General features: G+C 63.5%; 108 protein-coding genes and 2 pseudogenes (1 of these 110 only partly in view). 51 read left to right on the top strand and 59 right to left on the bottom strand.

The features are described from left to right. Together glyS and glyQ are read right to left on the bottom strand one after the other, a co-directional pair. Window positions 1-1475: the 5' portion of a glycine--tRNA ligase subunit beta gene (glyS, locus tag PF66_RS17755; RefSeq protein ID WP_054063420.1), read on the bottom strand. The gene continues 583 nt to the left of window position 1, outside the view; the window shows 1475 of its 2058 coding nt (coding positions 1-1475); it begins with the start codon at window positions 1473-1475; its stop codon lies beyond the left edge, outside the window. Beyond that, window positions 1472-2425 (bottom strand): glycine--tRNA ligase subunit alpha, encoded by a 954-nt coding sequence (gene glyQ / locus PF66_RS17750; protein WP_054056415.1) that lies wholly within the window; start codon window positions 2423-2425, stop codon window positions 1472-1474. Before glyQ ends, glyS begins: the two co-directional genes overlap by 4 nt. Before the next feature lie 82 nt (window positions 2426-2507). On the opposite strand from glyQ, the gene PF66_RS17745 reads away from it, so the two are divergent. The 3 genes from PF66_RS17745 to PF66_RS17735 all read left to right on the top strand — a co-directional run bounded on the left by PF66_RS17745 (window position 2508) and on the right by PF66_RS17735 (window position 4317). Beyond that, complete coding sequence (locus PF66_RS17745; RefSeq protein WP_054063419.1) at window positions 2508-3071, top strand: DNA-3-methyladenine glycosylase I; 564 nt, start codon at window positions 2508-2510, stop codon at window positions 3069-3071. Between the two features lie 37 nt (window positions 3072-3108). After that, a complete protein-coding gene (locus PF66_RS17740) occupies window positions 3109-3996 on the top strand; it encodes a lysophospholipid acyltransferase (protein WP_054056413.1) in 888 nt (295 codons plus the stop codon). Between the two features lie 75 nt (window positions 3997-4071). After that, entirely contained in the window at window positions 4072-4317 is a 246-nt protein-coding gene (locus tag PF66_RS17735; protein WP_054056412.1) for a PilZ domain-containing protein, read from the top strand. Here PF66_RS17735 and PF66_RS17730 read toward each other — a convergent pair. From PF66_RS17730 to def, 5 genes are all read right to left on the bottom strand, one after another. Continuing rightward, a complete protein-coding gene (locus PF66_RS17730) occupies window positions 4304-4627 on the bottom strand; it encodes a tetratricopeptide repeat protein (RefSeq protein WP_054063418.1) in 324 nt (107 codons plus the stop codon). The genes PF66_RS17735 and PF66_RS17730 overlap by 14 nt on opposite strands. Before the next feature lie 32 nt (window positions 4628-4659). After that, complete coding sequence (trkA, locus tag PF66_RS17725; RefSeq protein ID WP_054063417.1) at window positions 4660-6033, bottom strand: Trk system potassium transporter TrkA; 1374 nt, start codon at window positions 6031-6033, stop codon at window positions 4660-4662. Window positions 6034-6059: 26 nt separating this feature from the next. Next, the gene (gene rsmB / locus PF66_RS17720) at window positions 6060-7370 is read right to left on the bottom strand and encodes a 16S rRNA (cytosine(967)-C(5))-methyltransferase RsmB (RefSeq protein WP_054063416.1); all 1311 of its coding nucleotides are present in this window, start codon (window positions 7368-7370) and stop codon (window positions 6060-6062) included. Next, window positions 7367-8311, bottom strand: coding sequence for a methionyl-tRNA formyltransferase (gene fmt / locus PF66_RS17715; RefSeq protein WP_054063415.1), 945 nt, complete (start codon window positions 8309-8311; stop codon window positions 7367-7369). Before fmt ends, rsmB begins: the two co-directional genes overlap by 4 nt. Before the next feature lie 140 nt (window positions 8312-8451). After that, the gene (def, locus tag PF66_RS17710; protein WP_054063414.1) at window positions 8452-8958 is read right to left on the bottom strand and encodes a peptide deformylase; all 507 of its coding nucleotides are present in this window, start codon (window positions 8956-8958) and stop codon (window positions 8452-8454) included. Between the two features lie 152 nt (window positions 8959-9110). Here def and PF66_RS17705 point away from each other — a divergent pair, with 152 nt between their 5' ends. The 3 genes from PF66_RS17705 to PF66_RS17695 all read left to right on the top strand — a co-directional run bounded on the left by PF66_RS17705 (window position 9111) and on the right by PF66_RS17695 (window position 11936). Then, the gene (locus tag PF66_RS17705; protein ID WP_054061568.1) at window positions 9111-10133 is read left to right on the top strand and encodes a LysM peptidoglycan-binding domain-containing protein; all 1023 of its coding nucleotides are present in this window, start codon (window positions 9111-9113) and stop codon (window positions 10131-10133) included. A 103-nt stretch (window positions 10134-10236) separates the two neighbouring features. Beyond that, complete coding sequence (gene dprA / locus PF66_RS17700) at window positions 10237-11340, top strand: DNA-processing protein DprA (protein WP_054063413.1); 1104 nt, start codon at window positions 10237-10239, stop codon at window positions 11338-11340. A gap of 38 nt (window positions 11341-11378) precedes the next feature. Further along, the gene (locus PF66_RS17695) at window positions 11379-11936 is read left to right on the top strand and encodes an L-threonylcarbamoyladenylate synthase (RefSeq protein WP_054061270.1); all 558 of its coding nucleotides are present in this window, start codon (window positions 11379-11381) and stop codon (window positions 11934-11936) included. 159 nt (window positions 11937-12095) lie between these two features. Here PF66_RS17695 and PF66_RS17690 read toward each other — a convergent pair whose 3' ends face one another. Further along, window positions 12096-13073 (bottom strand): NADPH:quinone reductase, encoded by a 978-nt coding sequence (locus PF66_RS17690; protein ID WP_054063412.1) that lies wholly within the window; start codon window positions 13071-13073, stop codon window positions 12096-12098. Window positions 13074-13242: 169 nt separating this feature from the next. Here PF66_RS17690 and hemF point away from each other — a divergent pair, with 169 nt between their 5' ends. Next, window positions 13243-14154 carry an oxygen-dependent coproporphyrinogen oxidase gene (gene hemF / locus PF66_RS17685; protein ID WP_054063411.1) on the top strand — a complete coding sequence of 304 codons (912 nt, stop codon included), beginning with the start codon at window positions 13243-13245 and terminating at the stop codon, window positions 14152-14154. A gap of 70 nt (window positions 14155-14224) precedes the next feature. Then, window positions 14225-15046, top strand: coding sequence for a shikimate dehydrogenase (gene aroE / locus PF66_RS17680; protein WP_054063410.1), 822 nt, complete (start codon window positions 14225-14227; stop codon window positions 15044-15046). A 235-nt stretch (window positions 15047-15281) separates the two neighbouring features. On the opposite strand, the gene PF66_RS17675 is transcribed toward aroE, so the two are convergent. From PF66_RS17675 to betC, 3 genes are all read right to left on the bottom strand, one after another. Then, complete coding sequence (locus tag PF66_RS17675) at window positions 15282-16850, bottom strand: SulP family inorganic anion transporter (RefSeq protein WP_054063409.1); 1569 nt, start codon at window positions 16848-16850, stop codon at window positions 15282-15284. Window positions 16851-17046: 196 nt separating this feature from the next. Continuing rightward, complete coding sequence (gene choX / locus PF66_RS17670) at window positions 17047-17967, bottom strand: choline ABC transporter substrate-binding protein (RefSeq protein ID WP_054063408.1); 921 nt, start codon at window positions 17965-17967, stop codon at window positions 17047-17049. A gap of 18 nt (window positions 17968-17985) precedes the next feature. After that, the gene (gene betC, locus PF66_RS17665) at window positions 17986-19500 is read right to left on the bottom strand and encodes a choline-sulfatase (RefSeq protein WP_054063407.1); all 1515 of its coding nucleotides are present in this window, start codon (window positions 19498-19500) and stop codon (window positions 17986-17988) included. Window positions 19501-19615: 115 nt separating this feature from the next. Here betC and PF66_RS17660 point away from each other — a divergent pair, with 115 nt between their 5' ends. Both PF66_RS17660 and PF66_RS17655 read left to right on the top strand, forming a co-directional pair. Then, window positions 19616-20566 carry a choline sulfate utilization transcriptional regulator gene (locus PF66_RS17660; RefSeq protein WP_054063406.1) on the top strand — a complete coding sequence of 317 codons (951 nt, stop codon included), beginning with the start codon at window positions 19616-19618 and terminating at the stop codon, window positions 20564-20566. 37 nt (window positions 20567-20603) lie between these two features. After that, window positions 20604-20930, top strand: coding sequence for a DOPA 4,5-dioxygenase family protein (locus tag PF66_RS17655; protein WP_054063405.1), 327 nt, complete (start codon window positions 20604-20606; stop codon window positions 20928-20930). A 335-nt stretch (window positions 20931-21265) separates the two neighbouring features. Here PF66_RS17655 and PF66_RS32780 read toward each other — a convergent pair whose 3' ends face one another. The 7 genes and pseudogenes from PF66_RS32780 to trpB form a co-directional block, all read right to left on the bottom strand. Beyond that, complete coding sequence (locus PF66_RS32780; protein WP_152973050.1) at window positions 21266-22372, bottom strand: hypothetical protein; 1107 nt, start codon at window positions 22370-22372, stop codon at window positions 21266-21268. Between the two features lie 273 nt (window positions 22373-22645). Then, window positions 22646-24010 carry a hypothetical protein gene (locus tag PF66_RS32775; RefSeq protein ID WP_152973049.1) on the bottom strand — a complete coding sequence of 455 codons (1365 nt, stop codon included), beginning with the start codon at window positions 24008-24010 and terminating at the stop codon, window positions 22646-22648. 502 nt (window positions 24011-24512) lie between these two features. Next, window positions 24513-24802: pseudogene (locus PF66_RS17640) on the bottom strand (tryptophan synthase subunit alpha); the annotation flags it as partial. Window positions 24803-24841: 39 nt separating this feature from the next. Next, window positions 24842-24949 (bottom strand): annotated as a pseudogene (locus PF66_RS33990) (hypothetical protein); the annotation flags it as partial. A gap of 140 nt (window positions 24950-25089) precedes the next feature. After that, window positions 25090-26025, bottom strand: a complete 936-nt coding sequence (locus PF66_RS32770) for a hypothetical protein (RefSeq protein ID WP_152973048.1) — start codon at window positions 26023-26025, stop codon at window positions 25090-25092. A gap of 247 nt (window positions 26026-26272) precedes the next feature. Further along, the gene (trpA, locus tag PF66_RS17630; RefSeq protein ID WP_054063401.1) at window positions 26273-27082 is read right to left on the bottom strand and encodes a tryptophan synthase subunit alpha; all 810 of its coding nucleotides are present in this window, start codon (window positions 27080-27082) and stop codon (window positions 26273-26275) included. Beyond that, the gene (trpB, locus tag PF66_RS17625) at window positions 27082-28302 is read right to left on the bottom strand and encodes a tryptophan synthase subunit beta (RefSeq protein ID WP_054061180.1); all 1221 of its coding nucleotides are present in this window, start codon (window positions 28300-28302) and stop codon (window positions 27082-27084) included. The genes trpA and trpB overlap by 1 nt, the downstream gene beginning before the upstream one ends. 111 nt (window positions 28303-28413) lie before the next feature. On the opposite strand from trpB, the gene PF66_RS17620 reads away from it, so the two are divergent. Further along, the gene (locus tag PF66_RS17620; RefSeq protein ID WP_054063400.1) at window positions 28414-29307 is read left to right on the top strand and encodes a LysR family transcriptional regulator; all 894 of its coding nucleotides are present in this window, start codon (window positions 28414-28416) and stop codon (window positions 29305-29307) included. Between the two features lie 6 nt (window positions 29308-29313). Here the strand turns inward: PF66_RS17620 and PF66_RS17615 are convergent, their stop codons facing one another. Further along, the gene (locus PF66_RS17615) at window positions 29314-29640 is read right to left on the bottom strand and encodes a DUF883 family protein (protein WP_017902536.1); all 327 of its coding nucleotides are present in this window, start codon (window positions 29638-29640) and stop codon (window positions 29314-29316) included. 161 nt (window positions 29641-29801) lie between these two features. Between PF66_RS17615 and PF66_RS17610 the strand changes: the two genes are divergently transcribed. Further along, window positions 29802-30017: a dodecin gene (locus tag PF66_RS17610; RefSeq protein WP_017902537.1), complete on the top strand. Its 216-nt coding sequence runs from the start codon at window positions 29802-29804 to the stop codon at window positions 30015-30017. A 136-nt stretch (window positions 30018-30153) separates the two neighbouring features. Further along, entirely contained in the window at window positions 30154-30387 is a 234-nt protein-coding gene (locus PF66_RS17605; protein ID WP_054063399.1) for a DUF1161 domain-containing protein, read from the top strand. A 60-nt stretch (window positions 30388-30447) separates the two neighbouring features. On the opposite strand, the gene PF66_RS17600 is transcribed toward PF66_RS17605, so the two are convergent. Continuing rightward, the gene (locus PF66_RS17600; protein ID WP_054057620.1) at window positions 30448-31449 is read right to left on the bottom strand and encodes an LLM class flavin-dependent oxidoreductase; all 1002 of its coding nucleotides are present in this window, start codon (window positions 31447-31449) and stop codon (window positions 30448-30450) included. A gap of 220 nt (window positions 31450-31669) precedes the next feature. Between PF66_RS17600 and PF66_RS17595 the strand changes: the two genes are divergently transcribed. Together PF66_RS17595 and PF66_RS17590 are read left to right on the top strand one after the other, a co-directional pair. Then, window positions 31670-32101 (top strand): OsmC family protein, encoded by a 432-nt coding sequence (locus PF66_RS17595; protein ID WP_054057619.1) that lies wholly within the window; start codon window positions 31670-31672, stop codon window positions 32099-32101. A 212-nt stretch (window positions 32102-32313) separates the two neighbouring features. Further along, on the top strand, window positions 32314-32553 hold the full coding sequence (locus tag PF66_RS17590) for a DUF1161 domain-containing protein (RefSeq protein WP_054063398.1): 240 nt from the start codon (window positions 32314-32316) through the stop codon (window positions 32551-32553). A gap of 5 nt (window positions 32554-32558) precedes the next feature. Here PF66_RS17590 and PF66_RS17585 read toward each other — a convergent pair whose 3' ends face one another. Continuing rightward, window positions 32559-32972 (bottom strand): hypothetical protein, encoded by a 414-nt coding sequence (locus tag PF66_RS17585; protein ID WP_054057623.1) that lies wholly within the window; start codon window positions 32970-32972, stop codon window positions 32559-32561. 146 nt (window positions 32973-33118) lie between these two features. Between PF66_RS17585 and PF66_RS17580 the strand changes: the two genes are divergently transcribed. Continuing rightward, window positions 33119-34177 (top strand): aminopeptidase, encoded by a 1059-nt coding sequence (locus tag PF66_RS17580; protein ID WP_054057617.1) that lies wholly within the window; start codon window positions 33119-33121, stop codon window positions 34175-34177. Window positions 34178-34282: 105 nt separating this feature from the next. Here the strand turns inward: PF66_RS17580 and PF66_RS17575 are convergent, their stop codons facing one another. Together PF66_RS17575 and PF66_RS17570 are read right to left on the bottom strand one after the other, a co-directional pair. Further along, the gene (locus tag PF66_RS17575; RefSeq protein ID WP_054057616.1) at window positions 34283-34927 is read right to left on the bottom strand and encodes an HAD family hydrolase; all 645 of its coding nucleotides are present in this window, start codon (window positions 34925-34927) and stop codon (window positions 34283-34285) included. Window positions 34928-34955: 28 nt separating this feature from the next. Beyond that, on the bottom strand, window positions 34956-35504 hold the full coding sequence (locus PF66_RS17570; protein WP_054063397.1) for a gamma carbonic anhydrase family protein: 549 nt from the start codon (window positions 35502-35504) through the stop codon (window positions 34956-34958). Between the two features lie 102 nt (window positions 35505-35606). Here PF66_RS17570 and prlC point away from each other — a divergent pair, with 102 nt between their 5' ends. The 3 genes from prlC to PF66_RS17555 all read left to right on the top strand — a co-directional run bounded on the left by prlC (window position 35607) and on the right by PF66_RS17555 (window position 40268). After that, window positions 35607-37658: an oligopeptidase A gene (gene prlC / locus PF66_RS17565; protein WP_054063396.1), complete on the top strand. Its 2052-nt coding sequence runs from the start codon at window positions 35607-35609 to the stop codon at window positions 37656-37658. After that, window positions 37655-37936: a YheV family putative zinc ribbon protein gene (locus PF66_RS17560; RefSeq protein ID WP_054057613.1), complete on the top strand. Its 282-nt coding sequence runs from the start codon at window positions 37655-37657 to the stop codon at window positions 37934-37936. The genes prlC and PF66_RS17560 overlap by 4 nt, the downstream gene beginning before the upstream one ends. Window positions 37937-38042: 106 nt before the next feature. After that, window positions 38043-40268 carry a M3 family metallopeptidase gene (locus PF66_RS17555; RefSeq protein ID WP_054063395.1) on the top strand — a complete coding sequence of 742 codons (2226 nt, stop codon included), beginning with the start codon at window positions 38043-38045 and terminating at the stop codon, window positions 40266-40268. Here the strand turns inward: PF66_RS17555 and PF66_RS17550 are convergent. Further along, window positions 40245-40892: a tyrosine-protein phosphatase gene (locus PF66_RS17550; protein ID WP_054063394.1), complete on the bottom strand. Its 648-nt coding sequence runs from the start codon at window positions 40890-40892 to the stop codon at window positions 40245-40247. The two genes, PF66_RS17555 and PF66_RS17550, sit on opposite strands and share 24 nt — an antisense overlap. A 172-nt stretch (window positions 40893-41064) precedes the next feature. On the opposite strand from PF66_RS17550, the gene PF66_RS17545 reads away from it, so the two are divergent. The 3 genes from PF66_RS17545 to PF66_RS17535 all read left to right on the top strand — a co-directional run bounded on the left by PF66_RS17545 (window position 41065) and on the right by PF66_RS17535 (window position 44828). After that, complete coding sequence (locus PF66_RS17545) at window positions 41065-42123, top strand: PA0069 family radical SAM protein (protein WP_054057611.1); 1059 nt, start codon at window positions 41065-41067, stop codon at window positions 42121-42123. A 258-nt stretch (window positions 42124-42381) separates the two neighbouring features. Next, on the top strand, window positions 42382-43113 hold the full coding sequence (locus PF66_RS17540; protein WP_054063393.1) for a carbonic anhydrase: 732 nt from the start codon (window positions 42382-42384) through the stop codon (window positions 43111-43113). Window positions 43114-43289: 176 nt separating this feature from the next. Further along, window positions 43290-44828 (top strand): SulP family inorganic anion transporter, encoded by a 1539-nt coding sequence (locus PF66_RS17535; RefSeq protein WP_054063392.1) that lies wholly within the window; start codon window positions 43290-43292, stop codon window positions 44826-44828. Between the two features lie 16 nt (window positions 44829-44844). On the opposite strand, the gene PF66_RS17530 is transcribed toward PF66_RS17535, so the two are convergent. After that, window positions 44845-45495 carry a hypothetical protein gene (locus PF66_RS17530; protein WP_054057609.1) on the bottom strand — a complete coding sequence of 217 codons (651 nt, stop codon included), beginning with the start codon at window positions 45493-45495 and terminating at the stop codon, window positions 44845-44847. Window positions 45496-45855: 360 nt separating this feature from the next. On the opposite strand from PF66_RS17530, the gene coxB reads away from it, so the two are divergent. The 4 genes from coxB to PF66_RS17510 are packed head-to-tail and all read left to right on the top strand — an operon-like array spanning window position 45856 to window position 50123. Beyond that, window positions 45856-46983 (top strand): cytochrome c oxidase subunit II, encoded by a 1128-nt coding sequence (gene coxB, locus PF66_RS17525; protein ID WP_054057608.1) that lies wholly within the window; start codon window positions 45856-45858, stop codon window positions 46981-46983. A gap of 55 nt (window positions 46984-47038) precedes the next feature. Continuing rightward, window positions 47039-48628, top strand: a complete 1590-nt coding sequence (gene ctaD / locus PF66_RS17520; protein ID WP_054057607.1) for a cytochrome c oxidase subunit I — start codon at window positions 47039-47041, stop codon at window positions 48626-48628. Between the two features lie 16 nt (window positions 48629-48644). Next, a complete protein-coding gene (locus PF66_RS17515) occupies window positions 48645-49193 on the top strand; it encodes a cytochrome c oxidase assembly protein (RefSeq protein WP_054057606.1) in 549 nt (182 codons plus the stop codon). A 33-nt stretch (window positions 49194-49226) separates the two neighbouring features. Next, window positions 49227-50123, top strand: coding sequence for a cytochrome c oxidase subunit 3 (locus PF66_RS17510; protein WP_054057605.1), 897 nt, complete (start codon window positions 49227-49229; stop codon window positions 50121-50123). A 13-nt stretch (window positions 50124-50136) separates the two neighbouring features. Here the strand turns inward: PF66_RS17510 and PF66_RS17505 are convergent, their stop codons facing one another. After that, on the bottom strand, window positions 50137-50340 hold the full coding sequence (locus PF66_RS17505; RefSeq protein WP_054063391.1) for a twin transmembrane helix small protein: 204 nt from the start codon (window positions 50338-50340) through the stop codon (window positions 50137-50139). 72 nt (window positions 50341-50412) lie between these two features. Here PF66_RS17505 and PF66_RS17500 point away from each other — a divergent pair, with 72 nt between their 5' ends. Genes PF66_RS17500 through PF66_RS17480 form a run of 5 tightly spaced genes read left to right on the top strand, consistent with a single transcriptional unit; the run spans window position 50413 to window position 54327 of the window. Further along, window positions 50413-51159, top strand: coding sequence for an SURF1 family protein (locus tag PF66_RS17500; RefSeq protein WP_054057603.1), 747 nt, complete (start codon window positions 50413-50415; stop codon window positions 51157-51159). Beyond that, window positions 51125-51718 (top strand): hypothetical protein, encoded by a 594-nt coding sequence (locus PF66_RS17495; RefSeq protein WP_054063390.1) that lies wholly within the window; start codon window positions 51125-51127, stop codon window positions 51716-51718. The genes PF66_RS17500 and PF66_RS17495 overlap by 35 nt, the downstream gene beginning before the upstream one ends. Before the next feature lie 10 nt (window positions 51719-51728). Continuing rightward, entirely contained in the window at window positions 51729-52808 is a 1080-nt protein-coding gene (locus PF66_RS17490; RefSeq protein ID WP_054063389.1) for a COX15/CtaA family protein, read from the top strand. Next, window positions 52796-53695 carry a heme o synthase gene (gene cyoE / locus PF66_RS17485; RefSeq protein ID WP_054063388.1) on the top strand — a complete coding sequence of 300 codons (900 nt, stop codon included), beginning with the start codon at window positions 52796-52798 and terminating at the stop codon, window positions 53693-53695. The genes PF66_RS17490 and cyoE overlap by 13 nt, the downstream gene beginning before the upstream one ends. Beyond that, window positions 53692-54327, top strand: coding sequence for an SCO family protein (locus PF66_RS17480; RefSeq protein WP_054060596.1), 636 nt, complete (start codon window positions 53692-53694; stop codon window positions 54325-54327). The genes cyoE and PF66_RS17480 overlap by 4 nt, the downstream gene beginning before the upstream one ends. Before the next feature lie 80 nt (window positions 54328-54407). Here PF66_RS17480 and PF66_RS17475 read toward each other — a convergent pair whose 3' ends face one another. Continuing rightward, window positions 54408-54833: a VOC family protein gene (locus PF66_RS17475; protein ID WP_054063387.1), complete on the bottom strand. Its 426-nt coding sequence runs from the start codon at window positions 54831-54833 to the stop codon at window positions 54408-54410. Window positions 54834-54974: 141 nt separating this feature from the next. Here PF66_RS17475 and PF66_RS17470 point away from each other — a divergent pair, with 141 nt between their 5' ends. Continuing rightward, a complete protein-coding gene (locus tag PF66_RS17470) occupies window positions 54975-55829 on the top strand; it encodes a LysR family transcriptional regulator (RefSeq protein WP_054063386.1) in 855 nt (284 codons plus the stop codon). A 115-nt stretch (window positions 55830-55944) separates the two neighbouring features. Here the strand turns inward: PF66_RS17470 and PF66_RS17465 are convergent, their stop codons facing one another. The 3 genes from PF66_RS17465 to PF66_RS17455 form a co-directional block, all read right to left on the bottom strand. Continuing rightward, entirely contained in the window at window positions 55945-56718 is a 774-nt protein-coding gene (locus tag PF66_RS17465; RefSeq protein ID WP_054058285.1) for a MetQ/NlpA family ABC transporter substrate-binding protein, read from the bottom strand. A gap of 89 nt (window positions 56719-56807) precedes the next feature. After that, a complete protein-coding gene (locus tag PF66_RS17460; RefSeq protein WP_054063385.1) occupies window positions 56808-57482 on the bottom strand; it encodes a methionine ABC transporter permease in 675 nt (224 codons plus the stop codon). Continuing rightward, complete coding sequence (locus tag PF66_RS17455) at window positions 57482-58489, bottom strand: methionine ABC transporter ATP-binding protein (protein ID WP_054058284.1); 1008 nt, start codon at window positions 58487-58489, stop codon at window positions 57482-57484. The genes PF66_RS17460 and PF66_RS17455 overlap by 1 nt, the downstream gene beginning before the upstream one ends. A gap of 255 nt (window positions 58490-58744) precedes the next feature. Here PF66_RS17455 and katE point away from each other — a divergent pair, with 255 nt between their 5' ends. Beyond that, the gene (katE, locus tag PF66_RS17450; protein ID WP_054063384.1) at window positions 58745-60883 is read left to right on the top strand and encodes a catalase HPII; all 2139 of its coding nucleotides are present in this window, start codon (window positions 58745-58747) and stop codon (window positions 60881-60883) included. A 67-nt stretch (window positions 60884-60950) separates the two neighbouring features. Here the strand turns inward: katE and PF66_RS17445 are convergent, their stop codons facing one another. From PF66_RS17445 to zur, 4 genes are read right to left on the bottom strand one after another with little or no spacing between them, the layout of a single operon-like run. Continuing rightward, window positions 60951-61667: a PA5502 family lipoprotein gene (locus PF66_RS17445; RefSeq protein ID WP_054063383.1), complete on the bottom strand. Its 717-nt coding sequence runs from the start codon at window positions 61665-61667 to the stop codon at window positions 60951-60953. 37 nt (window positions 61668-61704) lie between these two features. Continuing rightward, the gene (gene znuB, locus PF66_RS17440) at window positions 61705-62493 is read right to left on the bottom strand and encodes a zinc ABC transporter permease subunit ZnuB (RefSeq protein WP_054063382.1); all 789 of its coding nucleotides are present in this window, start codon (window positions 62491-62493) and stop codon (window positions 61705-61707) included. Continuing rightward, window positions 62486-63274, bottom strand: coding sequence for a zinc ABC transporter ATP-binding protein ZnuC (gene znuC / locus PF66_RS17435; RefSeq protein WP_054061499.1), 789 nt, complete (start codon window positions 63272-63274; stop codon window positions 62486-62488). The genes znuB and znuC overlap by 8 nt, the downstream gene beginning before the upstream one ends. Next, window positions 63274-63756, bottom strand: a complete 483-nt coding sequence (gene zur, locus PF66_RS17430) for a zinc uptake transcriptional repressor Zur (protein WP_054063381.1) — start codon at window positions 63754-63756, stop codon at window positions 63274-63276. The genes znuC and zur overlap by 1 nt, the downstream gene beginning before the upstream one ends. A 57-nt stretch (window positions 63757-63813) precedes the next feature. Here zur and PF66_RS17425 point away from each other — a divergent pair, with 57 nt between their 5' ends. After that, window positions 63814-64743, top strand: a complete 930-nt coding sequence (locus tag PF66_RS17425; protein ID WP_054063380.1) for a zinc ABC transporter substrate-binding protein — start codon at window positions 63814-63816, stop codon at window positions 64741-64743. Window positions 64744-64809: 66 nt separating this feature from the next. Here the strand turns inward: PF66_RS17425 and PF66_RS17420 are convergent, their stop codons facing one another. Continuing rightward, the gene (locus tag PF66_RS17420; protein WP_054063379.1) at window positions 64810-65760 is read right to left on the bottom strand and encodes a homoserine kinase; all 951 of its coding nucleotides are present in this window, start codon (window positions 65758-65760) and stop codon (window positions 64810-64812) included. Between the two features lie 59 nt (window positions 65761-65819). Then, window positions 65820-66110, bottom strand: coding sequence for a DUF2782 domain-containing protein (locus PF66_RS17415; protein ID WP_054061264.1), 291 nt, complete (start codon window positions 66108-66110; stop codon window positions 65820-65822). Window positions 66111-66184: 74 nt separating this feature from the next. Between PF66_RS17415 and polA the strand changes: the two genes are divergently transcribed. Then, window positions 66185-69004: a DNA polymerase I gene (polA, locus tag PF66_RS17410; RefSeq protein WP_054063378.1), complete on the top strand. Its 2820-nt coding sequence runs from the start codon at window positions 66185-66187 to the stop codon at window positions 69002-69004. Between the two features lie 614 nt (window positions 69005-69618). Here the strand turns inward: polA and yihA are convergent. Continuing rightward, window positions 69619-70263: a ribosome biogenesis GTP-binding protein YihA/YsxC gene (gene yihA / locus PF66_RS17405; protein ID WP_054061262.1), complete on the bottom strand. Its 645-nt coding sequence runs from the start codon at window positions 70261-70263 to the stop codon at window positions 69619-69621. Window positions 70264-70464: 201 nt separating this feature from the next. Between yihA and PF66_RS17400 the strand changes: the two genes are divergently transcribed. From PF66_RS17400 to PF66_RS17370, 7 genes are all read left to right on the top strand, one after another. Beyond that, window positions 70465-70755 carry a c-type cytochrome gene (locus tag PF66_RS17400; protein WP_054061261.1) on the top strand — a complete coding sequence of 97 codons (291 nt, stop codon included), beginning with the start codon at window positions 70465-70467 and terminating at the stop codon, window positions 70753-70755. 44 nt (window positions 70756-70799) lie between these two features. Further along, a complete protein-coding gene (locus PF66_RS17395) occupies window positions 70800-71405 on the top strand; it encodes a c-type cytochrome (protein ID WP_054061260.1) in 606 nt (201 codons plus the stop codon). 193 nt (window positions 71406-71598) lie between these two features. Further along, window positions 71599-72249 (top strand): thiol:disulfide interchange protein DsbA/DsbL, encoded by a 651-nt coding sequence (locus PF66_RS17390; RefSeq protein WP_054061259.1) that lies wholly within the window; start codon window positions 71599-71601, stop codon window positions 72247-72249. A gap of 12 nt (window positions 72250-72261) precedes the next feature. Then, window positions 72262-73119: an endonuclease/exonuclease/phosphatase family protein gene (locus PF66_RS17385; protein ID WP_054063377.1), complete on the top strand. Its 858-nt coding sequence runs from the start codon at window positions 72262-72264 to the stop codon at window positions 73117-73119. Between the two features lie 19 nt (window positions 73120-73138). Beyond that, a complete protein-coding gene (locus tag PF66_RS17380; protein ID WP_054063376.1) occupies window positions 73139-75274 on the top strand; it encodes a GGDEF domain-containing protein in 2136 nt (711 codons plus the stop codon). Between the two features lie 99 nt (window positions 75275-75373). After that, a complete protein-coding gene (locus PF66_RS17375) occupies window positions 75374-76156 on the top strand; it encodes an N-acetylmuramoyl-L-alanine amidase (RefSeq protein ID WP_054063375.1) in 783 nt (260 codons plus the stop codon). A 76-nt stretch (window positions 76157-76232) separates the two neighbouring features. Then, on the top strand, window positions 76233-77849 hold the full coding sequence (locus tag PF66_RS17370) for an EAL domain-containing protein (RefSeq protein WP_054063500.1): 1617 nt from the start codon (window positions 76233-76235) through the stop codon (window positions 77847-77849). 4 nt (window positions 77850-77853) lie between these two features. On the opposite strand, the gene PF66_RS17365 is transcribed toward PF66_RS17370, so the two are convergent. Together PF66_RS17365 and algB are read right to left on the bottom strand one after the other, a co-directional pair. After that, a complete protein-coding gene (locus PF66_RS17365; protein WP_054059163.1) occupies window positions 77854-79629 on the bottom strand; it encodes an ATP-binding protein in 1776 nt (591 codons plus the stop codon). Between the two features lie 10 nt (window positions 79630-79639). Next, complete coding sequence (gene algB / locus PF66_RS17360) at window positions 79640-80986, bottom strand: sigma-54-dependent response regulator transcription factor AlgB (RefSeq protein ID WP_054063374.1); 1347 nt, start codon at window positions 80984-80986, stop codon at window positions 79640-79642. Window positions 80987-81436: 450 nt separating this feature from the next. On the opposite strand from algB, the gene PF66_RS17355 reads away from it, so the two are divergent. From PF66_RS17355 to PF66_RS17340, 5 genes are all read left to right on the top strand, one after another. Then, window positions 81437-81721: a hypothetical protein gene (locus PF66_RS17355; protein WP_054059161.1), complete on the top strand. Its 285-nt coding sequence runs from the start codon at window positions 81437-81439 to the stop codon at window positions 81719-81721. An 89-nt stretch (window positions 81722-81810) separates the two neighbouring features. Continuing rightward, complete coding sequence (locus PF66_RS32120; protein ID WP_017902664.1) at window positions 81811-81975, top strand: DUF1328 domain-containing protein; 165 nt, start codon at window positions 81811-81813, stop codon at window positions 81973-81975. A 2-nt stretch (window positions 81976-81977) separates the two neighbouring features. Then, window positions 81978-82445, top strand: a complete 468-nt coding sequence (locus PF66_RS17350) for an inhibitor of vertebrate lysozyme family protein (protein ID WP_054063373.1) — start codon at window positions 81978-81980, stop codon at window positions 82443-82445. 669 nt (window positions 82446-83114) lie between these two features. After that, entirely contained in the window at window positions 83115-84416 is a 1302-nt protein-coding gene (gene gltP / locus PF66_RS17345; protein WP_054059159.1) for a glutamate/aspartate:proton symporter GltP, read from the top strand. Window positions 84417-84540: 124 nt separating this feature from the next. Further along, window positions 84541-85770, top strand: coding sequence for a nucleoside recognition domain-containing protein (locus PF66_RS17340; protein WP_054059158.1), 1230 nt, complete (start codon window positions 84541-84543; stop codon window positions 85768-85770). 40 nt (window positions 85771-85810) lie between these two features. Here the strand turns inward: PF66_RS17340 and PF66_RS17335 are convergent, their stop codons facing one another. The 10 genes from PF66_RS17335 to PF66_RS17290 all read right to left on the bottom strand — a co-directional run bounded on the left by PF66_RS17335 (window position 85811) and on the right by PF66_RS17290 (window position 96659). Next, window positions 85811-86443 carry an ABC-type transport auxiliary lipoprotein family protein gene (locus PF66_RS17335; protein ID WP_054063372.1) on the bottom strand — a complete coding sequence of 211 codons (633 nt, stop codon included), beginning with the start codon at window positions 86441-86443 and terminating at the stop codon, window positions 85811-85813. Beyond that, entirely contained in the window at window positions 86440-87378 is a 939-nt protein-coding gene (locus PF66_RS17330) for an MlaD family protein (RefSeq protein ID WP_054059156.1), read from the bottom strand. Before PF66_RS17330 ends, PF66_RS17335 begins: the two co-directional genes overlap by 4 nt. 1 nt (window position 87379) lies before the next feature. After that, window positions 87380-88183, bottom strand: coding sequence for an ABC transporter ATP-binding protein (locus PF66_RS17325; RefSeq protein WP_054059155.1), 804 nt, complete (start codon window positions 88181-88183; stop codon window positions 87380-87382). After that, the gene (locus tag PF66_RS17320; protein ID WP_054059154.1) at window positions 88180-89325 is read right to left on the bottom strand and encodes an ABC transporter permease; all 1146 of its coding nucleotides are present in this window, start codon (window positions 89323-89325) and stop codon (window positions 88180-88182) included. The genes PF66_RS17325 and PF66_RS17320 overlap by 4 nt, the downstream gene beginning before the upstream one ends. 64 nt (window positions 89326-89389) lie before the next feature. After that, window positions 89390-90421 (bottom strand): DUF5924 family protein, encoded by a 1032-nt coding sequence (locus PF66_RS17315; protein WP_054063371.1) that lies wholly within the window; start codon window positions 90419-90421, stop codon window positions 89390-89392. Window positions 90422-90609: 188 nt separating this feature from the next. Then, window positions 90610-91986: a M16 family metallopeptidase gene (locus PF66_RS17310; protein ID WP_054063370.1), complete on the bottom strand. Its 1377-nt coding sequence runs from the start codon at window positions 91984-91986 to the stop codon at window positions 90610-90612. Between the two features lie 55 nt (window positions 91987-92041). Beyond that, window positions 92042-93700 (bottom strand): Na/Pi cotransporter family protein, encoded by a 1659-nt coding sequence (locus PF66_RS17305; protein ID WP_054059151.1) that lies wholly within the window; start codon window positions 93698-93700, stop codon window positions 92042-92044. Between the two features lie 211 nt (window positions 93701-93911). After that, window positions 93912-94682, bottom strand: coding sequence for a TerC family protein (locus PF66_RS17300; RefSeq protein WP_054059150.1), 771 nt, complete (start codon window positions 94680-94682; stop codon window positions 93912-93914). Window positions 94683-94751: 69 nt separating this feature from the next. Next, window positions 94752-96059 (bottom strand): CitMHS family transporter, encoded by a 1308-nt coding sequence (locus PF66_RS17295; protein ID WP_054059149.1) that lies wholly within the window; start codon window positions 96057-96059, stop codon window positions 94752-94754. Window positions 96060-96365: 306 nt separating this feature from the next. Next, on the bottom strand, window positions 96366-96659 hold the full coding sequence (locus tag PF66_RS17290; protein ID WP_054063369.1) for a DUF3077 domain-containing protein: 294 nt from the start codon (window positions 96657-96659) through the stop codon (window positions 96366-96368). 387 nt (window positions 96660-97046) lie between these two features. On the opposite strand from PF66_RS17290, the gene PF66_RS17285 reads away from it, so the two are divergent. Next, a complete protein-coding gene (locus PF66_RS17285; RefSeq protein WP_054063368.1) occupies window positions 97047-98060 on the top strand; it encodes an AAA family ATPase in 1014 nt (337 codons plus the stop codon). Further along, complete coding sequence (locus PF66_RS17280) at window positions 98057-98563, top strand: hypothetical protein (protein ID WP_054063367.1); 507 nt, start codon at window positions 98057-98059, stop codon at window positions 98561-98563. Before PF66_RS17285 ends, PF66_RS17280 begins: the two co-directional genes overlap by 4 nt. Window positions 98564-98577: 14 nt before the next feature. On the opposite strand, the gene PF66_RS17275 is transcribed toward PF66_RS17280, so the two are convergent. The 10 genes from PF66_RS17275 to PF66_RS17230 all read right to left on the bottom strand — a co-directional run bounded on the left by PF66_RS17275 (window position 98578) and on the right by PF66_RS17230 (window position 108503). Further along, window positions 98578-100539, bottom strand: coding sequence for a DUF4105 domain-containing protein (locus tag PF66_RS17275; RefSeq protein ID WP_054063366.1), 1962 nt, complete (start codon window positions 100537-100539; stop codon window positions 98578-98580). After that, window positions 100536-100856: a DUF2388 domain-containing protein gene (locus PF66_RS17270; RefSeq protein ID WP_054059146.1), complete on the bottom strand. Its 321-nt coding sequence runs from the start codon at window positions 100854-100856 to the stop codon at window positions 100536-100538. Before PF66_RS17270 ends, PF66_RS17275 begins: the two co-directional genes overlap by 4 nt. Before the next feature lie 25 nt (window positions 100857-100881). Then, window positions 100882-101175: a DUF2388 domain-containing protein gene (locus PF66_RS17265; protein WP_054059145.1), complete on the bottom strand. Its 294-nt coding sequence runs from the start codon at window positions 101173-101175 to the stop codon at window positions 100882-100884. Window positions 101176-101362: 187 nt separating this feature from the next. Further along, window positions 101363-101680, bottom strand: a complete 318-nt coding sequence (locus PF66_RS17260) for a DUF2388 domain-containing protein (RefSeq protein WP_054059144.1) — start codon at window positions 101678-101680, stop codon at window positions 101363-101365. 376 nt (window positions 101681-102056) lie between these two features. After that, window positions 102057-102272, bottom strand: a complete 216-nt coding sequence (locus PF66_RS17255) for a DUF1127 domain-containing protein (RefSeq protein WP_017902681.1) — start codon at window positions 102270-102272, stop codon at window positions 102057-102059. Window positions 102273-102595: 323 nt separating this feature from the next. Beyond that, on the bottom strand, window positions 102596-104089 hold the full coding sequence (locus tag PF66_RS17250) for an acetyl-CoA hydrolase/transferase family protein (RefSeq protein WP_054059143.1): 1494 nt from the start codon (window positions 104087-104089) through the stop codon (window positions 102596-102598). A 180-nt stretch (window positions 104090-104269) separates the two neighbouring features. After that, window positions 104270-105706 (bottom strand): NAD(P)(+) transhydrogenase (Re/Si-specific) subunit beta, encoded by a 1437-nt coding sequence (locus tag PF66_RS17245; RefSeq protein WP_054059142.1) that lies wholly within the window; start codon window positions 105704-105706, stop codon window positions 104270-104272. Then, entirely contained in the window at window positions 105706-106029 is a 324-nt protein-coding gene (locus PF66_RS17240; RefSeq protein ID WP_054059141.1) for an NAD(P) transhydrogenase subunit alpha, read from the bottom strand. The genes PF66_RS17245 and PF66_RS17240 overlap by 1 nt, the downstream gene beginning before the upstream one ends. Window positions 106030-106045: 16 nt before the next feature. Beyond that, the gene (locus tag PF66_RS17235) at window positions 106046-107167 is read right to left on the bottom strand and encodes a Re/Si-specific NAD(P)(+) transhydrogenase subunit alpha (protein ID WP_054059140.1); all 1122 of its coding nucleotides are present in this window, start codon (window positions 107165-107167) and stop codon (window positions 106046-106048) included. A 436-nt stretch (window positions 107168-107603) separates the two neighbouring features. After that, entirely contained in the window at window positions 107604-108503 is a 900-nt protein-coding gene (locus tag PF66_RS17230; RefSeq protein WP_054059139.1) for a LysR family transcriptional regulator, read from the bottom strand. Window positions 108504-108660: 157 nt separating this feature from the next. Here PF66_RS17230 and PF66_RS17225 point away from each other — a divergent pair, with 157 nt between their 5' ends. Both PF66_RS17225 and PF66_RS17220 read left to right on the top strand, forming a co-directional pair. Beyond that, window positions 108661-109842 (top strand): acyl-CoA dehydrogenase, encoded by a 1182-nt coding sequence (locus tag PF66_RS17225; protein WP_054059138.1) that lies wholly within the window; start codon window positions 108661-108663, stop codon window positions 109840-109842. Window positions 109843-109856: 14 nt separating this feature from the next. Further along, complete coding sequence (locus tag PF66_RS17220; protein ID WP_054063365.1) at window positions 109857-111077, top strand: CaiB/BaiF CoA transferase family protein; 1221 nt, start codon at window positions 109857-109859, stop codon at window positions 111075-111077. Window positions 111078-111288 lie beyond the last annotated feature (211 nt).

Here is a 111288-nt window from a genome sequence, read left to right as displayed (position 1 = left end):
AGTTTCTTGTCGATCAGGATGCGCAGCACGCCCAGGGCGGCACGGCGCAAGGCGTAGGGGTCCTTGCTGCCGGTCGGCAGCATGCCGATACCGAAGATCCCGACCAGGGTGTCGAGCTTGTCGGCGATCGCCACCGCGGCACCGGTCAGGGTGCTTGGCAGTTCGGCAGCACCGGCACCCCGTGGCATGTACTGCTCGTTCAGGGCCAGGGCAACGTCTTCCGGCTCGCCGTCATTGAGGGCGTAGTAGTAACCGGCGATACCTTGCATTTCCGGGAACTCGCCGACCATCTCGGTGGCCAGGTCGCACTTGGACAACAGGCCTGCCCGGGCCGCACGCTGGGCGTCGCCGCCGATGCGCGGGGCGATGAACGCGGCCAGCTTCGAGACACGCTCGGCCTTGTCGTAGACGCTGCCCAGCTTCTCCTGGAACACCACGTTCTGCAGGCGCAGGTTGAAATCCTGCAGCGGCTGCTTCTTGTCCTGCTTGAAGAAGAACTCGGCGTCGGTCAGGCGTGGGCGCACGACCTTCTCGTTACCGGCGATGATCTGCTTCGGATCCTTGCTCTCGATGTTGGCCACGGTGATGAAGCGCGGCAGCAGCTTGCCATCGACGTCCAGCAGGCAGAAGTACTTCTGGTTGTCCTGCATGGTGGTGATCAGGGCTTCCTGTGGCACTTCGAGGAAACGTTCCTCGAACGAGCACACCAGCGGTACCGGCCACTCCACCAGTGCCGTCACTTCGTCGAGCAGGTCCGGCGGCATGATCGCCGTGCCTTCCTGCATCGTTGCAAGCTCGGTGGTGCGCTTGCTGATCAGCTCGCGACGCTCGTTGGCGTCGGCCAGCACGTAGGCGGCACGCAGGTCGTCGAGGTAGCTGGCCGGCGAGCCGATACGGACGTTTTCCGGGTGGTGGAAACGGTGGCCACGGGACTCGCGACCGGCCTTCTGGGCGAGGATGGTGCAGTCGATGACCTGGTCACCGAGCAGCATCACCAGCCACTGGGTCGGACGCACGAACTCTTCCTTGCGCGCGGCCCAGCGCATGCGCTTGGGAATCGGCAGGTCGTTCAGCGAGTCCTCGACGATGGTCGGCAGCAGGCTGGCTGTCGGTTTGCCCGGAATGTTCTGGCTGTAGCGCAGCTTCGGCCCGCTCTGGTCGATCTCGCTCAGCTCGACGCCGCACTTCTTGGCGAAGCCCAGGGCGGCCTGGGTCGGGTTGCCCTCGGCATCGAAGGCGGCCTGGCGTGGCGGGCCGTCGAGGTTGATGCTGCGGTCCGGCTGCTGGGTCTGCAGTTGCTTGAGCACCACCGCCAGGCGGCGTGGCGCGGCGTAGACCTGCTTGGCTTCGAAGCTCAGGCCGGCGGCCTGCAGGCCTTTCTCGATACCGGCCAGGAACGCCTCGGCCAGGGTATTGAGGGCCTTGGGTGGCAGTTCTTCAGTGCCCAGTTCTACCAGAAAATCTTGCGCACTCATTGTGCCGCCTCCAACTTAGCCAACACTTCATCACGCAGGTCCGGGGTTGCCATCGGGAAGCCCAGCTTGGCACGTGCCAGCAGGTAGGCTTGGGCGACGGAACGCGCCAGGGTGCGCACACGCAGGATGTACTGCTGACGCGCGGTCACCGAGATGGCCCGGCGTGCATCCAGCAGGTTGAAGGTGTGCGAGGCCTTGAGGACCATTTCATAGCTCGGCAACGGCAGCGGCTCATCCAGCTCGATCAGGCGCTTGGCTTCGCTTTCATAGAAATCGAACAGTTCGAACAGCTTCTCGACGTTGGCGTGTTCGAAGTTGTAGGTCGACTGCTCCACCTCGTTCTGGTGGAACACGTCGCCGTAGGTCACCTTGCCGAACGGACCGTCGGCCCAGACCAGGTCGTAGACCGAATCGACGCCCTGCAGGTACATCGCCAGGCGCTCGAGGCCGTAGGTGATTTCGCCGGTGACCGGGTAGCACTCGATGCCGCCGGCCTGCTGGAAGTAGGTGAACTGGGTGACTTCCATGCCGTTGAGCCAGACTTCCCAGCCCAGGCCCCAGGCGCCGAGGGTCGGCGATTCCCAGTTGTCCTCGACGAAGCGGATGTCGTGCACCAGCGGGTCCAGGCCGACGGCCTTGAGCGAGCCCAGGTACAGCTCCTGGAAGTTGTCCGGGTTGGGCTTGAGCACCACCTGGAACTGGTAGTAGTGCTGCAGGCGGTTCGGGTTCTCGCCGTAGCGGCCGTCAGTCGGGCGACGGCTGGGCTGTACGTAGGCGGCGTTCCAGGTTTCCGGGCCGATGGCGCGCAGGAACGTGGCGGTATGGAAAGTCCCGGCGCCTACTTCCATATCGTAGGGCTGAAGTACCACACAACCTTGCTCGGCCCAGTATTGCTGGAGGGCGAGAATCAAGTCTTGGAAGGTACGCACGGCTGGCGTAGGCTGGCTCACGAAATTCACCTGTTACTTGGGCTGCGATTCAAAAGGCGGGAGTATACCCGATTAGGTCGCGCCTCCGCCTCCCTGGAGCCTTATGCCACGCTGCTTTTGGTGCAACGACGATCCCCTGTACATGGACTACCACGATCGGGAGTGGGGCGTACCGCTGCGCGATGGGCAGCGACTGTTCGAGTTGCTTTTGCTCGAAGGGTTCCAGGCCGGGCTTTCGTGGATCACCATCCTGAAAAAACGCGAGCACTACCGTAAGGTTCTGTTCGGTTTCGATGTGCGGAAAGTCGCCGACATGAGCGATGACTACCTGCAAACCCTGCTGCTCGATCCGGGGATCGTGCGCAACCGCCTGAAGCTCGAGGCGGCGCGGCGCAATGCTCGCGCCTGGCTCCAGCTGGAGGACCCGGTGACGCTGCTCTGGTCGTTCGTCGGCGGCGTGCCGCAGATCCACCATTTCCGCGATCGCAGCGAGGTACCGGCCGTCACGCCCGAGGCCGAGGCCATGAGCAAGGCGCTGAAGAAGCTCGGCTTCGGCTTCGTCGGCCCGACCATCTGCTACGCGTTCATGCAGGCCTCGGGCATGGTCATGGACCACACCACCGATTGTGATAGCTATGCCGCGCTGGCCGCGCCACGGCTACAATAGCCGGCTGACGATTAGCCAAGCACACCGGGAGTGACCTGTGGAAAAGTTTAAAGGCGCCATGCTGGTGGGGGCGTTGCGGTTGTTCGCGATGCTGCCCTGGCGTGCCGTGCAGCGTGTCGGCTCGGCCATCGGCTGGGTGATGTGGAAGCTGCCCAACCGTTCCCGCGACGTGGTGCGGATCAACCTGGCCAAGTGTTTTCCCGAACTCGATCCGGTCGCTCGCGAACAACTGGTCGGACAGAGCCTCAAGGATATCGGCAAGTCCCTGACCGAAAGCGCCTGCGCCTGGATCTGGCCGGCCGAGCGCTCGATCGCGCTGGTGCGCGAGGTCGAAGGCCTCGACGTGCTCAAGGAGGCGCTGGCCTCGGGCAAGGGCGTGGTCGGCATCACCAGCCACCTGGGCAACTGGGAAGTGCTCAATCACTTCTACTGCAGCCAGTGCAAACCGATCATTTTCTACCGTCCGCCCAAGCTCAAGGCGGTCGACGAACTGCTGCGCAAGCAGCGGGTGCAGTTGGGCAACCGCGTGGCGGCCTCGACCAAGGAAGGCATCCTCAGCGTCATCAAGGAAGTGCGCAAGGGCGGCTCGGTGGGCATCCCCGCCGACCCGGAGCCGGCCGAGTCCGCCGGGGTGTTCGTGCCGTTCCTCGGTACCCAGGCCCTGACCAGCAAGTTCGTGCCGAACATGCTCGCCGGCGGCAAGGCGGTCGGGGTGTTCCTGCACGCGCTGCGCCTGCCCGATGGCTCGGGCTTCAAGGTGATCCTCGAAGCGGCGCCAGAGGAGATGTACAGCACCGATGCCGAAGTCTCGGCCGCGGCCATGAGCAAGGTGGTCGAGCGCTACGTGCGGGCCTATCCGAGCCAGTACATGTGGAGCATGAAACGCTTCAAGAAGCGTCCGGCGGGTGAGCAGCGCTGGTACTGAAACAACTTATCGGTGGGGTCTGTGGATAAAATCGTCGATGATTTATCCACAGCGGTTTATCCAAGGGCGCATCAGATGTCCGAGAACAAGAACTACCTGCGCATCAAGATCCAGCACCCGAGCATAGGCGAATGCCTGGGGCATACGCGCAATCTGTCCAGCCAGGGTGTCTACGTGCAGCATCCGGGGTTGTCGCGGCTGCCCACCGGGGCGGTGGTCTACGGCCAGGTGCAGGACCTGCCGGTGGCCGCGCCGCGCATTCGCATGGAAGTGATCCGGGTCGACGCCGAAGGCATCGGCCTGCGCTTCATCGATCTTTGAGCGCAGCCTTCTCCAGCTTCTTCAGGAACACCGTCATTTCCTTTTCCGCCTGCTTGTCGCCATGGGCACGGGCGGCTTCCAGGCCGTGTTCCCAGGCCTGCCTCGCGGCGACCATGTCCCCGGCGCCCTGATGGGCCTTGCCCAGCAGTTTCCAGGCGGCCGAGTACTTGGGGTCGAGGGTGACGCAGCGCTGCAGGTGTTCGGCGGCGCGGGCGTGGTCGCCGAGATCCAGGTAACCCTTGCCCAGGCCGAAGCGCAGCAGCGGGTTATCCACACCCTTGGCGAGCATCTTCTCCAGTGATTCGAGCATGAGGCAGGTCCTTTCCGTGTTGTCGCAATTTCTCAGAAAAAGCTCAGGCCGACATGGAAGAGCTTCTCCACATCGCGGATGTGCTTCTTATCCACAAGGAACAGGATGACATGGTCGCCGGCCTGGATCACCGTGTCGTCGTGGGCGATCAGCACTTCCTCGTCGCGGATGATCGCGCCGATGGTGGTGCCCGGCGGCAGTGCGATGTCCTCGATGGCCCGGCCGATCACCTTGCTCGACTTCATGTCGCCATGGGCGATCGCCTCGATGGCCTCCGCCGCACCCCGGCGCAGCGAGTGCACGCTGACGATATCGCCACGGCGTACGTGGGTCAGCAGGGTGCCGATGGTCGCCAGTTGCGGGCTGATGGCGATGTCGATGTCGCCGCCCTGGATCAGGTCGACGTAGGCCGGGTTGTTGATGATGGTCATGACCTTCTTCGCACCCATCCGCTTGGCCAGCAGCGAGGACATGATGTTGGCCTCGTCGTCGTTGGTCAGCGCCAGGAACAGGTCGGCATCGTTGATGTTCTCTTCCATCAGCAGGTCGCGGTCCGAGGCGCTGCCCTGCAGCACCACGGTGCTGTCGAGGGTGTCGGACAACTGCCGGCAACGGGCGGCGCTCATCTCGATGATCTTCACCTGGTAGCGGCTTTCGATCGCCTCGGCCAGGCGCTCGCCGATCTGCCCGCCGCCGGCGATGACGATGCGCTTGTTGCTCTCGTCGAGCCGGCGCATCTCGCTCATCACCGCGCGAATGTGCGCCTTGGCGGCGATGAAGAACACTTCGTCGTCGGCCTCGATCACCGTATCGCCGCGAGGCATGATCGGCCGGTCGCGGCGGAAGATCGCCGCCACGCGGGTGTCGGCATTCGGCATGTGCTCGCGCAGTTGGCGCAGTTGCTGGCCCACCAGCGGGCCGCCGTAGTAGGCCCTGATCGCCACCAGCTGGGCCTTGCCCTCGGCGAAGTCGATCACCTGCAGGGCGCCGGGGGTTTCGATCAGGCGCTTGATGTAGTTGGTGACCACCTGTTCCGGGCTGATCAGCACGTCCACCGGGATCGCGTCGTTGTCGAACAGCTCGGTGCGGGTCAGGTAGGCCGACTCGCGTACCCGGGCGATCTTGGTCGGGGTGTGGAACAGCGTATGGGCCACCTGGCAGGCGACCATGTTGGTCTCGTCGCTGTTGGTCACCGCCACCAGCATGTCGGCATCGTCCGCGCCGGCCTGGCGCAGGATCGTCGGAAACGAGGCGCGGCCCTGCACGGTACGGATGTCCAGACGGTCGCCGAGGTCGCGCAGGCGCTCGCCATCGGTGTCGACCACGGTGATGTCGTTGGCTTCGCTGGCCAGGTGTTCGGCCAGCGTCCCGCCGACCTGTCCTGCGCCGAGAATGATGATTTTCATCGGGTAGCAGCTCCGTTTCGACCCGGTCAGCCGCGCGCGGCCGCGATCTTGATCAGTTTGGCGTAATAGAAACCATCATGGCCGCCTTCCTGCGCCAGCAGTTGCCGGCCATGGGGTTGCCTGACGCCGAAGCTGCCGGGGATATCCAGCTCGCGGGCACCGGAGGTGCGGGCCAGGAACGCCTCGATCACCTCGGTGTTTTCCGTCGGCAGGGTCGAGCAGGTGGCGTAGAGCAGGATGCCGCCGACTTCCAGGGTGGCCCACATGGCGTCCAGCAGCTCACCCTGCAGGCTGGCCAGTGCGGCGATGTCGTCGGCCTGGCGGGTCAGCTTGATGTCCGGATGGCGGCGGATCACGCCGGTGGCCGAACAGGGCGCGTCGAGCAGGATGCGCTGGAACGGCTTGCCATCCCACCAACTGGCGGTGTCGCGACCATCGGCGGCGATCAGTTCGGCCTCCAGCCCCAGGCGGTCGAGGTTCTCGCGTACCCGCAGCAGGCGCTTGGCCTCCAGGTCGACAGCGACCACCCCGGCCAGTTGCGGCTGGGCTTCGAGGATATGGCAGGTCTTGCCGCCCGGCGCGCAGCAGGCGTCGAGCACCCGCTGGCCGGGAGCCAGGTCCAGCAGGTCGGCGGCCAGTTGCGCGGCTTCGTCCTGGACGCTGATCCAGCCTTCGGCAAAGCCCGGCAGGTTGCGCACATCGCAGGCTTCGTCGAGGACGATGCCGTCGCGGCTGTAGTCGCACGGCCGGGCCGCAACGGCGGCGTCACCCAGCAGCCTGAGGTAGGCGTCGCGGCTGTGATGGCGGCGGTTGACCCGCAGGATCATCGGCGGATGGGCGTTGTTCGCCGCACAGATGGCTTCCCAATGCTCGGGCCAGAAGGCTTTCAGCGACTTCTGCAGCCAGCGCGGGTGGGCGGTACGCACCACCGGGTCGCGCTCCAGCTCGGCCAGCAGCTCGGTGCTTTCGCGCTGGGCGCGGCGCAACACGGCGTTGAGCAGGCCCTTGGCCCAGGGTTTCTTCAGCTTGTCGGCGCAACCGACGGTTTCGCCGATGGCGGCGTGGGCCGGGATGCGCGTATAGAGCAACTGGTAGAGGCCCACCAGCAACAAGGCCTCGACATCGGCATCGGCGGCCTTGAAGGGCTTCTGCAGCAGCCTGGCCGCCAGCGCCGCCAGCCGTGGCTGCCAGCGGGCGGCGCCGAACGCCAGGTCCTGGGTCAGGCCGCGATCGCGGGCCTCGACCTTGTCCAGTTGCGCCGGCAGCGAACTGTTGAGCGAGGCCTTGCCGCTGAGCACGGCGGCCAGGGCCTTGGCGGCGGCCAGGCGCGGGTTCATTGGCCGAGTACCGTACCGAGGGCGAATTTCTCCCGGCGGCTGTTGAACAGGTCGCTGAAGTTCAGGGCCTTGCCGCCGGGCAGTTGCAGGCGGGTCAGGCACAACGCGCCGTTACCGGTGGCGACGATCAGGCCGTCCTTGCTCGCGGCGAGAATTTCGCCCGGCTGGCCCTGCCCCTCGGCGGTGCGGGCGGCCAGTACTTTCAGGGCTTCGCCATCGAGGCTGCTGTGGCAGATCGGCCACGGGTTGAACGCGCGGATCAGCCGCTCCAGCTCGACGGCCGGGCGCTGCCAGTCGATGCGCGCCTCGTCCTTGTTCAGTTTGTGGGCGTAGGTCGCCAGGCTGTCGTCCTGCACCTCGCCGACCAGCGTGCCGGCAGCCAGTTCGGCGATGGCCTGGATGACCGCGGGTGGGCCGAGTTCGGCCAGGCGGTCATGCAGGCTGCCGCCGGTGTCCTCGGCGCTGATCGGGGTGACGGTCTTGAGCAGCATCGGCCCGGTGTCCAGGCCGGCTTCCATGCGCATCACGGTGACGCCACTTTCCGCGTCGCCGGCTTCCACCGCCCGTTGGATCGGTGCCGCACCGCGCCAGCGCGGCAGCAGCGAGGCGTGGCTGTTGATGCAGCCCAGGCGCGGAATATCCAGCACCACCTGCGGCAGGATCAGGCCATAGGCGACCACCACCATCAGGTCCGGCTTGAACGCCGCCAGTTCGGCCTGGGCGTCGGCGTTGCGCAGGGTCGGCGGTTGCAGGACGCTGATGCCGTGCTCCAGCGCCAACTGCTTGACCGGGCTGGGCATCAGCTTCTGCCCGCGCCCGGCCGGCCGGTCCGGCTGGGTGTAGACCGCGACGATCTCATGGGGGCTGTCGAGCAGGGCCTTGAGGTGTTCGGCGGCGAATTCGGGAGTGCCGGCAAAGACGATGCGCAGTGGCTCAGTCATGGGAGGGCTCGCTTGAGAGAGGACAGGACATTATGAATGCCACTTTCTGTAGGAGCAGGGCTTGCCCGCGAATGGCCCTTGAGAGCGCTAAAAGCTTCGCGGGCAAGCCCGGCTCCTACAGGACAGAGTCGGTGGGGGGATCAGGCGTTCTGGCGGTGCTGCTTTTCCAGCTTCTTCTTGATCCGGTCGCGCTTGAGCGTGGACAGGTAATCGACGAACAGCTTGCCGTTGAGGTGGTCGCATTCGTGCTGGATGCACACCGCCAGCAGGCCATCGGCTTCCAGTTCGAACGGCTTGCCGTCGCGGTCCAGTGCCTTGATGCGCACGCGGGTCGGGCGGTCGACGTTTTCGTAGAAACCCGGTACCGACAGGCAGCCTTCCTGGTACTGATCCTTCTCTTCGGTCAGCGGCTCGAACTCGGGGTTGATGAACACCCGTGGCTCGCTGCGATCCTCGCTCAGGTCCATGACCACGATACGCTGGTGCACGTTGACCTGGGTCGCGGCTAGGCCGATGCCCGGGGCTTCGTACATGGTTTCAAACATGTCATCGATCAGTTGCCGAACCTTGTCGTCCACCTCGGCCACGGGTTTGGCGATGGTGCGCAGGCGCGGGTCTGGGAATTCGAGGATGTTTAAAATGGCCATAGGCGTATTTGCTGCACATGTGAGGTAAAGTCAGAGACGGCTGCCGAAACATCCCGGCGGGATCGGCTACCGTTGTAAAACGTTCTCCCTGGGAGCGAGCCGCGGGGGCTCTGGCGTTTCACGCGAAGACACATGATAAAGGGATTCACTGCATGAGGAAAACACTACTCGCCCTGCTGCTGGCCTTTACCGGTGTCGCGCAGGCGCAAGTGCAACTCAAGGATGGTTATCCACAGCGCTATACCGTGGTGCGCGGCGATACGCTGTGGGATATTTCTGGAAAGTTTCTTCGCGAGCCCTGGCAGTGGCCGCAGATCTGGCACGCCAACCCGCAGATCGCCAACCCCGACCTGATCTACCCCGGCGACACCCTGACCCTGCAGTTCGTCGACGGCCAGCCGCGGCTGGTGGTCGAGCGCGGTGCGTCGCGCGGCACCATCAAGCTGTCGCCACAGGTGCGCCGCTCGGCGGTGGCCGAGGCGATTCCGAGCATTCCGCTGGAAAAGATCAACGCCTTCCTGCTGAGCAACCGCATCGTCGACAGCGTCGAGGCGTTCAAGCGTGCCCCGTACATCCTCGCCGGCAGCAACGAGCGGGTGCTCAGCGGCATGGGCGACCGGATCTACGCGCGCGGCGCATTCGACCCGACGCACAACGTGTACGGCCTGTTCCGCCAGGGCAAGGTCTACACCGACCCGCAGACCAAGGAGTTCCTCGGCATCAACGCCGACGACATCGGCACCGGCGAACTGCTGGCCACCGAAGGCGATGTCGGCACCCTGACCCTGCGCCGTACCACCGAGGAAGTGCGCCTGGGCGACCGGCTGTTCGTCAGCGAGGAACGGCCGATCACCTCGACCTTCATGCCGAGCGCGCCGCAGTCCCAGGTCAACGGCGTGATCATAGATGTGCCACGAGGTGTTACACAGATCGGCGTCATGGACGTGGTGACGATCGACAAGGGACGCCGCGACGGATTGGCCGAAGGCAATGTTCTCGCGGTGTTCAAGACCGGCGAGACGGTCCGCGACCGGGTCACCGGGCAGCCGGTGAAGATTCCCGACGAGCGTTCCGGCCTGTTGATGGTGTTCCGCACCTACGAAAAGCTCAGCTATGGTTTGGTACTCAATGCCACGCGGTCGCTGGCGGTGCAGGACAAGGTACGCAATCCGTAACGGCTGTCGCAGTATCTGCGACCGCTTGCTGAACAGGTTACTCACAGAGTTATCCACAGCTTGTCCTGCTTGATCACGACTGCCACGGATCAAGGATGAGCTGATGTCACAGTCTGTGTGCAACACCCTGTCGCCGGCGGAGCTGGAAGCCCGCCTGCGGCTGCATCGCCTGCCGGAAATCGGCCCCAGGCGCTTCCGCCAACTGATCGAAACCTTTGGTTCGGCCTCTTCCGCCCTGAGTGCCCCGGCCGCGGCCTGGCGCTCGCTGGGGCTGCCCGCGAGCAGCGCCGAGGCGCGCCGCAGCCCGGCCGTGCGCGATGGCGCCAGCGCTGCATTGGCCTGGCTAGAGCGGCCGGAGCAGCATTTGCTGATGTGGGACCAGGCCGCCTACCCGGCCCTGCTGGCCGAACTGGACGATGCCCCGCCGCTGTTGTTCGTCGCCGGCGAGCCGACGATCCTGGACAAGCCGCAACTGGCGCTGGTCGGTAGCCGACGTGCCTCGCGACCGGGCATGGATACCGCCGCGGCCTTCTCCCGCAGCCTGGCCGCCGCCGGTTTTGTCATCACCAGCGGCCTGGCCCTGGGCATCGATGGCGCTGCCCACCAGGCCGCACTGGACGTTGGCGGGCTGACGGTGGGCGTGCTCGGCACCGGCATCGAGAATTTTTATCCACAGCGGCATCGCGCCCTGGCCCGGGCCATGATCGACCAGGGCGGCGCCGTGGTTTCCGAGTTTCCCCTGGACACCACCCCCCAACCCGGCAATTTCCCCCGGCGCAACCGGATCATCAGCGGCCTGTCCCTCGGCGTACTGGTGGTCGAGGCCAGCGTCGGCAGCGGCTCGCTGATCACCGCCCGGCTGGCGGCGGAACAGGGGCGAGAGGTCTATGCGATTCCCGGCTCCATCCATCACCCGGCCGCGCGTGGCTGTCACCAGTTGATTCGCGACGGTGCGGTGCTGGTGGAAACGGTCGACGATATCCTGCAGAACCTGCGGGGCTGGCAGCGCATGCCGGCCAGCGTACTGCCCGAGGCGCCCACGCACCCGCTGCTGGCCCTGCTGCATGCCGCGCCGCAGACCAGCGAGGCCTTGGCCCGGGCCTGTGGCTGGAGCCTGGCGCGGGTCCTGGCGAGCCTGACCGAGCTGGAACTGGAAGGCCGGGTGGCCAGTGACGGCGGACGCTGGTTAGCGCGTAGCCCGACCTGAGGTAAACTGCCGGCAGCGTTGAATCCGGAGAGCAAGCGATGGTCAAGAGTTGGCGTGTGCAAGAAGCCGCACGAGAAGTTCGCGCAGGAGCGGTGATTGCCTATCCAACCGAAGCGGTCTGGGGGCTGGGGTGTGATCCCTGGAACGAAGAGGCGGTGGATCGGTTGCTGGCGCTCAAGAATCGTTCGGTGGACAAGGGGTTGATCCTGGTGGCGGACAATATCCGCCAGTTCGATTTCCTCTTCGAGGAATTCCCGCAGGAGTGGGTCGACCGCATGGCCAGTACCTGGCCGGGGCCCAACACCTGGCTGGTGCCGCACCAGGACCTGCTGCCGGAGTGGGTCACTGGCCGCCATGACACCGTGGCCGTGCGGGTCAGCGACCACCCGCTGGTGCGGGATCTGTGCTCGCTGGTCGGGCCGCTGATCTCCACCTCCGCCAACCCCCAGGGCCGGCCGTCGGCCAGGACCCGGTTGCGGGTGCAGCAGTACTTCGGCGGGCAGTTGGACCTGGTACTGGGTGGCAGCCTGGGCGGGCGCAAGAACCCGAGCCTGATCCGCGATCTGGCGACGGGCAAGGTGGTGCGTCCGTCGTAGTTCTCACTGGTCCCTGAGGCCGCCTTCGCGGCGGTTCGCGGGCAAGCCCTGCTCCTACAGGTATTGGGTGCACACGATACAAGTGCACGACGCCATGCCTGTAGGAGCGTGGCTTGCCCGCGAACCGCTGCTGCCAGGCAGCGGCCATCCCCCACGACCTCAGGGCAGCAACACCGTCGACCCGGTCGTCCGCCGCCCCGCCAGCTCGGTTTGCGCCTTGGCCGCCTCGGCCAACCCGTAGCGCGCGCCGATCTCGACCTTCAACTGGCCACCGATCACCAGCCCGAACAACTCGTCGGCCATGGCCTGCAACTGCCGTGGGTTACTGGCGTAGGTGCCCAGGGTCGGCCGGGTCACGTACAGCGAGCCCTTGGCCGACAGAATCCCCAGGTTGACGCCTTCCACCGCCCCCGAAGCGTTGCCGAAGCTCACCAGCAGGCCCCGCGGTGACAGGCAATCCAGGGACGTCGTCCAGGTATCCTTGCCGACCCCGTCGTACACCACCGGAACCTTCTTGCCATCGGTCAGCTCCAGCACCCGCTTCACCACATCCTCATGGCTGTAGTCGATGGTTTCCCAGGCCCCCAGGGACTTGGCATAGGCGGCCTTCTGCGCCGAGCTCACGGTACCGATCAGCTTCGCCCCGATGGCCTTGGCCCACTGGCAGGCCAGTGCCCCGACCCCGCCGGCGGCGGCATGGAACAGCACGGTTTCACCGGCCTTGAGTTCGTGGGTCTGGCGCAGCAGGTACTGCACGGTCAGGCCCTTGAGCATCACCGCGGCGGCCTGCTCGAAGTCGATCTGCTCCGGCAGCTTCACCAGATGCGCCTCCGGCAGCAGGTGAAACTCGCTGTAGGCGCCCAGCGGCCCGGTGCCATAGGCGACCCGGTCGCCGACCTTGAAGCGGGTCACTTCGCTGCCCACCGCGTCGACGATCCCGGCGCCCTCGCCGCCCAGCCCGGAAGGCAGGCTCGGCGGTGCGTACAGGCCGCTGCGCCAGTAGGTGTCGATGAAGTTCAGGCCGATCGCCTTGTTCTGCACCCTGACCTGCTGTGGTCCCGGTTCGGCGGGGGTGTAGTCCACATACTCGAGGACTTCGGGGCCGCCATGGGCACGGAACTGGATTCGCTTGGCCATCGATACGCTCCTTGAAATGATTTCTTGCAAAGCCTGAAGATCCCCTATCGGACTCCTTCGCTTGACCTTCGTCAACTGCGACTGTCACGGGCACGGTGTTATGCTACGGGCCTTTTGCCGCCGGCACGTCAGATCTGCCGCGTAGCTTTGCCCGATTCCAGGTGATGCCATGACTACCCGCACCGAAGCCGTTAAAGCCTACCTGCTCGACCTGCAAGACCGTATCTGCGCTGCGCTGGAAGCCGAGGATGGCGGTGCGCGTTTCGTCGAAGACGCCTGGACCCGCCCTGCCGGTGGCGGCGGACGGACCCGGGTGATCGCCGACGGCCAGGTCATCGAGAAAGGTGGCGTGAACTTCTCTCACGTCTTCGGTGCCGGCCTGCCGCCTTCGGCCAGTGCCCACCGGCCGGAACTGGCCGGGCGCGGCTTCGAGGCGCTAGGGGTGTCCCTGGTGATCCACCCGCACAACCCGCATGTGCCGACGTCCCACGCCAACGTGCGCTTCTTCATCGCCGAGAAGGAAGGCGAAGAGCCGGTCTGGTGGTTTGGCGGCGGTTTCGACCTGACGCCCTACTACGGCAACGAGGAAGACTGCGTGCACTGGCACCGCGTCGCCGAACAGGCCTGCGCGCCGTTCGGGGCGGATGTCTACCCGCGCTACAAGGCCTGGTGCGACAGCTATTTCCACATCAAGCACCGCAACGAACCGCGGGGCATCGGTGGCCTGTTCTTCGACGACCTGAACGAGTGGGACTTCGACACCTGCTTCGCCTTCATGCGGGCGATCGGCGATGCCTACATCGAGGCCTACCTGCCGATCGTGCAGCGGCGCAAGGCGCAGGCCTGGACCGAGCAGCAGCGCCAGTTCCAGGAATTCCGCCGTGGGCGTTATGTGGAGTTCAACCTGGTGTACGACCGTGGCACCCTGTTCGGCCTGCAATCGGGTGGGCGTACCGAGTCGATCCTGATGTCGCTGCCGCCGCAGGTGCGCTGGGGTTACGACTGGAAGGCCGAGCCGGGTAGCGAAGAGGCGCGGTTGACCGAGTACTTCCTGCAGGATCGGGATTGGCTGGCGGTTTAGCCCGCAACGACCGAATTCCCACCCTATTGATCTGACCGCTGGCCCGCCAGCCCCGACAGGACCCTGTTTGATGGATCGTTACGTTGTCTTCGGCAATCCCATCGGCCACAGCAAGTCGCCGCTGATCCACCGCCTGTTCGCCGAACAGACCGGCCAGCGGTTGGACTACAGCACGCTGCTGGCGCCGCTGGACGATTTTTCCGGCTGTGCCCGGGCGTTCTTCCAGGAAGGTCGTGGCGCCAACGTCACCGTGCCGTTCAAGGAAGAGGCCTTCCGCCTGGCCGACAGCCTGACCGACCGGGCGCGGCGAGCCGGCGCGGTGAATACCCTGAGCAAACTGGCCGATGGCAGCCTGCTGGGCGACAACACCGACGGTGCCGGGCTGGTGCGCGATCTTGAGGTCAACGCCGGCTTCAGCCTGCAAGGCCAGCGCATCCTGCTGCTGGGGGCCGGCGGCGCGGTACGCGGTGCCCTGGAGCCATTGCTGGCGCAGCAACCGGCGTCGGTGGTGATCGCCAACCGCACCGTCGAGAAGGCCGAGCTGCTGGCCGAGCTGTTCGCCGATCTGGGGCCGGTGTCCGCCAGCGGTTTCGAGTGGTTGCGCGAGCCGGTAGATCTGATCATCAACGCCACCTCGGCCAGCCTGTCCGGCGATGTGCCGCCGATTGCGCCGAGCCTGGTCGAACCCGGCAAGACCGTTTGCTACGACATGATGTACGGCAAGGAACCGACCGCATTCTGCCGCTGGGCCAGCGCGCAATCGGCGGCGGTGGCCCTGGATGGCCTGGGCATGCTCGCCGAACAGGCGGCGGTTGCCTTCGAGCTGTGGCGTGGCGTGCGCCCGGACACGGCGCCGGTGCTGGCCGAGTTGCGGCGCCTGCTGGCTGCCTGAATTCCACAAGTTACCGCGAACCTTGTAGATACTCTTTCCCGGTCAAACTTCGATCGTTCCCACGCTTGGCGTGGGAACGCAGCCCCTGTAGGAGCCGGGCTTGCCCGCGAAGGCGATTTTACCGGCGCCACACTGCTTCGGGATGAATGGCCGCCTTTGGCGGTTCGCGGGCAAGCCCGGCTCCTACAAGGGGTAGCGTTGTACATGGGAACGGCGGTGCATCAGGAGAGCGTGCTCAATCCTCGAAACGGATCGGGCACCTATCCACACCCTCGAGCTTGACCAACTCCTCGACCACCTGCGCCCGTGCCTTCCTCAACGTCAGGCTGCGCCCCTCCCGTGCCAGCCGGCGCGCCTCCTGGTGCAGCATCTCCACCCCGGAATAGTCGATGAAGTTGATCTGCTGCGCTTCGATCACCACCCGCGGCCCTTTCAACCGCTGCAGGCGCACCTGCAGGTAATGGCTGGCGCCGAAGAAGATCGACCCGCCGACCCGCAGCACCTCTTCGTCACCGTCGCGCCAGTGCTGCACCCGGGGTTGCGAGGTGCGCTTGAGGTAGAAGAACAGCGAGGCCAGCACCCCGGCATAGATCGCCGTCTGCAGCTCCAGCAGCAGGGTCGCCACGCCGGTCAGCGCCATCACCGCGAATTCGGCATGGCTGACCCGCAACAGTGCGCGGATGCCGCGGTGATCCACCAGCCCCCAACTGATCAGCAGGATGCTGCCGGCCATGGCCGGAATCGGGATGTGGGCGATCAGCGCCGAGCCGCACACCGCGAACAGCGCCACCCACAGTGCCGAGAACACCCCGGCCAGCGGTGAGCAGGCTCCGGCCTCGTAGCTGAGGGCGGCGCGGGTGAACGAACCGGCGGACAGGTAGCCGGAAAACAGGCTGCCGACGATATTCGACAGGCCCTGGGCACGCACTTCCTGATTGGCATCGAGCAACTGCTGCGAGCGGGCGGACAACGAGCGGGCGATCGACAGGCTCGTCACCAGCCCGAGCATGCCCACGGCGACGGCGCTGGGCAGCAGCCGCAGCACAGCTTCCAGATCCAGCGGCAACGGGCTGAACGGCGGCAGGCGTCCGACGAAACCCTCGACCCGTTGCACGTGGCCGAACATCGCCGGCCACAGCCAGACCAGCAGGCTGGCCAGCACCAGGGTGATCAGCAACGTCGGCCAGCGCGGCAGCAGCGACTTGAGCAGCAGGCCGACCACCAGCGTGCCGAGCCCCAGTGCCAGCGAAGGCCGGTCGATGTCGCCGATATGCTGGATGAGCGCCAGCAGGCTATTGAGCGCGGTGGCCTGGTTGGGAACATCGATGCCCAACAGGTTGGGCAATTGGCCGAGGGCAATCACCACGGCGGCGCCGAGGGTGAAGCCGAGCACCACCGAATGCGAAACGAAGTTCACCAGGGCGCCGAAGCGCAGCAGGCCCAGCAGCCACTGGAAGATCCCGGCGATGAAGGTCAGCAGCAGGATCAGGGTGATGTAGTCCTGGCTGCCGGGCACGGCCAGCGGACTGACGCTGGCGAACAGGACGATGGAGATCGCCGCGGTGGGCCCGCAGATCAGGTGCCAGGACGAGCCCCAGAGGCAGGCGATCAGCACCGGCACGATGGCCGCGTACAGGCCGTACTCCGGCGGCAGGCCGGCGATCAGGGCGTAGGCCACCGATTGCGGCAGGGCGAGGATGGCGCCGCTCAGGCCGACGATCAGGTCCCGGCTGACGCTGGCGCGGGTCTGCCGGGGCAGCCAGCTGAGAAATGGCAGGAATGCGTGGCGGTTGGTCCGGCCCATGGGGTTCTCGGTTGGATGAGTCGTGTCGGGGGCAGTGTGCCAGAAGGCCTGGTGATCGTTGGTCGTTCCCACGCTCCCTGTGGGAATGCGGCCTGTGACGCTGTGGGTCACAAGAGCGGACGCCGGGCGTCCAGAGAGTCATGCCCACGCGGAGCGTGGGAATGATCGGTAACAGATGAATCAGGGAGCCCGAAGCTCAGAGCCTGGCCTTCACCGCCGCCAGCCCATCCTGGCCATCCGCGGTCTTCACCCCGTCCAGCCACTTGTCCAGCACCGCCGGGTTGGCCTTGATCCAGGCCCTGGCCGCGTCGGCATTGCTCAGTTTCCTGTTCGCCACCTCGGCCATGATGCTGTTTTCCATGTCGAGGGTGAAGCCCAGGTTGGCAAACAGCTTGCCGACGTTCGGACAGGCCTGTGCATAACCCTTGCGGGTCACGGTATAGACGCTGCCGCTGTCGCCGAAGTACTTCTCGCCGCCCTTGAGGTAATGCATCTTGATCTGCACGTTCATCGGGTGCGGCGTCCAGCCGAGGAACACCACGAACTTCTGTTTCTTGATCGACCGGCCGACCTCGGCCAGCATCGCCTGCTCGCTGGATTCCACCAGCTTCCACTGGCCCAGGTCGAACTCGTCGTTCTTGATGATCTGTGCCAGCGAGGCATTGGCCGGTGCGCCGGAGCCGATGCCATAGAGCTTCTTGTCGAACTTGTCGGCGAACTTGTGCAGGTCGGCGAAGTCATGCACGCCGGCGTCCCACACGTAGTCCGGGACCGCCAGGGTGAATTCGGTGCCTTCGAGGTTCTTCGCCAGTTGCGTGACATCGCCGTTGGCGATGAACTTGTCATGGAAGCCCTGCTGCGCCGGCATCCAGTTGCCGAGGAACACGTCCACCTGGCCATCCTTGAGGCCACCGTAGGTGATCGGCACCGCCAGGGTGTCGACCTTGGCCTTGTAGCCCAGGCCTTCGAGCAGCAGGCTGGCGATGGCGTTGGTCGCGGCGATGTCGCTCCAGCCCGGATCGGCCATTTTCACCGTGTCGCAGGTCGGGTCGGCATGGGCGCCCAGGCTGCTCGCGGCCAGCAGCCCGGCGCAGAGGATTGTGGATAACTTCTTCATGACTTCCCCTTGTGTTCGTTATTGGTTTTGGCAGGGTTGTGGATAACGGGCCTTGCGCTCCAGATCGTCGAGGTCGATATGGTTGCGCATGTATTGCTGACTGGCGTCTACCATCGGCTGGTGGTCCCAGCTCTTCAGCTTTCCGAGGGTCAGGGCGTCGGCGACGAAGCGCCGGCGTCGCTGGCTGGCGAGCACCTGTTGGTGGATCGCCGGGATGTTCCATTTCGCCCGGGCTTCGGCCAGGAAGTCGTTGAACAGTGGCTGGTGTTGCGGTGACTGGCTGAGGTCTTCCTGTTCCCCTGGATCGTTGTGGATATCGTAGAGCAGGCACGGATCGTCTTCGCTGTAGATGAACTTGTAGGCACCGCGGCGGATCATCATCAGGGGGCTGACGGTGCCTTCGGCCATGTATTCGCCGAACACCTCGTCGTGCCCGCCCTCGCCCGTCAGGTGCGGCAGCAGCGAGCGGCCGTCCAGCGGCAGGTCGGCCTGCACGCGGCCGCCGGCCAGTTCCACCAGGGTCGGCAGCAGGTCGGCTGTGGACACGGCGGCGCCGACCCGCTTGGCGGCGAACTGCCCCGGTGCGCTGATCAGCAGCGGTACCCGGGCGGACATCTCGAACCAGTGCATCTTGTACCAGAGCCCGCGCTCGCCCAGCATGTCGCCGTGGTCGCCGGAGAACACGATGAGGGTGTCGTCGGCCAGGCCGATGTCTTCCAGGGTCTGCAGCAGTTTGCCGACATTGCTGTCGATGTAGCTGCAGGCGCCGAAGTAGGCGCGGCGCGCATCGCGGATCTTATCCACAGGCAACGGCTTGTCCCACAGGTCGTAGACCTTGAGCAGGCGCTGCGAGTGCGGGTCGAGGCTGGCCTGGGCCGGCGTGTGCGGCAGCGGGATGTCCTCGTCGCGGTACAGGTCCCAGAACGCCTTGGGAATGGTGTACGGGTCGTGGGGATGGGTCATCGACACGGTCAGGCAGAAGGGCCGGTCGCCGTCCTCGCGCACATGGTCGAACAGGTACTGCTGGGCCTTGAACACCACCTCTTCATCGAAGTCCAGCTGGTTGGTGCGCACGCAGGGCCCGGCCTGCAGCACCGAGGACATGTTGTGGTACCAGCTGGGGCGCACGTCCGGTTCGTCCCAGTTCACCGCCCAGCCGTAATCCGCCGGGTAGATGTCGCTGGTCAGGCGTTCCTCGTAGCCGTGGAGCTGGTCGGGGCCGCAGAAATGCATCTTGCCCGACAGCGCGGTGCGGTAGCCCAGGCGGCGCAGGTAGTGGGCGTAGGTCGGAATGTCGGCGGGGAAATCGGCGGCGTTGTCGTAGGCACCGATACTGCTTGGCAACTGGCCGCTGACCAGGGTGAAGCGCGAAGGGGCACACAGCGGGCTGTTGCAGTAGGCGGCATCGAACACCACCGCCTCGGCGGCCAGGCGGCTCAGGTTCGGCAGCTTGATCGGCGATGGGCCGTAGAGGGGCAACAGCGGCGCGGCCATCTGGTCGGCCATGATGAAGAGAATGTTCTTGCGCTTCATGGTATCGCGGCGTTCCATAGTCAATTGTTATGCGATAGTGCTGCGATCGAGCATGTGGCCTTTGCCCTTGGACGGTAAAGCCCATGCCACACAATGACTAGGATAAGTACCGCTTATGTTTGATGCGCTGGGTGAGTTGTCTCTCGACCTGCTGCGGGTGTTCGAAGCGGCGGCCCGTCATCGCAGTTTCACCGCCGCGGCGGTCGAGCTGGGCACCACCCAGCCGGCGATCAGCCAGCAGATCAAGCGCCTGGAGGAACAGTTGGCGACACGGCTGTTCGACCGCATTTACCGGGGCATCGAACTGACCGAGGCCGGCCTGCTGCTGTTCGAGCAGGTCCAGGCGGGCCTGCAGAGCATCGACAGTGGCCTGAGTGCGGTAACTGCCCATAGCCGGCATGAGGTGCTGCAGGTCGCCACCGACTTCGCCTTCGCCGCGTACTGGCTGATGCCGCGGCTGCACCGTTTCCATGCGGCCAACCCGCTGGTCGATGTCAGCCTGGTGACCAGCGAACGCAGCCACAACATGCTGCGCAGCGACATCGACGTGGCCGTGCTGTTTGGCCAGGGCCGCTTCAAGCAGGGCGAAAGCCACTGGCTGTTCAGCGAGGAAGTGTTCCCGGTGTGCAGCCCGCAGTTGCTCCAGGGCCGCGAGCGGCCGCTGGCGACCGAGGCGTTGCTGGAGTTTCCCTTGCTGCACCTCAAGGGCGAGAACAGCAGCCACTGGTTCGACTGGGCCGGGGTGTTTCGCGAGCTGGGCCTGACCAGCGCGCCCGCACCGGGGCAACTGCGCTTCGACAACTACACCCTGCTGATCCAGGCGGCGATCGGCGGCCAGGGCGTGGCCATCGGCTGGCGGCACCTTGTGGATAACCTGCTGGAGCAGGGCCTGTTGTGCCGGCCAATCAACCAGACGGTGCTGTCGACCTTCGGTTACTACGTGGTGCTGCCGCCGCGCAAACGGCGCGGGGTGTTGATCCAGCGGTTCTTCGACTGGCTGATGGCCGAGCAGGCCAGCAGTGCGCAATCGCTGGTGGGGCTGGGCTTGCCGTCGATTGCGGTGTAGCGTGGGGGATCGATCAGAGTTTTTGAAAGAGAGCGGTATGCCAGCAATCAAGGGTTATCACGCCCATGTCTATTTCGATGCCTCGACCCTCGACCAGGCCCGTGAGTTGTGCGAGCGGGCGGCGGCGACATTCCCGCTGAAGATGGGGCGGGTGCATGAGCGGCTGGTGGGGCCGCACCCGGACTGGAGCTGCCAGCTGGCTTTCGAGGCCGAGCAGTTTGGCGCCGTTGTGCCGTGGTTGGCGCTCAATCGCCAGGGGTTGGTGATATTCACCCACCCCCTGACGGGCGATGACCTGGCGGATCACCGCGATCATGCGATCTGGATGGGGGCGGTGCGGCCGCTGGATCTGTCGATCTTCTGATCTCCCCCGGATGGTCGCCTGGGGGTTAACTCTTCCCGCCGATGAGGCGCTCAAGCCAGCTCCCGAGACTAGGCCGGTGCCGCCTGCAACAGCGGACTGGCACCGAGTATCAACACACCCAGGCCGGCGACCAGGTGTTTGGACATTTTCATCATGGCTTTCCTCACTACAGCCCATACAGCGAAAGGAGGTTCGAAGACGGGCCTCCAAACCTCACGGGTCTTGCCATTTAGTCTGTGTGGAAAGGTATAGATTCCTTTGTATCAGGAGCTTTACCTTCGGCTGCTTAGAGGCGCTTTTCGTCGTGCTGCAACAGCAGCAAGAGCCCTCCTGGCTCAACTTTTCAATGCCGAGCTTTTTTCCTGCTCCAGGTAGATATGAGTCCTGCCATCCTCTGCTTTTTCTATCGACGTAGTCGTGTATCGACAGCCTTGCCTGAACACCTTGTAGCGGGTCTCCCCGATCTGCGCTTCGCCGGGTGTACCAGTGATGATAAAGACAACGTTGGCATCTGTTCGAGCTGGCGCAGGAGGATCTACAGGCATGAACTTGTTGATGGGCGCGGAGGTTTTATCCTCCACCCGGTTCTGGTAGAACGCGATTTCCCTGGGTGATAGAAGCTCTTCGTAACGGTAGCTGCCGGTTTGTTCGGACACCTGCGCTGAAAAACCGTCATTCAAGAGCTGGTTTAGATCCTTGCGAGAAATATTCTTGAGGGTTTCTGGAAGTGACGGCTTCTTACTCGTCTTCTCGTTGTTGAGGTAATCGACGGCTCCCGGCTTGGCGAAGAGCTCGAAGGCGGCTTTTGTCATCTCCTGCTTGATTGCGACTTTGTCCTGGTATACTTGTTCTTCTGATTGTTTTTCACCCAAGGCTTTTTCATATTTTTCCATGCTGGCAAAATTACTGACCAAGGCCTGTTCTTGTATATTAACACTCGATATTTCCTTAAGTACGCTTAGGTCATTTCGACTACATACACTGTTGATCCTGGCACCCGTATATTCATTGAGCTTGCTTATGCGGGCAGAAGCTTTATCGTAGCCGCCATCATTATTTGAAGGTGCCCTTGTGAAATCCGTATTGAAGACCCTGTCGATCTTGGTTAGCCAATATAGTCTGGCTCCCATTCGTGGCGTGATATGTATACGTTCATTTTTAAAGCGTACGAACGGTCGTTGGTTTTCGCTTAGCCTCCAGGGTGATGTGTACTTTCGGTAGGATTTACAGTGCGGCTCGGCCTTGGAGATGGCTTCTAGCAATTCATTGGCAATGGCCCGGTGTTCTTTGATTCGATCTTTCTGTTCGAGAAATATTCTTTCCCGGTTACGCACATGCTCAAGCCCTTTCTTCAAATTATTGATTTCTTTCTGACAGTTACTGAGGTCACGGGGGGCATTGAGGATATTTTGAATATTTCTTTTTCCGATTCCAAACGGCATTTTTGTTCCTTCGTGAAAAAGTAAAACGTAGGAGCCCTTGCCACCGATGGCCAGGCTCCTGAAAGTTTTAAGTTAGCTAGGCATTCGCTTTATAGAGTCGGATTGTTTTTGCTTCCATTAGAGAAAATAAATCAGTCCCCGTTTCTGCGTTTCTGTCCAGTCCCCGTTTCTGTTCCTGCTGGGACTGTACGGCTTGATGTCCTTGTCACCGCGACCGTACAGGTTGACCGCCATTGGGTTTAATCAACCAGGTACCTGGTTTGTTATGATTGCTTAAGTTTTTTCAAAAAAATCCCTTGTTCTTTTGAAATTGAATGGCTGATCTACGCTATCTTGCAAACGGTCAGCCTGTCGGGTTTCTTTGGTGAGGGAGTCGGTTCGCTTTAACGGAATGGGATGGCCATTTTCATCAAAGTCTCGCTTTTTTATGTAATTGCCTTCTTTATCAAAAAATATCGTCCTCACGGGCGAAGTAGGGGTGTTAGAAGATTTCACAGTAGCATCTAGATTCGTGTCGTCTATAGGAAGGTTTTTTGGGCGATTATTTGATTGCTCTGGAGTTGATGAGACGTATGGGTTATGAGAAGTTGGTGGCGGTATATGTTTTGGAACGTCTGAGTCATCGAGCTCAATTCCATCTATAGAAATATTTTTCGAGCTACTATTTAAGTGGTTTAAAATTAATGCATGGAGACTTGCCTTTTTTGGACTTGTCTCGGGCCATTCGTCAAGATCATCGCTGCTGGGTCTATCTGTTTTATGCGTGGTACTTTCAATCTCTTGACCCTTATGGGGCGCATCTGGAATTCCATCACTCATTGAGGGTTGTCCAGCAGATAATTCTTTTTCTTTATTTTTTATGCATTCCTCAAGAAGTTTGATACGTTCATTTTGAAAATCCAGTCTTTTCTCTATTTTAGATGAGACACTTTTGGAATCCGTTGCTTTTCCAAAATCCAGCTCAATGTTTCCAAAATTTTTTTCGAACTCTGCAGCGCCGGCATCATGTAAATCGAGGGCTTCACGGATACTGAAGTTTCTACTAAGGTAAAGACCTTTTTCTTTTGAATAACGAAGGGTGCCTTTCTCGGGTTGGTTGTCTTGGCTATTGAATTTTTCTTTTAGGCTCAATAATTTTTCTTGGAATTCTTCTGCTTCGTGCTGCTCAGCTCGCAGTCCATCTATGGGACTGACTGCGACCACGGCTGCCTCTGTTTTAGGTGATTCTGCTATTGGATTTTTCCGTATCTCAAATAACTCGTCCTTTCCTTTTTTACAGTTCTCTATATGCAGGTCGTTTGTGGTTATTTTGCTCTCAAGGCGTGAGATGAGCTTTTTGCGGCTAATTTTTTGCCCTAGGTGCAGGTCTAATCCAAGGTTTTCTATATTGTTTGATGGCTCTTGCCTTATTATATGAAGCTTCGCCATCAATGTGCCTGGCGTGAGCTCTTTTTTGAGGAAAAGCATGTTGTTTTTGTCGACTCTGAGATAGCCGTTTTCTATTTTTGAGTTGCTTGCATGTTGGAGCATGTTTTTCAGGATTTTATTGTTTTTCTCAGCATTCGCAATTTCGTTGTCGTAAGATTTTGTCCCATTGATGGACGGGGCTGAACTTGATATTTGGGTTCCCAGAGGCATGTATGGATTTCCCTGTTTTTATTTTTCCATGTCGCAAGTCGATATGGATGGTAAGTCGGAAATGTTACGGATTGGAAGAGCACATTGTTCCTGATGACGGCACTTTCCAGTTATTTCATGTCTTTAAAAATTAACTTTCACTTGGCGATTGAATTCGCTAGATATGTATTTTGGCTATTCAGATGTTGAATATTTTCCTTGAAAGAATCTATGGTGAGTTTTCTGCTGTCTTCCATGGGAATTTGGTTGTGGGTTATTTGTGAAGCGTTTGTTCCTGGCATTTGAGTACCTCCGCTTTGTTTGCACTATCCATGTCATAGCTGTCATGGAAGGTCGGGAATGCTAGGAAGCTTGTGCCACGCAGCGCTTTCAGCAATCGCTCTTTATCAACGAATCGGCGATCACTTCTGAACTCCAGGTAGGCAAAGTTTTATGACGCCCATGAAAAAGGGCCTCAGCGCCGTAGCACTGAAGCCCTTGGGTGTAGCGACTATTCGCTGGATCAGTGGCGTGCGCTACGCACCTCTTCCGCCAGGGCCGCGCACAGGCTCAGCACGCCATCGACGGCCTGTTCGCCGGTTTCGGCCTTGGCGATCTGGTCGATCAGGGCCGAACCGACCACCACACCGTCCGCCAGGCGGGCAATGGCGGCCGCCTGTTCCGGGGTACGGATGTCGAAGCCGATGCTGATCGGCAGGTCGGTGTGGCGGCGCAGGCGGCTGACCGCCTCTTCGACATGTTCCAGGGTGGCCGAGCCCCGGCTACCGAGACGTAGTAGACGAAGCCGGAACTGTTGTTTCAGCTCGGCAAAGCGGGCTTGCAGGCGGCTCATCAGTGTTTCTCCTGCTGGGACTGTTGCATGTGGTGCATGACGGTTTGCATGTCCTTGTCACCGCGACCGGACAGGTTGACCACCATCAGGTGATCCTTGGGCAGGTTAAGAAATCAGTCCCCGTTTCTGTGGAAAAGTCCGATGAATTATCTTGTGCCAGGCGATTTAGTCGAATTGTCCGTGGTCAGCTCCTCATAGAGAGATGAGGTTTCCAACGTGACCTTTATTTATTCCTGTTACCCTATCCTCAGAGGGGCTCTGGTTTTTTTTTCTGATCGTTCAGAGCATCTCTCTTTCGCGGTGGTCGGGTTGGCACGGCAGTTTTTTCGGTTTCAGAGCGTCCAGGATTGGCAAATGATGATAATGACGTATCCTGGCTATTAGGCGTTATTTGTTTGTCTCCGAACATTTCGTTAAATTCTTTTTCTATAACGTCGGTAGAAGGTATTGGCTCTGAATTGAATAACTCATCAAACTCCCTGTCTGCGGAGGTTGGGCTGCTATCAGGTTCTTCAAGAATTGTCGGTAGTTTTTCGGATGGAGTATTCTGGACGGGAGCACTTTGGCTTTTTTCATATTTATGGATCCGTGGCGGTTTGGCAGGCGGCCGTGCCTCGGGACTCTGATTTTCCTGTTTGACGGTATCCAGATTATTGGGGGGTGGTTCTGGTCGGAATGATGGTGGTGGGCCAATATCGTCCGATCCAGACTCTGAGTTGAGCATCTCGTTCAGTGTTATCTCTGCAAGGATTTTTAGTTGGCTTTTCTCCAGCCGTTTGACAATATCCTCAACTTTGACTCGTTGGCCGGGGCTGATGATGTTGTGAGATTCCGGGTTAAAGGGCGCTATTGAATATCCGCCATCGCTGAGTCCCAGTTTTATAGCCATTTTTTGGGGGAAACTGAGGCTGCCGTTGAGAACAAAGCAATCTTCTTTTTTTGAATAGCTCAGAAAGCCTTTTCTGGATTGGTTTTTAACCTTTATCAGATCATTCTTGAGGTCGATCATTTCTGTACGTTTATTTTTGAGAAAGCTTATCTGAGCATTGGGCTCTGTCTGGCTGGGAACGTTATTGACAACTTGCACTTGTTGACTGGTTTTCGACTTTTTTTCCGAATGTTCGCTTTGCAATATGTCAGGAAGTATTTTTTTTAAGTTGAAAAGGGTGGAAAGGGGGTTCATCGTGAGGGAGCACTCTTGAAATCGAAACGATCCAGTATTTAGGTACCGGCGCGATCCGCCTTTTTAAAGACGGTACGAACGTTAAATGGTTGGCGCTTGAACAAGGTGACACTTCCAATAAACGCCCATCGCCGGTGAATCGGTTAGCCCCTCTGAACATTGAGTAGGGAAAGGATTTTGACGCCCATGAAAAAGGGCCTCAGCGCCGTAGCACTGAAGCCCCAGGGTGTCGCGAATGTTCGCTGGATCAGTGGCGCGCGCCACGCACCCCGTCCGCCAGCGCCGCGCACAGGCTCAGCACGCCATCGACGGCCTGTTCGCCGGTTTCGGCCTTGGCGATCTGGTCGATCAGGGCCGAACCGACCACCACACCGTCCGCCAGGCGGGCGATGGCGGCGGCCTGTTCCGGGGTACGGATGCCGAAGCCGATGCTGATCGGCAGGTCGGTGTGGCGGCGCAGGCGGCTGACCGCCTCCTCGACGTGTTCCAGGGTGGCCGAGCCGGCACCGGTCACGCCGGCTACCGAGACGTAGTAGACGAAGCCGGAACTGCCATTGAGGACGGTCGGCAGGCGGCCGTCGTCGGTGGTCGGGGTGGTCAGGCGGATGAAGTCCAGGCCGGCGGCCTGGGCCGGGTCGCACAGTTCGCCGTTATGCTCCGGCGGCAGGTCGACCACGATCAGGCCGTCGACACCGGCGGCCTTGGCCTCTTCGATGAAGCGTGCCACGCCGTAGTAGTGGATCGGGTTGAAGTAACCCATCAGTACCAACGGGGTGTCGTTGTTCTCGGCGCGGAACTCGCGAACCATCTGCAGGGTTTTCGCCAGGTTCTGCTTGGCAGCCAGGGCGCGGATGTTCGCCAACTGGATCGCCGGGCCGTCGGCCATCGGATCGGTGAAGGGCATGCCCAGCTCGATCACGTCGGCACCGGCCTTGGGCAGCCCCTTGAGGATCGCCAGGGAGGTGTCGTAGCCCGGGTCGCCGGCGGTGACGAAGGTCACCAGGGCGGCGCGGTTCTGTTGTTTCAGCTCGGCAAAGCGGGCTTGCAGGCGGCTCATCAGTGTTTCTCCTGCTGGGACTGTTGCATGTGGTGCATGACGGTTTGCATGTCCTTGTCACCGCGACCGGACAGGTTGACCACCATCAGGTGATCCTTGGGCAGGTTCGGCGCGCGCTTGAAGACTTCGGCCAGGGCGTGGGAGCTCTCCAGGGCCGGAATGATGCCTTCGAGGCGGCAGCACTGGTGGAACGCGGCCAGGGCTTCGTCATCGGTGATCGAGGTGTACTGGACGCGGCCGATGTCGTGCAACCAGGCGTGTTCCGGGCCGATGCCGGGGTAGTCCAGACCGGCGGAAATCGAGTGGGCGTCGATGATCTGGCCGTCGTCGTCCTGCAGCAGGAAGGTCCGGTTGCCATGCAGCACGCCCGGTACGCCGCCGTTCAGGCTGGCGGCGTGCTTGCCGGTCTCGATGCCGTGGCCGGCCGCCTCGACGCCGATGATCTCGACGCTGGTGTCATCGAGGAACGGGTGGAACAGGCCCATGGCGTTGGAACCGCCGCCGATGCACGCCACCAGGCTGTCGGGCAGGCGCCCTTCCTGGGCCTGCAACTGCTCGCGGGTTTCCTTGCCGATGACCGCCTGGAAGTCGCGGACCATGGCCGGATACGGGTGCGGGCCGGCGACGGTGCCGATCAGATAAAAGGTGCTGTCGACGTTGGTCACCCAGTCGCGCAACGCTTCGTTCATGGCGTCCTTGAGGGTACCGGTGCCGGCGACCACCGGGATCACCTCGGCGCCCAGCAGCTTCATGCGGAACACGTTGGCCTGCTGGCGCTCGATGTCGGTGGTGCCCATGTAGATCACGCATTGCAGGCCGAAGCGCGCAGCCACGGTGGCGGTGGCCACGCCGTGCATGCCGGCGCCGGTCTCGGCGATGATGCGTTTCTTGCCCATGCGCCGTGCCAGCAGGATCTGGCCGATGCAGTTGTTGATCTTGTGCGCGCCGGTGTGGTTCAGCTCTTCGCGCTTGAGGTAGATCTTCGCGCCGCCGCAATGTTCGGTCAGGCGTTCGGCGAAGTACAGCGGGCTGGGACGGCCGACGTAGTCGCGCTGGAAGTAGGCCAGTTCCTCGATGAACGCCGGGTCGGCCTTGGCCGCCTCGTATTCGCGGTTCAGGTCGAGGATCAGCGGCATCAGGGTTTCAGCCACGTAGCGGCCGCCGAATGCGCCGAACAGGCCATGGGCATCGGGGCCGTTGCGCAGGGTGGACTGGGTCATGGGAGGCTCCAGGTGGGTGATGGAATGATCGATGGCTTCACTCTAACCATGACAGGCGTGGATGAAAACCGATAAGATCGCCGTAACCTGTCAGGAAAACTCACAGATATCATGAGCCGCGACCTGCCCCCGCTCAATGCCCTGCGCGCCTTCGAAGCCACGGCCCGCCTGAACAGCGTCAGCCAGGCTGCCGAACAGCTGCACGTGACCCACGGTGCGGTCAGCCGGCAACTGAAGGTGCTGGAGGAACACCTGGGGCTGAGCCTGTTCGTCAAGGATGGGCGCGGCCTGAAACTCACAGATGCCGGCATCCGCCTGCGCGATGCCAGCGCCGAGGCGTTCGAGCGGCTGCGTTCGGTCTGCGCCGAACTGACCCGCGATTCGAGCGATGCACCGTTCGTCCTCGGTTGCTCCGGCAGCCTGCTGGCGCGCTGGTTCATCCCGCGGCTCGGGCGGCTGAATGCCGATTTGCCGGACCTGCGCCTGCACCTGTCCGCCGGCGAGGGCGACCTGGACCCCCGCAAGCCGGGGCTGGATGCCCTGCTGCTGTTCGCCGAGCCACCGTGGCCGGCGGACATGCAGGTGCATGAGCTGGCCTGCGAGCGCATCGGGCCGGTGATGAGCCCGCATTTTTCCCGTTATGCGGCCCTGCGCCAGGCGCCGGCCCGCGCACTGGTGGGCGAGCCGCTGCTGTATACCAGTTCGCGCCCGCAGGCCTGGCCGAGCTGGGCAAGGAGTAATGGTATCGAGGCGTCCGGGTTGAAGTACGGACAGGGCTTCGAGCACCTGTATTACCTGCTGGAAGCGGCGGTGGCCGGGCTCGGGGTGGCGATCGCGCCGCAGGCGCTGGTGGCCGATGACTTGCGCGCTGGTCGGCTGGTCGCGCCGTGGGGCTTCAACGAAACCCCCGGGCGACTGGCCTTGTGGTTGCCGGGGCGGGCCGTGGATGGCCGCGCCCTGCAGTTGGCGCAGTGGCTCAAGGCCGAGTTGGAAAAAGGTGCCTGACCGGCCTCAATCCCCGCGCTTGCACAGCAGGTAGGCCGCCAGCAGACCCAACGCACCGACTGCCACGCCCGCCGTGGTCCATGGATGCTCCTGGGCGTAGTCACGGGTGGCGATCCCGGTCTCGCGGGTCTTCACCTTGACCTCCTCGTAGGCGTCGCTGAGCAGGTGCCGCGAATGGCGCAGGGCGCTTTCGGCGTTGCTCCTGAGGGCCTTGAGGGTCTTGCGCGATTCGTCCGAGGCGTCGTCCTTCAGGCTTTCCAGGGACTTGAGCAGGCTCTCGATCTCCGCTTCCATGCTTTGCAGTGCAGCTTTACGCAACGATGAACTGGCCATATCGGCTCTCCTCTCAGTGATGGATGGCGTCTGTGAAGTCCGACTGCACCGGTTGGCGAAAGTGCAGAAAATCTGCAATCCGCTGTGCCGACCCCATCCGGGCCCTCTGGAAAATCACTGCTAGGCTGTCCCTGACAGCCCGCAAGCCCAAGGAGAGCAGCATGAGTGATCATCACACCTACAAGAAGATCGAGCTGGTCGGTTCCTCGCCCAACAGCATCGAGGAAGCGATCAACAACGCCCTGGCCGAAGCCGGCAAGAGTCTCAAGCACCTGGAGTGGTTCGAGGTGGTCGATACCCGCGGGCATATCCGCGACAACAAGGCGGCACACTTCCAGGTGACCCTCAAGGTCGGCTTCAAGATCGCCAACAGTTGAGTAAATGCTGGCACTTGTGAACTAGTCCACTGGCCGACTGCCATATAGCTTGCTATACAGAAGGCTCCAATCGAGCCTCCTGTGCGTCGCCCAAAAGCCGACGCACTTTTTTTGATACGACCAGGGAATGTGACCGATGAAGAAGCTGATTTTGGCGCTGGGTTTGTTGAGTATTGCGGGAACGACCCTTGCGGCAGGCAAGCCATGTGACGAGCTGGAAAGAGAGATCAAGGACAAGCTGGAGTCCAAGGGCGTGCATGGCTATTCGCTGCAGATCCTGGATCGCGCCACCGGCGAGAAAGGCGCCGACGGCAAGGTGGTGGCCACCTGCGAAGCCGGTACCAAGGTCATTACCTACAAGCGCAAGTAAGCGTTCGCAGGATCAGGGCCGGCGCAATGCGCCGGCTTTTTCATGGGCGTCGATCGGGTTTCAGCCCTTCATCACCTGCGACAGCAGCTCGTAGGAGTGCAGGCGATCGGCGTGTTCGTACAGGTCACAGGTGAAGATCAGTTCGTCGGCCTGGGTGTGTTCGATCAGCACCTCCAGCTTGGCGCGGATCTTCTGTGGGCTGCCGACCATCGCCAGGCCGAGGAAGCTGGCCACGGCCTCTTTCTCATGGGGCAGCCACAGGCCGTCCATGCTCTGCACCGGCGGCCGCTGCACCAGGCTCTGGCCGCGCATCAGCGCGAGGATGCGCTGGTAGACCGAGGTTGCCAGGTAGTCGGCCTGCTCGTCGCTGTCGGCCGCCACCAGCGGCACGCCGAGCATCACGTAGGGCTTGTCGAGCACTGGCGAAGGCTTGAAGTGGTTGCGATAGACGCGGATCGCCTCATGCATGTAGCGCGGGGCGAAATGCGAGGCGAAGGCGTAGGGCAGGCCGCGCTCGCCGGCCAGTTGCGCGCTGAACAGGCTCGAACCGAGCAGCCAGACCGGCACCTGGGTACCGGTACCGGGGACGGCGATCACACGTTGGTCGGGGGTGCGCGGGCCGAGGTATTTCATCAGTTCGGCCACGTCTTCCGGGAAATCGTCGGCACTGCCCGAGCGTTCGCGGCGCAGGGCGTGGGCGGTCATCTGGTCGGAACCGGGTGCCCGGCCCAGGCCCAGGTCGATCCGCCCGGGATAGAGGCTTTCCAGGGTGCCGAACTGTTCGGCGATCACCAGCGGCGCATGGTTGGGCAGCATCACCCCGCCGGAGCCGACGCGAATGCTCGAGGTGCCGCCGGCGAGATAGGCCAGCAGCACCGAGGTGGCCGAGCTGGCGATGCCGTCCATGTTGTGGTGCTCGGCGACCCAGAACCGGTTGAAGCCCCACTTTTCCACATGTCGGGCCAGGTCCAGCGAGTTGCGCAGCGACTGCGCCGGGCTGCCATCCTGGCGCACCGGTACCAGGTCGAGGGTGGAAAACTTCACGTCGGACAAGCGCTTCATAAGCCTGTTACTCCTGTTTGAGGGACAGGCTTGCGATACGCGGCGAAGGACCTGTCGGTGTTCTGGGCAATATGGGCATATACCCGAGTTTCAAGAGCAGTCTGAGTTTTTAACCTGCAGAAATCAAAGACGACTCCTACAAGATGAACTTTGAGATGCCGACTATTCTCAAAATTTTGGTCTGGCGCGAACCCCCGCGTCGCTTTTGAGGAGACAGTCCATGAGTATCACGAAGAAAGCCTCGGCTCACTGGGAAGGCGACCTGAAAACCGGTATCGGCTCCATTTCCACCGAAACCGGTGTCTTGCGCGAGGCACCCTATGGCTTCAAGGCACGCTTTGAGGGTGGCCGGGGCACCAACCCCGAGGAACTGATCGGTGCGGCCCATGCCGGCTGCTTTTCCATGGCCTTCTCGATGATTCTCGGCGAGGCCGGGCTCAAGGCCGACAGCATCGACACCCACGCCGAGGTGACGCTGGACCAGGTGGATGGCGGTTTTGCCATTACCGCGGTGCACCTGATTCTCAAGGCGAAGATCCCGGGTGCCAGCCAGCAGCAGTTCGATGAGCTGAGCCAGAAGGCCAAGGAGGGTTGCCCGGTGTCCAAGGTGCTGAACGCGAAGATCAGCCTGGACGCGACCCTGCTGGGCTGATTCGCGGAACATGACCTGTGGCAGCTGGATTCCTCCGCGAGGCTTTTGGCGATCTCCGGACGGCCCCCAAGAAGTTGGCCCCCACAGGGGGCTCTGTTATCACAGGTTGTGAGGCGAGTCAGAACTTGATTCTCCCGTTTGTGGTCGAATCGGTATGCGGCAACTGATTGCGTACGCCCTTGCGACGCGTTGCCGCCAGAAGGAGTCTGATCATGAAACGCATTGCCCTGGGCATTTTCTGTTGCGCGCTGGCGACGCAGGCCCTGGCGGCCCCGAAGGACTGCCAGGAGTTGAAAAACGAGATCGAGGTGAAGATTCAGGCCAACGCCGTACCTTCCTACACCCTGGAGATCGTCTCCCGGGAGGAAGCCGAGAAGCATGACGTGGCGATGGTGGTCGGTACCTGTGAAAACGGCACCAAGGCGATCATCTACCAGAAGAACGATACCTGAGGCCCCTAGGGCATGCAGATCACCCGTTCATCCGAGGCGATCTGTACGCCCTTGTCGTCATACAGCCGGGCATTGGCCTGGAACCCCAGGGCAACCCCTTCCAGGTGATAACGCCGTCCTGCCTCGAAGTTCGGGTAGGACACGCTGATGTAGCAGATTCGCTGCAGCGGGTCGGTGTTCATCGCCATGCCGCCAATGTACACGTCGTAGTCGAAGCGCACGGTCAGCTCATGGGGCCCGGGTGTCACCTGGAAGAAGCGCCCGTCGTCGAGGCGCTTCCTGTCCAGGGTTTCGGCCATGACCAGGGTGCCGGTGCGGGTCCCCAGGTCGATCCAGGCCATGTTCGGGTCGACCGCCGGCAGCGGTCCGGCACAGCCGCCGAGGCTGGCGAGGGCAAGGAAGGTCAGCAGCTTGCGCATGATGGATTTCGCTTGATGACAGGGGTTCAGCATACCTGTGATCAGTGGTCTTGGCTGGACGCTTTTGCCTGAATGTGGCCAATCTTCATGGAACATGTTTCGTCGCGCGCGATAGTCTTGGCGCAAACCCCGACTGGATGATCCGCATGCCGCACCGGCCATTCGCTCCCCTTCTACGCCTCGGTCTGGCAGGCCTGCTGCTGCTCGCGGGCGGTTGCAGCAGCCTGGACTACTACAGCCAGCTGGCCAGTGGCCAACTGAGCCTGCTGCGCGCCCGTGAACCGGTGGCGCAGGTGATCGCCGATCCTAGCCGTCCCCAGGCGCTGCGCGAGCACCTGATCCGTTCCCAAGAGGCGCGGGCCTTCGCCAGCCAGCACCTGCACCTGCCGGACAACCGCAGCTATCGGCTGTATGCCGATATCAGGCGGCCCTACGTGGTGTGGAACGTCTTCGCCACCCCGGAATTTTCCCTGACGCCGCAGAGCCACTGTTTCCCCATCGCCGGCTGTGTCGCCTATCGCGGCTACTACAGCCAGGGCGCGGCCCGGGGCGAAGCCGCGTTGCAGCGCCAGCAGGGCCTGGATGTGTACATCGGTGGGGTCGAGGCCTACTCGACCCTGGGCTGGTTCGATGACCCGATTCTCAGCTCGATGATGAACTGGGGCGACGAGCGCCTGGCGACGCTGATCTTCCATGAGCTGGCGCACCAGCGCTTCTATGTGAAGGACGACACCGAGTTCAACGAGTCCTACGCCAACTTCGTCGAGCAGGAAGGTACCCGGCAGTGGCGGGCGGCGCGCGGGTTGCCGGCGACCCTGGGCAACGAGACGCAGCAGAAGGACCAGTTCATTGCCCTGGTGCTGGAGACCCGCAAGCGCCTGCAGGCGCTCTACGCGCTGCCGTTGCCGGCCGAGCGGATGCGCGCGCGCAAGGCCGCCGAGTTCGAGCGCCTGCGCCAGGAATACCGGCGGCTGCAGGCGACGCAGTGGGCCGGCGACAAGCGCTACGATGGCTGGATCAATACGCCGCTGAACAACGCCAAGCTGTTGCCGTTCGGGCTGTATGACCAGTGGGTGCCGGCGTTTGCGGCGCTGTTCAGGCAGGTCGACGGCGATTGGCCGGCGTTTTTCACCGAGGTGGAAAGGCTGGGGGCCATGCCGCCCGAGGCGAGAAAGGCGGCGTTACAGAAATTGATGCCGGGCTGACCGGCCTCTTCGCGGGCAAGCCGCGCTCCTACAGAGAGGCCAGCGTGTGGCACAACCCTATCGGCGCGTGGCTTGCCCGCGAACGGCGCGGCTCGCTCTCGGGCCCTACACAAACGCCCGATGCAACTCGTCCAGTGTCTGGAAGTGATACGCCGGCTGCTCGGCACTCAGTTCCTCGAAGCTGCCGAACCCGTAACCCACCGCCGCCGCGGCCAGGCCGTTGCGGCGCGCGCCGATCAGGTCGTGCTTGCGGTCGCCGATCATCAGCGTATCGCCCGGTTCCAGGCCTTCCTCGGCGACCAGGTGGGCGATCAGCTCGACCTTGTCGGTCCGCGTGCCATCCAGCTCGCTGCCGTAGATCACCTTGAAGTGCCGGGCGAAGTCGAAATGCCGGGCGATCTCGCGGGCGAACACCCAGGGCTTGGAGGTGGCGATATACAGTGTGCGCCCTTGCCCGCCGAGGGTTTCCAGCAGCGGCACGACACCGTCGAACACACGGTTTTCATAGAGGCCGGTGACTTTGAAGCGCTCGCGGTAGAAATTCACCGCCTCCCAGGCCTTGGCCTCGTCGAAGCCGTAGAACTGCATGAACGCCTGCAGCAGCGGCGGGCCGATGAAGTGTTCCAGCTTGCCCAGGTCCGGCTCGTCGATACCCAGCTTGGCGAGGGCGAACTGGATCGAGCGGGTGATGCCCTCGCGTGGGTCGGTCAGGGTGCCGTCGAGGTCGAACAGAATTGTCTGGTAGTGCATGAAATGTCCCAATCCGTACAGAAAACGCTCACTCGGCGCGGTCGTAGCCTTCGGCGATGTGCTGATCCTTGAGCTTCACGTAGTTCGCGGCGCTGTAGGTGAAAAAGGCCTTCTCCTTCTCCGTCAGCGGCCGCACCTGCTTCACCGGGCTGCCGACGTAGAGAAAGCCGCTGGCCAGTTGCTTGCCCGGTGGCACCAGGCTGCCGGCGCCGACGATCACCTCGTCCTCGATCACCGCGCCATCCATGACGATACTGCCCATGCCGATCAGGATCCGGCTGCCGATGCTGCAGCCGTGCAGCATGACCTTGTGGGCGATGGTCACGTCATCGCCGATCAGCAGCGGGAAACCGTCGGGGTTGAAAGGCCCGGCGTGGGTGATGTGCAACACGCAACCGTCCTGCACGCTGGTGCGGGCGCCAATGCGGATGCGGTGCATGTCGCCACGGATCACGGTCAACGGCCAGATCGAACTGTCGTCGCCGATCTCGACATCGCCGATCACCACCGCCGAGTGGTCGACAAAAGCCCTGGAACCCAGGGACGGCGTGTGGTTCTGGTAGGTGCGAAGGGTCACGATAGGCACTCTCTCTGTTGCTGATAGCTGCGGTGGGCATTGATTGTAATTAAGATGGCCCCATCTTTGTTCCTACATGTTTTTTCAGCCAAGGTGTCCACCGTGAGCGCGAACAACCCTCTTCTGCAGCCCTACGACCTGCCGCCCTTCTCGGCGATCCGTGCCGAGCACGTGCAACCGGCCATCGAGCAGATCCTCGCCGACAACCGCAAGGCCATCGAAGGTATCCTGCAAAGCCAGGGGAAAAATCCGAGCTGGGCCGGCCTGGTGCTGGCCATGGACGAACTCAACGACCGCCTGGGCGCCGCCTGGAGCCCGGTCAGCCACCTCAACGCGGTGTGCAACAGCCAGGAACTGCGCGAAGCCTACGAGGCCTGCCTGCCGGCGCTCAGTGCCTACTCCACCGAGCTGGGCCAGAACCGCGAGCTGTTCCAGGCCTTCGAAGCCCTGGCCAACAGCCCCGAGGCCGCCGGCTTCGACGTGGCGCAGAAAACCATTCTCGAACATTCGCTGCGTGACTTCCGCCTGTCGGGTATCGACCTGCCCGAGGCCGAGCAGAAGCGTTATGCCGAGGTGCAGAGCAAGCTGTCGGAGCTGGGCAGCCGCTTCTCCAACCAGTTGCTCGACGCCACCCAGGCCTGGACCAAGCACATCACCGACGAGGCCGCCCTCGCCGGGCTGAGTCCTTCGGCCAAGGCGCAGATGGCCGCCGCGGCCCAGGCCAAGGGCCTGGAAGGCTGGCTGATCACCCTGGAATTCCCCAGCTACTACGCGGTGATGACCTACGCCGAAGACCGCGCCCTGCGCGAAGAGGTCTACGCCGCCTACTGCACCCGCGCCTCCGACCAGGGCCCCAACGCCGGCCAGTTCGACAACGGCCCGGTGATGGCTGAAATTCTCGACCTGCGCCAGGAACTGGCCAAGCTGCTGGGCTTTGCCAGCTTCGCCGAACTGAGCCTGGCGACCAAGATGGCCGATTCCAGCGACCAGGTGCTGACCTTCCTGCGCGACCTGGCCAAGCGCAGCAAGCCGTTCGCCGCCCAGGACCTGCAACAGCTCAAGGCCTACGCTGCCGAGCAGGGCTGTGCCGAACTGCAGAGCTGGGACAGCGGCTTCTACGGCGAGAAGCTTCGTGAGCAGCGCTACAGCGTGTCCCAGGAAGCCCTGCGTGCCTACTTCCCGATCGACAAGGTGCTCGGCGGCCTGTTCGCCATCGTGCAGAAGCTCTACGGCATCGAGATCGCCGAGCAGACCGGTTTCGATACCTGGCACCCGGATGTCCGCCTGTTCGAAATCAGGGAGAACGGCCAGCACGTCGGACGCTTCTTCTTCGACCTGTATGCCCGCGCGAACAAGCGGGGCGGCGCCTGGATGGACGGTGCCCGTGACCGTCGCCGCACCGCCGATGGCGTGCTGCAGAGCCCGGTGGCCAACCTGGTGTGCAACTTCGCCCCGGCCGACAGCGGCAAGCCGGCGCTGCTGACCCACGACGAAGTGACCACCCTGTTCCACGAATTCGGCCACGGCCTGCACCACCTGCTGACCCGCGTCGAGCATGCCGGGGTATCCGGTATCAACGGCGTGGCCTGGGACGCGGTGGAACTGCCGAGCCAGTTCATGGAGAACTGGTGCTGGGAGCCGGAAGGCCTGGCGCTGATCTCCGGCCACTACGAGACGGGCGAGCCACTGCCCCAGGACCTGCTGGAAAAAATGCTCGCGGCGAAGAACTTCCAGTCCGGCCTGATGATGGTGCGCCAGCTGGAGTTCTCGCTGTTCGACTTCGAACTGCATGCCACCCACGGCGACGGCCGCAGCGTGGCCCAGGTGCTGGAGGCGGTGCGCAACGAGGTCTCGGTGATGCGTCCACCGGCCTACAACCGCTTCCCCAACAGCTTCGCGCACATCTTCGCCGGTGGCTACGCGGCCGGCTACTACAGTTACAAGTGGGCCGAGGTGCTGTCGGCGGATGCCTTCTCGCGGTTCGAGGAAGAAGGCGTGCTCAATGCCCGGACCGGTCGCGCGTTCCGCGAAGCGATCCTTGCCCGCGGTGGCTCCCAGGCACCGATGGTGCTGTTCGTCGATTTCCGTGGCCGTGAACCTTCGATTGACGCATTGTTGCGCCACAGCGGCCTGAGCGAGGACGCGGCGGCATGAGTGAGGTAGTCGTGACCAAGACCAGGAAACGCTTCATCGCCGGGGCGGTCTGCCCGGCGTGCAGCGAGCAGGACAAGCTGATGATGTGGAGCGAGGATGACGTTCCGCACCGTGAATGCGTGGCGTGCGGCTATGCCGACACGCTCAACGAACAGGGGCTGTCGGTGCCCAGGGAGTTGAGCACGCGGGTCAATACGCCGGCGGCCAAGGTGGCCGACAAGACCGTCCAGACTGTGCAGTTCTTCCCCAATCCCAAGCTGAAAAAGCCGAGCGAGTAATCGCGGTCGCCGGGCCTATCTATGTAGGTCCAGCGCCAGGCTTGCGCCACCTAGGCTCGCTCCTTGAGTGGTCCCGTTCCGGGGCCGCGTCTCTCAAGGAGTGACCATGGGTACCTACAACCCGCTGCTGCATCACTGTGGCGAACTGCCGCCTTACTCGTCCATACGCGCCCATCACCTGGTACCGGCGATGCTGCAGGTGCGCAACGAGGCCCGCAGCACCATCGAGGCGATCCTCGTCAGTCAGCGCGAGCTGCCCACCTGGGATGATTTCGTCGTGCCGCTCGACGCGCTCGGCGCGCGCATGGCCTGGTGTGTCGGCACCCTCCTGGCCCTGTCCCGCGCGCGTTCCGGGGCGAAGTGGAACAAGGCGTTCGTGCGCTGTTTTCGCATCGAGGTGCAGTTCGACCAACTGCTCTGGGGCAACGAGCAGCTGTACGCCCTCTACCAGAAGCTGGCCGCCAGCCCGCTGGCCCGCCAGTTCAGTCGGCCGCGCCGGGTCCTGCTCGACAGGGTCCTGCGGCGCTTCCGTCTGGATGGCATGGCGCTGCCCGCCGAGCAGCGCCAGCGGTTCAGGGAACTGGGCGAGACGACCGATGAACTGCGCCTGCGCTTTCTCAGCAATGTGGCCGCGGCCACCGACTGTTCCAGCTGGCAGATCGACGTGGCGGACGAGGCGCTGCTGGACGGGCTGTCCAGCCACGACAAGGCGGCCATGGCCCTCTATCAGGACAAGCAACTGCTGGGCTGGAAGATCGACATGAGCGATCCGGAGCTGGTCCGCACGATCATGACCGACGCCCAGGCATCGGCCTTGCGCCAGCAGGTGTTCCAGCGACGCGGCACCCTGGCCTCCGACCAGGGCCTGGCGGACTGCAAGACTTTCGACAACAGCAGGGTGCTCGAACAGTTGCTGCAGCTGCGCCTGGAACAGGCGCGGATGCTGGGCTTTGGCAGTTTCGCCGAACTGGCCCTGCAACGTCTTTCGGTGCGCAAGCCGGCCCATGTGCTCTGGTTCCTCCACCAGCAGATCGCGAGCAAGGCCCCCGCCTGGATCACCGAGCGCGAAGAACTGACCTCATTGGCACCCGCCCCCCTGCAACCCTGGGACTATCTGTACTACGGGCAGAAGAGGCGCCTGCACAAAGGGGCACTGGATGAGGACGAGTTCCGTCGCCATTTCGAACTCGAACGGGTGCTGGGAAAGATGTTCGACCTGCCCAGGCGCCTGTTCGGCATCGAGTTCGTCGAGCGCCCGCAGCTCGATACCTGGCACGCCAGCGTGCGCGCCTTCGAGGTCCGCGAAGCCGGGCAGACCCTCGGTTATCTGTTTCTCGATCTGTTTTCCCGCGAGCAGAAACTGTTCAAGTCCGGCTCCACGTTTTCCCTTGCCCATCGCCTGCTGTCGGTCGAGGGGCGCGAAGTGAAGCTGCCGGTGGCGGTGTTGTCCTGTGCCCTGCCCGGCAATGGCGCAGGTGCGCCCGTGCTGCTGAAACACGGGCAGGTGCGGACCCTGTTCCACGAGTTCGGGCATTGCCTGTATCAACTGCTCGACACGTCGGAAACCTGGCAGTTGTCGTGCAGCGAGCATTCGGGGATGGATGTGCGGGAGTTTTTTTCCAGATTGATGGAACGCTGGAGCTACAACGTCGATTTCCTGGTCGACATGAGCCGTCACCACCAGACCGGGGCCAGCCTGTCCACCGAGCAGGCCCGTCGCCTGCGGATCTTCCTGGAAAGCCAGACCTGGCTGAATGACAGTATGCAACTGATGTATTCGGGCATGGACTTTTTCCTGCACCTGCTGCAGCCGGTCGATACCGCGAATATCCACGCGCTGACCCAGGAGAACCTCGCCCATTGGCCCAAGCCGATGCCCGACCGTTTCATCTACTCCTTCACCCACCTGGTCACGGGCTATGAGGCCCGCTATTTCACCTATCTGTGGGGACTGGAACTGGCTACGGAGGTCTTTGCGCGTTTCGTGGAAAAGGGGCTGTTCGATGCTGTGGAGGGCCGTCGCCTGCGCGAGGAACTGTTTGTTCCGGCGCCCATCCGTTCGTTGACGGAATCCGTCGCGGCCTTTCTCGGGCGACCGGCGAAAGCCGTCATGCGCGACTCGAGCGACCCGCAGTTCATCGACCTGATGGAGCAACTGGTCAAGGTGCAGAACGGCGAGGCCGCTGGTCAGGACACCGAAAGCGACCCTGCAGGCCCGGCCCGGCCGCGCTCGGTCCCGGCGTGGGCGGCGATGATGTTCGGTTCGGCGTTGAAGGCGCCACGGGTCAGTGCCGGCCCGGCATCGCCCTCAGTGGGCGTTGGCCGAAGCTGACTTGAACCAGTTCTGCACATTGCAGGTGGCGAATGGGCTGGTGCTGCAATCGCCATTGGCCAGGGCCGTGCGAAGTTTGTCGATATCGGCCTTCATCATGTAGCGAATGCCGTCCTTATGGTGGGAACTTTCGCCAAAGCCACCCTGAGTCATTTCGGCCAGGGCGTCCTCCTTGCTCCAGCCCTGGACGACCACCCGGTACATGGCCGCCATCAAGCCGGTGCGATCGGAGCCGTGCTTGCAATGCATCAGCACCGGGCCGTGGCCTTCGGCGTCCCTGATCGCCCGCAGGGCGGCCAGCACGTCGGCGTCGTCGACATGGTTGGTGCGGTAGGGCAGTTGCACTTTCTTGACGTTGGGGGTCACCAGCCAGCTGGCGTCCGACTCCGGCAGGAAGTTGATCACCGTGCCGATCTTCAGCTGTTCCAGCAGCGGCAGGGCATCGGCGTCCGGCAGTGCGCTGCGGTAGAGCGTCGGGCTCATCTGGTTCAGGTTGTATTTGTCGCCGACCGGCTGGGCCCACTGGGGCGGGCGGACGAAGGTGCTGTCGGCTTGGGCCTGGGCCAGCATGAACAGGCTGCTCAGGGTGATGCACAGGATCGCGAGGGCACGAGTGATGGACATGACAGGGTGACCCGGGAGAGAGGGGAGACTGGCACGCAGCATGCCCCCCGAGGGATCAAAAGCCTGTGAGGCTCATGTCAAAGATTCGTCGGTGAAGCCCGCAGGTCGGCGAGTGCTGGTCAGATCCCGCCTGCTCGATTACTGTATATAAATACAGTCAAGGGCTTCGCCAATGTCCACTCCTCTCCCGCCACGCGGTCGTGGCACCGCGAGCAACCCGCACAACCGCTTCGCGCCGAGCCGCTCGGTGGTCGAGGACGACGGCTGGTACCAGGAGGTGCCGCCAACCCAGGGCACCGAGGTGCGCATCGAGACGGCGAAGACCATCATCACCCGCAATACCTCGCCGGACCTGCCCTTCGACCGCTCCATCAACCCCTATCGCGGTTGCGAGCACGGCTGCATCTACTGCTACGCGCGGCCCAGCCACGCCTACTGGGACATGTCGCCGGGCCTGGATTTCGAGACCCGGCTGATCGCCAAGAGCAACGCGCCGGCGGTGCTCGAACAGCAGCTGTCGAAACCGGGCTACCGCTGCGCGCCGATCAACCTGGGTTCCAATACCGACCCCTACCAGCCGATCGAGCGCGAGCACCGGCTGACCCGGCAGACCCTCGAAGTGCTGCTGCGTTACCGGCATCCGGTGACGATCGTGACCAAGGGCGCGCTGATCCTGCGTGACCTCGACCTGCTGGCGGAGCTGGCCCGGCAGCGGCTGGTGGCGGTGATGATCAGCCTGACCACCCTGGACGACGAACTCAAGCGCATCCTCGAACCCCGCGCCGCGGCACCCAGGGCGCGCCTGCGGGCAATCCGGGTGATGCGCGAGGCAGGCATTCCGGTGGGCGTGCTGTGCTCGCCGATGATTCCGATGATCAACGACAGCGAACTCGAAAGCCTGCTCGGCGAGGCCCATGCCGCCGGTGCCCGGAGCGCCGCCTACATGATGTTGCGGCTGCCGCTGGAGGTGGCGCCGCTGTTCGAGGAATGGCTGGCCGCGCATTACCCGCAGCGGGCGGCCCATGTCCTCAGCCTGATCCGCCAGAGCCGCGGCGGCGAGCTGTACGACAGCCGCTTCGGTGCGCGGATGCGTGGCGAGGGACCGTTCGCCGACCTGCTCGCCCAGCGCTTCGCCAAGGCCCTCAAGCGCCTGGGTCTGGACCGCCGGGACGGTTTCAACCTCGATTGCAGCCTTTTCTGCCCGCCGGGAGCGCAGATGTCACTGCTCTGACGTAAGCTTTGGATGAGGCATGCCATATAATGCTTCTTCGTGATGGCTGGCGTCGGGACTGTCCCTCGGGAGTGATGTGGAACACCCGTCCTAGAGCCTCTGATTCAGTTTGAGTTAAGTTTCCACGGTTATGGTGACCAGGCCTGTGTTTTTGCAGGTAGTGTTCAAGGAATCGGGCGCGCTGACCCGAAGAACGCTGGCCCTGAGCAAGCCAAATCAGGAAAATCCCCTTAAATCCGCCCGTAAAGAGGATGAATCATGAGTGACAAGGATAAACAGCCGTTGGCTGCGTCGGCTTCAGTGCTCCCCGAGACCGAAAGCGCCGATGCAGCACTGCAACATATCGTCGATGGTTTTCTGCGTTTTCACCATGAAGTCTTTCCGCAGCAGGAAGAACTTTTCAAGAAACTCGCCACGGCCCAGGCTCCCCGGGCCATGTTCATCACTTGCGCCGACTCGCGCATCGTTCCCGAACTCATCACCCAGACCGGCCCCGGCGACCTGTTCGTCACCCGCAACGTCGGCAACGTGGTGCCACCTTACGGCCAGATGAACGGTGGTGTGTCCACCGCCATCGAGTACGCCGTACTCGCCCTTGGCGTGCAGCACATCATTATCTGCGGCCACTCGGACTGCGGCGCCATGCGCGCGGTGCTGAACCCTGAAAGCCTGGACAAGATGCCCACGGTAAAGGCCTGGCTGCGGCATGCCGAGGTGGCACGCACCATGGTCCATGACAACTGCAATTGCGCCGACGAACGTGAAAGCATGCACGTGGTGACCGAAGAGAACGTGATCGCCCAACTGCAGCACCTGCGTACCCACCCTTCGGTGGCCTCGCGCATCGCCAGCGGGCATCTGTTCATCCATGGCTGGGTGTACAACATCGAAACCAGCGAAATCAAAGCCTACGACGCGGACCGGGGCGATTTCCTGCCTCTGGATGGCACCCACCCCATCCCCTGCGCGACGCCCAAGGCACGCTTCTAGAGCCGGGCTCGGCGGTATTCGCCCTTTTGACGGCCGTCGACGTCGTCAGAAGGGAGCGGTATTGCCGGGACAGGTCACTTCTGCCTAAAGCTCTTCTCAATCGATAAGGTTCTGCCATGACTGCCACAGAGCGGTCTGGCTTTGCCATGCCTGAAGAAATCCTCAGGAGATTCGTCATGCGTGCTGCGCAACTGAAAGCTGTTTTACCCCGGGAGCTGCTGGCTTCCGTGGTGGTGTTCCTGGTCGCCCTGCCGCTGTGCATGGGAATCGCCATCGCGTCCGGCGTGCCGCCGGCCAAGGGATTGATCACCGGTATCGTCGGTGGCCTGGTGGTCGGCTGGCTGGCGGGTTCGCCGTTGCAGGTCAGCGGTCCGGCCGCGGGCCTGGCGGTGCTGGTGTTCGAACTGGTGCGCCAGCATGGCCTCGCCATGCTCGGGCCGATCCTGCTGCTGGCCGGCCTGCTGCAACTGCTCGCCGGGCGCCTGCGCCTGGGCTGCTGGTTCCGGGTTACCGCTCCGGCCGTGGTGTACGGGATGCTCGCCGGTATTGGCGTGCTGATCGTGCTGTCGCAGATCCATGTGATGTTCGACGCATCGCCCTTGCCTTCGGGCCTGGACAACCTGCTGGGCTTTCCCCAGGCCCTGGGCAAGGCCCTGCCGCTGGTCGGTGCCGGCATCGGCTGGCAGGCCGGCTTGCTGGGCCTGCTGACGATCCTGGTGATGTGGCTCTGGGAGAAGTTCAAGCCACAGCGCCTGCGCTTCGTGCCGGGCGCCCTGCTGGGCGTGGGCCTGGCGACACTGGTGAGCCTGGTGCTGGCGTTGCCGGTACGCCGCGTGGAGGTGCCGGAGAACCTGGCCGAGGCCATCGACTGGCTGCGTCCGGCCGACCTGCTCAACCTGGCCGACCCGGCGATCCTGGTCGCGGCCTTTGCCGTGGCCTTCATCGCCAGTGCCGAAACCCTGCTCTCGGCGGCGGCGGTCGACCGCATGCATGACGGCCAGCGCTCCGACTTCGACCGCGAGCTGTCGGCGCAAGGGGTCGGCAACATGCTCTGCGGCCTGCTTGGGGCATTGCCGATGACCGGGGTGATCGTGCGCAGTTCGGCCAACGTCCAGGCTGGCGCCCGCACCCGCCTGTCGACCATGCTCCATGGCCTCTGGCTGCTGGCCTTCGTGCTGTTGCTGGCGAGCGTGCTGCAGAGCATTCCGGTGGCGAGCCTGGCCGGCGTGCTGGTGTTCACCGGGTTGAAGCTGGTCGACCTCAAGGTCTTCCGCAGCCTGGGCCGCTACGGGCGGATGCCGATGTTCACCTATGCCGCGACGGCATTGGCGATCGTCTTCACCGACCTGCTGACCGGCGTGCTGATCGGTTTCGGCCTGACCCTGGCGAAGCTGGCCTGGAAGGCCTCGCGGCTGAAGGTCAGCCTGGTGGACCTGCCGAGTGAAGGCGAGCAGGAACTGCGCCTGACCGGGGCGGCGACCTTTCTCAAGGTGCCGGTACTGACTCAGGTGCTGTCGAAGGTGCCGCCGGGAACCACGCTGCATGTGCCACTGAGCAACCTGACCTACATCGACCATTCCTGCCTGGAACTGCTCGAGGAATGGGGGCGCGCCAACGCGGCCAAGGGCTCGCGGCTGGTGATCGAATCCCGTGGGTTGAAACGGCGTCTGGAGGGTCGCCTGCGCACCACGACCGGTGTGGGGTCGACGGTCTAGGTGCGCAGCGGCAAGGTCAGGCGGCGGGCTGTTCCAGTTCCAGCTCCACACCCAGTTGGCGGGACAGGCAAGGCCAGCGTTTCCACGCCGCTTCCGTGTCCGGGCTGTTGAGGCGGTCGCGATAGGCTTCCACCGATTCGAGGGCGAAACTCTCCTCGTCGAGCATTTCATCGACCGCGTGATGCACCGCTTCATCCAGTTGGTTGGCGAACGCTTCGCCGATCAACTGGTGGGCGATCAGGTTGGCCACGGTGGTGTTCAGCGGGATCAGCGACTGGCCGAAATGCACGATGTACAGATCGTTGACCTCCTCCACCAGGCGATGTGCCAGATAGGCTTCGTCCAGCAGGCCGTCGAGGCCGACATGGCCTTCGAGAATGCTGGGCGGTTGCAGGAAGAACTGCTCGGCAATTTTCAGCACAGGTTTGATCTGCGATTCGATACCCGCTTCGCGGGCGACCGAATTGGCGGCATCCAGCAGGTCGGGGACCAGCTCGATGTAGGCGGTTACAAAACGGGTCATGACTCCCGTGGCATCGATCTCCGGTAATTGAATGGCAGGGTGCAGGTGCGGCAGTTGAACTTCCAGTTGTCGCGTCAATTGGCCGGTTTCGGCTTCGTGTTGATGTGCACGTTGTATTTGCTCGCGCAATGCGGCGGTGTTCATGAATGCTCCAGTCGGTAATACAAAGGGAAAAAGGGAGACCATAAGGTAGCTGGGTTATAAAAGCTGTTAAGACGTATTTGTAATAATTATTTCATGGTTATATGCGTGCGTTATATTGAATTGCCATCATTTCGCTACAGCCCACGCCATTCGTGGCTTTCAGGAAACTGACAGGTTCATTTTTTGTATTGCATTGCGTGGTCCCGGTCGCTGTCTATACTCGGTTTTGTATGGAGTTAGCTGATGACGTCCGGCTTTGTGTTTCGGCAAGACCGAATGGTCCGCGTGCGTAGTCCGACCATTCCCCTTTGCCCCAGGTGAAAGCCGACGGGATAACAAGAACGATAAGGGGAACGCGCAATGATGCGACATCCACGGGTCTGGATGGGCCTGCTGTTGTGGTCGTTATTCAGCCAGGCGCAAGCCGCCTGGACCACGAATATGACGCAGGGGGCGACCGAGGTCAGTCACGCGGTCTTCGACCTGCACATGACCATCTTCTGGATCTGCGTGGTGATCGGTGTCATCGTCTTCGGGGCGATGTTCTGGTCGATGATCATTCACCGCCGCTCCACCGGCCAGGTGGCCGCCCGCTTCCACGAAAGCACCACGGTGGAGATCCTCTGGACCGTCGTGCCGCTGCTGATCCTGGTGGCCATGGCGATTCCGGCCACCGCCACGCTGATCAGGATGTACGACACCAGCGAATCGGACGTGGACATCCAGATCACCGGTTACCAGTGGAAGTGGCACTACAAGTACCTGGGCCAGGACGTCGAGTTCTTCAGCAACCTGGCCACGCCCCAGGACCAGATCCACAACCAGGCCGCCAAGGGCGAGCACTACCTGCTCGAGGTCGACCAGCCGCTGGTGCTGCCGGCGGGGGTGAAGGTGCGTTTCCTGGTGACCGCCGCCGACGTGATCCACTCCTGGTGGGTGCCGGCCTTCGCGGTCAAGCGCGACGCCATCCCCGGTTTCGTCAACGAGGCCTGGACCAAGGTCGACAAGCCCGGCATCTACCGTGGCCAGTGCGCCGAGCTGTGCGGCAAGGACCACGGTTTCATGCCCATCGTCGTCGACGTGAAATCCCCTGCCGACTACGACGCCTGGCTGACCGAGCGCAAGGCCGAGGCGGCCAAGCTCAAGGAACTGACCAGCAAGGAATGGACCCTCGACGAGCTGGTGGCCCGTGGCGACAAGATCTACCACACCACCTGCGTCGCCTGTCACCAGGCCGAAGGCCAGGGCCTGCCGCCGATGTTCCCGGCGCTCAAGGGCTCGAAAATCGCCACCGGGCCCAAGGAAGCCCACCTGAGCCTGGTCTTCCACGGCAAGCCGGGTACCGCGATGGCGGCTTTCGGCAAGCAGCTTTCGGAAGTCGATATCGCCGCGGTCGTCACTTACGAGCGCAACGCCTGGGGCAACAACAAGGGCGACATGGTCACGCCGAAAGACGTGCTGGCGTTGAAACAGGCAGAAAGCAAATGACCGGGCCCATCGTGTTCCCGGGCCGTCCGGTTCAAACCTCTGCAGGAGACAGGACATGAGTGCTGTGATCGATGACCATGGTCACGCCGGTGACCACGCCCACGGTCCCGCCAAGGGCCTGATGCGCTGGGTGCTGACCACCAACCACAAGGATATCGGCACGCTGTACCTGTGGTTCAGTTTCGCCATGTTCCTGATCGGCGGCTCGTTCGCCATGGTGATCCGCGCCGAGCTGTTCCAGCCCGGCCTGCAGATCGTGCAGCCGGCGTTCTTCAACCAGATGACCACCATGCATGGCCTGGTGATGGTCTTCGGCGCGGTGATGCCGGCCTTCGTCGGCCTCGCCAACTGGATGATCCCGTTGATGATCGGCGCGCCGGACATGGCCCTGCCGCGGATGAACAACTTCAGCTTCTGGCTGCTGCCGGCGGCGTTCGGCCTGCTGGTCTCGACCCTGTTCAGCGCCGGTGGCGGACCGAACTTCGGCTGGACCTTCTATGCGCCGCTGTCGACCACCTACGCGCCGGAAAGCGTCACCTATTTCATCTTCGCCATCCACCTGATGGGCATCAGTTCGATCATGGGCGCGATCAACGTGGTCTCGACCATCCTCAACCTGCGGGCCCCGGGCATGACGTTGATGAAGATGCCGCTGTTCGTCTGGACCTGGCTGATCACCGCCTTCCTGCTGATCGCGGTGATGCCGGTGCTGGCCGGCTGCGTGACCATGATGCTGATGGACATCCACTTCGGCACCAGTTTCTTCAGTGCCGCCGGCGGCGGTGACCCGGTGCTGTTCCAGCACGTGTTCTGGTTCTTCGGCCATCCCGAGGTGTACATCATGATCCTGCCGGCCTTCGGCGCCGTCAGCGCGATCATCCCGACCTTCTCGCGCAAGCCGCTGTTCGGCTACACCTCGATGGTCTACGCCACGGCGAGCATCGCCTTCCTGTCGTTCATCGTCTGGGCGCACCACATGTTCGTGGTCGGCATCCCGCTGGTGGGCGAGCTGTTCTTCATGTACGCGACCATGCTGATCGCGGTGCCGACCGGGGTGAAGGTGTTCAACTGGGTCAGCACCATGTGGCAGGGTTCGCTGACTTTCGAGACGCCGATGCTGTTCGCCGTGGCGTTCGTCATCCTGTTCTCCATCGGCGGCTTCTCCGGGCTGATGCTGGCGATCGCGCCGGCGGATTTCCAGTACCAGGACACCTACTTCGTGGTGGCGCACTTCCACTACGTGCTGGTGCCGGGGGCGATCTTCGGCATCTTCGCCTCGGCCTACTACTGGCTGCCGAAGTGGACCGGCCACATGTACGACGAAACCCTGGGCAAGCTGCATTTCTGGCTGTCGTTCGTCGGCATGAACCTGACCTTCTTCCCGATGCACTTCGTCGGCCTTGCCGGTATGCCGCGGCGGATTCCCGACTACAACCTGCAGTTCGCCGACTTCAACATGGTCTCGTCGATCGGTGGCTTCATGTTCGGCACCACGCAGTTGCTGTTCCTGTTCATCGTCATCAAGTGCATCCGTGGCGGCCCGGCAGCGCCGGCCAAGCCGTGGGACGGTGCCGAGGGCCTGGAGTGGAGCATTCCGTCGCCGGCGCCGTACCACACCTTCACCACGCCGCCGGAAGTGAAGTGACCGGGAGGACCGTCCGATGAGCGACTCGGTTTCACTCAGGCGCCTGGTCAGCCGACTGCTGCTGGTGGTGGTGGCGATGTTCGCCTTCGGCTTCGCCCTGGTGCCGATCTACGACGTGATGTGCAAGGCGTTCGGCATCAATGGCAAGACCGCCGGCCAGTACGAGGGTGAGCAGGTGGTGGATGCCTCGCGCCAGATCGGCGTGCAGTTCCTCTCCACCAACGCGGTGGACATGGTCTGGGCGTTCTACCCCAAGGCCGACCGGATCGACGTCCACCCCGGTGCCGTGAACGAGATGATCTTCGTCGCCTACAACCCTACCGACCGGGTGATGAAGGCCCAGGCCATCCCGAGCATTTCCCCGGGCAATGCGGCGGTGTATTTCCACAAGACCGAATGTTTCTGCTTCACCCAGCAGACGCTCAAGCCCGGGGAGCGGGTCGAGATGCCGGTCCGTTTCATCGTTGACCGTGACATGCCCAGGGATGTGAAGCACCTGACGCTGGCCTACACGCTGTTCGACATCACCGCCCACAACCCACCCGGGGCCCACTCGGGAGGGTAGGCCAGTCGGCGTGCCCGACAAGGAGAACAATAGATGGCGACTCCAACCCACGAGCATTACTACGTCCCGGCCCAGAGCAAGTGGCCGATCATCGCCACCCTCGGCCTGCTGGTCACGGTCTACGGCCTGGGCACCTGGTTCAACGACCTCAAGGCGGCCCGCCCGGAATCCCATGGCCCGCTGATCTTCTTCGTCGGCGGCCTGCTGCTGGCCTACATGCTGTTCGGCTGGTTCGGCGCGGTGATCAGGGAAAGCCGCTCCGGCCTCTACAGCCCGCAGATGGATCGTTCGTTCCGTTGGGGCATGAGCTGGTTCATCTTTTCCGAGGTGATGTTCTTCATCGCCTTCTTCGGCGCGCTGTTCTACGTGCGGCACATGTCGGTGCCGTGGCTGGCCGGTGAAGGTGGCGCCAAGGGCCTGGCCCATATGCTCTGGCCGGAGTTCCAGAAAGCCTGGCCGCTGCTGGACAACCCGGACCCGAAACTCTTCCCGTCACCCAAGGGCACCATCAGCCCGTGGGGCCTGCCGCTGCTCAACACCGTACTGCTGGTCAGCTCCAGCGTGACGGTGACCTTTGCCCACCATGCCCTGAAGAAGGGCCACCGTGGCGCGCTGAAAGCCTGGCTGGCGCTGACGGTGCTGCTCGGGCTGGCGTTCCTCGGCTTCCAGGCCAAGGAATACCTGCACGCCTACCACGAGTTGGGCCTGACCCTCGGTTCGGGCATCTACGGTGCGACGTTCTTCATGCTCACCGGGTTCCACGGTGCCCACGTGACCATCGGCACGCTGATCCTGTTCGTGATGCTGGTACGCATCCTGCGCGGGCACTTCGACGCCGAGCACCAGTTCGGCTTCGAGGCGGCGAGCTGGTACTGGCACTTCGTCGACGTGGTCTGGATCGGTCTGTTCGTTTTCGTCTACGTGCTGTGAACGCGGCGCCCGCCTACCAGGGGGCGCTGGAGACCAGTTGGCCGCTGTAGAAGCCCCAGGTGATCAAGCCGAGGGTGGCCGCGGCGAGGACGACACGAAGGGTCAACGCGGTCAGCAGGCGATGGGACGGACCCTCGTCCCTGACCAGAAAGAACAGGCCGCTGAACAGGCTGACCACCGTGGCAATCAGCATCAGGACTATCGCCGCTTTGAGCATGGTGAGACTCCGGGGGGAGATGCGCATGTATTTGAGTATAGCGAGCCCGCTTCCTGTCCATGGGGTGCCAGCATGAGGCACTTTCGTCCCGGTGTGGCCCCGACCCTGGTGGTGCTGTTGTTGCTGCCGGTGCTGGTGTCGCTGGGTTTCTGGCAACTGCACCGTGGCGAGGAGAAGCGGGTGTTGCTCGACAGTCATGCCCAGCGGCGCATGGCCGAGCCGCTGAGCGTCGGGCAGCTCCACGACAAGGCCGATCCGGCCTTTCGCCGGGTGCGCCTGCGCGGCCAGTTCGATGGCGAGCACAGCTACCTGCTGGACAACCGCATTCGCAACGGCCGGGTTGGCGTCGAGCTCATCCAGCCGTTCCACGACCAGGCCAGCGGGCTCTGGTTGCTGGTCAACCGTGGCTGGCTGCCCTGGCCGCAACGGCGCACCCCACCGTCGTTCAGCACGCCGGAGCAGGTGCTGAACCTCGACGCCTGGGTCTACGTGGCGCCGGGCGCGACCTTCCAGTTGCACGCCGACCCGGCCGATGCCGCCTGGCCGCGACTGGTGACCGCGATCGAACCGGACAGGCTGTGGAAGGAACTGGGCCGTGACGGCTTCGCCTACGAACTGCGCCAGGAGCCCGGCCCCGGCAGCTACGAAACCGGCTGGCCGGTGGTGGCCGAAGGCATGGGGCCGGAAAAGCACCTCGGCTACGCCGTGCAGTGGTTCGCCATGGCCCTGGCCCTGTTCGGTCTCTATCTCTATCTCGGATGGCATAACGCAAGGGAGAAACAGCATGGGAGCGGCCATGAATCCATTCGACACCACTGAGCCACGTCAGCCGGGCGTGCGTGCCCGTGGTCGCTGGCAACTGATCCTCATCGTGCTGATGGTCATCGGACCGATGCTCCTGGCCACCGGCATGTACAAGCTGCAGTTCTGGGTGCCGGAAGGCCGCAGCTACCACGGCGAACTGATCGGCAACGGCCAGGGCCGTGCCGACCTCGGGATACGGGCCGAAGAGACCCGCTGGCAACTGCTGGTGACCGCGCCGCAGGCGTGCTCGGTGGACTGCCAGCAATTGGTCTACCTGGCGCGGCAGATCCATATCGGCCTGGGACGCGATGCTTCGCGGGCCAGTCACGCGCTCGCGACCGCGCAGCCACTGGCCGACGACTACGCCGCCAAGCTGCAACGCGAGTATCCGCAACTGCAACGCTATGCCCTCGATCTGCCCGCCTACACCCGCCAGATCCGGGGCGCCGCCGGGCCACAACTGTGGATCATCGACCCCCACGGCAACCTGGTGCTGCGCTACGACGCCCGGGTCAAGGGCAAGGACCTGCTCAACGACCTGCGCCAACTGCTGAAACTGTCGAACATCGGCTAAGGAGAACGGCATGGCCAAGCCAGGATTCCGCCTCGCGCTGTTTGCCACCCTGCTGGCGCTGATCGTCGTGCTGCTCGGTGCCTACACCCGCCTGACCCATGCCGGCCTCGGCTGCCCGGACTGGCCGGGTTGCTACGGATTCATCGGCGTGCCCAAGAGCGAGGCCCAGTTGGCCCATGCCGAACTGCATTTCCCCGATTCGCCGGTGGAGGCGCACAAGGGCTGGAACGAAATGATCCACCGCTATTTCGCCGGTACCCTGGCCCTGGCGATCGTCGTCCTGGCGGCCCGTTCCTGGAGGGAACGGCGCCGTGAAGGCCAGCCGCTGAAGCTGCCGCTGTTCCTGCTGGCGGTGGTGCTCGCCCAGGCCGCGTTCGGCATGTGGACGGTGACCCTCAAGCTTTGGCCGCAGGTGGTGACCGGCCATCTGCTCGGCGGTTTCGCCACCTTGAGCCTGCTGTTCCTGCTGACCCTGCGCCTGTCCGGCGTGTTGCCGGCGCTGGCGGTGCCCCGGCGCCTGCAACGCTGGGCAACGGCCGGGCTGCTGCTGGTGATCCTGCAGATCGCCCTCGGCGGCTGGGTCAGTTCCAACTATGCCGCGGTGGCCTGCATCGACCTGCCGACCTGCCATGGCCAATGGTGGCCGGCGGCGGACTTCGCCAACGGTTTTCACCTGACCCAGCACATCGGCCCGAACTACCTGGGCGGCCAGCTCGACAGCGAGGCCCGCACGGCGATTCACCTGACCCACCGCATTGGCGCGCTGCTGGTGACCCTGGTGCTGCTGGGGCTGGCCTGGCAGTTGCGGGTGGTCGGCATGACCCGCCTGGCCGGGCTGCTGCTGTGCGCCCTGGCGGCACAGATCGGCCTGGGCCTGAGCAACGTCTATTTCCACCTGCCCCTGCCGGTGGCCGTGGCCCACAACGCCGGCGGCGCGCTTCTGCTGCTGACGCTGGTGCTGGTCAACTATCACGCGCGGACCGCCCTGGTGCGGGTGCGTCGGCAGGCGCCTGCCCGCTGGCGGCTCAGCCCCCGCGGGGCGGTGCACGGACCCATCACCATCAAGGGAGAGATGCCATGGCGACTGTAGCCGGCGAGCGTCACCGCCAGGCGATCTGGCGCGACTATCTGGAGCTGACCAAGCCCAAGGTGGTGGTACTGATGCTGATCACCTCGCTGGTGGGCATGTTTCTCGCCACGCGCGCCGGGGTGCCGTGGACGGTGCTGGTGTTCGGCAACCTCGGTATCGGCCTGTGCGCGGCCGGCGCGGCAGTGGTCAACCATGTGGTGGATCGGCGGATCGACGCGGTGATGGCCCGGACCCACAAGCGCCCGCTCGCCGAGGGCCGCGTTTCGCCGTCGGCGGCACTGGCCTTCGCGCTGCTGCTGGCGGTGCTCGGCCAGGCGTTGCTGCTGGCCTTCACCAACCCGCTGACCGCCTGGCTGACCCTGGCCTCGCTGCTCGGCTACGCAGTGATCTACACCGGTTTCCTCAAGCGCGCCACACCACAGAATATCGTGATCGGCGGCCTGGCCGGCGCGGCGCCGCCGCTGCTGGGCTGGGTCGCGGCTACCGGGCACCTGGGCGCCGAGCCGCTGCTGCTGGTGCTGATTATCTTCGCCTGGACCCCGCCGCATTTCTGGGCCCTGGCGATCCACCGCAAGGAGGAGTACGCCAAGGCCGATATCCCGATGCTGCCGGTGACCCACGGCGAGCACTACACCAAGGTGCATATCCTGCTGTACACCTGCGTCCTGCTGGCGGTCAGCCTGCTGCCGTTCGTGATCCACATGAGCGGCGTGCTCTACCTGCTCTGCGCCCTGGGCCTGGGCGCGCGCTTCCTGCAATGGGCCTGGGTGCTGTACCGTGGCAGCCGGCCGCAGGCGGCGATCGGCACCTTCAAGTACTCTATCTGGTACTTGTTCCTGCTGTTCATCGCGCTGCTCGTCGACCACTACCTACTGTTGAACCTATGACTCGAACCCAGAAAACCGTTTTCATTCTCGTCGCCGTGGTGGCCCTGATCCTGGGGCTGACGGTCAACAAGGTCCTCAACGGCAAGGGCCAGGGCGATACCACCGCGCTGATCGATGCCGGCATCATCCTGCTGCCGCAGAGCCGCACGCTGCCGGACGTGAAGATGACCGACCAGGACGGCCAGCCGGTGTCGATCGACCAGCTCAAGGGCAAGTGGACCCTGCTGTTCTTCGGCTACACCTTCTGCCCGGACATCTGTCCGACCACCCTCGCGCAGTTGCGGCAGATCAAGAGCGAACTGCCCAGGGACGCGGTGGACAAGCTGCAGATCATCCTGGTGAGTGTCGACCCCAACCGGGACAACCCCAGGCAGCTCAAGCAGTACCTGGGGTATTTCGACCCGCAGTTCCGCGGGTTGACGGCGGGCTCCATCGAGGACCTGCAGAAGCTGGCGAATGCGGTGAGCATTCCGTTCATTCCGGCCGATACCAGCAAGCCGAACTACACCGTCGACCACAGCGGCAACCTGGCGATCGTCGGGCCGGATGGCAACCAGCGCGGGTTCATTCGGGCGCCGCTGAACAACCAGAAGCTGGTGGCGCAGTTGCCGAACATGCTCAAGCGCAACTAGTGTTGTGGCCTTGAGGGCCTCTTCGCGGTCTTGTCGGGACGCCGCATCGCCGCGAAGAGGCCCCAAAGGCCACCGCTAGACTATTTCGCAAATAACTGCCCGATATCCTTGAACGCCTTGAATTCCAGCGCATTGCCACAGGGATCGAGCAGGAACAGGGTCGCCTGCTCGCCGACTTGGCCCTTGAAGCGCACGTAGGGTTCGATCACGAACCGTGTCTGGCGAGCCCGCAGCCGTTCGGCCAGCTCCTCCCACTCGGCCCAGCCCAGCACGACGCCGAAATGTGGCACCGGCACATCATGACCGTCCACCGGGTTGCTCATGGCCTGTTCCTGCGCCGCGGTCCTGGCCTGGTAGTGGATCACCAACTGGTGGCCGAAGAAATCGAAGTCCACCCAATGATCGCTGCTGCGCCCCTCGGGGCAGCCGAATACTTCGCCATAGAAGTGCCGGGCCGCGGCCAGGTCATGGACAGGAATGGCCAGATGAAAGGGAGAAAGCGCCATGGCGGGTACCATCAGTGAGAAAGGAGCTTTCAGTCTAGAGACGATTATTTTGTTGAAAAGCGCATATTCTTGCGGTCGAGATCAAATTATTTTGTCGTATGCTGCCCTCCACCGCCTGTTTCATCTCCCTGGACGAGCCTGATGTTGCGAGAACTCAAGACCTTCATCCGTGTGGCCCGCGAAGGCACCTTCGTCGCCGCCGGGCAGCAGTTGGGGCTGACCCAGTCGGCGGTCAGCGCACAGATGCGGGTGCTGGAGCAGAACCTCGGCGTACGCCTGTTCGACCGCAGCGGCCGGGCGGCGGTGCTGAACGCGGCCGGGCGTCATGCGTTGCCGCTGGCCGAGCAGATCCTCAGCCTGTATCGCGCGATGGCGTTACCCACGGCCGCTGCGCAATGGCAGGGCGAGCTGCGCATCGGCGCCATCGCCACGGTGCAGACCGGCCTGCTGCCGCGGGCCCTGCCGAGGTTCCGCGAGGCGGCGCCGCGTGTCGACCTGAAGCTGGTGCCCGGGGTGTCGCTCAACCTGCTGAGCCAGGTCGATGCCGGTGAGCTGGACCTGGCGTTGCTGATCCGGCCGCCATTCGAGCTGCCCAAGGAGTTGCTGGCGATTCCCCTGGCCAGCGAGGCCTTCGTACTGATCGCGCCCCGGCAGGTCACGGGCGACGACCCGCGGCAACTGCTCGCCGAGCAGCCGTTCGTGCGTTATGACCGGGGTTCGTTCGGTGGGCGGCTGGTCAGCCAGTTCCTGCGCGAGCAACGGATCCAGGTGCGTGATGTGCTGGAGCTGGACGAGATCGAGGCGATTGCGCGGATGGTCGAATGCGGGCTGGGAGTGTCGCTGGTGCCCAGGGCCGGGCTTTGGCTGCAGCGAGTGGATCAGTTGCGGGTCATCGAGCTGGGCGAGCTGACCTTCGAGCGTCAGCTGATCGCGGTATTGCGCCGCGCCCAGCGCCAGCCGGCGCTGGATTGCCTGCTGGAGTGCCTGCAGGCCTGAAACGGCCCGCGCTGATCGTTCCCTCGCGGAGCGTGGGAACGATCGGCACAGGTCAGCGCCGTTTGTAGGAGCAGGGCTTGTCGGGGCGCCGAACCGCCGCGAATGGGCCTGGGGGTCAGAACGCCGGAACGATCGAACCCTTGTACTTCTCGAGGATGAACGCCTTCACTTCCGGGCTGTGCAGCGCGGCAACCAGCTTCTTCAGGGCGTCCGAATCCTTGTCGTCCGGACGGGCCACCAGGATGTTCACGTAAGGCGAGTCCTTGCCCTCGATGAACAGTGCGTCCTTGGACGGATCGAGCTTGGCTTCCAGGGCGTAGTTGGTATTGATCAGCGCCAGGTCGACCTGGGTCAGCACGCGCGGGATGGTCGCCGCTTCCAGTTCACGGAACTTCAGGTCTTTCGGGTTTTCGGCGATGTCCTTGGGCGTCGACAGGATGTTGTGCGCGTCCTTGAGCTTGATCAGGCCGGCCTTTTCCAGCACCAGCAGCGCCCGGCCGCCGTTGGTGGCGTCGTTCGGGATCACCACGGTGGCGCCGCCTGGCAGGTCTTCCAGCTTCTTGTACTTGCTGGAGTAGGCGCCCAGCGGCTCGACGTGTACGCCGGCGATGCTGACCAGGTGGGTGCCCTTGGACTTGTTGAACTCATCCAGGTACGGCTGGTGCTGGAAGAAGTTGGCGTCCAGGCGCTTCTCGGCGACCTGTACGTTCGGCTGCACGTAGTCGGTGAAGACCTTGACCTTCAGGTCCACGCCTTCCTTGGCCAGGACTGGCTTGACGAATTCGAGGATTTCCGCGTGGGGCACCGGGCTGGCGGCCACGCTCAGGGTTTGCGCGGCGTTGGCGGAAAACGCCGCGACGGCGGCGAAGGCAGCGATCAGTTTTTTCATCGAACGACTCCATGTGAGATGCCGCTTGGCATCTGCCGGCCCCGGGGCCGGCGATTCAGTAGGTTGCGAAAGCGTTGGGGTGTTGCCCGTTACTTGCGGGAGAACCGCGCCACGAGCTTGTCGCCGATGGTCTGCAGGACCTGCACCAGCACCACCAGCATGACCACGGTGACCAGCATCACATCGTTCTGGAACCGCTGGTAACCATAGCGGATTGCCAGGTCGCCGAGGCCGCCGGCCCCGACCACACCGGCCATGGCGGTATAGCCTACCAGGGTGATGGTCGTCACGGTGATGGCCGCGAGGATGCCCGGACGGGCCTCCGGCAGCAGTGCATTGAAGACGATCTGGCGGGTGGTCGCGCCCATGGCCTGGGTCGCTTCGATGATGCCGCGGTCGACTTCGCGCAGCGCGGTTTCCACCAGCCGGGCGAAGAACGGCGCGGCGCCGATCACCAGCGGCGGAATGGCGCCGGCCACGCCCAGCGAGGTACCGGTGAGGAACACGGTGGTGGGGATCAGCACGATCAGCAGGATGATGAACGGCAGCGAACGCACGACGTTGACCACGAACGACAGCGCCGAGTAGGTCGGCTTGTGCTCGAGCAGTTGGCGCGGGCTGCACAGGAACAGCAGCACGCCCAGCGGCAGGCCGAGCAGCACGGTGAACAGCAGCGAGCCGCCAAGCATCAACATGGTGTCGCCGGTGGCTTCCCAGATGTCCGACCAGTCGATGTTGGCGAAAAAGCTCAGGAACAGGTCCATCAGCGCAGTACCTCCATATGGACGTCAGCCGCGGTGAAGCGGGCGAAGGCGGCGTCCAGGTCGCCACCGGTGATGGCCAGCGTCAGTTGCCCGTACGGGGTGTCCTTGATGCGGTCGATACGGCCGGCGAGGATGCTGTAGTCGACTCCGGTTTCACGGGCCACGGTGCCCAGCAGCGGCGCGTAGGTGGCATCGCCCTGGAAGGTCAGGCGCACGATGCGCCCCGGCACGTGGGCGAAGTCGTTGCGCTGCTCGTTCTCGTCGATCTGTTCGTCTTCCTGGACGAAGCGCCGGGTGGTCGGGTGCTTGGGGTGCAGGAACACATCGGCCACCGGGCCCTGCTCGACGATCACGCCGGCGTCCATCACGCCGACTACATCGCAGACACGGCGGATCACGTCCATCTCGTGGGTGATCAGGACGATGGTCAGTTTCAGCTCGCGGTTGATCTCGGCCAGCAGTTGCAGGACCGAGGCGGTGGTCTGCGGGTCGAGGGCGCTGGTGGCCTCGTCGCACAGCAGGATCTTGGGCTTGGTCGCCAGGGCGCGGGCGATGCCGACGCGCTGTTTCTGCCCGCCGGACAGTTGCGACGGATATTTCTTCGCGTGATCGGCCAGGCCGACGCGCTGCAGCAGCTCGGCGACGCGCTGGTCGATCTCCCGGCGGGACAGTTCACCGGCCAGGGTCAGCGGCAGCGCGACGTTGTCGGCGACGGTCTTGGAGGCCAGCAGGTTGAAGTGCTGGAAGATCATCCCGACCTGCTGGCGGAAACGCCGCAGGCCATTGGCGTCGAGCGCGGTGATTTCCTCGCCGTCGACGATGATCTTGCCGCCGCTGGGCGCTTCCAGGCGGTTGATCAGGCGCAGCAGGGTACTTTTGCCGGCGCCGGAATGGCCGATCAGCCCGAACACCTGGCCTGCCTCGACACGCAGGTGGGTCGAGTGCAGGGCGGGAATTTCCTTACCGGCGACCCGGTAGGTTTTATGGACGTTATGAAACTCGATCACGTAGCGAACCTTGTGGGGCGCAATGGAAAGGGGTCAGCGGTTAGCCGGGCGCGCATTTTAGCCTGTCCGTATAGATGCTATTAGCATTTATTTCGCATGCGACCTGCGATTTGGCAATAACACGATCAGTGGTCAGAAAAAAGGAACGGCTTCGGACCCGTGGCAGTCACTCGTTAGGCACTTCGAATCCCGTTCGCCGGGACCCTGTCGATCATCCGGCAGCTCTGCGGCGACTGTAACCGAGGAAACCGTCTGATGAGTACCAAGAAACCCAAGGCCAACCAGAGCCAACTGGCTGGCACCGACACCCTGGATCGCGGCAACACCAACGACAAGCTGCAGAGCCTGGAGCCGTTCCGCTCCGATGCCAGCGGCCAGGCGTTGCGTACCAACCAGGGGGTGAAGGTCGCCGATAACCAGAACAGCCTGAAAGCCGGCGCGCGCGGGCCTTCATTGCTGGAAGATTTCATCATGCGTGAAAAGATCACGCATTTCGACCATGAGCGGATCCCCGAGCGCATCGTGCATGCCCGGGGCACCGCCGCCCATGGCTACTTTCAAAGCTACGGCAACCATGCGGCGTTGACGAAGGCCGGTTTCCTGCAGGACCCCGCCATCAGGACCCCGGTGTTCGTGCGTTTCTCCACGGTGCAGGGCCCCCGCGGTTCCGGGGATACCGTGCGCGACATCCGCGGTTTCGCAGTGAAGTTCTTCACCACGGAAGGCAATTTCGACCTGGTCGGCAACAACGTGCCGGTGTTTTTCATCCAGGACGCGATCAAGTTTCCCGATTTCGTCCACGCGGTGAAACCCGAGCCGCACAATGAAATCCCCACCGGTGGCTCGGCCCATGACACCTTCTGGGACTTCGTCTCGCTGGTGCCGGAGTCGGCCCATGCGGTGATCTGGGCCATGTCCGACCGGGCGATTCCGCGCAACCTGCGCAGCATGCAGGGCTTTGGCGTGCACACCTTCCGCCTGGTGGATGCCGAGGGTGGCTCGCGCTTCGTCAAGTTCCACTGGCGGCCCAGCGTCGGCACCTGCTCGCTGGTCTGGGACGAAGCGCAGAAGCTGGCGGGCAAGGACACCGACTTCCATCGTCGCGATCTCTGGGAATCGATCGAGAGCGGCGACTACCCCGAGTGGGAGCTGGGGGTACAGGTGATTGCCGAGGAAGACGAGCACAGCTTCGACTTCGACATCCTCGACCCGACCAAGCTGATTCCCGAGGAGTTGGTGCCAATCACCCCGCTGGGCAAGATGGTGCTCGATCGCAATCCCGACAATTTCTTCGCCGAAACCGAGCAGGTCGCCTTCTGCCCCGGGCATATCGTGCCGGGGATCGACTTCTCCAACGACCCGCTGCTGCAAGGCCGGCTGTTTTCCTACACCGATACCCAGATCAGCCGCCTGGGTGGGCCGAACTTTCACGAGTTGCCGATCAACCGGCCGCTGGCGCCCTTCCACAGCAGCCAGCGCGACGCCCAGCACCGTACGGTGATCGACAAGGGCCGGGCGTCCTACGAGCCCAACTCGATCGATGGCGGCTGGCCCCGTGAAACCCCTCCGGCGGCTCGGGACGGTGGCTTCGAGAGTTACCCCGAGCGGATCGATGCGGCCAAGATCCGCCAGCGCAGCGAATCCTTCTCCGACCACTTCTCCCAGGCCCGGCTGTTCTTCAACAGCATGAGCCCGCACGAGAAGGAGCACATCATCGCCGCCTACAGCTTCGAATTGGGCAAGGTGGAACGCGAGTTCATCCGTGCGCGGCAGGTGAACGAGATCCTGGCCAATATCGACCTGGAACTGGCCGCGCGGGTTGCCGCCAACCTTGGCCTGCCGGCGCCGCAGGCGGGCACGGTGGCAACGCGCAAGACTGCGCTGGAGCAGTCGCCGGCGCTGAGTCAGGCGAATCTGCTGGCGGGGCATATCAGGACGCGCAAGGTGGCGATCCTCGCGGCGAATGGCGTCGAGGGTGCGGCGATCGCGGCACTGCGCAAGCTGTTGGCGGCGGAAGGTGCCCATGCCCGGCTGCTCGGGCCGACTTCGGCGGCGATCACCAGCGCCCAGGGCGAGCGCCTGGCGGTGGACGCTTCGATGGAAGGCCTGCCGTCAGTGGCGTTCGATGCGGTGTATGTGCCGGGTGGCGCCGAGTCGGTCAAGGCGCTTGGCGGCAACGGCGTGGCCCTGCACTACCTGTTGGAGGCCTACAAGCATCTCAAGCCGATCGCCGTGCACGAGGACGCGAAGGGTTTGTTGGAGAAGCTGCATCTGCAGGTGGACGCGGGGCTGATGGTGGGCAGTGATGTCAAGGCGCTGGAGGCCTTCGTCGCGGCGCTGGCCCGGCATCGGGTGTGGGAGCGGGAGGAGCGGGCCAAGGCGGTGCCGGCCTGATGGGCCCATTCGCGGGCACGCCCGGCTCCTATAGCGTCGGCGCCGGGCTTGCTGGCGATCAGCGGGCTCAGGGCTTGCGCGGGCTCAGCACGACCTGGGCCTGCACCTTGCGGTCGATCTGCCTGTCGATCTTCAGCTCGAAGTTCGGGTCGAGCTTCTTCACCCGCTTGCCCAGCAGCGTCGCCAGCCACGGGTAGTCCTGGGTCCGGGGCACCTGGAAGGTCACTGCGCACTGGTAATTGACCACGTCCGCCGCCAGCGCGTCCATCTGCTTGCGCAGCAGCGCGATGTCCTGGATGTTCAGGGCGATGGTGCTGCTTTGCGCGCTCGGGTCGATCACCCGGGCCGCTGGCCTGGCCTCGGCGGCCTGGAGCTCGGCCTCGGCCTTGTCCAGCTCCGCCTTGCGTGCCTGGGCGATGGCGCCGTTGACCCCGCCGGTCAAGGCCGGGGCCTTGGGCATCAGGGCGCGGGCGCGGCTCAGTGCGGTGGCGGCGGCATTGACGTCGCCCTTCTGCAGCACGATCTGGCTACGCTGCAGGTAGGCTTCGGCCAGTTGCCGCTGGTACTGGACCAGTTGCGGGTCGTCCGCGGACTGCGCCTGCAAGGCGGCCAGTTGGTCCTCGGCGGTGGCCAGTTCGTTGCTGTTGATGCTCTGCTCCAGCGCGGCAATCGCCGTGGCCCGGGCATCGGGCACGGCGGTGTCGGCCGGCGGAGTGCTCTGGCAGGCACCCAACAGCAGGGAAAATGCGGCAAGGAGCAGATAACGGGAGGCGGAAAGCTTCATTCCTGCGACTCTCTAATTGCGCAAAAAACGAGCAAGTCTACACCCCTCTGCGTGGCAGGACAAAACTCAGCAGAAACAGCCCGGCCGCCACCACCACGATGGAGGGGCCGGCGGGGGTGTCCTTGAACCACGAAAGCGCCAGCCCGCCGCACACCGCGAGGACCCCCAGGAAGCTGGCGCCGAGGGCCATCTGCTCCGGTGAGCGGGCGTGCCGCTGGGCCGCTGCGGCGGGGATGATCAGCAGCGAGGTGATCAGCAGCACGCCGACGATCTTCATCGCCACGGCGATCACCACCGCGATCAGCAGCATCAGCGCCATGCGCAGCGAGGCCACCGGCAGGCCCTCGACGGTCGCCAGTTCCTCGTGCACGGTGATCGCCAGCAGCGGCCGCCACAGGGCGACCAGCAGCGCCAGCACCGCCGTGCTGCCGCCGAGGATCCAGGCCAGGTCGGTGCCGCTGATCGCCAGCAGGTCACCGAACAGGTAGGCCATCAGGTCGATGCGCACCTCATGCATGAAACTCAGCACCACCAGGCCGAGGGACAGCGTGCTCGGCGCGAGAATCCCCAGCAGTGTGTCGGAGGCCAGCGGCTGGCGCTGTTGCAGGGTCACCAGCAGCACGGCCAGCAGCAGGCAGCCGACAGTCACCGCGAGCGTCGGGCTGATGTCCAGCAGGAAGCCCAGGGCCACGCCGAGCAAGGCGGCGTGGGACAGGGTGTCGCCGAAATAGGCCATGCGCCGCCAGACCACGAACGACCCCAGGGGGCCTGCCACCACGGCCAGGGCCAGGCCTGCGAGCAGGGCGTAGAGCAGAAAATCAGCCATGCTTGCAGCTATCTCCGTGAACGTGGACGTGGGCCGGGGCGGCCTCTTCGCTGACCACCGTGCCATGCAGGTCATGGGCGTGGTCGTGATGGTGGTGGTAGATCGCCAGGCTCGGCGCGTTGCTGCCGAACAGCTCGACGAAGGCCGGGTCGCCGCTGACCTGCTCGGGGTGGCCGGAGCAGCAGACGTGACGGTTGAGGCAGACCACCTGGTCGGTGGTGCTCATCACCAGGTGCAGGTCGTGGGAAACCATGAGCACCCCGCAACCATGGCGGTCGCGCAGGCGGGTGATCAGGCTGTAGAGCTCGGCTTGCCCGGCGACGTCGACGCCCTGCACCGGCTCGTCGAGCACCAGCAACTCGGGTTCGCGCAGCAGCGCCCGGGCCAGCAGCACGCGCTGCATCTCGCCGCCGGAAATGCTCTGCACCGGGCTGTCGATCACCTGTTCGGCACCGACCTCGCTGAGGGCGGCCAGTGCCCGGGCGCGGTCGACCCCCGGCACCAGCCGCAGGAAGCGCAGCACCGACAGCGGCAGGGTCGGGTCGACGTGCAGCTTCTGCGGCATGTAGCCGACCCGCAGCCGCGGCTTGCGCCAGACACTGCCGCGGCTTGGCTTGAGCAGGCCGAGCACGGCCCGCACCAGGGTGGTCTTGCCGGCACCGTTGGGGCCGATCAGGGTGACGATCTGCCGCGGTTCGACGCTCAGGTGGATGTTGTCCAGCACGTCCTGCCCGGCGAACGTCACGCCGACCTGGTCGAGGCGAATCAGCGCAGTGCTCATCAGGCCCCCTGGCAACCCGAGCAGAGGCCGACCACCTCGACGGTCTGGCCCTCGACGACGAAACCGACGTCCCTGGCGCTCTGGACGATGGCGTCGCTGATGCTCTTCTGCTCCAGCTCGATGGCCGCGTGGCAGTTGCGGCAGATCAGGAACTGGCCCTGGTGGGCGTGCTCCGGGTTGTTGCAGCCGACGAAGGCGTTGAGCGAGGCGATGCGGTGGACCAGGCCGTTGTCCAGCAGGAAGTCCAGTGCACGGTACACCGTCGGCGGCGCGGCGCGGCGGCCGTCCTGCTCGCTGAGCACGGCGAGGATGTCGTAGGCGCCCAGCGGCTTGTGGCTCTGCCAGACCAGCTCCAGCACCCGCCGCCGCAGGGCGGTCAGGCGCAGGCCCTGGCGCGCGCACAGGGCATCGGCCTCGGACAGCGCGCTGTGCACGCAGTGAGAGTGATCGTGGGGTCGGCTGGCGAGAGGGGTTTTAGGCATGAGCGGCGACGATTGTTGTGAGAGACGTTATTATGTTACCCGTTCCTGCCGCCTTGAGTGTCCATCGTGCCCCGTCTTTTTGCCTTTTTTGTCGCTATATGCGCCGGTTTGTTCGTGATCGGACCGGTCCAGGCCCAGGTCAGCCTGCTGACCAGCATCAAGCCCCTGCAATTGATCGCCGCTGCGGTCGAGGACGGCGTGGAGACGCCCGAGGTGCTGTTGCCACCGGGCGCCTCGCCGCACAACTACGCGCTGCGGCCGTCCGATGTGCGCAAGGTGCAGTCGGTGGACCTGCTGTACTGGATCGGTCCGGACATGGAGAGCTTCCTGCCGCGGGTGCTCAAGGGCCGCAGCCTGCCGACCGTGGCGGTGCAGGACCTGCCGGGCATGAAATTGCGCCGGTTCGCCGAGGATAACCACTCCCATGCCGAAGAAGCCGACGAGCATGACCATGATCATCGTCCGGGCTCGCTGGATGCGCACCTGTGGCTGTCGACCGTCAACGCGCGGGTGATCGCCGCACGCATGGCCGCGGACCTGGCCAAGGCCGATCCGGCCAACGCCGAGCGCTACCGGCGCAACGCCGAGGCTTTCGCCGGCCGCCTGGATGCCCTGGATGCGCGGCTCAAGGCGCGCCTGGCAGGTGTGGCGGACAAGCCGTATTTCGTGTTCCACGAGGCGTTCGACTACTTCGAGAGTGCCTATGGGCTCAGGCATGCCGGGGTGTTCAGCGTGGCGGCCGAGGTGCAGCCGGGGGCCCAGCATGTCGCGGCGATGCGTGCGCGCTTGCAGGAGGTGGGCAAGACCTGCGTGTTCAGCGAGCCGCCGCTGCGGCCGCGGCTGGCCGAGACGCTGGTGTCCGGGCTGCCGGTGAAGCTGGCGGAACTGGATGCGTTGGGCGGTTATACGCCGGCGAGTGCCCATGGCTATGAGCAGTTGCTGGAAAAACTCGGTAACGATTTAGCCGGCTGCCTGGAGTCCTTGTAGGCAGGGCCGGCCTATTCGCGCCAACCGCGCGAATAGGCCCCTGAGCTCCCTGTATATTTCTGTCGATCAGAGCGCGAACGGCAACGGCACGCTGACCTGCTGCCGCTGCGCCAGCCGCAGCTGGAACTCCATCGGGTCGTGAATCAGCACGTCCTGCCCGGCAAAGGACTCGGCTGCGATCAACCGTGACAGCCAGAAGCGCACGCACGCCACCCGCAGCATCGTCGGCCACAGCTCGGCCTCGCCCGCGGTGAACGGCCGCAACGCCGCATACGCACCCAGCAGGGCCCGGGCGCGCTGGCCGTCGAGCAGGCCGTTGTCGTCCGAGCACCAGTCGTTCAGCGAGATCGCCACGTCATAGAGCATCGGCCCGGAGCAGGCATTGTAGAAGTCGATCAGGCCGGTCAGGTGCGTGCCTTCGAACATCGCGTTGTCGCGGAACAGGTCGGCATGCAGGTTGGCCCGTGGCAGGGCGAGGATCTGTGCCTTGCAGCGCTCGATCTCCGCCAGTGCGGTTTCCAGCAGGTCGTGAGCCTCGCTGCCCAGATGCGATTTCAGCTTGTTGCCTTCCTCGAGCATCCAGTCCAGGCCGCGGTCGGTCTTGCGTTCGATGATCCGCCCGCGGGTCGCCAGGTGCAGGTGGCCGAGCAGTTCGCCAACCTGGGCGCAATGCTGGGCGTTGGCCTGCCTGATGTGCTTGCCGGCCAGGCGCGGTTGCAGCAGCGCCGGCTTGCCGGCCAGTTCGCGCAGGGCCTGGCCGTCGGTGGTACGTAGGGCGTAGGGCACCGGCAGGTCGGCGTCATGGAGCACGTCGAGCAGTTCGATGAAAAACGGCATTTCCTGCACCGGGCCGCGCTCGACCAGGGTCAGGACGTACTCGCCCTGCTCCAGGCTGATGAAGAAATTGGTGTTTTCACTGCCGGCGGCAATTCCCTGAAAATCGAGCAGGCGACCGAGCCCGTAGGGGGCGAGAAAGGTTTCCAGCTCGGGTCGAGCCAGCGGGGTGAACACAGACATGTTTAAGAGCTGCCAGTCCGGGCGCCGCGATCGAGCCGGCGCCGATGAGGGTTAAAGGGTTACTTCCACTCGAAGATCTTCCATGACGGAATCAGCATATCGGGCTGATCCGAGCGGATGAAGTTTGCATCAGTTCCGTCGGCGCGCACCAGAAAGTATGGCTTGCCCCCTTTCGGGGTGACCTTGATGGCGTACAGAAAGCCATTTTGCCGGTACTCCTGGATGGTTTTGTCGCCTTCCGTGCGAATGGTGACTTCTGGATCGGCTGCGGGTGCATCATCCGCGGCGATCGCCGCCAACGGAGTGAATGCAAACAGGCCGGCCAACAACAGGCGATTGAGCGTACGCATGATAACCTTGTCCCTTTGTCGTCAACGGTCCCATCATTCTACCGCCGGACCCGCCGAAAAGGTTGATCATACTCATGAGCCAAGCTCCCCTCGTCCTGGTGGACGGTTCTTCATACCTGTACCGCGCGTTTCACGCGATGCCGCCGCTCACCAATTCCAAGGGTGTGCCCACCGGGGCGGTGAAGGGCGTCCTGAACATGCTCCGCAGCCTGCGCAAGCAGTACCCGGACAGCCCGTTCGCCGTGGTGTTCGATGCCAAGGGCGGGACTTTCCGCGACGAAATGTTCGCCGACTACAAGGCCAACCGGCCGAGCATGCCCGACGAGATGCGCGTGCAGATCGAACCGCTGCACGCCAGCGTACGCGCCATGGGCTTCCCGCTGCTGTGCGTGGAAGGCGTGGAGGCCGACGACGTGATCGGCACCCTGGCCCGCAGCAGCGCGGCGGCCAATCGCCCGGTGATCATTTCCACCGGCGACAAGGACATGGCGCAACTGGTCGACGGCCATATCACCCTGGTCAACACCATGTCCGAAACGTCCATGGACGTGGAGGGCGTGAAGGCCAAGTTCGGTGTCGCGCCCGAGCAGATCATCGACCTGTTGGCGCTGATGGGCGACTCCGCCGACAACATCCCCGGGGTCAAGGGCGTGGGTGAGAAGACCGCCGTGGCCCTGCTGGTGGGGGTCAACGGCGGCCTGAAGGAGCTGTATGCCAACCTCGACCTGGTGCCGACCCTGCCGATCCGCGGGGCCAAGACCCTGCCGGCCAAGCTGCTCGAGCACCAGGAAATGGCCTTCCTGTCCTACCGGCTGGCGACCATCAAGGTCGACGTGGAGCTGGAGGTCGGCCTGGACGACCTGCACCTGGGCGAGCCGGACCGCGAGAGACTGATCGAGCTGTACAGCTCGCTGGAATTCAAGGGCTGGCTCGACGAGCTGAACCGCGAGGCCAAGCGTGCCGGGTTGCAGGAGGCTGCTGCGCCAGCGCCAGCGCCAGCGGCGACCGCGGCGGCGGTCGAGGAAGTGGCGGCTGAAAGCGTCGCGATCGTTCCTGCCGAGCCGCAATACGAAACCATCCTCGACCAGGCGCGTTTCGACGTCTGGCTGAAGAAGCTGCAGGAGGCCAGGCTGTTCGCCTTCGACACCGAGACCACCGGGATCGACGCCCAGCAGGCGCAACTGGTCGGCGTGTCCTTCGCCGTGCAGGCCAATGAGGCGGCCTATATCCCGCTGGCCCATTCCTACATCGGCGTGCCGCAGCAACTGGACCGCGACAGCGTGCTGCTGGCGCTGAAGCCGCTGCTGGAAGACCCGCAGAAGCTCAAGGTCGGCCAGCACGCCAAATTCGACATGAACATCCTCGCCAACTGCGCCATCGGCGGCGATCCCGAGTGCGGCATCAGCGTGCGTGGCATCGCCTTCGACACCATGCTCGAATCCTATGTGCTGAACTCCACCGCGACCCGGCATGACATGGACAGCCTGGCGAAGAAGTACCTGGACTACGACACCGTCAGCTTCCAGGACATCGCCGGCAAGGGCGCCAAGCAGCTGACCTTCGACCAGATTCCCCTGGAGCAGGCCGGCCACTACGCCGCCGAAGATGCCGATGTGACCCTGCGCCTGCACCAGGCGCTGCATGCGCAACTGGCTGCGATTCCGAGCCTGGCCAGCGTGCTGAGCGATATCGAGATCCCGCTGGTGCCGGTGCTGGCGCGCATCGAGCGCCAGGGCGCGCTGGTGGACAAGGACCTGCTGGGCGTACAGAGCATCGAACTGGGCAACAAGATGGTCGAACTGGAGCGCCAGGCGTTCGAGATCGCCGGCGAGGAATTCAACCTCGGTTCGCCCAAGCAGTTGGGGGTGATCCTCTACGAGAAACTCGGCTTGCCGGTGCTGAAGAAGACCGGCAAGGGTCAGCCGTCCACGGCCGAGGAAGTGCTGGCCAAGCTGGCCGAGGACGACTATCCGCTGCCCAGGGTGCTGATGCAGTACCGCTCCATGAGCAAGCTGAAGAGCACCTACACCGACCGCCTGCCGGAGCAGATCAACCCGCGCACCGGGCGTATCCACACGTCCTACCACCAGGCGGTGGCGGCGACCGGGCGGCTGTCCTCCAGCGACCCGAACCTGCAGAACATTCCGGTGCGTACCGCCGAAGGCCGACGCATTCGCCAGGCATTCGTCGCGCCCAAGGGCTACAAGTTGCTGGCGGCGGACTATTCGCAGATCGAACTGCGGATCATGGCTCATCTGTCGAAGGACGAAGGCCTGCTCAATGCCTTCCGCGACAACCTCGACGTGCACACGGCCACTGCGGCCGAGGTGTTCAAGGTCGAGCTGGGTGAGGTCACTTCCGACCAGCGACGCAGCGCCAAGGCGATCAACTTCGGCCTGATCTACGGCATGGGCGCGCAGAAGCTGGGCAAGGACATCGGCGTCGACACCAAGACCGCCAAGGCCTATATCGACGTGTATTTCGCCCGTTACCCCGGGGTGCGCGAGTACATGGAGCGCACCCGTGGCCAGGCCTCGGAGCAGGGCTATGTCGAGACCCTGTTCGGCCGCCGGCTGTACCTGCCGGACATCCACTCCAACAAGCCCCAGGAGCGTGCGGCGGCCGAGCGCACGGCGATCAACGCGCCGATGCAGGGTACCGCGGCGGATATCATCAAGAAGGCCATGGTCAAGGTCGACGACTGGCTGACCCATTCCGGGCTGGACGCCAAGGTCATCCTCCAGGTGCACGACGAACTGGTGCTGGAGGTGCGCGAGGACCTGGTGGCCGAGGTCAGCGAGCAGATCCGCGGGCACATGAGCAGCGCGGCGCAACTGGATGTACCGTTGCTGGTTGAGGTCGGGGTGGGCGACAACTGGGACGAGGCGCACTGATCGCGGCCTTTCCGGGTGTTCGAGGGGGATGGCCGCCTGCGGCGGTTCGCGGGCAAGCCCGGCTCCTACAGGGGGGGGGCGTCGTACACGACGTTGTGGATAACATCGTACTGTAGGAGCCGGGCTTGCCCGCGAATGCGCCCGAAAGACTTGCTCACCCTCACAAAGGGGTGCAGGTGCCCGAGAGAACACAAAGGGCGTTTGGTTCTGAAACCTTCAGTGGCTATGCCAAATAGTTTTTGAAGATATTTTGAACTAAATCGGGATACGGCTACTCAGAGTTACTGAATGGCTGGTGAAGCCCTTCGATGCTCCTATGTTGTGTTAAGTGTTGGCAGATATTCTGGACCCCGCCCTAGCGGTCCGGAGCTTGGACCCCGAACTTCCCCTCCCCATACGAAGTCCGGGGTTTTTTTTATCCCCCAAACGGCCTGTGGTGCGCTCGGGCTGCGTTAAAAGCTCGGCTCGAAATGCTCATTTAGACCACTAAACTCCGCTTTCGAGCCGCACTTTTGCCTTGCCCGAACACACCACAGACCGTTTGGCGTACGCTGCGGTATCCGGGTCGTTCGCGGCCGAACCGCCGCCATCCACCGAGGGTAGCGCTCGGCGGATTACTCCGCCTCTTCCTCGCCGCCGTTCTCCATCAGTCCCAGCCAGCCGGCCAGCACCGTGTAGGCCTCTTCCAGGCCCAGGCGCTTGGGCGCCGAGAACAGCTGGATGGTCACCGTGTCGCCCCAGCCCTTGCGGATTTCCGACTGGACCTTGAGCAGGGTGTTCTTCGCCGCGCCGTAGGTCAGCTTGTCGGCCTTGGTCAGCAGGATGTGCATCGGCATGCCGCTGGCGATCGACCAGTCGAGCATTAGCCGGTCGAAGTCGGTCATCGGGTGGCGCACGTCCATCATCAGGATCAGGCCCTTGAGGCTCTCGCGGCTGCCCAGGTAGGCCTCCAGGTGACGCTGCCAGTGCTGCTTGAGCGGGATCGGGACTTTTGCATAACCGTAGCCCGGCAGGTCGACCAGACGGCGTTCATCGTCTAGCTTGAAGAAATTCAACAGCTGCGTGCGGCCCGGGGTTTTCGAGGTGCGCGCGAGGCTGGCGTGGGTCAGGGTGTTCAGCGCGCTGGATTTGCCAGCATTGGAACGACCGGCGAAGGCCACTTCAAAACCGGCGTCGTCCGGGCACTGGTCGACTTTGGCGGCGCTGAGCATGAAGGTGGACTGCTGGCACAGACCGAGAATGGGGTTTTTCAGTTGCATGGGATTTCCAATGTGGACGGTGCCGGGAGGCGCGACAAGCTGTGTCGTTTCCGTTTCATGGACGCCAGTATATAATGCCGCAGATTTAGTGTGTGCTTTGTCCCGACGTAGGATGACGCATGCGGGAGCGATTGACCCAGGCTGCGCATTAGAACGCGGCACGTTCCCAACCCTGAAGTTCATGACTGGAACCTTCGGTTCATGAGCAGATGGCTGCTTGCTGCCAGTGTCCTGATCACGCTTCACGGCGCTCAGGCTGCACAGGATCCGGAAGCCGTGTACAACCGTGTTTGCAGTGCCTGTCATGCCGGACAGCTGCCGATGGCCCCACAGAAGGGCGATCAGGCCGCGTGGAAGCCAAGAATGGCCCAAGGCATGGATGTGCTGGTGCAACACGTGACTCAGGGTTTCAAGGCGATGCCGCCGCGTGGTTTGTGCATGGACTGCAGTACCGAGGATTACCGAAGCATCATCCAGTGGATGAGCGAGTAAGCCCGGTCCATAACTCTTAACCCTTAGCCGTATTGGATTAGCTGATGAACAAATTGATCGTGAGTCTGCTGTTGACCCTGGGGATCACCGGTCTCGCCCATGCCGCCGGCGATGCCGCCGCCGGCCAGGCCAAGGCTGCTGTCTGTGGCGCCTGCCATGGTCCTGATGGCAACAGCATGGCGCCCAACTTTCCGAAACTGGCGGGCCAGGGTGAGCGTTACCTGGACAAGCAGCTGCACGACATCAAGTCCGGCAAGCGCACCGTCCTGGAAATGACCGGCCTGCTGACCAACCTCAGCGATCAGGACCTCGCCGACATCGCCGCCTACTTCGCCAGCCAGAAGGGCAGCGTCGGTGCAGCCGATCCGAAGCTCGTCGCCCGTGGTGAAGAACTGTTCCGGGGTGGCAAGCTCGACCAGGGCATGCCGTCCTGCACCGGTTGCCACTCGCCCAACGGCGCGGGCAACGCCGCCGCCGGCTTCCCGCACCTGGGTGGCCAGCATGCCCAGTACGTCGCCAAGCAGCTCACCGATTTCCGCGAGGGTGTGCGGACCAACGACGGCGACACCAAGATCATGCAGAGCATCGCCGCCAAGCTGAGCAACAAGGACATCGAGGCCGTGTCCAGCTACGTGCAGGGCCTGCACTGAGGTGCGCTCGATGAGTGGCGCGGCGCGTTCGCGTTAATAATCGATTAATCCTTTGTTGCAAGGATAAAAGGGTGGCCCTGGCCGCCCTTTTTTGTGGCCGCTGCCGTTACACTAATCGAACCAAGAGCCTGCTCGGTCTGTCAGAAACTACAGGTCGCGACGGAGGCGACTTCTAAATACCCAGGAGTAAAGCATGCGTAATCTGATCCTCAGCGCCGCACTCGTCACCGCCAGCCTGTTCGGCATGACGGCCCAGGCCGCCGACGTGCCGCTCGAAGCCGGCAAGACCTATGTGGAACTCAAGACCCCGGTGCCGGTGCAGGAGCCTGGCAAGATCGAAGTGGTCGAGATGTTCTGGTACGGCTGCCCGCATTGCTACGCCTTCGAACCGACCATCAACCCATGGATCGAGAAACTGCCGTCCGACGTGCACTTCGTGCGCATTCCCGCCATGTTCGGCGGCCCATGGGACAAGCACGGCCAACTGTTCCTGACCCTGGACGCCATGGGCGTCGAGTCCAAGGTGCACTCGGCGGTGTTCAACGCGATCCAGAAGGAAGGCAAAAAGCTGCTCGAGCCTGAAGACATGGCCGACTTCGTCGCTACCCAAGGTGTCGACAAGGAGAAATTCCTGGCCACCTACAACTCCTTCGCCATCAAGGGCAAGATCGTTGCCGCGCGCGAACTGGCCAAGAAGTACGAGATCAGCGGTGTACCGACCATGATCGTCAACGGCAAGTATCGCTTCGACCTCGGCACCGCCGGTGGGCCGGAGGCTGCACTGAACGTCGCCGACCAACTGATCGCCAAGGAGCGGGCGGCCGGCGCGACCGCCGGCAAGTAAGGCGCCCCGGCCATGGCTCGCTGGGGATCGGAACGCATCGTTGGCCTTCACCAGCCGAAGGTCAATGAACACCATCTGCAATCCAGCGGCCTGCCGGCGGACAACCGCCTGAGGCTGCTCAGCTTCAACATCCAGGTCGGCATCAGCACCCAGCGGTACCGACACTACCTGACCCGGGGCTGGCAGCACCTGCTGCCGCACACCGGGCGCGCCGACAACCTGCAGAGGATCGGCAGCCTGCTCGGCGATTTCGACCTGGTGGCGCTGCAGGAGGTCGATGGTGGCAGCCTGCGTTCGGGCTACATCAACCAGGTCGAACACCTGGCGCAGCTCGGCGCCTTTCCCTACTGGTACCAGCAACTCAATCGCAATCTCGGCCGCCTGGCCCAGCACAGCAACGGCGTGCTCAGCCGCCTGCGCCCCTGGGCGATCGAGGATCATCCACTGCCCGGCCCGGCCGGTCGCGGGGCGATCCTGGTGCGTTTCGGCGAGGGCCCGGAGTCGCTGGTGGTGGTCATGATGCACCTGGCGCTGGGCGCGCGTACGCGGACCCGGCAGTTGGCCTATATCCGCGAGCTGATCGATGGCTTCAAGCACCAGGTGCTGATGGGGGACATGAACACCCATGCCGCCGACCTGCTGCAGCACTCGCCCTTGCGCGACCTCGGGCTGCTCGCGCCGCAGGTCGAGGCCACCTTTCCCAGCTGGCGTCCACAGCGCTGCCTCGACCATATCCTGTTGAGTCCGAGCCTGACGCTGGAGCGTGTCGAGGTACTGGCGCAGCCGATTTCCGACCATTTGCCGGTTGCCGTTGAAATTCGCCTGCCAGGATCCATCGGTTCTGATACGTTGCCCGCCTTGAGTCGTTGAATCTCACGGACACCCTGCAATGAGCAGCGAAGAAGCCGAGCGCTGGAAAGAGAAGTACCTCAAAAGCATCGAACAACAGGAAAAGCTCGAACGGCGTTGGGACGCCCGTCTCGACCTGCTCCGGCGCGGGCTGGTGCGCAGCACCCTGGCGGCCGAAGGCACCGACAAGGCGGTGGATCAGTGCATGAAGGAAATGCGCGAGGTGATCCGCACCGATGACATGGATGCGGCCCTGGCCAACCTGCTGCCACGCCTGGAAAAGGCCGTGCTCGACTCCGAGCAGCGGCGCGAAACCCGGATCGAACAGATGGGCACCGCGCTGACCGCGCTGGTGACCCAGCTGCAGGCTCTGCCCTTGCCGCGGGATGTGCGTCGGCCGCTGAAGAACTTTGCCAAGCAGCTCGATGGCCGCGTTAGCCAAGCCCGCGAGATGCCCCTGCTGCTCAGCGAACTGAGCAACCTGCAGGGCAAGATCCTGACGGAACTCGATCACCCCGCCGAGCCGGCCCGGCCCGGCCTGCTGCAGCGCCTGTTCGGCACGAAGGAGGGGGCCGAGGCGAGCGTTGAAAGCGCCCCGGCGGTGGCACCGGCGGCGGGGATGCCGACACCTGTGCCCGCTTCGGCAGAGGCGGATGAGGACGATGAACCGGACGCGCCTGTGGCGCCTGCGGTCGAGGCCGTGGCTCCCGTTGCCCAGCCCGTCGTTGCTGCCGCGGCTGCGCCGGCGGTTGAACAGCCAGCCCCGGCTGCAGCGGTCATGGAGCCCGTTGCCGAGGCCGTGCCAACGATCGCACCCGTCGAGGTCGCGGCCTACAAACCACCCGTGGTCACGCCTGAGGCCGAGCCTGTGGCCGGTGCCGTCGAGCCAGAAGCGTCGCCGGTCGTGTCGGCTGCGCAGACGGCTGCGGCGGTTGAGCCGCAGGCTGCGGCCGAACCCGAGGTCAAGGCCCCACTCGCCGAGCAGCCCGAAGCCGTCACCCCGGCACCCGCCCTGCCCTTCCTCGACAGCCTGCCACTGCCGCCGGTGATGGCCGAAGCCCTGGCGGCGGTTCATCCCGAGGATAACGACCAGGACGTGCTCTACGCCCTGCCGGAATCGCCGGAGCCGTCCTACAGTTCGGTGGCCGAGCACATCGAGTCGACGCTGCTGGGCCTGCTGGATGGGCTGGTGCTGCCCGAGCGCCACCGGCCCCACGCCGAAGGCATGCGTCATCGCCTCGAACACGGGTTGAACTGGTACGAACTGCTGCCGATCCTCGACGATCTGGCCGTGCTGATGCTGGCGATCAACGACAGCGGGCAACATGAGTTCGAGGTGTACCTCAAGCAGCTCAACGAGCGCCTGGAATCCTTCCAGAGCAATTTGCGCGCGGCCAGTGAAGGCCATGCCGAGGGTCGTTCGGCGGCCAACGACCTGCACAGCCAGTTGCGTGAGCACGTCGATGGGCTGCAGAGCAGCGTGCAGGCTGCCGCCGACCTCGACAGCCTCAAGCATGTGCTGGAAAACCGCCTCGAAGACCTGCTGGGCACCATGGACCGCCACCAGCAGGAGCGCAATGTGCGCGAGCAGGAAGTCGCCAGCCGCCTGCAGAGCCTGGCCGAGCGCGTTGCGCATATGGAACAGGAAGCCCAGGTTTATCGCGACCACCTCGAGGAACAACGGCAGAAGGCCCTGATCGACCCGCTCACCGGCCTGCCGAACCGGGCGGCCTGGAGCGAGCGTCTGGACCACGAGGTCGCGCAGTGGCAGCAGCACGGCAATACCCTGCTGATCGCCATTCTTGACCTCGACCATTTCAAGCGGATCAACGATGGCTACGGCCACCTGGCCGGCGACAAGGTGCTGAAGATCATTGCGACCGTGCTGCGCAAGCACCTGCGCGGCAGCGATTTCATCGCCCGTTTCGGCGGCGAGGAGTTCGTCCTGCTGATGCCGGCGACGCCGGTGGCGACCGGCCTCAAGCTGGCCGAGCACCTGCGCGCGGCCGTCGAGGCCTGCCCTTTCCACTTCAGGGGCGAACGGGTGACCATTACCGTGTCCCTTGGCGTGTCGGCGTTCAAGGCCGGTGAACGGAGCGATCATGTGCTCAAAAGAGCCGATGAGGCGCTGTACCGGGCGAAAAACGGCGGACGCAACCGGGTGGAGCTCGGCTGAACCGCAGCTGTCGCTTTGTCACAGAGTCTTGCTTTGGTCGGTGCCGGAGGCCGGGGTACGTTATGCTAGAGCGTTACTGCCCTGGTTTTCGTTTCCGTCATGAAATTGCTCCCTCTCCTCAGCGCGGCCCTGTTGCTCGCGGGCTGCGCCAGCGGTCCGCGCCTCGACACCAGCCACCCCTCGGTCAATCACGACAGCCGCGCGCAGTTCGTCATCGTCCACTACACCTCGGCGAACATGGAAAACTCGTTGCGCCTGCTGACCCACGGCCAGGTCAGCAGCCATTACCTGATCGGCGACAACAACCCGGCCACCACCTACAAGCTGGTGGATGAGAGCCAGCGTGCCTGGCATGCCGGGGAAAGCGAGTGGCAGGGTCGTACCTGGCTGAACTCCAGCTCCATCGGTATCGAAATCGTCAACCCGGGGTTCCGCGAGACGCCGACCGGGCGCGTCTGGTACCCCTACAGCGAAGCGCAGATCCAGGCGTTGATCGTGCTGCTCAAGGACATCGTCAAGCGCAACAACATCGAGCCCCGCCATGTGATCGGTCACAGCGATATCGCCCCGATGCGCAAGCAGGACCCGGGCCCGCTGTTTCCCTGGAAGCGCCTGGCCGCCGAGGGCCTGGGCGTCTGGCCGAACGAGCAGGCGGTGGCCCGCCAGCAGCTGGTGTACGCGTACCAGCTGCCGAGTGCCAGCTGGTTCCAGCAGCAGCTGCGCTACCTGGGCTATACCACCACGCCACAGACCGGCGAGTGGGATGCGGGCACGCGTCACGCGCTGGCGGCGTTCCAGATGCATTTCCGCCCGGCGCGCTTCGATGGCGTGGCTGATGCGCAAAGCGCGGCGATCCTGCAGGTGCTCAACCAGTCAAAATAACGTCACCGCCGGACGGTCCGGGCGATGTTATCAATCAGTTGCTATAACTCATTGGTAATCCTTCGGATATTCCATGATGCCGGCCTCCCGTGAGACGTTGCGCGCCTGGTTCCATCGTCCCTGGTCGCAGGCATTGCTGGCTGCCTCGCTCAGTGCCGTCCTGCTGCTGAGCGGCAGCCTGGGTGTGGTCGTGCGCCAGGTCCGGCAGCAGGAAAGCGAGCAGATGAACGCCCAGGGCCGGCGTTTCCTCGAGCGCCTGGAGCAGTTGTTCGGCCAGTTGCGCGAGGGCCTCGATGTGCTCGAAGGGCAGCCGCTGCGGGGCTGCAACGGGCGAATGATCGAAACCCTGCAGCAGTTGAGCTTCAGCTACCGCTTCATCTACGAGGCCTTCTACATCGACTCCATCGAGTCCTGTTCCAACTGGCCGCGCCAGGACTCGCAGATCTCCTACCGTGAGCCGGATATCCGTGGCCCGACCTACAGCTACTGGCTCAACACCTCGACCGAGCCCAACGACAACCTGGCGGCGCTGATGCTCGGGCGCGGCAGCTTCCGGGTCTCGACCTCCCGCGGCCACCTGAGCGATGTCGTCGAGCTGCCGCCCGGCGCGAGCCTGCTGGTGGTGGTCAATCATGGTCGGCGGGCGATCCCGGTGCTCGGGCCGCTGCAGAGCTGGCCGCCGCAAGGCTGGAGCAGCCGCGGCCGTGATCCGTTGCTGACCACCGACCGCGAACTGATCTATCGCATGCCGACCAGCACCCCCGAGTATCAGTTGGTGATGGTCGCCCCGCGCAGTGCGATGCGCTTGCGCCTCAGCCCGCTGTGGTGGTGGCTGCTGTCCGCCAGCCTGCTGATTGCCACCTGCATCGGTGGTTTGACCCTGCAGCTCGCCCGGCAGCGCCAGTCACTCAACGGCGAGTTGCAGGGCGCGCTGCGCCGCGGAGAGATGCAGGTGCTCTACCAGCCGATCTTCGATCTCGGCAGCCGGCATTGCGTCGGTGCCGAGGCCCTGGTCCGCTGGCGGCGCCCGGACGGCACATTGACCAGCCCCGACCTGTTCATCCCCCTGGCGGAAGATACCGGACAGATCCGCCAGATCACCGATTTTGTCCTGCAGCGCCTGCTGGAACAGCTCGGCCAGACGCTGCGGGCCAATCCGCAGCTGTATATTTCGGTCAACCTGGCGGCCTGCGATGTGATGGTGCCGCGCATCGCCGAGGTCATCGGCCGGCTCTTGCGGGCCTACCGGGTGTCGCCGCGGCAGATCGCCTTCGAGGTCACCGAGCGCGGCCTGATCGACGTGGTGGTGGCGCGGGACAACCTGCAGGCCCTGCGCAATCTCGGGCACCAGGTGCTGATCGACGATTTCGGCACCGGCTATTGCAGCCTCGCCTACCTGCAGACCCTGCCGGTGGACTGCCTGAAGATCGACAAGGCGTTCATCGACGCCCTCGGCCATGACGCTGCCAGCAGCGGCGTGGCGCCGCATATCATCCGCATGGCCCATGCCCTGCAATTGCGGGTGATCGCCGAGGGCATCGAATATGAGTCCCAGGCCATGCTGCTCAGCAGCGAAGGTGTCAATTACGGCCAGGGCTGGCTGTTCGCCCAGGCACTGACCGCGGTGCAGTTCATCGAGATGATCACCCGTGGCCGGCGCCTGGCGAGCCGCCGTCTGGATGACGAGGCCTGAACGGCTAGACCGGCAGCGCCATGTAGAACTGGGTGCCCTGCCCCGGTCGTGAATAGACGCCCATGCGTCCGCCATGCAGTTGGACGATTTCCTTGCACAGCGCCAGGCCCAGGCCTGCTCCGCCCTTCTTGCGCCCGACCTGGACGAAAGGTTCGAAGATCCGCCCCTGCTGGCCATAGGCAATGCCTTCGCCATTGTCCTCGACGCTGATGATCACCCGTTCGCCATGCCGGCGTGCCTGCAGGCGGATCTGCCCGGCGCTGGCGGTGTGGCGCAGGGCATTGCCGATCAGGTTGTCGAGCACCCGCTCCAGCTGCGCCTGGTCCGCATGCAGGCGTGGCAATGGCGGCTGGACCTCGATCAGCAGCTCGATGCCCTGGTCGTTGGCCTGGCCGGTGAAACGCTCGCGGGCCTTCTCCAGCAGTTGGCCGATGTCGCAAGGGGCCAGCGCGAGCTTCTGCAGGCCGTTCTGGTAGCGCGAGAAGTTCAGCAGGTCGTTGATCAGTTGCATCAGCCGCTGCATCTCTTCATTGACCGTACTGAGCAGGTCCGCTTCGCGCGATTCGGCATCGAAGTGCACGCGCTCCTGCAGCAGGCCGAACGCCATGTGCATGCCGGTCACCGGCGTGCGCAGCTCGTGGGACGCGCGCAGGACGAACTCGCTGCGCACCCGTTCGAAGGCGCGCTGTTCGGTGACGTCGTGCAGCACCATCACCGCGCCGAGGATGTGGCCCTGGGGATGGCTGACCGGCGTCAGGCTGTAGGTCAGCAGGCGGGATTCGCCATCGACCTCGACTTCGAGGTCTTCCGGTGCCCGCTCGAGGCTGCCGCCCCGGAGGATCAGGCTCAGTTGCTCGTCGAACTCCGGGCGGCCAAGGGCTTCGCCCAGGCCCTGGCCGAGGCGGTCGGCGTCCCAGCCCAACTGGCGCTGGGCCACCGGGTTGAGGTGCTCCAGATGGCCCTGGCGATCGATCATCAGCAACCCGTCGTCGATGCTGTCGAGCACCGATTGCAGCCGTTGCTGGCCGGCCAGCAGTTCGTCGATGTTGGTTGCCTGGTGCTGGCGCAGCGCCTCGGCCATGAGGCCGAAGCGCCGGGTCAGCAGGTTCATCTCGGAGGCCGAGGAAATCGGCAGGGTGACGTCGAAGTTGCCCTGGCCGATCCGATCGGCGGCCTTGACCAGCGCCTCGATCGGTACGCCGATGCGCTGGGCGATGCCATGGGCGGTGATGAAGCCGATGATCAGCACCGCCAGGGCGACCAGGCCGAGCAGCCCGGCGATCAGCATGGCGCTGCTGCGGGCGGAGCTTTCCGCGCCGCTGATATCGTTCAGGGCCTCCTTGTGTGCGCTGAGCAGGCCGTTGCGCAGGGTGTTGAAGCGTTCGACGAGTTCGCTGTTGCTGGCCTTCCTGTCAAAGGAATCGAAGGCCTGCAGGAAGTTTTCGTAGTCGATCCGGGCCTGGGCGAAGCCGCCGCGCAGGTCCTTGTCCTGTTCGTGCCTGATACCTTCGTGGAGCAACTGCCAATATTGCTCGCGTGAAGCCTGCAAGGCGGCCTGATCGGGATGTTCGCTGAGCATCATGGCCAACTGGTCGCCCAGGCTCTGACGCATCTTGAGCCCCAGGTCGAGGGTGATGAAGTTGTCGCGGATCAGTGACTCCTGGCTCTTGGCCATTTGCATCACGCTGACCAGCCCCAGCAGCAACCCCAGCAAGGCCACGGTCATCAGTGCCGAAATGCTCAGGAACAGACGGGTGCGCAGCTTCATCGCAAGCTTCATCGGGCGTGGCTCACAGGTTGTACTGTTTGCGTTTGCGGTACAGCGTCGAGGCATCGATGCCCAGGGTCTTGGCGGCCTGGTCCAGGGTGTCGCTGGTGGCCAGCACCGCGCCGATATGGGCTTTCTCCAGCTCGTCCAGGCTCATCGGCGCACCGATGCGCGGGGCGTTGTTGACCGGCTGCTCGCCCATGCCCAGGTGGCTGACTTCCACCCGCTCCTGTGAGCAGATGATGCTGGCGCGCTCGATCACGTTGCGCAGCTCGCGGATATTGCCCGGCCAGCGGTAGTTGACCAGCGCTTCGCGGGCCTCCTCGCTGAAGCCGCGGGCCGGGCGCGCGTATTCCTTGACGAAGCGCGCGAGGAAGCGGTCGGCCAGGGTCAGGATGTCTTCGCTGCGCTCGCGCAGGGGCGGCAGGTGCAGGGTGATGACGTTGAGCCGATAGAGCAGGTCTTCGCGGAAGCGCCCTTCGCGTGCCATGTCGTCCAGGTTGAGGTTGGTGGCGGCGAGGATGCGCACGTCGGCCCGACGGGTCACCGGGTCGCCGACCCGCTCGTATTCCTTGTCCTGGATGAAGCGCAGCAGCTTGGGTTGCAGGGTCAGGGGGAAGTCGCCGATCTCGTCGAGGAACAGGGTCCCGCCATCGGCCTGGTTGACCCGCCCCAGCGTGCTTTCGCTGGCACCGGTAAAGGCGCCGCGGCTGTGGCCGAACAGTTCGCTTTCCATCAGCTCGGCGGTCAGCGACGGGCAGTTGATGGTGACGCAGGACTTCTTCGCGCGCTTGCTCCAGCCGTGGATGGCCCGGGCCAGCTCGCCCTTGCCGGTACCGGACTCGCCGAGGATGAGGATGTTGGCGTCGGTGCTGGCGACCTGGCGCGCGGTTTCCAGTACCACCATCATCGCCGGGCTGTGGGAGTCGAGGCCGTCCTTGGGCTTGCGCACCTCGCCCTCGAGGGCTTCGAGGCGCGCCGACAGTTGCCGGACCTCCAGTTGCTTGGCCGTGGCCAGGCGCAACTGGTCGGGACTGCAGGGCTTGACCAGGTAGTCCGCGGCGCCGGCCTGGATCGCGTCGACGGCGGTATCGACCGCCGAGTGGGCGGTGACGATCACCACCCGCATCCACGGGGCCTGGATACGCATCTGCGCCAGCACGTCAAGGCCGTTGTCCTCGCCCAGGCGCAGGTCGAGGAAGCACAGGTCGAATACCTGGCGCTGCAGCAGGGCGTCGGCCTGGGCCGCGCTGTTGGCCGTGGCGACGCTGTAGCCCTCGTCCTCCAGGCAATAGCGGAAAGTGCGAAGGATGGCCGACTCGTCATCCACCAGCAGAATACGGCCTTGGTGTTCCGGGGCAGATTCCATCACCCGCGCTCCTTATATATGTGTGTGTTGCCGATGGACCCCGGGCGATTCGGGCAGCTTGCATGGTCCGTTTTGACCGTGACCTGCGCGTGCAGGGTAACCATCCCCGCCGCTGTTTGCTAACTCGCTGATTTGGGGAATTTTTGTCGTCTCTGCTTCCGACAACCGACAGTCCGGCAAATTCCGGCGGATTTGCCGTGTCGCTCTCCCTGCATCTTAGGCGCTGTCCCCTGGGGCTGTCGTGCATTGTGCACGACGCCTAAGCGGGGGATCGTGCAGGATGCTGCCCGGGTGAGTCGGTGTTTGTTTATAACTGCCTGATTTTATTGGTTTTTATCTGACAAAAAAATTGGCATGCGCTCTGCAATGTACCTCTTGCGCAAGGTTGGACCGGCATCGTGCCGCGCCAGCCAGGAATAAAGATAAAGACAGTGTCGGAGGAGTTTCAGGATGAATCGCCAACTTGCCGCCCCATCGCGTATCTCGTCGCTCCACGTGCAGCAAGGGCTGTTCGCTGTCCTCGCGCTGCTGATCACGTTGGTCGTCGGCCAGGCGTTCATGCGCTGGACCCAGCCGACTGTCGAGCACCCGCGGGTGTTTTTCCAGGCTCCCGTGCAAACCCATTTCAGCGCCATCGGCAGTGCGTCGAGCGACCCGGTCGCCTACCGCCTGACGCCGGTGGAGCAGGCCGAACCGCTGGACGAGCTGCCACGGCAGGATCGTTGGGTGTTCTAGGCAGGACGCGCCGGCCATCGGGCCTGGCGTGACAACCCGCAGTAAAGGCAACAGCCACACATCGCAGGACCAAGGTAAGGAGAGTCATCATGCTGAGTTGGGCAATCACATTCCTGATCATTGCCATTGTCGCCGCGGTACTGGGCTTCGGTGGTATCGCCGGCACCGCCACAGGTATCGCCAAGATTCTCTTTGTCGTGTTCCTGGTGATGTTCATCGCTTCGTTCCTGTTCGGTCGTCGCGGTCGAGGCTGAACATGTTCAAGCCAACCCTGAAAACCATGGCCGCTGCCCTGCTGCTGGGCAGCAGCGCCATGGCGCTGGCGGCCAACGACGGCCAGGCGCGGGTCAACGAACTGCTGAGTTCGTCGCCCGAGTACCGCGAAGCCTGGCAGGACGTCGTGCGCAAGGAGGAACGCCTGCCCGAGTGGGTGATGAACCTGTCGGGCAGTTCCGAACAGATGACTGCGGTTGAAGAGGATGGCGACCAGTATCTGGTCGGCCCGCTCTGCGAGACCGCGGACAGTTGCCGCAACAAGCGCCTGATCGTCGCCTTCAGCTTCGACAGGAAGCACGCCTACGCGATGCTGGTGGAAGTGCCTGCGGGCCTGCCGGCCGACAAGTCGCCAACCCGCCATGCCGACTATCGCTTCCTCGGCAAGCCGGACGAAGGCATGCAGGGGCTGTTGAGGGAGCAACTGAAGAAGGACCCGAACTGGTACTGAGTTCGAGGGAGTGAAAGAGCAGGAGCCCGTCGAGGGCTTCTACCCCTGCATCGCCCGAGGACGGCGAATGCATGACCAGGGGGCCGGGATGCTCTGATTGTTTGAGGATCGGAGCGACCTACGGGTACAGGGAGTACCTGCGCAAGGGCCGGGTCAGGCGAAGGCGGCAGTCGGCAAGCCGTGGGGCGGTCCCTGCGGTTTGCCACTGCTGTCGTCTTATGTCGTTTGGACATGAAGTGCGGATTAGTATCGGATCCAATCCAGTCTCGACCGTACATCCAGAAAAACCTTTTCCGTCGTACCGGTCAAATCCCGATTCTGTAGGGTTTTTCGAAAACTCCCAGGCTGTCCTACTCATTTGCCGAGCGATACTAATCGCTCTGCGATGGCCGGATTACGGCCATCATGGCGGCGGAAATGACCTGTTTGCCTCCCCTTGATATGAGCTATTGTCGGACAAAAGTTATGCCGATTCGGCATGGGGTAGACGGTTACGGCATTAGACGTGCCATCCCCGCGCCGCAATAGTTGCGCCCTTTTTTGCCAGCCAGCGAGCTTCCCGGCCTGCTGGCGGTGACCTTCCATGGGGGGCAGATGGGGACTTCCCGCATGCCTGGGCGTGCGGGCAGGACGCATTGGCCCGAGTCCACTTGAAGTAAGGGTAACAAGATGAAGAAGGCAAAGCTCAGCCTCGCCTGGCAGATCCTCATCGGTCTGGTACTGGGGATTGCACTCGGTGCGCTGCTCAACCATTTCAGTGCGGAAAAGGCCTGGTGGATCAGTAACGTGCTGCAACCGGCAGGCGATATCTTCATCCGCCTGATCAAGATGATCGTGATCCCGATCGTCATTTCCTCGCTGGTGGTCGGCATCGCCGGCGTCGGTGACGCCAAGCAACTGGGGCGTATCGGCCTCAAGACCATCATCTACTTCGAGGTCGTCACCACCATCGCCATTCTCGTCGGCCTGGTGCTGGCCAACGTGGTCCACCCGGGCGCCGGCATCGACATGAGCACCCTGGGCACCGTGGACATCTCCAAGTACAAGGCCACTGTCGCCGAAGTACAGCACGAGCATGCGTTCATCGAGACCATCCTCAACCTGATCCCGTCGAACATCATCGCGGCCATGGCCCGTGGCGAGATGCTGCCGATCATCTTCTTCTCGGTGATTTTCGGCCTCGGTCTGTCGAGCCTGCAGGCCGAGCTGCGCGACCCGCTGGTGAAAATGTTCCAGGGTGTGTCGGAAACCATGTTCAAGGTCACCCACATGATCATGAACTACGCGCCGATCGGTGTGTTCGCCCTGATCGCCGTGACCGTGGCCAACTTCGGCTTCGCCTCGCTGCTGCCACTGGCCAAGCTGGTGGTGCTGGTCTACGTCGCCGTCCTCCTGTTCGCCTTCGTGGTGCTCGGCCTGATCGCCCGCCTGTTCGGTTTCTCGGTGATCCGGCTGATGCGCATCTTCAAGGACGAGCTGATCCTGGCCTATTCCACCGCCAGCTCGGAAACCGCCCTGCCGCGGATCATCGAGAAGATGGAAGCCTATGGTGCGCCAAAGGCCATCTGCAGCTTCGTGGTGCCGACCGGCTACTCGTTCAACCTCGACGGTTCGACCCTGTACCAGAGCATCGCGGCGATCTTCATCGCCCAGCTCTACGGCATCGACATGTCCGTCGGCCAGCAACTGTTGCTGGTGGTGACCCTCATGGTCACCTCCAAGGGCATCGCCGGCGTACCGGGCGTGTCCTTCGTGGTGCTGCTGGCGACCCTGGGCAGCGTCGGCATTCCGCTGGAGGGCCTGGCCTTCATCGCCGGTGTCGACCGCATCATGGACATGGCGCGTACCGCCCTGAACGTGATCGGCAACGCCCTGGCCGCCCTGGTCATCGCCCGTTGGGAAGGTCTGTATGACGAGGCCAAGGGCGAGCGCTACTGGAACTCGCTGCCGCACTGGCGCAGCAAGGCCTGACCCCCCGATTGTTCCTACGCTCCGCGTGGGAACACCTCACCGAACAACGAACCCCGGACTTTCCGGGGTTTGTTGTTTCTGGCCCGACCGCTATCATTCGCCGCATCTTCAAGGAGTTTTCCCGATGCTCAATGGCCTGTGGCTTGGCTTTTTCGTGGTGGCGACCGTTTCGGCGCTGGCGCAATGGCTGGTGGGTGGCAACCACGCGATCTTCGCCAGCATGGTTGAAAGCATCTTCGCCATGGCCAAGCTGTCGGTGGAGGTCATGGTCCTGCTGTTCGGCACCCTGACGCTCTGGCTCGGCTTCCTGCGCATCGCCGAAAAGGCCGGGATCGTCGACTGGCTGGCCAAGGCCCTCGGGCCGCTGTTCAGCCGGCTGATGCCGGAAGTGCCGCGCGGCCACCCGGCCATCGGCCTGATCACCCTCAACTTCGCCGCCAACGGCCTGGGCCTGGACAACGCCGCCACGCCCATCGGGCTCAAGGCCATGCGCGCGCTGCAGGAGCTCAACCCGAGCCAGACCGTGGCGAGCAATGCGCAGATCCTGTTCCTGGTGCTCAACGCTTCGTCGCTGACCCTGCTGCCGGTGACCATCTTCATGTACCGCGCCCAGCAGGGCGCACCGGACCCGACCCTGGTGTTCCTGCCGATCCTGCTGGCGACCAGTGCCTCGACCCTGGTCGGCCTGCTGTCGGTGGCGCTGGTGCAGCGCCTGCGCCTGTGGGACCCGGTGGTGCTGGCCTACCTGGTGCCGGGGGCGTTGCTCCTCGGCGGTTTCATGGCGGTGCTGGCCGGGTTGTCGGCCACGGCGCTGGCGAGCCTGTCGTCGATTCTTGGCAACCTGACGCTGTTTGGCCTGATCATGCTGTTCCTGGTGATCGGTGCCTTGCGCAAGGTGAAGGTCTACGAGGCCTTCGTCGAGGGCGCGAAGGAAGGTTTCGACGTGGCGAAGAATCTGCTGCCGTACCTGGTGGCGATGCTCTGCGCCATCGGTGTGCTGCGGGCCTCCGGTGCGCTGGATTTCGGCCTCGACGGCATTCGCCACCTGGTGCAGTGGGCCGGTTGGGACACGCGTTTCGTCGATGCGCTGCCGACGGCGATGGTCAAGCCGTTCTCCGGCAGTGCCGCCCGGGCGATGCTGATCGAAACCATGAAGACCCAGGGCGTGGACAGCTTCCCGGCGCTGGCGGCGGCGACCATCCAGGGCAGCACCGAGACCACCTTCTATGTGCTGGCGGTGTACTTCGGCGCGGTGAACATCCAACGCGCCCGTCATGCGGTGGGCTGTGCCCTGCTGGCGGAGCTGGCCGGGGTGGTGGCGGCGATCGGGGTTTGCTACTGGTTCTTTGGCTGAGGCTGAAGCCCTGTTCGCGGGCACGCCCGCGAAGCAATTTCTAGTGTCTGGCTGAAATCCCGCCCTGCTGCACCGCCCAGCCAATCACCTGCCCCGTCAGCTTGTCCCCGGCCTGACCAAAGCCGGCCACCACGGCGGGTACCTGCTTGTCGCCCAGCGGCTGGCGCACCTCGAAGCGCCGGCTGGCGAGAATCCGCTGGTCGCTGTCGCGCACCAGCCGGGCATCGAAACGGATCACCACCTCGGCGTCCTGCCCGTGATACTCGGTCTGGAATGCCTGCAACTCACCGCCCAGCTCAAAATCCGCGCGCAGGTTGCTGTCGTCGGTGCTCAGCAGGCGCACCCGGCCATCACGCTGGAAGGCGTCGAGCAGGCGGTTGCGCAGCAGCACCGGGGCCGGGTCGCTCCAGCGCGAGGCCTTGTAGTGGCTGAGCAGGTCGCCCTGGGGCACCACGGCGATATTCGGGCTGTTCAGGGCCTCGCCGGCAATCGGCTTGGCGATCCGCAACGACCACTCGACCGGTTGGACGGCAGACGCCGCCTGGCTGCCCTGCGCGGTCGGCAGCCGATAGACGTCCACCGGCTCGGCTTCGGGCAGGATCGAGCAGGCGCTGCCCAGGGCCAGGCCGGCGATCAGGGTCAGGTAACTCAGGGCACGACGGGCAAGCCTCATGGAGTGAATTCCTTGTTCTTGTCACGGCCCAGCAGGTAGCCGCTGGGGTTGGCGTTCAGGCGCTGCGAGACGGTGCGCAGGCTGCTCAGGGTTTCACGCAGCTCGCGGATCGCCGGCGCCAGTTCGTTGAGCCCTTGCAGGCCGCTGTTGACCGAGTCCTGGTTGCTGGCGAGCAGTTTGTCGAGGGTCGCGCTGCTGCGTTCCAGCGACTGCATGGCCCGCTCGGCGCTGCCCAGGGCCTGGGTGCCCTGCTTGTCGAGCAGGTTGTTGGCGTTGCGCATCAGTTGCGAGGTCTGCTCCAGGGTACCGCTGACCTGCTTGCCGACCTGGGTCATCTGCTGCAGCACCTGGCGGATGTCGTCGCGCTGGCCGGCGATGGCACCGGTGGTCTGTTGCAGGTTGTCCAGGGTCTTGCTGACATTCTCGACGTTCTGCTGGGAGAACAGCTCATTGGCATTGTGCAGCAGCACGTTGATGCCGCTCATCAGGTCGCTGCTGTCGCTGAGCAGGCGGGAAATCGGCGACGGTGTGGCGATGATCTCCGGCAGCCTGCCGTCCTTGCCCTTGAGTTCGGGGCTCTGCGGGGTACCGCCGCTGAGCTGGATCAGCGAGGTACCGGTGATCCCGGTCAACGCCAGCTTGGCCCGGGTGTCTTCCTTGATCGGGGTGTCGCCGACCAGGCGGATGCGCGCCAGTACCCGCCGCGGATCTTTCGGGTCGAGGCTCAGTTGCAGCACGTCGCCGACCTTGATCCCGCTGTACTGCACCGGGCTGCCGCGGGACAGGCCGCTGACCGCCTCGTTGAAGACCACTTCGTAGTCCTTGAACGCGGTGTCGACGCTGGACTTGGCCAGCCACAGGCCGAAGAGCAGCGCGCCGAGCACCACCAGTACGCTGAACAGGCCGATCATCACATGATGGGCACGGGTTTCCATCTCATCCCTCCTTGAGCGGTGTGGCCGCGTCAAAGGCGGCGCGGCCCCGCGGGCCGTGGAAGTATTCGTGAATCCAGGGGTCGTCGGTTTCGGCGACCCGGTCGATGGCGTCGGCCACCAGCACGCGTTTCTGCGCCAGCACTGCGACCCGGTCGGTGATGGTGTAGAGGGTGTCCAGGTCATGGGTGATGAGGAACACGCTCAGGCCGAGGGCGTCGCGCAGGGTCAGGATCAACTGGTCGAAGGCGGCGGCACCGATCGGGTCGAGGCCGGCGGTGGGCTCGTCGAGGAACAGGATGTCCGGGTCCAGGGCCAGTGCGCGAGCCAGGGCGGCACGCTTGATCATGCCACCGGACAGCGACGCCGGGTACTTGTTGGCGGCCGACAGCGGCAGGCCGGACAGCGCCAGTTTCACGCAGGCCAGGTGTTCGGCGTCGGCGCGGCTGAGGCCGGCGTGTTCGATCAGTGGCAGGGCGACGTTTTCCACCACGGTCAGCGAGGAAAACAGCGCACCCTGCTGGAACAGCACGCCAAAGCGCCGCTCGACCTGCGAACGGGCCTGTTCCGGCAGGCTCGGCAGGTCCTGGCCGAACACCCGTACCTGGCCGTCGCTGGGCCGTCGCAGGCCGATGATGCTGCGCATCAGCACCGACTTGCCGGTGCCGGAGCCGCCGACCACCGCCATGATCTCGCCCTTGTACAGGTCGAGATCGAGATTTTCGTGGACGCTCTGCGCACCGAAGCGGTTGCACAGCCCGCGAACCTGGATCACCGCCTCGCTGGGCGGCCTTGCTACCCGGCTCACCAGCCCATCTCCATGAAGAACAGCGCGGCGACGGCGTCGAGCACGATCACGATGAAGATCGACTGGACCACGCTGGAGGTGGTGTGGGCCCCGACCGATTCGGCGCTGCCGCTGACCTTGAAGCCCTCCAGGCAACCCACCGCGGCGATCAGGAAGGCGAAGAACGGAGCCTTCACCAGGCCGACCAGGAAATGCTGGAGGCCGATGTCGGCCTGCAGCAGGGACAGGAACATCGCCGGCGAAATCCCCAGCGACAGCGCGCAGACCACGCCTCCGCCGACGATCCCGCAGAGCATGGCGAGGAACGTCAGCATCGGCAGGGCGATCAGCAGTGCCAGCACCCGTGGCAGCACCAGCAGTTCCATGGGGTCCAGGCCGAGGGTGCGAATGGCGTCGATCTCCTCGTTGGCTTTCATCGAGCCGATCTGGGCGGTAAAGGCGCTGGCGGTGCGGCCGGCCATCAGGATGGCGGTCAGCAGTACGCCGAATTCACGCAGGAAGGAGAACGCCACCAGGTCCACGGTAAAGATGCTGGCGCCGAAACTGGCCAGCACCGTCGCGCCGAGAAACGCCACCACGGCACCGACCAGGAAGGTCAGCAGGGCGATGATCGGAGCGGCGTCGAGGCCGGTCTGCTCGATATGCGCGACCATCGGCGTGAGCCGCCAGCGCGAGGGGCGCAGCAGACCGCGAGCGAGGGTTTCGAGGATCAGGCCGATGAAGCCGAGCAGTTGCCGGGTGTCCTGCCAGACCTGGTCGACGGCCCGGCCGATCCGTTCGAGCAGTTGCATGCCGGCGGCCTGTTCCGGCTCCCTGACCGGGACGCAGAAGTCGGTCAGCGAGCAGTAGACGGTCTGCAACAGCGCGCGGTCGGCGGCGGACAGGTGTTCGCTGTGCTCGGCCAGTTGCCCGAGGCGCTGGGCGCCCAGCAGCTCCACCAGCAGCGAGGCGCCGGCGGTGTCGAGGGCGCCCAACTGGTCCAGGTCGACGGTGGTGCTCGCGTCATAGTGGCCGAGCAGCTCGGCGCTGCGGCGTTTCAGGACGCTGTAGTGGGCCAGCGTCCAGTCACCGCTGATCCGCAGCCGTGCGGGGCTCGTCGAGGTGTCCAGCTGGGCGTTGCCGGCCGTCGTGCTGATGATCATGGGCTTCCGGGCTTAACAGGCGTTTACGCAAACCACTGTAATAGCACGATAGCCTGATCCATCACTAGGACCCTTGTGCGGTCTTTGCCGAACCGGTGATCTCGAAACGCAGCACGCCGAGCATCTGCCCGTCCTCGGTCAGCACCCGTACCAGCCAGCTGCCGCTGGGGTCGGCGGGGAAGTTCTGCTTGTGGGTCCAGGCCCGGTAGCCCTCCTTGCGCCCGCCATGGATGTCCAGGGCGATCCGGTCGACTTCACGGCCGTTGAACTCCCAGACATGGTAGATCCGCTCATCCAGCCCCCGTGGCGCGTTGATCGAGGTGTAGGCATAGAGGCCGGCGCTGCGCACCTGGGCGGCGTCCACCTGCTCCAGGCTGGCGCCGGGGGTGCGGTCCTGCAGTTGCGTGGTCACCGCGACTTCGGTCATCCACAGGGTCGCCGGTGGCACCCAGGAGCGCAGCAGCCAGCCGGCGCCGCCGATGGCCAGGGTCACGCAGACCAGCATCAGCCAGCCGCGCAGGTTGTGCAGCGGCAGGCTCACCGCCAGGCTCGGAATCGACAGCAGCAGAGCGGTACCCAGGGCCAGCTTGTAGCTCTCGGCGGTGGTCAGGTGAAGGATGATCGGCAGCGCCGTGAGCATGGCGGCGAACAGCGTCAGGGTGTGCAGGCCGAGCAGCAGCCAGCGCTTGGGCGCCAGCCATTTGTAATACAGCGGGTCGGTGATCGACACCAGTGCCGCGGCGCCGAGCAGGCTGGTGAAGATCAGTTGGCCGCTGTTCCAGGTGGTGGTGATGAAGAAGAACGGCAGGACGAAGAACAGGCTTTCCTGGTGGATCAGTTGCGTGGCGTAGCGCAGCAGCGGTTCGGGGATTTCGCGCTTGAACAGGCGGCTGAACAGTTGGGTCAGGGTGTTTTCCAGCATCAGCCAGACCCAGCTCAGCAACAGCACGATGGCGATCAGGCTGGCCTTGCTCTGCTGGCGGTCGACCAGGATGAAGCTGGCGATCCCCGAGCAGAAGCCGAAGGCGGCGATGGCTCCCGGGTAACGCTTCATCAGTTCGAGGACGCGCTGGATGAGAAGGGTCAGCTTGGTCATGCGGTGGTTCACTGGACTGGGGTGCGAAATGGCCCGACACAATACAGTTTTAGTGCCAGGGATGGGAGCGATCCCGCTGCCTGACAGCACCCCTGGAGGCCCCTTTGGTGGAAGCGGGCGTGCCCGCGAAGCCCTTGGCGGCCTCGGGGGCGCTTTCGCGGACAAGCCCGCTCCTGCCAGGTAGGCGGCTAGCGCCGGCGCCAGGCCCGCCATCCCAGGGGAATCAGCACCAGCAATGCCAGCAGGCTGGCACCCAGCCACATCAGTTGGTCATAGCTGAGCAGCGGCTTCTCGACCCGCAGGTAGCCCGGTTGTTCGAACAGTTTGCGCAGGGCCTGGTTGGCCTGCTTGAGGGTCACCGCCTGCAGGGCCTTGGCCGGGTTGCTGAAGTGGCCGTCCTCGTAATCGCCCAGGGCGCCCCAGTAATAGTCGGCCAACGCACTGTTGCCCTGCACCGCCCAGGCCTGGCGGGCGATCGCGGCCTGCTGCAGGCGGGCGAAGGTGGCCGGGTCGAGGCCGTCCCTGAGCAACTGCGCCTTCAGGTCGGCCAGCACTTGTCTGGCCTGGCCCAGATTGTCCCGCTCGACATCGGCATTGAGACTGAAGAAACCGACGCCACCGAGCACTTCGCGCTCGCTCCAGGGCCCGTAGGACAGGCTGTGGGCCAGGCGCAACTGGCGATACAGCGCCCAGTCCAGGTAGTCCTTGAGCAGGTCGACGGCGGCGTCGGGCTGGTCTTCCAGCGCCGGTTCGGGAAACAGCCAGTGGATCTTCGCGCCGTTGCCGACCCAGCCACGGATCAGGTCCCGCTCGGCGGCGGCATGGTGCAGGATCTGCGGCAGCGGCAGGTGATCGTTGGGCTCCACCGGCTCCAGTGCACCGAAGGTCCGATCCAGATAGGCCGGCAGCAGGCGGTCGAGCTCGCCGACCATGATCAGGGTCATGTTGTTCGGCGCGTACCAGTTCTTGCGCAGCGCCTCCAGCTGTTCCCGGGTGAGGTCCGCGACCCCTGCCCGCTCGCGGCATTTCAGCCCGAGCTCCACGGCCAGCTGCTCGCTGCTGCGATGGCCGGTCTGCTGAATGTCCAGCCAGCGTTGCAGGTGCGAGTAATGCCCGCCGTCCTCGCGCTCGACCACCTGCTTGGCGGCGGCGATATCGGCATCGCTGAAGCGGGTTCTGGTCAGCACGGCGAGCAGCAGGTCGAGAATCCTGCGCTGGTTGGCGGCCGGCGCCTCGATCACGAAGGTGGTGTCGGCGTCACTGGTATAGGCGTTCCATTCGCCGCCCAGGGCCTGCATGCGTTCTTCCAGGCCGCCTTCGCCGCTGGCGTCGATACCGCTGAACAGCAGGTGTTCGAGCAGGTGCGGCAGTTCCTTGTCGGCACAGGCGAAATCGTCGAAACCGACGCCCACCACCAACCGGATCGACACGTGCCCACGCTCGCTGCCCGGTTTGAGCAGCAGTTGCAGGCCGTTGGGCAACTGGTAGCCCTCGACCTGGAAGCGATCAAGGGCCTGGGCGGGGATCAGCGTGAACAGCAGGCAAACGAACAGCAGGCAACGCATAACCAATTTCCGCGGACGGGTTCCTACGCACAGACAACGGTCGAACCGTGGACGTTCAGGGCGAGTGGGTGATATCGGCTGTTTCTTCCGAGGCCAGCGCCCCGGTCTCGGAGGTTTCCAGGACCACGTAGGCGCTGCTGCAGAATAACGAATTCAAACGCTTCATGTCGGCAATCAGCTCCAGATGCAGGGAACTGGTCTCGATACTCTGTACGATCTTTCGTTGCAGGCGGCTGACGTGGGCGTGGGCCAGGCGTCGCTCCTGAGCGCGGAACCGGCGTTTTTCCCGCAGCAGTTGCCGGGCGCTTTCCGGGTCGGAACTGAGGAACACCGAGAGGCCCAGGCGCAGGTTGTCGATCAGCTGGCTGTGCAGGCCGGCCAGTTCCTCCAGGCCATCCTCGGAAAACGAGCGGCGCTTGGCGGTCTTCTGTTGCTGGACCTTGCGCAGCATGCGTTCGATCAGGTCGGCTGCCAGCTTAAGGTTGATTGCCAGCTCGATGATCTCCGCCCAGCGCCGGCTGTCCTGTTCGCCCAGGTCCTCGCGCGGCATCTGCGCCAGGTAGAGCTTGACCGCACTGTAGAGCACTTCGACGTCATCGCTCAGGCGGCGCATCTCGATGGCCACGGCGGTCTGCTTGCCGCGCAGCACGTCGAGCATGGCGGCGAGCATGCTGTCGATCAGGTCGCCGATGCGCAGGGTTTCGCGGGCGGCGTTGGACAGCGCCAGGCCGGGGGTGGCGAGGGCCGCCAGGTCGAGATGGCGGGGCTTGAGCTTGCCGTTGGTTTCCGGTTGTTCCGGCAGCAGCCAGGCGCACAGCCGCGCCATCGGCCCGACGCTGGGCAGCAGGATCAGGCAGCGCACGGTGTTGTAGAGCAGATGAAAGCCGATCACCGTTTCCTGCGGGCTGAAGTCCAGGCCGTCGAGCCAGTTCACCAGCGGGGTCAGCACGGGAATGATCAGCAGCAGGCCGATCAGCTTGTACAGCAGGCTGCCGAGCGCGACCTGGCGGCCGGCGGCGTTCTGCATGCTGGTACTGAGGAAGGCCAGCACGCCGCTGCCGATGTTGGCGCCGATCACCAGGCCGATGGCCACCGGCAGGCCGATCACCCCGGCGCCGGCCAGGGTCGCGGTGAGCAGCACGGCGGCGAGGCTGGAGTAGGAAATCATCGCGAACAGCGCGCCGACCAGGGCATCGAGCAGGATATCGCCGGTCAGTGAGGCGAACACCACCTTCACGCCCTGGGCGTGGGTGATCGGTGCGGCGGCTTCGACGATCAGTTGCAGGGCGAGGATGATCAGCCCCAGGCCGATGCCGACACGGCCGAGCTGACCGGCGCGGGTCTGCTTGCGCGAGAGGAAGAAGATCACCCCCAGGAAGATCAGCAGCGGCGACAGCCAGGACAGGTCGAAGGTCAGCACCCGGGCCATCAGCGCGGTACCGACGTCGGCACCGAGCATGGTTGCCAGGGCCGGGGTCAATGCCATCAGGCCCTGGCCGACGAAGGAGGTCACCAGCATCGCCGTGGCGTTGCTGCTCTGCACCAGGGCGGTGACCAGAATGCCGGCGACGAAGGCCAGCGGGCGCCTGGCCATGTTCTGGCCGATCACCTGGCGCAGGTTGGAGCCGTAGACCCGCAGGATGCCGGTGCGGACGATGTGCGTGCCCCAGATCAGCAGGGTCACGGCGGAAAGCAGATTGAGCAGGGTCAGCATGTCGGGCCCCCTGGGATGCCGGTGCCCCAGAGGGGCAAGTTGAAGGTATCGCGTGCCTTTCTACGTCTTGTCCTTAAGCTGTAGCCGGCTATCGGGACAAGCGCCAGCATCGCATGGCTGTCGCCATTTCTGAAACAAAACTGTCATGAATGAAAAGCAAGAAAGGGGCCATGCATGGGCCCCTTTCCTGTTTCTTCAGTGCGCTGCGGGTTTATTGACCCGGAATGTCCTTGCGCAGTTTCACCGGATCCTTCTGTGCCTTCTTTTTCGCCATCGCGGTGCGCATCTTGATGTTGATCGCCTCCACGGCCAGCGAGAACGCCATGGCGAAGTAGACATAGCCTTTGGGTACGTGCACTTCGAAGGCCTCGGCGATCAGCACGGTACCGACCACGATCAGGAACGACAGCGCGAGCATCTTCAGCGACGGATGCTTGTCGATGAAGTCGCCGATGGACTTGGAGGCCAGCATCATCACCAGCACCGCCACCACGATGGCCGCGACCATCACCGGCACATGGGAAACCATGCCGACGGCGGTGATCACCGAGTCCAGGGAGAACACGATGTCGATGATCGCGATCTGGATGATGGTGTAGAGGAAGTTGCCGCCCTTGCCCTTGGGCTCGTCGTCGGCGGTCTCGTCCTCACCTTCCAGGCCGTGGTAGATCTCCTGGGAGCTTTTCCACAGCAGGAACAGGCCGCCGAAGAACAGGATCAGGTCGCGTCCGGAGATGCCCTGGCCGAAGACCACGAACAGGTCGGCGGTCAGGCGCATGACCCAGGTGATCGACAGCAGCAGCATGATCCGCGTGATCATCGCCAGGGCCAGGCCGAAGATCCGGGTGCGCTGCTGCATATGCTTGGGCATGCGGCTGACCAGGATCGAGATCATGATGATGTTGTCGATGCCCAGGACGATCTCCAGGGCGGTCAGGGTGAAGAAGGCCACCCAGATTTCCGGGTTGGTCAGCCAATCCATGTGTGTTCCTTTGCTCGTGTGTTGGGCCAGCCCTGCGGCGCTCGCCGGGCTGGCGGTGAATCGTTGTCGTTATAGACTGCCGAAGAGCGGGAATGTCCCCAGCAGCAGTGCGCCCACCAGTATGCACAGACACACCAGTACAGCCCATTTCAGGGTGAAGCGCTGGTGATCGCCGAATTCGATGCCGGCCAGTGCCACCAACAGGTAGGTCGACGGCACCAGTGGGCTCAACAGGTGGACGGGCTGACCGACGATCGAGGCACGTGCCATTTCCACGGCGCTGATGCCGTAATGGCTGGCGGCTTCGGCCAGTACCGGCAGCACGCCATAATAGAACGCATCGTTGGACATGAAAAAGGTGAACGGCATGCTCGCCAGTGCGGTGATCACCGCCAGGTACGGGCCGAGTGCCGGTGGGATCACCGCCAGCAGGCTCTTGGACATGGCGTCGACCATGCCGGTACCGGACAGGATGCCGGTGAAGATGCCCGCGGCGAAGATCAGCCCGACCACCGCCAGGACGCTGCCGGCGTGGGCGGCGATGCGATCCTTCTGCTGCTGCAGGCAAGGGTAGTTGACGATCATGGCGATACTGAACGCGACCATGAACAGCACCGGCAGTGGCAGCAGGCCGGCGATCAGTGCGCACATCAGGCCCAGGGTCAGGGCGCCGTTGAACCAGATCAGTTTCGGCCGGCGCGCCTCGGGGAATTGCGAGACGCTGATTTCGCTGTGGTCGATGTCATCGCCGAGGATGTGCAACTCGCCCAGGCGGGCCCGTTCGCGCTTGCCGTAGAAGTAGGCGATCACCAGGATCGCCAGCACGCCGGCGCACATCGCCGGGATCATCGGCACGAAGATGTCCGACGGGTCGACGTGCAGCGCACTGGCGGCACGGGCGGTCGGGCCACCCCAGGGGGTCATGTTCATCACGCCGCCGGCGAGAATGATCAGCCCGGCCATGATCCGCGGGCTCATGCCGATGCGGCTGTACAGCGGCAGCATGGCGGCAACGCAGATCATGTAGGTGGTGGCGCCGTCACCGTCGAGCGAGACCACCAGGGCCAGCACCGCGGTGCCGACCGAAACTTTCAGCGGGTCGCCCTTGACCAGCTTGAGAATCTTGCGCACGGCCGGGTCGAACAGGCCGGAGTCGATCATCAGGGCGAAATAGAGAATGGCGAACATCAGCATCACGCCGGTCGGCGCGAGTTTGGTGATGCCTTCAATCATCATCTTGCCGATGGTGCCCCCGAAACCGCCGAACAGGGCGAAGAGGATCGGCACGATGATCAGGGCGATCAGCGCGGACAGGCGCTTGGTCATGATCAGGTACATGAAGGTAATGACCATGGCGAAGCCAAGGAAAGTCAGCATGGGAGTACTCCGGACGTAACGCGGCTAGGGAAAGGCGAAGCGGCTGGGGGGATCAGCGCGGGGCTATCGCGAGCGTTACGGGCGGATTTGCAGCGAACAGGCGGGTCGTAGCGGACATCGGTATCACCATTGTTGTTGTTGATTGGGCCGTGGGCGTGCCTGTGGGGCACGTCCCGGCCGACCGGTCTGGTGCCGGCGGTGAGGCGATGCTAATGGGGGAAGCTTTCAGCCAGCTTTCGTGGCTGAAAGCTGGGTGAGCTCAGGTCGTATTGCAGAGATACGACCGACTCTAGGCGCTTGTGGTAATCATTGCGTTCGTTCAACTCTCCCGGATTGCTCAGCAAGTATTCCAAGCACCGCTGCGTCGATCAGGGCCTTGGCCATTTCGTCCAACTGCAGAGCCGCCCATTGCAAGGAACGACGATGGGCGCTGTCTCCGCAGGCCAACTCTTCGTTTAGCGCGCAAGAGCCGTCTAGGGCGATAGACGCGTTTTCAAGCAAATTTATTAGGGGAGTACCGGTGTTGACGCTAAAAAGTGTGGCGTCAGTGTCGCTGTAGCGACCGAAAAGGACTTTGTGGCTGGTGGGGTTTTTCATCATTCAGACTCTCGTTTTGGGCTGCCACCAGACGCCGTCAAACGAATGGGTGGCAACTGTACGCGGGTTGACGGACCGGAAACGAGAAACCCGGCGCACCCGAAGGTGCCCCACGCACAGCCGCCATAAAGCCATACTACAGGCACAAAGGTGCCCACGCGGCTGTACAAGGGGTACGTCGTCTCTCGTTAGAAGCCGGACCGTCAAATCCGATCACGAATGTGTCGTGACAAATGGGAGCATATGTAGATAGGTGTGGAGGGTCAAGCCAGCTCTATAGCAATGTTTTGTGAGACTTATCCTGGTGCTGCTTTTGGGGCACGATGGCCGTAAGAGGACAGCAGTGATAATCTCATTTTCTGGTTCTGGGCTAGAGAGGAGCTTCAGCCGATGCTCAATAGCATTGAGTTAAAAAATTTTGGACCTTTGCAGGATATTAGCTGGGGTGATCTTTCTAATATCAACCTGGTTATTGGTGCTAATGGCAGCGGTAAAACTTTCTTGCTCAAAGCCCTGTATTGCACTATGCGCACTATCGAAGAGTATCAGCGCGGAAATGAGCAGCGTAGTGCCGCGGAAATTCTGGCCGACAAATTATATTGGACTTTTCAGACAGATAAAATTGGTGATCTGGTTGCAAAAAATTCAGATAGTCCACTGTCTTGCAAAGTTAAGGTCGATGATAATTTATTTCGTTATGGGTTTGGTAAGGATACAACGAAAAACATCAACTCTTTGGAAAATCATGTTGCTCCGCGAGAAAGCAACTCTGTGTTCTTGCCTCCGAAAGAAGTACTTTCTCTCCAGCATATTATCTTGAAAAGCCGTGAAGTCGATAAAGACTTTGGTTTCGATGATACCTATTACGACTTGGCCAAAGCGCTCCGTCTGTCGCCTACGAGCGGTAGAAATTTCGCGCAGTTTGCGAGAGCTCGAAAGAACCTGGAAGAGATATTGGGTGGTAAGGTTGAATTTGACAGTGGTTCGAGCCGCTGGCAATTCAAGAAAGGTAATCAAAAATTTCAGATTGGTGCGACGGCTGAGGGAATCAAGAAAATTTCGATTCTTGATACATTACTGGGTAACCGCTACCTCTCAGTTGACTCGGTGGTCTTCATCGACGAGCCTGAATCCGCTTTGCACCCTGTCGCTATTAGCAAATTGATAGAAATCATTGTCAGTCTTGCTGGGCGAGGCATTCAGTTTTTTATCGCTAGCCATTCCTATTTTGTTGTGAAAGCGTTGTACCTCGCAGCACAAAGAAACAATGTCTCCATCCCTGTCCTATCGTCACTTGGCGATCGTTGGGTGTCCGATGATCTGCAGGCAGGTCTTCCTGATAACCCGATCATTGATGAGTCCATCAGGCTTTACGAGCAAGAACTGGAGCTCACTCTGGGATGAGTATTTTATTCGATGAGTCTGGTATGCGATTTGGCCCCTATGACGAGGACAAGTTTTTCCCTATAGAACGCAGCTCTGTTTATAGAAAATCCGGAGAAGGGGTGAAAATTGCCGAGTTTGTATTGGTAAGGACCTCTTCGAAGGGGGCGGAAGAAGCCTGGGTTGTGGAGGCGAAGTCAAGTATTCCGCGCGATTTTACGATGTTCATGGGGGAGATTCGTCAGAAGTTGACGAATGCAGTGCAGCTCACCATCGCCTCATGTCTTGGGCGTCATGGTGACGCGGCTGCCGAACTAGCGGTGGCTCTGAAGGAATTAGACATTGGTTCGTGTGGTTTCAAACTTGTGCTAATAATTCTTGGTGCTCCCAAGGAGAAGCTGCCTGGCTTGAATGATGCGTTGAAAAAAGAAATGAAATCTCTCGTCAAAACGCTGGGATTTGAGCCCACGTCGGTATCTGTCATCAACGACATCAAGGCACGCGATATTGGTTTGATCGTATAGCGATGGTCTAGCTTTTAAGGTAACTCCAGGCCACCCGCCGCCTTGTGCAGGCTGCGCAGGTGTTCGCCGACCATCTTCAGGTTGGCTTCGCTGGCCTCGATCTCGGCTTCGCGCGCGGGGTCGAGCAGCTTGCGCACTTCCTTGTCGAGGTCGCCGGTCAGGCGCTGCAACTGTTGCTGGCGCTGGGCGCTCTCGGCCTCCAGGCGCTGCCATTCGCCCGGCTGTGGCAGACCATAGCCGCTGCTGCCCAGCAGCTCCGCCGGCCGGCTGAGGAAGCCGCTGTTGGCGAGGATCGCCTGCAGCGTGCGGTTGGCCTGGTCCATGCCGCCGTCCTTGATCTCGCGCCCGCCGAGGTACTTCTGCTTGACCTCGTCCTGGGCCAGCAGCAACTGCCGCCGGTAACCCGCCTGCTCCAGCAGCAGCAAGGCGGCGCTGGTGCGCAGGTCGGCCTGGGCGAACCAGGGGCGGCGTTCCGCCGGGCGCAGGGTCAGCCAGTCCTCGACGGTTTCCTGCTGGATCGGCAAATGCTGTTTCAGCACCTCGAACATTGCCTGGTAGCGGTCCCGGTAGGAGTCGAAGCGATAGCCCAGGCGCAGGGCCTCGCGCGGGTCGTCGAGCACGCTGGTGTCGGCCAGCCCCCTGCCCTTGAGCACTTCCAGCAGGCCGTTGGGCATGATGCTGTCCAGGCCCTTGAGCTGGGCGTTGTCGGTGCCGCTGCGCAACAGCTTGAGGGTCTCGACCGCACAGTTGTTGGTCACGAAGTAGTAGTTGCCGTCGTAGCTCCAGTGCATCTCGGCGGCATGTTCGACCACTTCCTCGATTTCCCGGCGCGACAGTTTCAGCGGTACCGAGGCCAGGCTGCGCAGCTCGGTCTTGGTGTACTCGTCGATGACCTGGGCCAGCGGCAGCACGAACAGGCGTGACGGGTAGGCGCCGGTCAGGCCGCCCCAGGTCGAGAGCTGCACATCGTTGACGAAGGCACGGTAGGACAGCACCAGGTGCTGGTCCAGGTCCAGCCGGCAATCCGGCCCGCGTGGCCGGCCGGGGGCGCAGATCACCAGGCGCAGCATGCTGTGGCCCCAGCGGCTGACCCAGTTCTGGTTGGCCTCGGCCAGCAGGTAGTCGACTTCATAGACCCGTTCCGGGTCGATTCGGCCCAGGGGCGTCTTGCCGAAGTCGTTGCCGGCATTGAGGAACGGGAAGGCCTTGGCGCAGTCTTCCTTGCCCGGCGGCGCCCAGCCGAAACGTTCCTGGTAGTAGCGGTACAGCGCCGGGCGACGGCAGGCGTAGGCCGGGTCGAGGAGGAAATACTCCATGTTGACCGCGACGAACTCCTTGGGGTTGGTGGTCTCGTAGAGGTCCGGGCTGCGGGCCACCTGCTTGTTGTGCTGCTCGCGCTGGCCGCGGGTGCCGACCGATTGCGGCCAGCCGGCCAGGTCCAGCAGGCGCGGGTCATCGCTGAGGGTGAAGCGTCGATCGATCTGGCCGCGGCACTCATCGCGCAGGCCGACCAGGCCGGTGTTGCCGTTCTGGCGACTGCAGCGCTGGATCAGCCGGCGTTCGGCGTCGGGCCACAGGCGGGCACGGTCGTAGATATGGGTCAGCTCATGCAGCACGGTGGCGAGCATTTCCTCGCGCACGGTGCCGTGGGGACGGTGGGTCTTCTTCGTCGCCGCCGAGCCGTCGACCAGGCCGGGCAACAGATTGCGGTTGAGCTCGATTTCCGCGACCAGGGACGCCTCGCCATAGGCGTTGTCCGGCATTCGGGTCGACCAGCTCAGGGTGATGCGCCGGTCCAACTGCTCGATGAAGCGGGGTGGCAGGTGGGCGATCGCTTCATCCAGCAGCGCCTGGCTGGCGCGCTGTTCGGCCGGGCTCAGGCCGTCGCCGTTGAGCTGCAATTGCAGGCTGGCCTGGGCCGCGTTGCCGCCAAGCAACAGTGCGCAGGCCAGCAGCCAGCCGGCAAATGGCCTCACAGGGCGAGAATGGCTTCGGCGAGGGTCTGGTCGCTGGCGTCGCGGGCTTCCGGCACTTGGGTGCGCAGGGCGTTGAAGGCGGCTTCCAGTTGCGCGCCGCGGATCTCGCCATGGCTGGCGACGAAGCTGGCGGCGTCGTCATGGGCTTCGCGGACCACTTTCGAATCACGGATCGAGGTGGTGGTGTCCGAGGTGAAGTCGATGGTGCGACCCGAAGCACGGACGATGATGTTGCTGGTGGCCACCAGGGTATGCGCCGAGGCCGCATCGGCCAGCAACAACAAGCCGAGGGCGGCGGCGATCAGGGGGGTACGCATGAAGTGTCTCCGGATACAGAAGTGACTATTGGACGAGAATTGCCTCGGCCAGTTCAAGGTCGCTTGCATGAAGTTTTGGCCGGCTCTGGCGTAACCAGGTCAAGGCCGACTCCAGCTGCGCTCCCCGCACCAGGCCGTCGCTGGCGACAAAGGCGGCGGCATCATCCCGGGCCGCCAGTATCAGTTTATGGTCGAAGGGCGCGGTGGTCACCTGGCTGGTGACATAACCGCTGACGACGACGCCTTGGGTAGTCATGTCGAATGCGTGGGCCTGAGTGATCCAGCTGAGGGCTATGAGCAATAAGGATAATGAACGCATGAGTCTCGATGGCTGATTGAACGAGCGTCAAGGCTAGCGGAATGAGCCGGTCAGGACCAGCGCGGTGGTCTGCGCCGCGCTTTCGAGGACCTGGGATGGCCGCTCTTTGTGAGCGATTCCATCCTGTTGCGCAAGACTTGCCGGCCTCTTCGCGGGCAAGCCATGCTCCTTTTGACGATGGTGCTCGTCAGATCGCCAGGATCGCCTGCGCCAGTTGCGCGTCGCTGGCCTGCAGCTGTGGCGCCTGGCGGCGGATGGTGTCGAAGGCGCTTTCCAGTTTCACCCCGCGGATGCGGCCTTCGCTGGCGACGAAGCTGGCGGCGTCGTCCCGGGCGGCGCGTACGATCTTGTTGTCACGCAGCGACGAGGTCGCGTCGGACGTGGTGTCGGTGGTGGCCTGGAGCGCACCGACCAGGGCATCGGTGGTGGCGATGAAGCTGCTGGCGTGGGCGGTGGCGGCCATGCACAACAGGCTGGCAGCGCCGAGCAGGCGAAGACGGGACATGATGAATCTCCTGGACGTGCAAGAGGAACAGCAAGACAGAAACGGCCGCTCGAACACGGGAACGATGAATCTCAGACGCACATTCCGTGCTGCGGGCTACCTATGACCGCGATATTAGGCGCAGTTCCCGGGTGGCGGAAAGCCGGTTTCACCGCCCTGATGGCCGACCTAGAGCCTTTTCGTCGGATTCGATTAACTGTACTGGTCATATTTTTGATTTATTGAAATTGTACCTGTAATCCCCTTTCACGGTTCCTTGTCCAAAAAACGCCTGCCCGAAAACGACAGAGCCCGTCGCGGTTTCCCGCGACGGGCTCTGTCGTTTCAATTCGGTTGCTGGCGGTGAACCCCGGGGGTCAGGGCCAGCGGGCGCTGCTTAGCGCCAGAACGGCTTGCTCAGCTCTTCGTAGCGCTGTGCTTCGCTGATGCCGGCGTCGGCCAGCAGGCGTGCGTCCAGACGAGCCAGTTGATGACGGCTGGCGATACGGCGCTGCCACAGCATCAGGTTGGCCAGAATGCGCAGAGGCAGAGAGGCTTTGGCTTCAGTGGCGGTGTTTTCGTAGAACAGTTCGGAACTGAGTGTACGTTCCATGGTTGACATCCTTCCGCTTTTGGCGGGATCAGGGAGTGGTTTAACTTCGACTGATGCCAATGATCCTCTCATTTGCCCAGTCTCTCTAGATACAGTTCACCTGTATTGTGAGGGACCAGTTAACTGTTTATAGGGGCTGTACTGCTCGGAATTGAGGCAACTGTACCTGTCTGCACAATATTGGTGCGATTTGCCCGGGTGAGGAGGTTGAGAGGGGAGTTGGAGGGAAAAAAGACCGGTACAGCAGTACAGTTTTTCCTGGTTCGTACGGATCGGTCCCCCGCTGACGAAACTGTGTTGGCGTCAGCGGGGAACTGTTTCAATCAGTCGGCGAGCATTTTCCCGGTTTCGTCCAGGTTGATGTGCCAGCTCAGTGCTTCGCGCAGGATGTGTGGGGTATGGCCGCCCAGGGCGCAGGCGCGCTCGAAGTAGTCATTGAGGGCGGCGCGGTACATGGGGTGCACGCAGTTGTCGATGATCACCCGCGCCCGCTCACGTGGCGCCAGGCCACGCAGGTCGGCCAGGCCGATTTCGGTGACGAGGATGTCGACGTCATGTTCGGTGTGGTCGACGTGGCTGACCATCGGCACCACGCTGGAGATGGCGCCGCCCTTGGCGATCGACTTGGTGACAAAGATCGCCAGGTGCGCGTTGCGGGCGAAGTCGCCGGAGCCGCCGATGCCGTTCATCATCCGCGTGCCGCAGACGTGGGTGGAGTTGACGTTGCCGTACAGATCGAACTCCAGGGCGGTGTTGATGCCGATGATGCCCAGGCGGCGCACCACCTCGGGGTGGTTGGAGATTTCCTGCGGGCGCAGCACCAGCTTCTCTTTATAGCGCTCGAGGTTGCCGAACACGTCGCTGTTGCGGCGGTCCGACAGGGTGATCGAGCTGCCGGAGGCGAAGGACAGCTTGCCGGCATCGATGAGGTCGAAGGTCGAGTCCTGCAGCACTTCGGAGTACATGGTCAGGTCTTCGAACGGCGAATCGATCAGGCCGCACATCACCGCGTTGGCAATGTTGCCGATCCCCGCCTGCAGCGGGCCGAGCCTGTTGGTCATGCGACCGTCGGCCACTTCCTCTTTAAGGAAGGCGATCAGGTGGTCGGCGATGGCCTGGGTTTCGCTGTCCGGCGGCGTCACGGTGGACGGCGAGTCGGGCTGCTCGGTGATGACGATGGCGACGATCTTCGCCGGGTCGATCGGGATCGCCGTGCTGCCGATGCGGTCGTCGGCCTTCACCAGCGGAATCGGCGTGCGGGTCGGCCGATAGCTGGGGATATAGATGTCGTGCAGGCCTTCCAGGTTCGGGTTGTGCGCCAGGTTGATCTCGATGATCACCTGCTTGGCGAAGATCGCGAAGCTGGCCGAGTTGCCCACCGAGGTGGTCGGCACGATATGCCCCTGTTCGGTGATCGCCACCGCCTCGATGACTGCCAGGTCCGGCAGCTTGAGTTGCTTGTTGCGCAACTGTTCGACGGTTTCCGACAGGTGCTGGTCGATGAACATCACCTGGCCTGCGTTGATCGCCTTGCGCAGGGTGTTGTCGACTTGGAATGGCATGCGGCGCGACAGCACGCCGGCTTCGGTGAGTTGCTTGTCGAGATCGTTGCCCAGGCTGGCGCCGGTCATCAGGGTGATTTTCAGCGGCTCCTGCCTGGCGCGTTCGGCCAGAGCGTGTGGCACGGCCTTGGCTTCGCCGGCGCGGGTGAAACCGCTCATGCCGACGGTCATGCCGTCCTGGATCAGTGCGGCAGCATCAGCCGCGCTCATCACCTTACTGGAAAGAGAAGGCAAGCGAATACGATCACGGTACATGGATTTTTTTCTCGGGCAACGGAAGCAAGATGCGCAGTCTAGAGGTTTCAAAAAGTTTCGCCGCGCGACCAAGGTCGAATGCCGACCCCTGATTCAGAGCCTTTGGTCGGTTTTCCGCAGGCAAAGAAAAACCCCAACCTACTAAAGGATGGGGTTTTTGGTATTGCGCTGGAGCAAGGCTTATTCGACGGCCTTGACCATGTCCTCGATGACCTTCTTCGCGTCGCCGAAGACCATCATGGTCTTGTCGAGGTAGAACAGTTCGTTATCCAGGCCGGCGTAGCCGCTGGCCATGGAGCGCTTGTTGACGATGATGGTCTTGGCCTTGAACGCCTCGAGGATCGGCATGCCGGCAATCGGCGACTTCGGATCGTTTTTCGCCGCCGGGTTGACCACGTCGTTCGCGCCCAGCACCAGCACCACGTCGGCCTGGCCGAACTCGGAGTTGATGTCCTCCATCTCGAACACCTGGTCGTAGGGCACCTCGGCCTCGGCCAGCAGCACGTTCATGTGTCCTGGCATGCGGCCGGCCACCGGGTGGATCGCGTACTTCACGGTCACGCCATGGTGGGTCAGCTTTTCCGTCAGTTCCTTCAGCGCGTGCTGGGCGCGGGCCACCGCCAGGCCGTAGCCGGGCACGATGATCACGGTGTCGGCGTTGGTCAGCAGGAAGGTCGCGTCGTCGGCCGAACCGGATTTCACCGGCCGCGCCTCTTTCGAGCCGGCCGGGCCGCCGGCGTCCGCCGTGTTGCCGAAACCGCCGAGCAGTACGTTGAAGAAGGAACGGTTCATCGCCTTGCACATGATGTACGAGAGGATCGCACCGGACGAACCCACCAGGGAGCCGGCGATGATCAGCATCGAGTTGTTCAGCGAGAAGCCGATGCCCGCCGCCGCCCAGCCGGAATAGCTGTTGAGCATCGACACCACCACCGGCATGTCGGCGCCGCCGATCGGGATGATGATCAGCACGCCGAGCACGAAGGCCAGGGCCAGCATCAGGGCGAAGGCCGCCAGGTTGCCGGTGAACATGAAGGTCAGGCCCAGGGCGAGGGTCGCCAGGCCCAACAGCAGGTTCAGCGTGTGCTGCCCGCCGAACTGTACCGGTGCGCCCTGGAACAGGCGGAACTTGTACTTGCCCGACAGCTTGCCGAAGGCGATCACCGAACCGGAGAAGGTAATGGCACCGATCGCCGCGCCGAGAAACAGTTCCAGGCGGTTGCCGGCTGGAATCGAGTCGCCCAGGTGCTTGACGATACCCAGCGACTGCGGCTCGACCACCGCCGCGATGGCGATGAACACCGCGGCCAGGCCGATCATGCTGTGCATGAATGCCACCAGCTCGGGCATCTTGGTCATTTCCACACGCTTGGCCATGATCGAGCCGGCGCTGCCACCGATCAGCAGGCCGACGATCACGTAGCCGATGCCGGCGGTGGCCAGCTCGGCCCCCAGCTTGAACACCAGGCCCACGGTGGTGGCGATGGCCAGGGCCATGCCGAGCATGCCGAACAGGTTGCCGCGCCGCGACGTGGTCGGGTGCGAGAGGCCCTTGAGGGCCTGGATGAAGCAGACCGACGCGATCAGGTAGAGCGTCGTTACCAGATTCATGCTCATTACTTGGGCGCCTCTTCTTTTCCGGCTTTCGGGGCTTTCTTCTTGAACATTTCAAGCATGCGGCGCGTCACCAGGAAGCCGCCGAACACGTTGACGGCGGCCAGGGCCACGGCCAGGGTGCCCATGATCTTGCCCAGCGGGGTCACGGTCAGGGCGGCGGCGAGCATGGCGCCGACGATCACGATCGCCGAGATGGCGTTGGTCACCGCCATCAGCGGCGTGTGCAGCGCGGGTGTCACGTTCCAGACCACGTGGTAACCGACATAGATCGCCAGCACGAAGATGATCAGGTTGTAGATACCGGGGGAGATAAGCTCTTCCATCTTCTGGGTCCTCTGCTCAGGCGTTCTTGCGGATGACCTGGCCGTCGCGGCACATCAGGCACGCGGCGACAATGTCGTCTTCGAGGTTCACTTCGAACTGTTTTTCCTTGTTGAAGACCAGCTTCAGGAAATCCAGCAGGTTGCGGGCGTACAGCGCCGAGGCATCGGCGGCGACTTCGCCGGGCAGGTTGGTCGGGCCGACGATGGTCACGCCGTGGGCCACCACCACCTGGTCGGCGACGGTCAGCGGGCAGTTGCCGCCCTGGGCGGCGGCCAGATCGACCACCACCGAGCCGGGCTTCATCTGCGCCACGGTCTCGGCGCTCAGCAGTACCGGCGCCTTGCGCCCCGGGATCAGCGCGGTGGTGATGACGATATCCGCCTGTTTCGCCCGTTCGTGCACGGCCACGGCCTGGCGCTGCATCCAGCTGGCCGGCATAGGCCGGGCATAGCCGCCCACGCCGACCGCGCACTCGCGCTCCTCGTCGGTTTCGTACGGTACGTCGACGAATTTCGCTCCCAGGGACTCGATCTGTTCCTTCACCGCAGGACGCACGTCCGACGCCTCGATCACCGCACCCAGGCGCTTGGCGGTGGCGATGGCCTGCAGCCCCGCGACACCGGCGCCGAGGATCAGCACCCGGGCGGCCTTCACGGTACCGGCGGCGGTCATGAGCATCGGCATGAAGCGTGGGTAGTAGTGAGCGGCCAGCAGCACCGCCTTGTAGCCGGCGATGTTGGCCTGGGACGAGAGCACATCGAGGCTTTGCGCACGCGAGGTGCGCGGTGCGGCTTCCAGGGCGAAGGCAGTAATACCCCGGTCGGCCAGCTTGGCGATGGTTTCGTTGTTGAAGGGGTTGAGCATGCCAACCAGCACGGTACCGGGCTTGATCAGCGCCAGTTCGCTGTCGCTGGGGGCCACCACCTTGAGAATCAGTTCGGCGCCGAAGGCCTCGGCTGCGCTGCCGATATGGGCGCCGGCCGCCTCATAGGCACTGTCGATGACGCTGGCACCTATGCCGGCGCCGCTTTGAACAGTGACCTTGTGACCCTGGCCGACTAGCTTCTTGATGGTTTCCGGAGTTGCAGCAACCCGAGTCTCACCTGTCTGGGTTTCGAGAGGAACACCAATGTGCACGTCAAATCTCCTGCGTGATCTTTTTTATAAGAAGGCCAGTGCACTGCGGAGGGTGCGACTGGAGCGGCCGATCAGCACGATCCCGCCATTTTCCAGGCGGGGCGCGGCATTTTGCAGGCGAAAAACCCACCCTACAAGAGATTATGAAGGGTGACGCAAAATTAACTACAAGTCACCCCGTGACCGAATGTCGCGCTGATAGGCTGCAAGCCCGCAAAATAGAGGCCTTGGAAGAATTCTGGTTGGAAATGGAGAAATTTCGAATCGGCGGCGTGAATGGGCCGATATTGGTCGTAAAAGCGCCTGTAGGCCTTTAGTTTCGGCACTTTCGTACGAATTTCAGGGGAGCCGCCATAGTTTGCACAAAGGCGACATATTATTATGTCTGTAGGTTTTGTAGGTATTTGACTACCGGGTCAAATATCGCCAAAAGCCTTTAATTCAGCAGGCTGTAGCCCTGTGCCTGGTTTACCAGCCAGTCGCGAAAAGCTCGCAGGGAGGCCGATTCGACTTTTCGTTCGGGAATCATCAGGTAATAGGCCTTGATACTGGTGAGAGCGCTGGGGTTGGCGATCACCAGGCGTTTTTCCGCCAATTCCCGTTGAATCAGGAACGGTGGGATCAGTGCGATGCCCATCTCGTGCATGGCTGCCTGGGCCAGCATGGAGAATAGTTCATAGCGCGGGCCTGTCATGTCGCGGGGGATGTTCAGCTCCTGGGCGTTGAACCATTGGCGCCAGGCGTAGGGGCGCGTGGTCTGCTGCAACAGCGGCAGCTCGGCGATCTCGGCGGCGCTCAGGCTCTGGCGGTTGCCCAGCAGGCTCGGGCTGCATACCGGCATCGGGTTCTCACCCATCAGCCGATGGGACTCGGTGCCCGACCAGTCGGCATCGCCGAAGTAGATGGCGGCGTCGAAATCGGTGTCGGCGAAGAGGAAGGGTCGGGTGCGGTTGGTCAGGTTGACCGTGACCTCCGGGTGCTTGTGCTGGAAGTCCTTGAGCCGCGGCAGCAGCCACTGCGTGCCGAAGGTTGGCACCACCGCCAGTTCGATCACATTCGCGCCCTGCTGGCCCATGACGGACAAGGTATCGCGTTCGACCGCGTCCAGCTGTGTGGCGACCCGGCGACTGTAGGAAAGCCCTGCTTCAGTGAGTTTTACGCCGCGTCTCGAGCGTCGGAACAGTTCGATGCCGAGGAACTCCTCCAGGCTGGCGATCTGTCGGCAGATGGCGCCCTGGGTGAGGGAAAGTTCGACAGCGGCCTTGGTAAAACTCTCGTGACGAGCGGCGGCTTCGAAACTGATCAGTGCGGCGGTGCTGGGAATCTTCCTGCGCATGTACGGCAATCTCACTAAAGGCGCTGGTAAATGGCTGTTGAGCAGCTTTCGGAGTGAGAAATTAGCACAACAGCATGCGAAATCCTCGTTTGCCGGATCTGCCAGCGGCGCCTAGGATCAAACCACGATATTTGACCTGTTTTGCGAGGAGTCTCTGATGGGCGCTAAAGCTAGCTTCAACTGGATCGATCCGCTGCTGCTGGATCAACAGCTCACTGAAGAGGAGCGGATGATTCGCGACACCGCCCAGCAATTCGCCCAGGACAAGCTCGCGCCACGGGTGCTCGAAGCCTTCCGCCACGAACAGACCGACCCGGCGATCTTCCGCGAAATGGGCGAAGTCGGCCTGCTCGGTGCGACCATTCCGGTCGAGTACGGCGGCAGTGGCCTGAACTATGTCAGCTACGGCCTGATCGCCCGTGAGGTGGAGCGCGTCGATTCGGGCTATCGCTCGATGATGAGTGTGCAGTCCTCACTGGTGATGGTGCCGATCAACGAATTCGGTACCCAGGCACAGAAGCAGAAGTACCTGCCCAAGTTGGCCACTGGCGAGTGGATCGGCTGCTTCGGCCTGACCGAACCCAACCACGGTTCCGATCCGGGGGCGATGGTCACCCGTGCGCGCAAGGTCGAGGGTGGCTACAGCCTGACCGGCAGCAAGATGTGGATCACCAACAGCCCGATCGCCGATGTGTTCGTGGTCTGGGCCAAGGATGATGCCGGCGATATCCGTGGCTTCGTCCTGGAGAAGGGCTGGAAAGGCCTGAGCGCACCGGCGATTCACGGCAAGGTCGGCCTGCGCGCCTCCATTACCGGCGAAATCGTCATGGACAACGTGTTCGTGCCCGAAGAAAACGCCTTCCCGGATGTGCGCGGCCTGAAAGGTCCGTTCACCTGCCTCAACTCCGCCCGTTACGGCATCTCCTGGGGGGCGCTGGGCGCTGCCGAGTTCTGTTGGCACACCGCTCGCCAGTACACCCTGGACCGTCAGCAGTTCGGTCGGCCGCTGGCGGCCAACCAACTGATCCAGAAGAAGCTGGCCGATATGCAGACCGAGATCACCCTCGCCCTGCAGGGTTGCCTGCGCCTGGGCCGGATGAAGGACGAAGGCACCGCAGCGGTGGAAATCACCTCGATCATGAAGCGCAACTCCTGCGGCAAGTCCCTGGAAATCGCCCGCATGGCGCGGGACATGCTCGGTGGCAATGGCATCTCCGACGAGTTCGGGGTGGCCCGTCACCTGGTCAACCTGGAGGTGGTCAATACCTATGAAGGTACCCACGACGTGCATGCGCTGATCCTCGGGCGCGCGCAAACCGGCCTCCAGGCGTTCTACTGACAGGAGCTGGCCTCATGGGCGCGCTTTCGCATCTGCGGGTATTGGATTTGTCGCGGGTATTGGCCGGCCCCTGGTGCGGCCAGATCCTCGCGGACCTGGGGGCCGAGGTGATCAAGGTCGAGCGCCCCGGCAACGGTGATGACACGCGCGCCTGGGGCCCGCCCTTCCTCAAGGACGCCCGCGGCGAGAACACCAGCGAGGCGGCCTATTACCTGTCGGCCAACCGCAACAAGCAATCGGTCACCATCGACTTCACCCGGCCCGAGGGCCAGCGTCTGGTGCGCGAGCTCGCCATGAAGTCCGATATCCTGATCGAGAACTTCAAGGTGGGTGGGTTGGCGGCCTATGGCCTGGACTATGAGTCGCTCAAGGCGCTGAATCCGAACCTGATCTATTGCTCGATCACCGGCTTCGGTCAGTTCGGGCCCTACGCCAAGCGTGCCGGCTACGACTTCATGATCCAGGGCCTGGGTGGCCTGATGAGCCTGACCGGCAAACCCGAAGGTGATGAAGGGGCCGGGCCGGTGAAGGTCGGTGTGGCCCTGACCGATATCCTCACCGGACTGTATTCGACCGTGGCGATCCTGGCCGCCCTCGCCCATCGGGATCGTGATGGCGGCGGGCAGCATATCGACATGGCTCTGCTGGACGTACAGGTGGCGTGCCTGGCGAATCAGGCGATGAACTACCTGACCTCCGGGGTGGCGCCGAAGCGCCTGGGTAACGCTCATCCGAACATCGTGCCTTACCAGGACTTCCCGACGGCCGATGGCGATTTCATCCTGACGGTGGGCAATGACGGGCAGTTCCGCAAGTTCGCCGAGGTGGCGGGTCAGCCGCAGTGGGCTGACGATCCGCGCTTTGCCAGCAACGCCGCGCGGGTGGCCAACCGTGCGGTGCTGATTCCATTGATTCGCCAGGCCACCGTGTTCAAGACGACGGCCGAGTGGGTGGCGCAGTTGGAGCGGGTCGGTGTGCCTTGCGGGCCGATCAATGATCTGTCGCAGGTGTTTGCCGATCCCCAGGTGCAGGCGCGTGGACTGGCGGTCGAACTGCCCCATGCGTTGGCCGGGCGGGTGCCGCAGGTGGCGAGCCCTATCCGGTTGTCCGAGACACCGGTGGAGTATCGCAATGCCCCTCCTCTATTAGGAGAGCATACGCAGGAGATTCTGCAGCGGGTGCTGAAGCTGAGCCCGGATGCGGTGGCAGCGCTGCGCGAGGCCGGGGTGCTTTAGGCGCCCTGCTCTCCTCTGCATGCATGCGCCCTGTCGGTTCGCCCCTCCCCGCCTCTATCTGTAGGAGCCGGGCTTGCCCGCGAATAGGGTTGCCCTGGCGACGCAAGGCTTGAGGGCGTATTCGCGGGCAAGCCCGGCTCCTGCAGGGATGGTGGGTGGTGCGGGTTGGGTGTTTTGGCCTTTATGACCGAAATCTGAAAATAACGGTTGA

Origin of the sequence: Pseudomonas asplenii, from assembly GCF_001293465.1 — a bacterium.
GTDB lineage: Bacteria > Pseudomonadota > Gammaproteobacteria > Pseudomonadales > Pseudomonadaceae > Aquipseudomonas > Aquipseudomonas fuscovaginae_B.
The sequence above is the reverse complement of the archived record's forward strand: the minus strand, read 5'-3'. Positions and strand labels throughout refer to the sequence as shown.

What these genes read in the sequence shown, in the direction of transcription:
- PF66_RS17745 (WP_054063419.1), top strand. Translation starts at nt 2,508, where the DNA reads ATGCCACGCTGCTTTTGGTGCAACGACGATCCCCTGTACATGGACTAC.
- PF66_RS17735 (WP_054056412.1), top strand. Translation starts at nt 4,072, where the DNA reads ATGTCCGAGAACAAGAACTACCTGCGCATCAAGATCCAGCACCCGAGC.
- PF66_RS17730 (WP_054063418.1), bottom strand. Translation starts at nt 4,627, where the DNA reads ATGCTCGAATCACTGGAGAAGATGCTCGCCAAGGGTGTGGATAACCCG.
- trkA (WP_054063417.1), bottom strand. Translation starts at nt 6,033, where the DNA reads ATGAAAATCATCATTCTCGGCGCAGGACAGGTCGGCGGGACGCTGGCC.
- rsmB (WP_054063416.1), bottom strand. Translation starts at nt 7,370, where the DNA reads ATGAACCCGCGCCTGGCCGCCGCCAAGGCCCTGGCCGCCGTGCTCAGC.
- fmt (WP_054063415.1), bottom strand. Translation starts at nt 8,311, where the DNA reads ATGACTGAGCCACTGCGCATCGTCTTTGCCGGCACTCCCGAATTCGCC.
- def (WP_054063414.1), bottom strand. Translation starts at nt 8,958, where the DNA reads ATGGCCATTTTAAACATCCTCGAATTCCCAGACCCGCGCCTGCGCACC.
- PF66_RS17705 (WP_054061568.1), top strand. Translation starts at nt 9,111, where the DNA reads ATGAGGAAAACACTACTCGCCCTGCTGCTGGCCTTTACCGGTGTCGCG.
- dprA (WP_054063413.1), top strand. Translation starts at nt 10,237, where the DNA reads ATGTCACAGTCTGTGTGCAACACCCTGTCGCCGGCGGAGCTGGAAGCC.
- PF66_RS17695 (WP_054061270.1), top strand. Translation starts at nt 11,379, where the DNA reads ATGGTCAAGAGTTGGCGTGTGCAAGAAGCCGCACGAGAAGTTCGCGCA.
- PF66_RS17690 (WP_054063412.1), bottom strand. Translation starts at nt 13,073, where the DNA reads ATGGCCAAGCGAATCCAGTTCCGTGCCCATGGCGGCCCCGAAGTCCTC.
- hemF (WP_054063411.1), top strand. Translation starts at nt 13,243, where the DNA reads ATGACTACCCGCACCGAAGCCGTTAAAGCCTACCTGCTCGACCTGCAA.
- aroE (WP_054063410.1), top strand. Translation starts at nt 14,225, where the DNA reads ATGGATCGTTACGTTGTCTTCGGCAATCCCATCGGCCACAGCAAGTCG.
- PF66_RS17675 (WP_054063409.1), bottom strand. Translation starts at nt 16,850, where the DNA reads ATGGGCCGGACCAACCGCCACGCATTCCTGCCATTTCTCAGCTGGCTG.
- choX (WP_054063408.1), bottom strand. Translation starts at nt 17,967, where the DNA reads ATGAAGAAGTTATCCACAATCCTCTGCGCCGGGCTGCTGGCCGCGAGC.
- betC (WP_054063407.1), bottom strand. Translation starts at nt 19,500, where the DNA reads ATGAAGCGCAAGAACATTCTCTTCATCATGGCCGACCAGATGGCCGCG.
- PF66_RS17660 (WP_054063406.1), top strand. Translation starts at nt 19,616, where the DNA reads ATGTTTGATGCGCTGGGTGAGTTGTCTCTCGACCTGCTGCGGGTGTTC.
- PF66_RS17655 (WP_054063405.1), top strand. Translation starts at nt 20,604, where the DNA reads ATGCCAGCAATCAAGGGTTATCACGCCCATGTCTATTTCGATGCCTCG.
- PF66_RS32780 (WP_152973050.1), bottom strand. Translation starts at nt 22,372, where the DNA reads ATGCCGTTTGGAATCGGAAAAAGAAATATTCAAAATATCCTCAATGCC.
- PF66_RS32775 (WP_152973049.1), bottom strand. Translation starts at nt 24,010, where the DNA reads ATGCCTCTGGGAACCCAAATATCAAGTTCAGCCCCGTCCATCAATGGG.
- PF66_RS32770 (WP_152973048.1), bottom strand. Translation starts at nt 26,025, where the DNA reads ATGAACCCCCTTTCCACCCTTTTCAACTTAAAAAAAATACTTCCTGAC.
- trpA (WP_054063401.1), bottom strand. Translation starts at nt 27,082, where the DNA reads ATGAGCCGCCTGCAAGCCCGCTTTGCCGAGCTGAAACAACAGAACCGC.
- trpB (WP_054061180.1), bottom strand. Translation starts at nt 28,302, where the DNA reads ATGACCCAGTCCACCCTGCGCAACGGCCCCGATGCCCATGGCCTGTTC.
- PF66_RS17620 (WP_054063400.1), top strand. Translation starts at nt 28,414, where the DNA reads ATGAGCCGCGACCTGCCCCCGCTCAATGCCCTGCGCGCCTTCGAAGCC.
- PF66_RS17615 (WP_017902536.1), bottom strand. Translation starts at nt 29,640, where the DNA reads ATGGCCAGTTCATCGTTGCGTAAAGCTGCACTGCAAAGCATGGAAGCG.
- PF66_RS17610 (WP_017902537.1), top strand. Translation starts at nt 29,802, where the DNA reads ATGAGTGATCATCACACCTACAAGAAGATCGAGCTGGTCGGTTCCTCG.
- PF66_RS17605 (WP_054063399.1), top strand. Translation starts at nt 30,154, where the DNA reads ATGAAGAAGCTGATTTTGGCGCTGGGTTTGTTGAGTATTGCGGGAACG.
- PF66_RS17600 (WP_054057620.1), bottom strand. Translation starts at nt 31,449, where the DNA reads ATGAAGCGCTTGTCCGACGTGAAGTTTTCCACCCTCGACCTGGTACCG.
- PF66_RS17595 (WP_054057619.1), top strand. Translation starts at nt 31,670, where the DNA reads ATGAGTATCACGAAGAAAGCCTCGGCTCACTGGGAAGGCGACCTGAAA.
- PF66_RS17590 (WP_054063398.1), top strand. Translation starts at nt 32,314, where the DNA reads ATGAAACGCATTGCCCTGGGCATTTTCTGTTGCGCGCTGGCGACGCAG.
- PF66_RS17585 (WP_054057623.1), bottom strand. Translation starts at nt 32,972, where the DNA reads ATGCGCAAGCTGCTGACCTTCCTTGCCCTCGCCAGCCTCGGCGGCTGT.
- PF66_RS17580 (WP_054057617.1), top strand. Translation starts at nt 33,119, where the DNA reads ATGCCGCACCGGCCATTCGCTCCCCTTCTACGCCTCGGTCTGGCAGGC.
- PF66_RS17575 (WP_054057616.1), bottom strand. Translation starts at nt 34,927, where the DNA reads ATGCACTACCAGACAATTCTGTTCGACCTCGACGGCACCCTGACCGAC.
- PF66_RS17560 (WP_054057613.1), top strand. Translation starts at nt 37,655, where the DNA reads ATGAGTGAGGTAGTCGTGACCAAGACCAGGAAACGCTTCATCGCCGGG.
- PF66_RS17555 (WP_054063395.1), top strand. Translation starts at nt 38,043, where the DNA reads ATGGGTACCTACAACCCGCTGCTGCATCACTGTGGCGAACTGCCGCCT.
- PF66_RS17550 (WP_054063394.1), bottom strand. Translation starts at nt 40,892, where the DNA reads ATGTCCATCACTCGTGCCCTCGCGATCCTGTGCATCACCCTGAGCAGC.
- PF66_RS17545 (WP_054057611.1), top strand. Translation starts at nt 41,065, where the DNA reads ATGTCCACTCCTCTCCCGCCACGCGGTCGTGGCACCGCGAGCAACCCG.
- PF66_RS17540 (WP_054063393.1), top strand. Translation starts at nt 42,382, where the DNA reads ATGAGTGACAAGGATAAACAGCCGTTGGCTGCGTCGGCTTCAGTGCTC.
- PF66_RS17535 (WP_054063392.1), top strand. Translation starts at nt 43,290, where the DNA reads ATGCGTGCTGCGCAACTGAAAGCTGTTTTACCCCGGGAGCTGCTGGCT.
- PF66_RS17530 (WP_054057609.1), bottom strand. Translation starts at nt 45,495, where the DNA reads ATGAACACCGCCGCATTGCGCGAGCAAATACAACGTGCACATCAACAC.
- coxB (WP_054057608.1), top strand. Translation starts at nt 45,856, where the DNA reads ATGATGCGACATCCACGGGTCTGGATGGGCCTGCTGTTGTGGTCGTTA.
- ctaD (WP_054057607.1), top strand. Translation starts at nt 47,039, where the DNA reads ATGAGTGCTGTGATCGATGACCATGGTCACGCCGGTGACCACGCCCAC.
- PF66_RS17515 (WP_054057606.1), top strand. Translation starts at nt 48,645, where the DNA reads ATGAGCGACTCGGTTTCACTCAGGCGCCTGGTCAGCCGACTGCTGCTG.
- PF66_RS17510 (WP_054057605.1), top strand. Translation starts at nt 49,227, where the DNA reads ATGGCGACTCCAACCCACGAGCATTACTACGTCCCGGCCCAGAGCAAG.
- PF66_RS17505 (WP_054063391.1), bottom strand. Translation starts at nt 50,340, where the DNA reads ATGCTCAAAGCGGCGATAGTCCTGATGCTGATTGCCACGGTGGTCAGC.
- PF66_RS17500 (WP_054057603.1), top strand. Translation starts at nt 50,413, where the DNA reads ATGAGGCACTTTCGTCCCGGTGTGGCCCCGACCCTGGTGGTGCTGTTG.
- PF66_RS17495 (WP_054063390.1), top strand. Translation starts at nt 51,125, where the DNA reads ATGGGAGCGGCCATGAATCCATTCGACACCACTGAGCCACGTCAGCCG.
- PF66_RS17490 (WP_054063389.1), top strand. Translation starts at nt 51,729, where the DNA reads ATGGCCAAGCCAGGATTCCGCCTCGCGCTGTTTGCCACCCTGCTGGCG.
- cyoE (WP_054063388.1), top strand. Translation starts at nt 52,796, where the DNA reads ATGGCGACTGTAGCCGGCGAGCGTCACCGCCAGGCGATCTGGCGCGAC.
- PF66_RS17480 (WP_054060596.1), top strand. Translation starts at nt 53,692, where the DNA reads ATGACTCGAACCCAGAAAACCGTTTTCATTCTCGTCGCCGTGGTGGCC.
- PF66_RS17475 (WP_054063387.1), bottom strand. Translation starts at nt 54,833, where the DNA reads ATGGCGCTTTCTCCCTTTCATCTGGCCATTCCTGTCCATGACCTGGCC.
- PF66_RS17470 (WP_054063386.1), top strand. Translation starts at nt 54,975, where the DNA reads ATGTTGCGAGAACTCAAGACCTTCATCCGTGTGGCCCGCGAAGGCACC.
- PF66_RS17465 (WP_054058285.1), bottom strand. Translation starts at nt 56,718, where the DNA reads ATGAAAAAACTGATCGCTGCCTTCGCCGCCGTCGCGGCGTTTTCCGCC.
- PF66_RS17460 (WP_054063385.1), bottom strand. Translation starts at nt 57,482, where the DNA reads ATGGACCTGTTCCTGAGCTTTTTCGCCAACATCGACTGGTCGGACATC.
- katE (WP_054063384.1), top strand. Translation starts at nt 58,745, where the DNA reads ATGAGTACCAAGAAACCCAAGGCCAACCAGAGCCAACTGGCTGGCACC.
- PF66_RS17445 (WP_054063383.1), bottom strand. Translation starts at nt 61,667, where the DNA reads ATGAAGCTTTCCGCCTCCCGTTATCTGCTCCTTGCCGCATTTTCCCTG.
- znuB (WP_054063382.1), bottom strand. Translation starts at nt 62,493, where the DNA reads ATGGCTGATTTTCTGCTCTACGCCCTGCTCGCAGGCCTGGCCCTGGCC.
- znuC (WP_054061499.1), bottom strand. Translation starts at nt 63,274, where the DNA reads ATGAGCACTGCGCTGATTCGCCTCGACCAGGTCGGCGTGACGTTCGCC.
- zur (WP_054063381.1), bottom strand. Translation starts at nt 63,756, where the DNA reads ATGCCTAAAACCCCTCTCGCCAGCCGACCCCACGATCACTCTCACTGC.
- PF66_RS17420 (WP_054063379.1), bottom strand. Translation starts at nt 65,760, where the DNA reads ATGTCTGTGTTCACCCCGCTGGCTCGACCCGAGCTGGAAACCTTTCTC.
- PF66_RS17415 (WP_054061264.1), bottom strand. Translation starts at nt 66,110, where the DNA reads ATGCGTACGCTCAATCGCCTGTTGTTGGCCGGCCTGTTTGCATTCACT.
- polA (WP_054063378.1), top strand. Translation starts at nt 66,185, where the DNA reads ATGAGCCAAGCTCCCCTCGTCCTGGTGGACGGTTCTTCATACCTGTAC.
- yihA (WP_054061262.1), bottom strand. Translation starts at nt 70,263, where the DNA reads ATGCAACTGAAAAACCCCATTCTCGGTCTGTGCCAGCAGTCCACCTTC.
- PF66_RS17400 (WP_054061261.1), top strand. Translation starts at nt 70,465, where the DNA reads ATGAGCAGATGGCTGCTTGCTGCCAGTGTCCTGATCACGCTTCACGGC.
- PF66_RS17395 (WP_054061260.1), top strand. Translation starts at nt 70,800, where the DNA reads ATGAACAAATTGATCGTGAGTCTGCTGTTGACCCTGGGGATCACCGGT.
- PF66_RS17390 (WP_054061259.1), top strand. Translation starts at nt 71,599, where the DNA reads ATGCGTAATCTGATCCTCAGCGCCGCACTCGTCACCGCCAGCCTGTTC.
- PF66_RS17385 (WP_054063377.1), top strand. Translation starts at nt 72,262, where the DNA reads ATGGCTCGCTGGGGATCGGAACGCATCGTTGGCCTTCACCAGCCGAAG.
- PF66_RS17380 (WP_054063376.1), top strand. Translation starts at nt 73,139, where the DNA reads ATGAGCAGCGAAGAAGCCGAGCGCTGGAAAGAGAAGTACCTCAAAAGC.
- PF66_RS17375 (WP_054063375.1), top strand. Translation starts at nt 75,374, where the DNA reads ATGAAATTGCTCCCTCTCCTCAGCGCGGCCCTGTTGCTCGCGGGCTGC.
- PF66_RS17370 (WP_054063500.1), top strand. Translation starts at nt 76,233, where the DNA reads ATGCCGGCCTCCCGTGAGACGTTGCGCGCCTGGTTCCATCGTCCCTGG.
- PF66_RS17365 (WP_054059163.1), bottom strand. Translation starts at nt 79,629, where the DNA reads ATGAAGCTTGCGATGAAGCTGCGCACCCGTCTGTTCCTGAGCATTTCG.
- algB (WP_054063374.1), bottom strand. Translation starts at nt 80,986, where the DNA reads ATGGAATCTGCCCCGGAACACCAAGGCCGTATTCTGCTGGTGGATGAC.
- PF66_RS17355 (WP_054059161.1), top strand. Translation starts at nt 81,437, where the DNA reads ATGAATCGCCAACTTGCCGCCCCATCGCGTATCTCGTCGCTCCACGTG.
- PF66_RS32120 (WP_017902664.1), top strand. Translation starts at nt 81,811, where the DNA reads ATGCTGAGTTGGGCAATCACATTCCTGATCATTGCCATTGTCGCCGCG.
- PF66_RS17350 (WP_054063373.1), top strand. Translation starts at nt 81,978, where the DNA reads ATGTTCAAGCCAACCCTGAAAACCATGGCCGCTGCCCTGCTGCTGGGC.
- gltP (WP_054059159.1), top strand. Translation starts at nt 83,115, where the DNA reads ATGAAGAAGGCAAAGCTCAGCCTCGCCTGGCAGATCCTCATCGGTCTG.
- PF66_RS17340 (WP_054059158.1), top strand. Translation starts at nt 84,541, where the DNA reads ATGCTCAATGGCCTGTGGCTTGGCTTTTTCGTGGTGGCGACCGTTTCG.
- PF66_RS17335 (WP_054063372.1), bottom strand. Translation starts at nt 86,443, where the DNA reads ATGAGGCTTGCCCGTCGTGCCCTGAGTTACCTGACCCTGATCGCCGGC.
- PF66_RS17330 (WP_054059156.1), bottom strand. Translation starts at nt 87,378, where the DNA reads ATGGAAACCCGTGCCCATCATGTGATGATCGGCCTGTTCAGCGTACTG.
- PF66_RS17320 (WP_054059154.1), bottom strand. Translation starts at nt 89,325, where the DNA reads ATGATCATCAGCACGACGGCCGGCAACGCCCAGCTGGACACCTCGACG.
- PF66_RS17315 (WP_054063371.1), bottom strand. Translation starts at nt 90,421, where the DNA reads ATGACCAAGCTGACCCTTCTCATCCAGCGCGTCCTCGAACTGATGAAG.
- PF66_RS17310 (WP_054063370.1), bottom strand. Translation starts at nt 91,986, where the DNA reads ATGCGTTGCCTGCTGTTCGTTTGCCTGCTGTTCACGCTGATCCCCGCC.
- PF66_RS17305 (WP_054059151.1), bottom strand. Translation starts at nt 93,700, where the DNA reads ATGCTGACCCTGCTCAATCTGCTTTCCGCCGTGACCCTGCTGATCTGG.
- PF66_RS17300 (WP_054059150.1), bottom strand. Translation starts at nt 94,682, where the DNA reads ATGGATTGGCTGACCAACCCGGAAATCTGGGTGGCCTTCTTCACCCTG.
- PF66_RS17295 (WP_054059149.1), bottom strand. Translation starts at nt 96,059, where the DNA reads ATGCTGACTTTCCTTGGCTTCGCCATGGTCATTACCTTCATGTACCTG.
- PF66_RS17290 (WP_054063369.1), bottom strand. Translation starts at nt 96,659, where the DNA reads ATGATGAAAAACCCCACCAGCCACAAAGTCCTTTTCGGTCGCTACAGC.
- PF66_RS17285 (WP_054063368.1), top strand. Translation starts at nt 97,047, where the DNA reads ATGCTCAATAGCATTGAGTTAAAAAATTTTGGACCTTTGCAGGATATT.
- PF66_RS17280 (WP_054063367.1), top strand. Translation starts at nt 98,057, where the DNA reads ATGAGTATTTTATTCGATGAGTCTGGTATGCGATTTGGCCCCTATGAC.
- PF66_RS17270 (WP_054059146.1), bottom strand. Translation starts at nt 100,856, where the DNA reads ATGCGTACCCCCCTGATCGCCGCCGCCCTCGGCTTGTTGTTGCTGGCC.
- PF66_RS17265 (WP_054059145.1), bottom strand. Translation starts at nt 101,175, where the DNA reads ATGCGTTCATTATCCTTATTGCTCATAGCCCTCAGCTGGATCACTCAG.
- PF66_RS17260 (WP_054059144.1), bottom strand. Translation starts at nt 101,680, where the DNA reads ATGTCCCGTCTTCGCCTGCTCGGCGCTGCCAGCCTGTTGTGCATGGCC.
- PF66_RS17255 (WP_017902681.1), bottom strand. Translation starts at nt 102,272, where the DNA reads ATGGAACGTACACTCAGTTCCGAACTGTTCTACGAAAACACCGCCACT.
- PF66_RS17250 (WP_054059143.1), bottom strand. Translation starts at nt 104,089, where the DNA reads ATGTACCGTGATCGTATTCGCTTGCCTTCTCTTTCCAGTAAGGTGATG.
- PF66_RS17245 (WP_054059142.1), bottom strand. Translation starts at nt 105,706, where the DNA reads ATGAGCATGAATCTGGTAACGACGCTCTACCTGATCGCGTCGGTCTGC.
- PF66_RS17240 (WP_054059141.1), bottom strand. Translation starts at nt 106,029, where the DNA reads ATGGAAGAGCTTATCTCCCCCGGTATCTACAACCTGATCATCTTCGTG.
- PF66_RS17230 (WP_054059139.1), bottom strand. Translation starts at nt 108,503, where the DNA reads ATGCGCAGGAAGATTCCCAGCACCGCCGCACTGATCAGTTTCGAAGCC.
- PF66_RS17225 (WP_054059138.1), top strand. Translation starts at nt 108,661, where the DNA reads ATGGGCGCTAAAGCTAGCTTCAACTGGATCGATCCGCTGCTGCTGGAT.
- PF66_RS17220 (WP_054063365.1), top strand. Translation starts at nt 109,857, where the DNA reads ATGGGCGCGCTTTCGCATCTGCGGGTATTGGATTTGTCGCGGGTATTG.